Here is a 115,343-nt window from a genome sequence, read left to right on the forward strand (position 1 = left end):
CAACCCCTTCCTGAACGATGATTCTGTACGTAGAATGATTTATTTAGTGATTGAGTCGGCCTCTAAAAAATGGAACATGCTGATCCAATACGGGAAACAAGCATTAAGTCATTTTATTATTGCGTTCGGTAACGGCCCAAACGGCCACATTTAATGAAAGGCGAATACATAGAATGAGTTACAGGGGAGTTGCTGGTGCTGTACTTACAACACCAGCACACCATTCAAAAATAATATGGTGACCGTTGCACACATCTAACAAAAAAGCCTCAGCAACCCAATCGTTAATTGTTCACCATCGGCTAATTGAGCTTTGCAACAGCGCCACCTCAAGCGTGCTTTTAATCAGAATTTAACCAAAAATAGCATTCCACCAGCCACTGACCGTTTTTACGATATAGTCCCAAATACGCCCAAAGAAGCCCGCTTCTTCAACTGATTCTTTGACCACGAGTGGACGCTGTTCAACAATTTGATCGTTTAAGATAAAATTGACTGTTCCAACCGCTTGATTTTTAGCCAGTGGTGCTTCAATTGATGGATTCGTCAGCGTATAACTCACTTTCAAATTCTGTAACTGGCCTTTTGGTATCGTGATAGCAGTGTCTTTTTCAACGCCAAGTGCTACCTCTGATTTATCACCAAACCAAACGCGCTGTGTTTGCAATGTTTGATCGGCTTTGATTGGAGTCACCGTTTCAAAGAAACGGAACCCCCATGTCAGTAATTTTTCACTTTCCGAAAAACGTACTCGGTCACTCGGAGCACCAAGCACCACAGAAATCAGACGCATTGGGCCATCCGTCGCGGAAGCAACTAAATTATGCCCTGCGCCACTGGTGTGACCCGTTTTCACACCATCAACATTGAGATTTTGGCTCCATAACAGACGGTTACGGTTAGGTTGACGGATTTTGTTAAAAGTAAACTCTTTTTCTTTATGTAAAGCGTACTCATCAGGCACATCACGGATCATCGCTTGGGCTAAAATTGCCATATCACGAGCAGTGCTGTATTGCCCTTCAGAATCTAGGCCATGCACTGTTTTAAAATGGGTATTTTTTAACCCTAACTGCTTCACATATTCATTCATCAAGCTGACGAACGAGTCTTGGCTACCAGCGACATAATCCGCGAGCGCGATACTGGCATCATTCCCTGACTGAATAACGACCCCTTTATTTAGATCCAATACCGAGACACGATCTTTAGGCTTTAAAAACATCAGTGATGAGCCTTTTAGGACGGGATTGCCCGTTGCCCACGCATCTACACCTACCGTGACCATATCCTGTGGCGTGATTTTACCCGCTTTAATTGCTTGACCGACCACATAGCTGGTCATCATTTTCGTCAAACTAGCAGGATCTAAACGCTCATCTGGATTACCTGACGCCAAAATTTTACCGCTGTCGTAGTCCATCAATACAAAAGCTTTTGCATCAACCTGTGGAGCAACCGGTGTTCCTGCCGCGTAAGCAAAATGACTTACCGCAACTAAAAGGCCTAATCCAGTTCCTAGGTATCGCGCCTTTAAGGTGAAAAATTTTTTGTTCATCGGTTACTCCTTTACAAATACTAAAACGGTTAATTCATTATTAATGTAGGGCTTTTTACACAATTAAGCTACACACAACAAATAAAGATTGTTCCCATAATACGATTTCATCTATCTTAATTAGGGTAAACAACGAAACATCAAATCATGGGGAAAACTATGTTAACTGTATGGGGTCGTAAAAACTCATCAAACGTCAAAAAAGTACTTTGGTGCCTTGAAGAATTGAACGTTGCTTATCATCAAAAAGATGTTGGCGGCCCTTTTGGGGGGCTTGATACACCTGAATATAAAAAAATGAATCCAAACAGCACCATTCCAACTTTACAGGATGATGACTTTACCCTGTGGGAATCAAATACCATTTTACGATACCTTACGGAAAAGTTTGATCATTCTCACTTATTGGTCCCACAAAACCTTCAAGAAAAGGCTGCTGCCGACAAATGGTTAGATTGGGGATGTGGAAGTTTGTTCGATAATATCAAACAGATGATGAATAAAATTGTCCGCGTTTCCCCTGACGAACGAGATCCAGAAACAGTACGTACCATTTATCACAATATTGAAAAGTTGCTCAAAATTGCCGATGAAGCCCTAGCGACTCAGCCCTATTTTAGCGGTCAACAATTTGGGATCGCTGATATCGCTATTGCTCCACTGTTTTACCCATGGCACGAAATCGTCACAGAACGCCCTGAATTCCCTCACTTAGAACGTTGGTACTCTCAGTTAACAACCCGTCCTGCTTTCCAAAAAATTGTGATGATCCCGCTTAAATAGTCATCGGCATCTGCATTGGGTTTGGGTATTGATACTCAAACCCAAGTTCTTGACAGATACGTTCACCTTTAACGATTTTCCCTGCGTTTTCTGCCGGTTCAGTGCAAAATTCAGGTGCCTCCAAATTTAATGATTGAGACGCTTGGCGGTAGAAATCCGCGCGTTGAGGATGTTGAGGAGCACATAAATTATAGATATGTCCTCCTTTGGGCTGCCTGAGTAATAATAGGATGGCAGCAATCACATCATCCTGATGAACAAGATTAACAGGCTGTGTTGCTCCTTTTAGGGATTTTTTGCCCGCAAGGAAACGCCCTGCGTGACGATTTTCTCCTACCAACCCCGCTAGCCGTAAAATATCCACTGAAATGTTCGGCAGTGCATGAAGCCAGTTTTCAACCTCAATCAAGGCTTGCCCTGACGCGGTTTCTGCATGTCGCTGGCTATTTTCATCAATTTCACCAATCGCATTACCATAAACAGAAGTCGATGAGGTAAAAATCACACGAGGAATTTGAAAGGTTATTGCCGTATCAACAAGCTGTTCGATGGCGTTGACATAAGCTGGTACATTCACTTTTGAAGGCGGTAGTAAAATAATTAACGCCTGAGCCTCTTCCATTAATTGCTGTAAGTCATCACCATCACACACTAATTCGGGAGTGAGCTGCAAATGATAACAATCAATTCCTACAGCACGAGCGGCAGCGATACCATCCGTGGTCGTTTTTGTGCCAGAGACTTCAATCCCCTCAGCTAACAACGCTCTCGCAAGGGGTAACCCTAACCACCCTAATCCAACAATTGCGACCTTTTTCATCATTCCCCCCTACATACCGACAATAACTTAATTCTGCTTAGCTTATCGAAAAACCTTTTAACTTCCGAATATATTATTCAGGCGATTATTCACTATAAAACGGCACTATCCAATTATTATCGATTATTTTTAAAAAAAGAGTTGCATTCTAGTGATGAAATCGGATAGGTTGATGAGTAGTGAATGTTTAAGCAACTAACAATATTATTATCGGAAGCTATTATGACTCGTATTTCTCGCAACCATCATCATCACCATCATCCTGATTAGTCTTTCGGGCGATGTGTGCTGGAAGACGTTCAATAACTCTTCCGGTGGCTGAAATGCGAAATAGAGAAAACCCTCGGAAGAATATCTTCCGAGGGTTTTTTTATTATTAATCAAAAATATATTACAGAATAAGCAGGGTAAAATTATGTTGGATAAATCACGGTTAAGAATTGCTATTCAAAAATCAGGTCGTTTAAGTGAAGACTCACGAGAACTGCTTGCCCGCTGCGGAATTAAAATCAATTTACAACAACAGCGATTGATTGCTTATGCAGAAAATATGCCTATTGATTTACTTCGTGTACGCGATGACGATATCCCAGGGCTAGTTATGGATGGTGTCGTTGACCTTGGTATCATTGGTGAAAACGTCCTTGAAGAGGAGCTATTAAGCCGCCGTGCTCAAGGCGATAATCCCGCTTATAAGACACTGCGTCGCCTTGATTTTGGTGCTTGTCGCTTATCATTAGCCGCGCCTCTTGACTTTAACTACACAGGTGCAGAGTGCTTAAATGGCTCTCGTATTGCCACCTCTTACCCGAACTTATTAAAACGTTACTTCGATGAAAAAGGCATTCAATTTAAATCTTGTTTATTAAACGGCTCTGTCGAAGTCGCCCCTCGGGCAGGTCTTGCCGATGCTATCTGTGACCTTGTTTCAACAGGGGCAACATTAGAGGCCAACGGCCTAAAAGAAGTCGAAGTGATTTATCGTTCTAAAGCTTGTTTGATCCAACGAGACGGGGAAATTTCAGCAGACAAGCAGCAACTGATTGATCGCATGATGACACGCATTCAAGGTGTTATCCAAGCCCGCGAATCCAAATACATTATGCTACACGCTCCAAGTGAGCGCTTAGAAGAGATTATCGCATTACTGCCGGGTGCAGAGCGCCCTACTTTGTTGCCTTTAGCGGGAGATAAAAACCGTGTTGCAATGCACATGGTCAGCAGTGAAACCCTGTTCTGGGAAACCATGGAAAAACTCAAGGCATTAGGCGCAAGCTCCATTTTGGTTCTACCGATTGAAAAAATGATGGAGTAATACCGATGGAAATGGGATTTAATCAACCGATTCGCTGGTCATCATGTCATGCTAATGAACAAAAAGCGCTACTGACACGCCCTGCCATCGCTGCGTCTACAAACATTAGCGCTGCTGTCACCCAGATCATTGAACAGGTCAAAGCCCGCGGTGATAGTGCATTAATCGAATTTAGCCAACGTTTTGATAAAACAGCTATTTCAACTATTCGTGTTTCACAAGATGCTGTTGAACAAGCCGCAACACGCCTTGATGACAACATCAAAATTGCGATGCAAACGGCCATCGGCAATATCCGTCGTTTTCATGAGGCTCAGAAACCGGCGGCTATTCAAGTTGAAACTCAACCTGGGGTTGTGTGCCAACAAATTACACGTCCGATCGATTCCGTGGGCCTCTATATTCCTGGAGGCTCAGCCCCCCTTCTTTCAACGGTAATGATGTTAGGCACACCCGCAAATATTGCAGGCTGCCGGCAAGTGATCCTTTGCTCACCGCCACCTATTGCAGATGAAATACTCTATGCCGCTAAATTGTGTGGTATTACCGATATTTTCCAAGTTGGGGGAGCGCAAGCAATTGCCGCTATGGCATTTGGAACCGAAAGTATTCCCGCCGTTGATAAAATTTTTGGCCCGGGCAATGCCTACGTGACAGAGGCCAAACGCCAAGTCAGCCAAGATCACGAAGGGGCCGCAATTGATATGCCAGCGGGGCCATCAGAAGTGTTAGTCATTGCTGACAGCCAAGCCAACCCTGCTTTTACAGCGGCGGATCTATTATCGCAAGCAGAGCATGGCCCTGATTCACAAGTCATATTGTTAACCGACAGCCAAACATTTGCTCAACGTGTTATTGATGAAACGGAAAAACAGCTTGCAGAGCTATCGCGTGCTGATATTGCAAGAGCAGCATTGAGTGCCAGTCGTGTCATTATTGCTGACTCCATTGCACAGTGCGTTGAAATAAGTAACCGCTACGGTCCAGAACATTTAATTCTACAAACACGCAATGCCGACGAATTAGTCGAAAACATCACCAGTGCGGGATCGATTTTTGTTGGTGACTGGTCACCTGAATCCGCGGGAGATTATGCATCTGGAACTAACCACGTGTTGCCGACTTACGGTTATACATCAACCTATTCAAGTCTTGGCCTTGCTGATTTTATGAAACGTATGACAGTGCAAAAACTCTCGCCTCAAGGGCTTTTAGGGTTAGCGACTACCATTGAAACGTTAGCGCAAGCAGAAAGCCTAACGGCTCACAAAAATGCCGTGACCTTACGTGTCACTGAACTGAACAAACAAAAATAGGAGTGAGTGATGAGCGAAACCTTTAAAGCCGCTAGTCTTGCACGTAACAATGTCAAAGAGATGACACCCTATATGTCTGCTCGCCGTTTAGGCGGTCGTGGTGATGTTTGGTTAAATGCGAATGAATACCCAATTGCGCCAGAGTTTCAGTTTAATGAACGTAATTTAAACCGCTATCCTGAATGCCAGCCTACCGATTTGATCCTCAATTACGCGGCGTATGCAGGGGTTTCTCCTGAGCAAGTGTTAGTTTGCCGCGGCGCTGACGAGTCAATCGAGCTGCTGATCCGGGCCTTCTGTGAACCCGGTAAAGATGCGGTGATGTTTTGTCCACCTACCTATGGCATGTACAGTGTCAGCGCTGAAACTTTTGGTATCGAACAGAAGAAGATCCCTGCTCTGCCAGACTGGTCACTCAATGTTGATGCTATTCGTGAAAACTTGAGCAACACTAAGCTGATCTATATTTGCAGCCCTAATAATCCAACCGGCAATATTATTGATAACAAGGCACTGGTTGAAGTCCTTGAAATGGCGGCAGGTCGAGCGTTAGTGGTTGTTGATGAAGCTTATATTGAATTTTGCCCTCAATATAGCGTAGCCAGTTGGCTCAACAACTACCCTAACCTAGTCGTATTGAGAACTTTATCAAAAGCATTTGCACTAGCAGGCCTGCGTTGTGGCTTCACATTAGCCGCCCCCGATGTTATTGAAGTTTTGCTAAAAGTGATCGCTCCTTATCCGCTTTCTACCCCTGTGGCGATGATAGCGGCTCAAGCGCTGAATATGGAGGGGATAGCGACCATGAAACACCGTGTTACGACAATCACCAATAACCGCATTGCGCTTTCAGAAGCTTTACAGGCATTGCCTATCGTAGAAAAGGTTTACCCAAGCGAAACTAACTATATTTTAGTGCGCTTTACTGACGGCAATAAGGTGTTTAAAGCCCTGTGGGATCAAGGCATTATTTTACGTGATCAAAGTAAACAGCCAGGACTTGCCAACTGTTTACGTATCACTATCGGCACAGAAACCGAAAATGTACGTGTTATTGACGCTATTGAAGCCCTTTGCTAAACCTGAAAATAGGAAACATTCATGAGCCAAAAAATACTTTTTATTGACCGTGACGGAACATTAATCACTGAGCCACCTACTGATTTTCAGGTCGATAGCCTAAGCAAATTAGCATTTGAAAAAGCGGTGATCCCGAGCTTACTCGCGCTCCAAAAAGCCAACTACCGTTTAGTCATGGTCACTAACCAAGATGGCTTGGGAACGGATAGCTTTCCAACGGCTGACTTTGAGCCACCTCATAATTTAATGATGCAGGTTTTTGAATCTCAGGGTATCCAATTTGATGAAGTGCTGATCTGCCCTCACAAACCTGCGGATAACTGCAACTGCCGCAAGCCAAAGTTAGGCTTAGTCGAAAATTATCTTGTTGAAGGTAAATTAGACAAAGCAAACAGCTATGTGATTGGCGACCGTGAAACCGACATCCAATTAGCTGAAAATATGGGTATTCAAGGCCTACGTTATAGCCCTGAATCACTCGATTGGGTCGCTATCACTGATAAGTTAACCAAACGCGATCGTCATGCCTTGGTCGAACGAGTCACAAAAGAGACCCATATTCGCGTCGAAGTCTGGCTTGATCGCGAAGGCGGTAGCCAAATCAACACCGGCGTTGGCTTCTTTGATCACATGCTTGACCAAATCGCGACTCACGGTGGTTTCCGTTTAAATATCGACGTTAAAGGTGACCTATTTATAGACGACCATCACACCGTTGAGGATACAGGTTTAGCCCTTGGTGAGGCACTGCGTGTTGCGCTAGGTGACAAACGTGGTATTGCGCGTTTTGGCTTTGTGCTACCGATGGATGAGTGCCAAGCACGCTGTGCATTAGATATCTCTGGCCGCCCACACCTTGAATACAAAGCAGAATTTAAATACCAACGCGTTGGTGATTTGAGCACTGAAATGATCGAACACTTTTTCAGTTCACTCTCTTATGCGATGGGTTGTACGTTACACCTGAAAACTAAAGGGAAAAACGATCACCATAAAGCAGAGAGCCTATTTAAAGTGTTTGGTCGCACCTTACGCCAAGCGATCCGTGTTGAAGGGGATACTTTGCCTAGCTCGAAAGGGGTTCTCTAATGAATGTTGTGATCCTTGATACGGGGTGCGCTAATTTGTCATCGGTCGCTTACGCCGTTAAGCGTTTGGGTTACACCCCAAAAATTAGCCGTGATACTAAGACGATTTTACAGGCTGATAAAGTGTTTCTACCGGGAGTCGGCACAGCAAGTGCCGCCATGGAACAACTGAATGAGCGTGAACTCATTCCGTTAATTAAAACGCTGACTCAACCTGTTTTAGGCATCTGCTTAGGTATGCAATTAATGGGCAGTGTGAGTGAAGAAGGTAAAGAATTGATCCCATTACTGGGCCTCATTGATAGCCCGGTCCAAAAAATGGATGCTAACGGTTTGCCTGTTCCGCACAGTGGCTGGAACCAAGTTAAAGCATTAGCAAGCCACCCTTTATTCAAAGGGATCCGTGAGGATGCCTACTTCTATTTTGTGCATAGCTATTCGATGCCAATTTCAGGTAATACCCTAGCTCAAACCTTATATGGGAACCCATTTAGTAGTGCTGTCAATCAGGATAACTTTTACGGGGTTCAATTCCACCCTGAACGTTCGGGTGCCGCAGGCTCCCGTCTGATCCAAAACTTTTTGGAGATGTAATTGAGATGATCATTCCTGCTTTAGATTTAATTGATGGTAATGTTGTTCGCCTACACCAAGGAGACTATGCCAAGCAAACGGCATACGGTAATGATCCTCTCCCTCGCCTGCAACAATATGAGCAAGAAGGGGCGAAATTACTGCATTTAGTCGATTTAACGGGAGCCAAAGACCCACAAAAACGCCAAATTTCCCTACTCAAAAAATTATTAGCTGGCGTTTGTGTTCCTGTACAAGTTGGCGGTGGTATCCGCACTGAAGAAGACGTAAAAGCGCTGTTAGACGCGGGAGCGACGCGAGTGGTTATTGGCTCAACCGCGGTCAAGCAACCCGAATTAGTGAAAACTTGGTTTGAACGTTACGGCGGTGAAGCTATCGTGCTTGCTCTGGATGTTCGTATCAATCAACAAGGCGTTAAAGAAATTGCCATCAGTGGCTGGCAAGAGAATTCAAACCTTTCTCTGGAACAGGCCATTGAGATGTATCAGCCATACGGGCTAAAACACGTTTTATGTACCGATATTTCGAAAGATGGCACCTTGGCGGGTTCCAATGTCAACTTATATCGTGAAATCAGTCAAAAATACCCTGATATTGCTTTTCAAGCTTCAGGGGGTATTGGCTCTTTAGCTGATATCGCCGCTATTCCATCATCAGGAGCGGCAGGCGTGATTGTTGGTCGCGCCCTACTTGAAGGTAAATTCACTGTCGCGGAGGCAATCGCATGTTGGCAAAACGCATAATTCCTTGTCTGGATGTTCGTGATGGGCAAGTGGTTAAAGGTGTTCAATTCCGTAATCATGAAATTATTGGTGATATCGTGCCGCTCGCCCAGCGTTATGCCCAAGAAGGGGCAGATGAATTAGTTTTTTATGATATTACTGCATCATCTGACGGCCGTGTGGTCGATAAGAGTTGGGTTTCCAAAGTCGCCGAAGTCATTGATATCCCGTTTTGCGTGGCTGGTGGTATTAAAAGTGTCGAAGATGCAGCACAAATCCTGTCATTTGGCGCAGATAAAATTTCCATTAACTCACCTGCATTGTCTGATCCAACCTTAATTAGCCGTCTCGCTGAGCGCTTTGGTGTTCAATGTATTGTGGTTGGTATCGACACTTGGTTTGACCATGACAGCGGAGATTATCTGGTTTATCAATTTACTGGTGATGAAAAGCGCACCACACAAACCCGCTGGAAAACCTTAGATTGGGTTAAAGAGGTTCAACAACGCGGTGCTGGCGAAATCGTTCTAAACATGATGAACCAAGACGGTGTACGCCAAGGCTATGATCTGCTACAACTGAAAAAAGTCCGCGAAATCTGCCAAGTGCCTTTAATTGCCTCTGGTGGCGCGGGTGAAAAAGTACACTTCCTTGATGCTTTTTGCGATGCAAACGTTGATGGCGCACTTGCTGCTTCTGTGTTCCATAAGCAAATCATCAATATCGGTGAATTAAAGCAATACCTTGCAGAAAATGGAGTTCAAATTAGAGTATGTTAACCACAGAACAATGTCACCAACTTGCTTGGCAAAAAGTCGATGGGCTAATGCCTGTTGTTGTACAACACGCCACCTCTGGTGATGTACTAATGTTGGGTTATATGAACCCTGAAGCCTTACAAACCACCTTAGAGAGTGGCAAGGTCACTTTTTATTCAAGAACCAAACAGCGCCTATGGACCAAAGGGGAAACGTCTGGCCATTTTCTCAATTTGGTAGATATCTATCCAGACTGTGACAGCGATACCCTGCTCGCCTTAGTACAACCTATTGGACCAACTTGTCACAAGGGCACTGAAAGCTGTTTTGCTCCAGCCCAAAGTGATTGGGGCTTCTTATTTGAACTGGAAACCTTACTAAAATCACGTAAAACAGCAGATCCTGAAAGCTCTTACACCGCGCGTTTATATGCTAGTGGAACTAAACGTATCGCTCAAAAAGTGGGAGAAGAAGGGGTTGAGACCGCACTAGCTGCCACCGTGAATGATCGTGCTGAACTCACGAATGAAGCCGCAGATCTGATGTATCACTTGCTGGTACTCTTACAAGACCAAGATCTTGATTTAAGCACTATCATCAAACGACTGAAAGAGCGCCATCAATAATAATACGGTAGCCTGCTTAAGGTGGGCTACCCAATATAAAAAAGGTGAACTGATTATTGTTCGTCGACCTAAGCCCTCCTATTATCTTACCTATAAATGACTGTTTAGCTAATTGAGTCAATCAATTCAAGTGAAAGCCTATTTTAATAAAAATGCTATTTAGGCAATGATTTCGCTATTAACTTAAAAACACGCTCATTGCTTCTTTCAATTTTCAGATAATATCCATGGTATTTAGCTTGTTATCTAATTTTGCTACTATCTCAACTGTTTATTTTTATAAAAAAGGAACCGTCGTGTCAGAAAGCCCTATTTTTATTCAATTAACCCAGTTACTTGATAAACATAATGCCAGATACCGTGTGATGGAACACCCAACCGCAGGTAAATCTGAGGAAGTCGCTAAAGTACGAGGAACCCAATTAGGTCAAGGTGCAAAAGGTCTGGTATGCCATGTCAAAGGAAATGGGATCCGCCAACATGTTTTAGCTATTCTTCCTGCGGATAAACAGGCTGATTTAAGCAAAATAGCCCATGCCATTGGCGGAACGCGAGCCTCATTAGCGAGTCCAAAAGAAGTGGATGATTTAACCCAATGTGTATTTGGCGCCATTCCTCCTTTTAGCTTCCACCCCTCGCTAAAATTAATTGCTGATCCTTATTTATTTGCCCGTTTTGAAGAATTAGCCTTTAATGCTGGCACACTTGAACGCTCAGTTATCCTCAATACCGAAGACTATCGGCGTATTGCTAATCCCACTCTAGTTAGTTTTATTCGTGATAGTGAAACAACGTAAAATAACTTGATTTTAAGTAAAATAGGTCTCGCGCTTTTATGCGGCTGCTACACTTAGTAATAACTGTTGTTCAGTATAAAGGAGAATATCATGAGTTTATTCGACAAAGCAGAAAACAGAGCAAGAGAAGCCGCTGGCACGGCGCAGCAAGCCTATGGTGAAGTCACCGACTCTACAGAACATCAAATTAAAGGTGCCGTTAAAAAATGTGCGGCTCAAGGCTGTGATACCTTAAATTCCGCTGTGGATAGCGTAAAAAGCCATCCACTTGCCGCAGCCACTATCGCTGCCGGAGTCGGCTTTATATTTGGTTACTTAGCCAGCAAGAAGTAAATTTATATATGCGATAAAGGGAATGACATATCATCATTCCCTATCGGTCATTGTTATGATTTGTTTTGATATTCCAACAATGCCGCTTTTAATGCGGCCAAATCAGAATGACATAAATGAGGTTTTAACGCATTGAATTGCTCTTCAGGCCAATCATAAATTCTCAATGCGAGCAGCTCACTAATAATTTCAGGCGAAAAACGGTATCCAATCTGTTTCGCTGGATTGCCCCCAACAATGCTATATGGCGCCACATTTTTTACCACAACACTATTGGCGGCAATAACAGCGCCTTCACCGATATGAACGCCGGGCATGATGAATGCTCGCATACCAATCCATGCGCCATCACCAATTATCGTATCTCCCTTCCCTACATAGGCTTCATTAATATGCTCAATAAAAGGATACAGGCAAAACCAGTCTATTCGATGAGTGTGATTTCCTCCCATCAAAATCACGGCTTCACTGCCGATACAGACATAATCGCCAATATAGAGTTGATCGACTTGCCAAGGAAGTTGCCAGTCACGACTCCCTTCATCTCCTTGTAGGTAACGAACAACGGAAGCTTCAAAGCCATTATCCCAACAGTCACTGTAATAACTGTGACGCCCTTTAATATGGATATTGGGGTTTTGGACAACTTCGTGTAATAGTTGATATTTTGACCAATGTTTCTGATTCATGGTAACAATCCTAATTATAAAATTATTATTACCATAGAACGCTGTCTATGGTGATGTATTCGCGCTCAAAAATACATCACCTTTAGCCACCCTAGGCTGTTTTAATAAGGGATTTATCATTTATGCTGCCTCATTCTGTGCGGCTAATTTTAAGCTGACATTCCTTGCCGCCAGCGCAATGATACAGCCTAACAACATTAAAATAGCTAGCGCCCACTTTGCTGGTAAGAAGGCATTAATCGCCAATAAACTTAACCCCGCACCAACCGCCATTTGAATAAACCCGACCAGTGCAGAGGCCGTTCCAGCCTCTTTTTCAAAAGGTTCTAACGCGTAACTGGTTGCGGTTCCCATCATAAAAGCGAGTCCTGTACAGGCACAAGCAACAGGTAACATATAGACTAACCAATGGTTTTGTAACGCATAGGGCAGTAACATTAAGCCTAATACGAGGCCTAAACACCCGATCCCCATAAATAAGCTACCTGCTTTTAAGCAATTAGGGCGACCAATTTTCGGGATATAGTGGTTAGCAATATAGCTAGCAAACATGATCCAAAAACCATTTGCCCCAAACACAAGCGAAAATTCTAGCGGGGTTAGCTTTGAATCCCCCATTAACACGCTCGGTGCAAAGGAGACATAAGTCAGTACCATTCCCATACTACCCGCATTAACCAATGCAAAAATCATAAAATACTTATTACGCAAAATGTGCAGATAATGGTTAAGTTGCAATTTTTTCACATGTTGCAAACTTGCAGGGCGAGTTTCAGGTAAAAAAGCTATCACCAATACTAAGAGCAGTAATGCATAGAGGGCAAGGAACCAAAAAGGTGCGCGCCATCCCCAATATTCTGCCAAAAAGCCACCTAATAGCGGAGCAAGCGCTGGCACAATGTTTAATATGCCATTCAGGAAGCCAAAAGCACGCGCCGCTTCTGTACCATTTAAACGGTCTCGCACCCCACTAAAAGCAACTACACCTGTGCAGCAGACCGCGACGCCTTGCAGCACTCGCGCAGCAATAAAGATCTCCACCGCAGTTGATAATGCTGCAACTGTCGACCCGATGATATAAATTAAGATCCCTATGATGGCGATAGGTTTACGTCCATATCGATCAATTAAAGGCCCTGAGACCAACTGCCCTATACCAAAAATTAAAATAAACAGCGCGATTGTTGATTGTATCAGTGACTCTGGGGAGCCAAGGGCAATCGCAATAGCAGGGATTGTCGGTAAATATAGGTCAATCGCCAGTGGGCTAAGTAGTACGAGTAACAATAACAGGACAAGGAACTTTCGCATAAATAGAATTCTTAGTGAACAATCATCAAATGATCAATCTAGGCTTTGCAGTGAAGCTTTCTCAGCCTAATAATAAAAATGAACTGATAATTCTATCAGTAGAATCAATCAAAGCGATACCCGATTTTCTTGTCCGAATATCTTTCAGCATAAAAAACTCACCGTTAAGTAAATTTAACGCTTGAATGCAGAGTACAGATGCTCTGTTAGGCAGCTTATGATCCTCTAACTATCACTAAGTAAACGAGTATTTTAGACTAAGCGAATGAACAGCGTCGTATCAGTCACTCCCCGCAACGTAATAGCCAATTGATGAATACCAGTTCATTTTTTATAGTGTTATTAGTTATGGTTTGTTATTCAAAACTCTTCTCTTGCGGATCCATCAGGTAAATAATCGCTATGTATTATTCCTAGTCGAAGCCTATTTTCTCACCCTATCGTAGAGTAAGCTCACTTCAATAAAAATAGTATTATCATCAATTCAATAAGGCGATATTCTCGAGTAATGGCAATCCATGAAGTCACACCATAATTTGCATAAGCCTTCTATTCCCCTTACGCTGTCTCTTGCGAGTTCTTGTCTAATTTGTTTTAGCTGACAACCCCAGTTGATTTACCTACATTTATGACATTATCAACTTTGAGTTCTGACGAGTATTAGCATAATAAGAGAGCGAACTGAGAAATAAATACTTAAAAAATGAATAATAATCTAATTACTCAATTACAAAATTGGTATAAATCTCAATGCGATGGAATTTGGGAGCATGAATATGGATTAGACATCAGTACGTTAGACAATCCAGGCTGGCGAGTTCATATTAATGGTGAGAGTGGAAAAAATAAATCAAACCTTATTGTTAATAATAGCAATGATGATTGGTTAAATATCATTACAACTGATAAAGAATTTAAAGGCTATGGAAGCCCACAAAATTTAAATATCATCTTAGATTACGCTATTAAATGGCTTAATGGGTCATAACAGTATATCTCCTTCAGCCTAGCATAATGTTTTTAATATTCATGACTTCCCCTGCCTAATAGGGGGAGTTGTATGCATAAAAAAAGGGGCTGGATCACCAGCACCCTTCACTTATGTAACTCATTGTTTTAATGAATTACTCCATCCATTCGGTATGAAATACGCCTTCTTTATCAGTACGTTTATAAGTATGAGCACCGAAATAATCGCGCTGTGCCTGAATTAAGTTAGCAGGCAATACCGCTGAACGATAGCTATCATAATAAGAAATTGCGGCTGAGAATGTGGGTGTTGGAATACCGTTTTGTACACCATAACAAACCACATCACGTAACGCTTGCTGATATTCATCTGCGATTTGCTTAAAGTATGGCGCTAATAACAAGTTCGCAATCTGTGCGTTTTCATTGTAGGCATCTGTAATCTTTTGCAAGAACTGAGCACGAATAATACAACCAGCACGGAAAATCTTCGCGATTTCACCGTAGTTAAGATCCCAGTTATATTCGTCAGAAGCCGCTTTTAATTGCTGGAAGCCTTGAGCATAAGAGACGATTTTACCTAGGTATAACGCACGGCGTACTTTTTCGATAAACTGTTTTTTATCACCTTCAACCGCTTTTAATGCCGGACCAGTTAACACTTTAGAAGCAGCAACACGTTGATCTTTTAGGAAAGAGATATAACGTGCGAATACCGATTCAGTGATAAGTGTTACTGGAATACCTAAATCTAAAGAGCTTTGGCTAGTCCACTTACCTGTGCCCTTGTTTGCCGCTTCATCCAAAATGACATCAACAAGATATTTGCCATCTTCATCTTTTTTCTTAAAGATATCAGCGGTGATTTCAATCAGATAGCTACTTAGTTCACCTTGGTTCCAATCTGCAAAAATCTCTGCAAGCGCTTCATTGCTTAGGTTTAAAGCACCTTTTAATAATGAATAGGCCTCAGCGATAAGCTGCATATCACCATATTCAATACCATTGTGAACCATTTTAACATAATGACCAGCACCATCTGGGCCAATATAAGTCACGCAAGGCTCACCTTCTGCTTTAGCGGCGATTTCTTTTAGAATTGGTGCAACCAGTTCATAAGCCTCTTTTTGTCCACCCGGCATGATCGATGGGCCTTTTAGTGCCCCCTCTTCACCACCAGAAACCCCTGTACCGATAAAGTTAAAGCCTTGCTCTGATAGCTCGCGATTACGACGGATTGTGTCTTTATATAGCGTATTGCCACCATCAATCAGGATATCGCCTTTGTCCAAATGCGGAGTCAATGCAGCAATCGTTTTATCTGTCGCTTCACCTGCTTTCACCATTAGCAGGATACGGCGTGGTTTTTCCAGAGAGTCGACAAACTCTTCAATAGTGTAGCTGGGAACTAATTTTTTCCCTGGATTTTCAGCAATAACTTCATCCGTTTTATCTTTAGAACGGTTGAAAATAGAGACGGAATAACCACGGCTTTCAATATTCAGCGCAAGGTTGCGCCCCATGACAGCCATACCGACAACGCCAATCTGTTGCTTTGACATGAAAAACTCCTGTCTGATTAGGACCTAAGCCAGCATTTTACTTGCTGGCAATTCTGTTAACAGGATCACATGTTAACTCAGGTTTGTTCTGGTGGGTAGTTATTGATGCAATCGATGACGCAAACGGAATATTATTTGTAGATTATCGTCTCATTAACGTGAATTTTTATTGAAATTTGAGTAAACAAACCGCATTATTCACCAGTCGGCATATGCCGTCATATCAGAAGGTAAAACAAACTGTATGGAATGGATCGCAGATCCTTCGATTTGGGCGGGGCTTGCCACCCTTATCGTTCTAGAAATCGTTCTTGGTATTGATAACCTCGTCTTTATTGCCATTTTGGCAGATAAGCTTCCGCAAAAATTGCGTGATAGGGCTCGTGTAACGGGTCTGATGCTAGCACTAGTGATGCGAGTCATTCTGCTATTTAGCTTGTCTTGGCTAATCACGCTCACCAAGCCTTTAATTACACTATTCGATCATCCATTTAGTGCCAGAGATCTGATCATGTTAGTCGGCGGTCTCTTTTTGCTATTTAAGGCAACAATGGAGCTTAATGAACGGCTAGAAGGTGGGGATGAACACGCGCATACCCAGCGGAAAACATCGAATTTCTGGGCTGTTGTGGCACAAATCATCGTCCTTGATGCAGTTTTCTCACTCGATTCGGTAATTACCGCCGTTGGGATGGTTGACCATATTGGTGTTATGGTTGCTGCTGTGACGATTGCCATGATGTTGATGATATGGGCAAGTAAGCCACTAACTGGTTTTGTTAACAACCACCCTACCATCGTTATCCTGTGTCTCAGTTTCTTGTTGATGATAGGCTTTAGCTTGGTTGCTGAAGGCTTCGGTTACTCGATACCGAAAGGCTATCTATATGCTGCGATTGGTTTCTCTATCATGATTGAAGTCTTAAATCAGTTCGCACAATTTAACCGTCGCAAATTCCTAAAAGGTAGTCGCCCATTACGTGAGCGCACAGCAGAAGCGGTGCTACGTATTCTAAGCGGTAACCATGAACGTGCGGAATTGGATGCTCATACATCGGACTTGATAGCGGATAACCAATCTGTTTTTGATCCACAAGAGCGTCAAATGATTGCCCGAGTTTTGGGAATGGCGGAACGTAATGTCGAAAGTATCATGACATCACGCCATGATGTGGAATATTTAGATATCAATAAATCAGCCAGTGAATTACTACAATTGCTGGAAAAAAATCCGCATTCACGCTTTGTGGTGATTGATGAGAATATCAGTGATGAGCCTGTTGGTGTTATCCATGTGCTTGATTTAGTTAAACAGCAGCTCAGTGGTCAACCTCTTGATTTACGTGCTCTTATTACTCAACCTCTAATCTTCCCTGAAGGCCTTTCGCTGCTAAAAGCGCTAGAGCAGTTCCGTAAAGCTCAAACACACTTTGCCTTTGTTGTCGATGAGTTTGGTACTGTTGAGGGAGTCGTCACCTTAACCGATGTAATGGAAACCATTGCTGGTAACTTACCAGATGGGGAAGAAGAAAATGATTCGCGTCATGACATCCAAAAGTTGGAGGATGGTCACTGGATTGCCAATGGTTTTATGCCATTAGAAGACCTAATCTTATTTGTTCCAATGGAATTGGATGAAAAACGTGAATACGAAACCATTGCAGGCCTATTGATGGAACATCTTCAACGTGTTCCTGAAGAAGGTGAACAAATTGAGGTGAACGGTTGTATTTTCCAACCGCTTGAGGTCAAGAACCACCGTATTAGCAAGGTGCTGATTATTCCACCTAAACAGCCTGAAGAAGATGAAGAAGAGTAATTAAGCTTCATTTAGAACCATACCGGCCAGTGAGCCGGTATTTTTTTACATAAATATTTAAAGTTGCTTTATCCGATGTCTTAAAACACAAAAATGGTAGCGTTTTTTAAAAGAATTAATTATTGAGTTGTTCAATAATTTAGGCAACTTAATAATGTTATTCGAGGTTAGAGATGAAAGTATCTAGTCAAAGCATCCATAATGTTCAATCGCCCCCAATTAAAGCGAATAATTCTTCTATTGCCAGCTCTGCATCAAATGTTAGTAATACATCAAACCAACAACCTAAAATTGTCACAGCAGAGAAAACTGTACATGTAAAAGATGTTAAACAACTTAATACGAAAATTAAAAATAGTATTAAAAAAATTGTGAGCCAGCTAAAAACCGCTCAAAGCGGCGATGTTTTTAGTCGAAATGGTGTCAATATGAAAGATATTTCAACAACATTGTCTTCATTAAAAAATGAGATTAAATCTTACCAAACTAAATTAGATAGTTCTTCTTACAAACATCATACAAGTAAGAAAGAAACAATAACCAAGCTGAATAATTTAGTAAAAAGCACTGAAGGTAAAATTCATCTGGCGGAAAGTAAATTCCAATTTGAACGCCGACAAAACAATACTATTGGATTAGATAGCCAAGAAAAAATTAATGAAAGAATAACCCAAGAAGCTAGCAGATCAAAGTATGAATATTAATGTAACTTATTGATAGTCAATAATAGATAAAGAAGAGCTCCCGCTTATAGCCGGAGTTCTTCTGATTTATAAACTATAATGCGTTCAACAAATCACTTAGCCCTTTTTGTTCTTCCTTCTTCAAAAAGTTACCTAATGCCTCTTTTGCTTGTGTCTTTAATTCGTTACGTAGCAATTTTTCGACATTCAATTGATATTGCAGATTGCTCCATCCACCATAAATACGCAGTGGAATAGTCATCGCTTGTAACTGCTGGATAAAGCGAGAATCACCACCCCAACCTTTAGTGATTTGTACGCCCAAGTTCACATCTAGGGTTTCGGCTGGTACATTTGCCCAACCTTGTCCGGTAATCGAGATGAGTGGAGACGTTGCATTCATTGAAGCAATATTGACGGTTCCTTTATTTAAACGACCATTAACGGTGAACAATTCAACTTCCGTATAATTTCCCGTATTGACCGGCGCATTAATTTTATTGGTCACCCGTGAAATAGATTGTTGGATCAATAACGGAATATTTAAGCCCGCTAAACGTGCATTTTGTAAACTGAAACTCACAGGACCTTGCCATAAATGTTTCACGGCATAATCATCATAACCAGGCCCCGATAAATCCGCATTGATAGTCACAATACCGCTCAATTTTTCGGGCATATTAAATGCCTTTAATAACGGCGTTAAATTAATATTTTGGATATTAGGCTTCGCCATGACTTGCGCGGGGATCGCAGCATAATTAATGGTCACAGGCAGTGAGAATAGTCCCCCAAACGCCTTCCCTTCTAACTGAGAAATGACTAATTGAGGCGCTTGATTTTGTGCTGCAAGTTTTACTGCGCTTACCTCCATTCCACGATAAATCAAATTATCGATATTGAGATCAATATTGGCAGTAAAGGATTTTAAATTCGATAAATCATATTTTTGGGTTTCTTTCCCAGAAATAACAGGTTTAACCCCCACTCGAGCAGGATTATCGGATTCATTCGCATTATGGGAGCCTGCATTTGTATGCGGTGTACCCAGTAATTTATCTAAATTTAAGCGATGAGAAGATAACTGAACACGAACATCAGGGATATTGCCTAATTGTGCTGCGATTTTACCGGTTAATTCACTTTCATTCGCCTTAATGACAATATTATTTAAACTGGCTGTCGCAACATTCTCTTTAATGTAAGCAAAATCACTGGTGAATTGACCCGTTATGCCACCTTCAGGCAAATCAACACCTGTAAAGGTGTAATCAAATTGAGTTAATTGCCCACTAATTTGATGTGAAAGCTGGGAGAGATCAAGCTCTGCTCGCGCATCAAAGCGCAGCTCCTGCTGGTTTTTATTTAAATTACCGCTGAATTTAGCCGTAATTTTTCGCTCATCATTTTTCTTTAAGGAAAGGTTGATATTGCGTAAGTTGTACTCATCATTCTGAGTTTTCCAGATCACTAAACTATTTGATACTTCAACTTTTTCAATATCCAATAGCCATTGGCTCTTCTCCGTAGAGCTTGGTGTCTGCTTGTTACCTGCTGGCGCAATCGGTGAGTTAGCATCAGTTTGAGCTTCGCTTTCTGGTGTATGACGAATGACTGCACCGTCTAAAACAATTTGTTCAACAGATAAACGATGAGAAAGCAAAGACCACAATTCTACGTCAAGGCGCATATTTTCAGCGCTCAAGACAGGTTGGCTTGCATTAGGTGCGGTGACCGAAACAGGTCCTGTAATAATGCTAAGGGTCGGCCAAACATGCCAACGCATATCGCCTTTAAAATCGAGCTGATAGCCGCTCTTTTTCTCGACTTGCTCCACAAGATACTGTCTAAAGTCGTTTGGATTCACTAACATGACCAACGCTGTTAGCCCAACTACAATCACGACTAGCAAGATGACCAGTGTCGTCAGAAATCGTTTCATTCTTCCCTCACTCAAGTTATGTCTGCTACGCCACACAAAAGGCTCACACTACACCTATCCCTGCACAATATGCGGAATTACCTCAAATTAAACATAAAGATAATTCCGCAATACTTCTCGTTATCAATCTTCACTGATACGACTACCGACCGCCCCTTGCTGATTTTTATATTTTGCATCTTGTCGGCTATTATAAGGACGATCTGCGCTGCCAGATAATGGCTCAAAACTTAAAGCGCCAATCACCATACCAGGGCGCAGGGCCAATGGGAGTTTACCTGAATTATAAAACTCTAACACAATTTGCCCACACCAACCGGGGTCGATTCGATGAGCAGTAACATGCACCATTAACCCCAATCGTGCTAACGATGAACGCCCATCTAACCACCCCACTAGGTTATCAGGCAGGGTAACAGACTCTAGAGTGACTGCAAGTGCTAATTCCCCTGGATGGAGGAAAAAAGGCTCATTGTCTTTGAGAATTATTTCATCACTCATGACACGGTCAAGCGCCGCATTAACTTCATCTTTCGGGCCACTTAGGTCAATAAAGGCTGCGGTATGCCCACGGAAAACGCGGAATTGGTTTCCTAGGCGCACATCCGCCGTTGCTCCATTGATCCGTTCAATAGGTGGACGTGGGCTAATGACTAATTTTCCCTCATCCATCCATTGAATAATATCGCGGTCACAAAGACGCATGATGGTATCCCCCCTTTCATTATTTTCCATCGCCAGACTGTCTAATGCTGTTTAGTCTTGGCAAAATTCGCCGATTTTCGCTTTTAAGATATCAATGGCAACGCGGTTTTTACCGCCACGAGGCACAATAATATCGGCATACTGTTTTGACGGTTCAATAAACTGTAAAAACATCGGACGAACGGTTCTATTATATTGTTCAATCACAGAATCCAGCGTTCTGCCTCTCTCATTTACATCACGTTTTATCCGTCGCATCAAGCAAATATCAAGCGGAGTATCGACAAAGATCGAAAAATCCATCTCTTCACGTAAACGTTTATCTGTTAGTAGCAAGATCCCTTCGATAATAATAACTTTTTTAGGTTTGAAGTGAATGCTGGTTTCTTTGCGTGTGTGAGCGACATAGTCGTATTGAGGAATTTCTACTGATTTACCGCTTTTGAGCGCTTTGAGGTGTTGATACAGCAAGCTGTGATCCATGGAATTTGGGTGGTCATAATTGACTTTTAACCGCTCTTCCATTGGTATATCTCTTTGATCTTTATAGTAGCAGTCTTCTGGTATAACACCGATATTATGATCACCAACCTTTTCCCGTAACTCTCGATATAACGTACTCGCGATAAGGCTTTTTCCGGATGCAGAAGCTCCTGATATACCAACAATGGTACAGTGATGCGCTATGTCAGTCATAAAATGATAACCTGGTTAAATAAATCTGAAATGAAATGCATGACTTCATATTGATGAAGTTATGGTTGCCGGAATTATAGGAGTTAATGGCGTGAGGTTCCAGCTTCACAAAGCAAACTCGCTAAAAAAACACTAAATAATAAGAAGAAATATCCATAAAAGGGGAATTCGATTGCGGTTAGATCCCTGTTATCGGCATGCCGTTATTTATCAACCTACAACAGGCACAATTAAAACGTTTTACGCCCTTCTCCCTCTAAGATAGTTATTATCCGTTATTTTTCGCTCATCGTTTTTAAGGGAAGGTTGATGTTACGTAATATTATACTCATCATTCTGAGTTTTCCTGAGCGCTAAACTATTTGATACTTCAACTTTTTCAATACCATTGACTCTTCTCTATAGAGTTTGGTGTTTGTTACCCATTGGCGCAATCAGTGGGTTAACATCCATTTGAGTTTCACTTTCTGGCGTATGATGAACGACGGCATCGTTTAAAAACAATTTGTTCAATGGATAAACGATAGAGATAAGCGATAAGAAAGCAAAGGCCATAATTCTACGTCAAGACGCATATTTTCAGCGTTCAAGACAGGTTGGCTTGCATTAAGAGCGGTGTTCGAAGCAAGTCCTGTCATCATACTAGGGGTCGACCAGACATGCCAACGCTGTTGGTCTAACTACAATCACGACTAGCAAGATGACCAGTGCCGTCAGAAATCATTTCATTTTTTATCTGCTACGCACCACAAAAACTCACACAATACTAATTTCTGCACAATAGGCGGAATTACCTCAAATTAACATAAAGATAATTCCGCAATACTTTTCTTATCAATCTTCACTGATACGACGACCTACCATTCCTTGATGATTTTAATATTACGCATCTTGTCGGCTATTATAAGGGCGGTCTGCGCAACCAGATAATGGCTCAAAACTTAAAGTGCCAAACATCTTATTAGAGCCTAGGATCAATGGAAGCCTACCTGCATTATAAAACTCTAGATTAATTAACCCACTCCAGCCGGGGTCAAGTCGTTGAGGATTAATATGCACCATTAACCCCAATCGTGATAATGATGAACGCGCTTCTATCCACCCCACCAGATTATCAGGTATGGTAATAATCTCATCAAGGAGTGCCTGTGCTAATTGCCCTGGATAAAGGTAAAAAGGCTCATAGGCTTTGAGAACTATTCTATCACTCATGACTCCGCTAATTTCGCTATTAATTGCATCATCTGACTCACTCAGGTTAATAGCAGTTGAAGTATATCCATGGAAAATGCGATATATACCTGATAGGTGCACATCCACAGCTGCTCCATTGATCTGTTCAATAGATGGACGTGGGTTAATCACTAATTTTCCTTCATCCATCAATTGAATAATATCGCGGTCACAAAGACGCATAATTGTATCCCCCTTTCATTATTTTCCATGCCAAAACAGTCTAACGCTGTTTAGTCTTGCAAAATTTACCGATTTTCGCTTTTAACGCGGTTTTTACCATCACGAAGCACGGTAATATCGGCATACTGTTTTGGCGGTTCAATAAACTGCAAAAACATCAGGTGAAACGGCTCTATTGCATCATTCAATCGCACAACAAAAATACATTCCTTTTTATTATAGTACGTTTATCCGTTTTATCCCTTTTATCAAACAAGTACCGACAAGATCGAAAAATCTCTCTCTTCATATAAACGTTTATCTGTCAGTAGCAAGACCCCTTCGATACCAACTTTGTTAGGTTTGAAGTAAATGCTGGTTTCTTTGTATGTATAAGCGACATAGTCGTATTGAAGAATTTCTACTGATTTACCGCTTTTGGGTGCTTTGAGGTATTGATGCCACAAGCTGTGATCCATGAAATTTGCGTGGTTATAATTGACTTTTAACCGCTCTTCCAATTGGTCTATCTCGTTAATCTTTATGTTCGAAGGCTAATAGCTCAATTGGGTCTCATCGTTACTCAACGTATCGTTTATAAAATGGCTACCAAACACAGTGATGCCGTGGCGGATAATTTGCTGAATCAAAATTTTAATCTTTTAGCCCCTAATGAAGTCTGGGCAGGTAATTTACCTTAAGGAAAGGCACTTGGTGCTGCCACAAAAAAACGCCCCAGAGAAAGAGGCGCATCAGATTATGGGGATGTAATCAATCACTGTGAAGATTATGCTTTTATAAATGATTGCACGGTGGTCACTGTCAGTCGGGTCAGTGCGGAGTAAAACGGACTGTTTCCGTGCGTGTCCAGACGCTGCGAATAACGCGGTAACCAACTCATCAGGTGCTGACTGAGCAGTGTATTAACCGCTACTTCTCGCATTTCAGATGCCAGTACCGCCGCCTGAAATAAAATCAGCCCGATGTGATCTGCGGGTTCCGGATACGGGGTATTTAGTTTTAGCCGCTCCTGTTTTAGAAAAGCGCTCAGCGCAAGAGTCGAATCCCCCTGCAACAATCCTTCCGCATCGAGATACACCGAGCCCCAAGGTGGCGCCGGTAACGACCCTGGCCCGACGAACAGAGATTGCCATGCCGATTTCAGTACCTCCGCCCCCTCTGCGGCCGTGCGGCTCAGTTGCATGCAGAGTGTACTATCCACCTCACACGGCCACTGCTGGGCAAATCCCGGCAGGGTAAACAGACGCATCGCCATCCGGTTGCTGTCATCATCCGGCGGGAACAGATAGCAGATCCCCAGTACATTAAACGCGGCCGCATAGTGAGCTGTCTTATTCATTACATCTCCCTTCAGATATGAATATAATAGAACACATAACGCAACATAAATTCTGCCGCAATAGTCAGTAAACAGCCGGTGATAAACCCGCCGCAGACCGGTACGCCGTTATGTGCTTTTTTCTGCGCTCGAACAAGAGATATACAGCAGAGTGCCACACCAATTGCGGCTGCCGCTAGGACACCAATCCGCAGCTCGGCAATACTGTCATACGCATCAATCGGTGACAGCGGAAATGTAATGGATTTATGAGTCAACTGTGTGAGGGTCAGGTAATGCTCATAAAATGGCTGATACAGCAGACGACCAGCTAGGCTTACCGCCATCATCCCCCACAACAGCCACAGCTGTGATAATGACAATGTATCAGCGGGCAGCGCAATCCCAACTCTGTGTCCGGTTTTCTCAACTATCACCACCAGCAGAATAAACAGCACTGCACCAAGTGTCAGCGTCGTACCGTAAAACATCAGATAGGTATTGATATCATTCCAAGTCAGAATCGAGGTATAACGGTAAATCGATGCCATACAGAAGATATCGAACAGCCCGATCGCCATCGCTCCACCATATAACAGAAAAGAAAATTTGCCCGTCTTCCACAACCAGAGAAAACTGATACCCAATACGCCAACAAATGATGCGGTAACCACTACTTCACGGCTAAGCCAAGCACTGAATACGTTATTAATGGCATTCGGCGCATTGAGTGGCACGCCGAGGTGAGTAATTGATGCAACAGATCCCACACCCGCAATACCGCAGATAATAAAAATCGTCAGCATCATAAAACGCTTAAAGCTGTCTGTCGGGAGGCGATGGCTGAAATGCATGGCAAATACCCCACTCACAACGCACAGCCCCACCGCCGCATTCATCATGTAAGTGAAAATTAAAAGTGACCACTCATTCATTTTTCTTTTCTCTCACTGTTCATATCATCAAAGTTCGCGCCCCAGTGCGGGTTAATCACCAGATTCGGATGAGTTATTGACGGATCTGGCAGCCCAGTCACGTAATCAAGGTCGCCGTATTTCGCCCTCAGTTCGTCTATTGGGCCGAACTGAATCGCCCCGAGTGGACAGGTGCTAACGCATACCGGCTGTTCACCTTTTTGTTGAAGATCGATACAAAAATCGCATTTCGACATCTGCTTTGTTTCCGGATTCATCTGCGGCGCGCCGTACGGACACGACCACGCACAGGCACCACAGCCAACACATTTATCAGTATTGACCATCACAATGCCGTCACCTTCGCGTTTATGCATTGCAGTTGTCGGACAGTTGCGCACACAGATCGGGTCTTTACAGTGATTACAGGAAATAGAAAGCGTATAGGCGAACACGTTATTAATCAGTGCGCCGTTTTGATTGCGGCTATACCCGCCGCCGGTCATTTCATACACCCGACGGAAGCGGCGGCCGACATCAAGATTATTTTTGTCCTTGCACGCTACCTGACACGCTTTACAACCGGAGCAGCGGGCGGAATCAATATAAAAACCTAACTGTTTGCTGCTGACTGCCGGATAAACGATGAATTTGCTCATGCTTTTTCCACCTCAACCAATAATGTTTGGTGCGCATTGCCGTGGGCGAGCGCGGTACGGCGTGACGAGGTGAGCACGTTGGCACATCCGCCCTGATCAATGCCATTGTTGTCCGGCAGCCACCAAGCTCCGGCTTGTAATGCAACCACACCGGGCATAATGCGCTGTGTGATTTTTACTGGGATCATGGTGATACCGCGATCGTTATGTACTTTCACTTTTTCACCGTCACTGATACCGCGATCCGCCGCATCGAATGGATTAATCCACAGCTCCTGCCGCTGCACTTCTTGCAACCACGGGTTAGCGAACTGCGTGGAGTTCGCGCGGTTGCGACCTTTCCAAGTGATCAGCTGTAACGGGTATTTCGCGGTAAGGCTATCTTCCGGTCCTTCGATGGCTGGAACATAATGAGATAGCGCGGGAATGTCCGGATTGTGCATGTCATACAGGCGTTTGGAGAAAATCTCGATTTTGCCGGACGGAGTCGGGAACGGGTTGTTCTCAAAATCCTGAATATTTTTTTCAAAAGCCACATTTTGGGTATGTGGACGATGAGTTAACAAATGACGGCGTTTTATCAGCAGCTCATCAAACGTCGGAATATTATCTTCTGGGCGCTTTTGTGCTGCATCATTGACGAGGAATTCTATCCAGTCACGATCTGTCTCATGCCCTTCGGTGAATGCATCACGAACCCCCAGTTTTTCGGCTACGTCGCACAGCCAGTCGTAATCGGTACGACGTTCAAATTCCGGTTCAATTGCTTTTTCAGATAGGATCAGGTAATCGCCGTAACTCCAAGTGCCACCGATATTCCAGCGTTCCAAAAAACTGGTTTCCGGCAGTAGCAAATCCGCATATTTCGCACTCGGGGTAAGATAGAGATCGCTACAGACAATAAATTCGACTTTCGATTCATCCTCCAGCACTTTTGCGGCATGGAGAATATCGGTATTTTGGTTGGTCAAATAGTTACCCGCCATTGAGAAAATCATTTTGATTTCGGTGTCGAGTTTGTCTGCATTTTTCAGTCCGTTATCCGGCGTGACCAGATTTTTGTCCTCACACGCCTGCACCCAGTTGGTGATGTTGATTTTGGCTTTTACTGGGTTATCAAACAGCTTTGGTCCGGCGATGGTTTTGCGCAGTTCCGGATTCAGTGCCATGCCGTAACCTGCCGCCCAGCCGCCGCGCACGCCGACATTACCAGTGATGGTTGCCAGCAGCGTTGCACCGCGCGCACTGCGTTCACCGCAGATATGACGCTGTGGTCCCCAGCCCTGCATCAGCACCGCCGGTTTGGTTGTGGCATATTCACGCGCCAGCTGACGGATAGTTTCCGCCGGAACTTTAGTGATTCTCTCTGCCCATTCTGGGGTTTTGGCTATGCCGTCTTTTTTACCCGTTAGATAGGCCACCAGTGATTCATTATCCGCTACACCTTCCGGCATCTGCTCTTCGCTAAAACCCAGCGTGTATTTATCAATAAACGCCTGATCATGTAGATTTTCTGTGACGATGACATACATCATCGCATCCATCATGGCGTTATCTGTCGTCGGTAGGATCGGGATCCACTGATCGGCTAATGAGGAGGCGGTATCGGAATAGCGCGGATCGACCACAATAAACCGAGTGCCGTTCTTTTTCATCTTCTGGAAATAGTGGTTACTGTGCCCGAAAATAGTTTCGTTCGGGTTATGCCCCCACAGGATCACCAGTGGGGTATTTTCTAGGGTATCAAGTGTGCTGCCGCTGGCGGCGGTGCCGTAGGTATACGGCGTGGCTGCCATGGTGTTACCGTTACTGACGGAATGGTAGTTTTCCAGAAACCCGCCCGTCAGATTAAACAGACGGCGCAGCATATTCGCACCGGAAAAAATCCCGCCGGTCACGCCTGTACTCAGGCTGACAAACCGTGACGCGGGGCCGTATGTGTCACTGATACGTTGCCATTCTGCGGCGATCAGGCTGGTTGCTTCTTGCCAGCTGATGCGCTCAAAACGCCCTTCACCGCGCTTACCGACCCGCTTCATCGGGTATTTCAGGCGGTCTGGGTGATAAATAAATTTCCGGTAACCGCGTCCGCGCACACAAGCCCGCATGATCGGCATATCTTCATTCAGTTCCGCATCCGGTCGGGTACTGATGCGGATGGCTTTTCCGTCTTTGATATGTGCCCGGATATCACATTTCCCACCGCAGTCAAAACTGCTGCATGTCGGTACAATGCGAACCCCGTCATCCGTTTGATGAACAGGAATCTGTGTAGGATCGGACGGAACGGATGCAATACTTTCGGATGCCAGAAACGGCACCGCAGATAATACAGAACTGGCCTGTATGAAACGGCGTCGGCTTATTTCGCCGAGAGTGCCGGATTTTTCATTATCGTGACCGGATTGATGACTCATAATGGATTTACCCTGAGTGAGAAATACAGTGCGGCATTTAAAAATCAGGAAATAATAAATATTATTTAATTTCAAATGACCGGAAATAACATTACGCCACCGGCAATCGCTTAATAGCCGGTAATAATTAAAGTCTGTATAAACAGAATGGCGGCAGCAAAATAGTAATGGATTAATATATTGCCGCCATGCGAAAATCAGACAACGGCATTTGAATTCCGGCCTGATCCCTGCTCCTGTTAACTGAACGTTTTATATTTGTTGCCGTAAAAATACAGATATGGCACTCAGTTCTGTTATTGCCATAAAAGACCTGTTTTACGGTAACAGGATCTGATATAACACCCTCTAATTTTTCTTTCCGTTAGATAGGGAGCGCGGCCTTCATGAGAAATATTCCGTTAAAAAGCGTGGATAATATCGCGCGGGATGTCATTGCTCTCGGTACAGATTATTTGCCCGATACCCTACTGGAATACCACGCGCACCGTCGGGCACAATTTTTATATCCGGCCACCGGACTGATTGAAATCAGCACCGCAGACGGTGAATGGGTGATCCCACCTTCCTGCGGAGTGTGGATCCCAGAACAGGTCGCCCATGAAACTCGGATGCTGAATGTCAGCACACGCAGTTTGTATATCGAACCAGCAGCAAAGCCGCGCCACGCCGTCAGTTGTGAGGTGGTGAGTGTCTCTCCGCTGCTGCGTCAGTTACTGCTGGAAGCAGTGGACATCCCTGCGGAATATGATATTCAGGGGCGTGACGGGGTGCTGATGCAGCTGATTCTTTGCGAACTGGCACGTATGCCCCCACTGCCGTTTTTCGCCCCGATCCCGCGAGATGAAAAGCTCGGCCGCCTCTGCCGTGAGTTTATGCGCAAACCGGTTATTACTTCGCAACCGGGGGAGTGGGCAGAACAGCTTCACAAAAGCGAGCGCTCCTTCAGCCGTTTCTTTCGTACCCAGACTGGCATGTCGTTTTCAGAATGGCGTCAGCAGGCATGCCTACTGAACTCGCTTTCCCATATTTTGTCCGGGAAATCGATTACCGAAGTGGCTTATGAGTTGGGTTACAATAGTGCAGGGGCATTCTCAATTATGTTTAAAAAACAGATGGGGCAATCCCCTTCTCATTTTAAAAATGACGATTCGGATATCCACCATTTTTAACTTGTTTTTTGACAAATACAAATTCAATCTTTGCCGATATTTTCCCCACGATTTTTTTACAACTAAATAATAATGAGGATGCGCTCAATTTTAGCCGCAGACGGTTATTTAAGGTTTGTGCCATTGGGCGCGGTGGATGTTAGCGATATATCCGTGTTATCAGGGAAACTTGTGCAGAACACTCTGCTGGTATAACCCCGATAACTAAAAAAACACTAAATATTAAGAAGAAATAGCCTGAAAGGGGAATTCGATTGCGGTTAGATCCCTGCTGTAGGCATACCGTTATTTATCAACCTACAGCAGGCACAATTAAAACGTTTTACGCCCTTCTAAGGCAGCAATACGATTTTCAATCGAAGGATGGGTCGAAAACACGGAATCCCCCTTATTAAAAATATAGGCCGCACTACGATAAGCATCTCCAATACTCGAATGATCATAGTCTGTTTTCTCATGCTGACCGGAGATTTTTCGTAAGGCGCTGATCATTGCTTGGTTATCGGTTGTTAAATCAACGGCTGCCGCATCTGCCATATATTCGCGCGTTCGTGAAAGATAAAAATAGAGAATTTGCGTTATCCACGGCAGAATAAAATTAAGCGCTAATAAAACCACCTGTGCTTTATTGGATGCACTATTTCGGCTACGTCCTGCCGTACGAATAAAAATTTGGCTAACTATGTTTGTGATGGTCAAAATCACATTCGCCAAGATACCAACATACAGTGTCAATTTAGAATCGCCGTGAATAATATGGCCAACTTCATGTGCCATCACCGCCTGAATTTCATGGCGATTGAGCGTTTGTAATAAACCACGCGTAACACCAACCAACGCATTTTTAGCACTCCAACCCGCAGCAAAAGCATTTGGCTCGTCGCTATCTAAAATATACAAACGCGGCACATAACGTAAAGTCGCACTTAAACTTAGCTCTTCTAATATATTATAAAGCTGCTTTTCTTCCGCGGTACTGGCATTTTCCGCAGTAATCTCTTTAGCATTCATACCCGCTAACATCATTTTGTGTCCGCGAAAATGAATATAAATTAATCCTAAAAAAGTAAGTCCTAAAATAATTAATGTAGCAACGGGAAAGCGTTTAAAGGTCGCAAATGCCAGCATATTTTCAAAAAAACCACCCCACTCGTCAGGATGTGTCGCTGTATCCACTAATAATCCAACAATCAGCATAATGAAGATATAACTCACCACGACTAATCGTGTACGGATATTGTTTTTGCGTATGACGTTTCTAAAATCCATAACATTATACCCTGCCTAACTTTTCAGGGAGCATAAGGCTCCCTGATAAATACAATGGATTTGTTATCGTTAATCAAAGTTAATACGGCGGGACTCTTCACTTTTTATGGCTTCTTCATCAAGACGCCAATAATCTTTATCAATTTTTAAACTCGGAATGAGGTTAACGATAAAAACGGCTGGCATTGAGGCAATATAGGCTTTATACGCTTCCAATGCTCGGTTATAACCGCGTTTGGCAAATGACAGTTTATTTTCAGAGGAGACGATCTCCTCTTGCAAATTAGCCATGATGGCATCAGATTTCAGCTCAGGATACGCTTCTACTGCAACATTAATCGCACCACTAGAGACCATTTTAGACAAGGCATCTTCCGCTTCTTTCGCCTGAGCCCCTGTTGCTGTTTTCGCCTGAGTTCTTAATTCAGTAATTTTACTGAAAACTTCTGACTCATGGCTTAAATATTTTTTGACCGTTGCTAGTAAACTATCAAATACTTTTCCACGGCGGTCTAATTGTACCGAAATCTCAGTTTCACTCGATATAACAGCCTCACGCATTGCCACAATTCGGTTATAAAAGTAGATAACAATCAATACTAATACGACAATCAAAATTAAAAATTTCATAATCACCTTTTAGGCATCCGCCATAGGAAAAAAATGCAATATCAAAGCCCTAACGAGTAAGCATTAATAAAAAACAGATAGTAAACATTCTACGCTATCATAATGAAATAGAGAAATACGCAAATAACAAATAAGAAAAGTTGGAAAGGGATTGGTCGATAAGGCGTATGGTTAGTAGATTGAAATATAAGGGGCTATCCCAGAAAACTGAAATAACCCCTTCAAATAGAGACCGATATTAAACTGCTCGGAATGAGATCTCGGTCGGGATTTTTTCCCCTTCCCAATACATCAATGAAGAGATATTTGAGGCAATTTCACGGTAGATATCCGCAAATTCCCCTTCAGGATCACGCATCACAGTAGGTTGACCACGATCCAAATCTTCACGTAGAGAAATATGTAAAGGAATTTGCCCTAACAATTGCGTGTTATATTTCTCAGCGAGTCTCTCTGCGCCGCCTGTGCCAAAAATAGGTTCCACATGACCACAATTGCTACAGATATGTGCACTCATATTTTCGACGATACCAAGAACGGGTACATTGACTTTTTTGAACATCACAATCCCTTTCATTGCGTCCACCAGCGCAATATCTTGCGGCGTAGTGACAACAACCGCACCTGTAACAGGAATGTTTTGTGACAGTGTCAATTGGATATCCCCCGTTCCCGGTGGCATATCGATAACCAAATAATCTAAATCAGGCCATAAGGTATCTTGTAGCATCTGCATTAGCGCCTTACTTGCCATTGGCCCGCGCCACACCATTGCATTATCATCGGTGACTAAGTATCCAATAGAGTTTGTCGCAAGACCGTAGGCCATAATCGGAGCCATGTGCTGACCATCTGGTGAAGTTGGTCGCTCCATGGTGGTTCCCAACATATTTGGGATCGATGGGCCATAGATATCCGCATCAAGAATACCGACTTTCGCCCCTTCTTGGGCAAGTGCCAACGCTAAGTTGACAGAGGTACTGGATTTACCGACCCCACCTTTACCGGAACTGACGGCCAAAATGTTACGAACACCGTTAATACCCGGCAAATCATTTGCCCGTTTTAACGTGGTAATATCGTGACGCAATTTCCACTCAACCGCATGAGCGCCAGTCGCTTGTTTCAGTTCCGCCGTTTTTTCGCTGATCAGAGTCTGAAAAGGCCCCTTCCATACGAATGGCATAACTAGTTCAACATGCAACACATTATCCAACATTGCACAGTGATGTAATGCTTTGATAGAAATCAGATTACGCTTCAGTGTTGGGTGTGTAAATGAAGCCAAAACGGTGGAGACTTTTTCAGTCAGCAGTTCTGGATTGTTCTGCTCGGGGGATTTATCGTTCATCCCGGCTCCTTTATTTTATATTTTTAACACTATCGTTCTTTCACTGCTATTTATCATAACAGAGAACCATCAAAATAGTGACCGCCTTACTAACGAAAAGCCACTAAGAGTAAAAAATTCCTTTTTCACATAAATTACGGATTAATATTTTATTACCCTAGCCGCGAAACAATTGATCGGTTAACATCAAAGTCCCTTTTCAATAATGGAAGTAAGAAAGTTACTATGTCTCAAGTCGCGAATAAACTACTGGTAACCTGTGCGTTACCCTATGCTAACGGTTCAATCCATCTCGGTCATATTCTGGAACATATTCAGGCTGATATTTGGGTCCGTTATCAGCGAATGCGCGGCAAAGAAGTTCACTTTATCTGTGCGGACGATGCGCACGGCACACCAATCATGCTGAAGGCTCAGCAATTAGGTGTTTCTCCTGAAGATATGATTGCAGCAGTGAACAAAGAGCATCAGGACGATTTTGCTGGTTTTGCGATTAGCTACGATAACTATCACTCAACACACAGTGAAGAAAACAAACAGTTATCCGAGCTCATTTATAAGAAGCTTAAAAACAACGGTTTTATCAAAAATCGCACTATTTCACAGCTTTACGATCCTGAAAAAGGCATGTTCTTACCCGATCGCTTTGTAAAAGGTACTTGCCCAACCTGTAAAGCAGAAGATCAATATGGCGATAACTGTGAGGTTTGTGGTGCGACCTATAGCCCGACAGAGCTGATTAACCCACGTTCCGTAGTTTCTGGTGCGACACCAGAGATGCGTGATACTGAGCACTTCTTCTTCGACCTGCCTGCATTTAGTGACATGCTACAAGCGTGGACTCGTTCAGGTGCCCTGCAAGAGCAAGTCGCCAACAAAATGCAAGAGTGGTTCGAATCAGGCTTACAGCAGTGGGATATTACCCGTGATGCGCCTTATTTTGGTTTTGAAATTCCAGATGCACCGGGTAAATACTTCTATGTGTGGCTAGACGCGCCAATTGGTTATATGGGGTCATTTAAAAACCTGTGTGACAAACGTGGCAATATCAATTTTGACGAATTTTGGAATAAAGATTCAAAGACCGACCTCTACCATTTTATCGGTAAAGATATTGTGTATTTCCACAGCTTATTCTGGCCTGCAATGCTTGAAGGCAGTGGTTATCGTAAGCCAACTAACCTATTTGTTCATGGCTATGTGACCGTTAACGGCGCCAAAATGTCTAAGTCTCGTGGTACCTTTATCACAGCGCGTTCTTATCTGGATCACCTAGATGCCGACTGCCTACGCTACTACTATGCCGCGAAACTTTCATCGCGTATTGATGATATCGACTTGAACTTAGAAGACTTTGTTCAACGCGTTAACAGCGATATCGTCAATAAAGTGGTTAACCTAGCATCACGTAATGCGGGCTTTATTGCAAAACGCTTTGGCGGGAAATTGTCCGATAACATCGCAGACCCAGCGCTCTATCAACAATTTATTGACGCGGCACAAATTATTGGTGACGCCTATACAAGTCGTGAATATGGTAAAGCGGTGCGCGAAATAATGGCTCTCGCCGATCTAGCTAACCGTTATGTCGACGAAAAAGCCCCTTGGGTTGTCGCTAAACAAGAAGGTAAAGATCAAGAGCTTCAAGATATCTGTTCAATGGGCATCAATTTATTCCGTGTCTTGATGACTTACTTGAAACCTATTTTACCGGGGCTGGCAAAACGTGCAGAAGCTTTCCTCAATATCGAGCTTACATGGGATTCTATCACCACGCCGTTAACTCACCACGATGTTGCGCCATTTAAGGCGCTATTTACGCGTATTGAAATGGCGAAAGTCGAAGCTATGGTGGAAGCCTCTAAAGAGAGCATTAAGCCAGCTAAGGTGTTAACAGGTCCACTGGCCGATGATCCAATCCAAGAGACGATTACCTTTGATGACTTTGCCAAGATCGATCTACGCATCGCGCTTATCAAACAAGCCGACTTTGTTGAAGGCTCTGACAAGCTATTAAAACTGCAATTGGATATTGGCGGTGAAACTCGCCAAGTGTTCTCTGGTATTCGCAGTGCGTACCCTGATCCAAAAGTATTAGAAGGTCGACTGACCGTGATGGTGGCAAACTTGGCACCACGTAAAATGCGTTTTGGTCTGTCTGAAGGTATGGTAATGGCCGCAGGCCCTGGTGGTAAAGATATTTACCTGCTAAGCCCAGACAGCGGTGCTCAACCGGGTATGCAAGTAAAATAAAATAACGGTTCCCAAACGGGAAAGAGTTAATTATTAAGCGAAAAGCGGGGAATGATGAATTCTCCGCTTTTTTTATGCAGTTTTAACTGTGATCTATAGCACAATTATAAAGTTAATTGTATGATGAATACACTTAGCATAATAGGACGAGTCTCATGTCATTAAAATATGTGCTGATAACCGGATGGCAGTATTTGCGCGCTTTTGCGCTGCTTTATCTCTGTCTGATCGTTGGGAACCTGTTATCAACACTGCTTCCATTTACTGTTCCCGGTAGCATCATCGGTATGCTAATACTGTTTATGTTGCTAGCTCTGCAAATTATCCCAGCCCACTGGGCGCAACCTGGTTGTTCCATTCTTCTCAAAAATATGACCTTGCTGTTTGTACCAATAGGTATCGGCATCATGAATTATTATGGTCAATTAAGTCAGCAACTGGTTCCTATTCTCGTTTCTTGTTTTATTAGCACGCTAATCGTCATGGTCGTGGTGGCTTTTAGCTCCCACTATATCCATAAAGAGCGCCAAATTGTTGGGGTTAAACCTGATGAAGTTCCCCTCCCGCCTGAAGACACTATCAGCGTGACTAGCGATACTGAACAAAATAAGGGGAATGACAAATGCTAGAACATATCTGGTGGTCGTTACCACTAACAATTATTGTGTTTTATATTGCGAGAAAATTGTCAGTAAAATTAAAACTGCCTTTATTGAATCCATTGTTAGTCGCAATCGCCATCATTGTTCCATTACTGATTTTTACCAATACGCCTTATGAGCACTATTTTGCGGGAAGTAAGATCTTAAATGACTTATTGCAACCTGCTGTTGTTGCATTAGCTTTCCCTCTATACGAGCAGATGCACCAAATTCGAGCGCAATGGAAGTCATTATTGAGTATCTGTTTAGCAGGTAGCCTAGTTGCTATGTTTACAGGTACTGCAATTGCTTTATGGCTCGGCGCAACACCGGATATCGCCGCCTCTGTCTTACCGAAATCCGTCACAACGCCGATTGCCATGGCGGTTGCTGATTCCATTGGTGGGATCCCTGCTATTAGCGCTGCCTGTGTTATTTTTGTCGGGATACTAGGAGCCATGTTTGGTCACGCCTTATTTGATGCATTGCGCATTCGCACTCACGCCTCACGAGGGCTAGCAATGGGAACCGCTTCTCATGCGCTCGGTACAGCTCGATGTGCTGAAATCAACTATATTGAAGGCGCATATAGCTCTTTAGCCTTAATGACCTGTGGGGTGATTACCTCACTGCTCGCCCCCTTTGTCTTCCCTGTTATTCTTCATCTTTTCGGCTAGACTCAAAACCAATAGAGGCTTATTTGCCTCTTTTGTTTTTTACTTCGTCAAAAATTTGAGATACATCTCTCAATTATAAGATGAGTTTCATTTATTTCATTTGAAAAGTGACATTGATCACATATGGTTTAATGATTTATTACATAGAATGTAAATAAGTGATTAGGGAGGTATCTCATGCATTCAAGATTTAAGTCCGCTTGGTCTCAACTTCCAGAAAAGTTGCAAACCGCACTCAAACCCATTATTGATACGCCAGACTTTCAAGGGATGCTGAGTGCTGAACAAGTTAATCAGCTTAAAGCTGATTGTGGTTATAGTGATAGTGAATTGGCATTTTTATTATTGCCCTTCGCAGCCGCTTACGCTGTCACACCAATTTCCCACTTTAATGTCGGTGCGATTGCTCAAGGCATCAGTGGCAACCTCTATTTCGGTGCTAACATGGAATTTAGCCATGTCGCTATCGCACAAACCATCCATGCGGAACAGTGTGCCGTCACCCATGCATGGATGAAAGGTGAAAAACAGCTCACTTCCATCACCGTAAACCACACACCTTGTGGCCACTGCCGCCAGTTTATGAATGAATTACGCGGTGGCGGTAAAATCGCAATCCGTTTACCTGAGCGCCAGCCTGCAACATTACATGACTATTTACCCGATTCGTTTGGACCAGCTGATTTAGCAATCACAACGCTGTTAATGGATAGTGTTGATCACGGCTATAGCACACCAAGCCGTAATCGCTTGTTATGTGCTGCTATCGAAGCGGCAAACCAGTCTCATGCCCCTTATAGCCAATCTCACTCAGGCATTGCGCTACAGCTAAAAGATGGCTCATTATTCACGGGTCGCTATGCTGAAAACGCAGCATTTAACCCAAGCTTACCTCCTCTACAAGCCGCGTTGATTATGGTAAACATGGCAGGTAAAGACCTACACGCTATTGAGCAAGCGGTACTTGTTGAAAAACAAGATGCTATCGTTAAACAGTGGTGTATCACTGAAAATACATTGCAGGCACTAGGCTGCCAACAAAAAGAGTTAATTTATCTTAATTAATCGTTTTATCGCTGATTGCCGCCAGAGAGTATGGCGGCAATTTGTTATATAGCCCTTCTCTACTTTTTAGTGTACTGCCCAATTCGACTTAAAGATTATCAATTGATTTATACGATCTTTTAATATTTCTATAAAACCATTCTTATCAAAAATATTAATACTCACAAAGCTCGCTGCGATTAAAATAAAAAATTCGTAAGATAAAGAATAATATTTATCGCTTAGAAAAGGTTAACTCTATAATTTTTCTTATGTATATTTAACACATTGCTCTAATTGAAAACATCTTACTTAACCTACACTTTGCTTCCCTACAATCGAGATAGATAGGCCATCCCTTCCATTTGACAAAAAGTAAGGGCTAAAAAGACCATTCCAGTGCAATTTCTTTCCATGGTGAAAAAATCGATTATATTATTTATCATATAGATAATGCTATTTAACAAATATTTTAACTCTTTGTATCAATAATCACTGTACATATTTTCTGTTTACCTTAGGATCTACATCGACTGTTGTTTTTTAATCGTCCAAAGAGTGATTTTTCATGGAACATGAATACGAAACAAAACGCCCTCTGTACATTCCCTATGCAGGCCCTATCCTGCTTGAATTTCCTTTGCTAAATAAAGGTAGTGCTTTTAGCGAAGAAGAACGTGCTAGCTTTAACCTATATGGTCTCCTACCTGAACAGGTAGAAACTATTGAAGAACAAGTTGAGCGTGCTTATCGCCAGTTAATCGATTTCAAAACCGATATCGACAAACATATCTACCTAAGAAATATCCAAGATACCAACGAAACCCTGTTTTACCGCCTGATTGATGCTCATTTGACTGAAGTGATGCCCATCATTTATACGCCAACAGTCGGTGAAGCATGTGAGCATTTCTCTGATATTTACCGCCGTGCTCGTGGCTTATTCATCTCTTATCCAAACCGTGAATATATTGATGATATGCTACAAAATGCGACCAAACAAAATGTTAAAGTGATCGTTGTCACTGATGGCGAACGTATTTTAGGTTTGGGTGACCAAGGTATCGGCGGTATGGGGATCCCAATCGGTAAGCTTTCACTGTACACCGCTTGTGGTGGTATAAGCCCAGCCTATACCCTGCCGATTGTTATTGATGTCGGCACTAATAATCCACAACGTTTAAATGACCCATTGTATATGGGATGGCGTCACCCACGTATTACAGGCGAAGAATATGACCAATTTATCGATGAGTTTATTCAAGCGGTAAAACGTCGTTGGCCTAATGTACTGCTGCAATTTGAAGATTTTGCGCAAAAAAATGCGATGCCATTACTCAACCGTTACCGTGATGAGTTGTGCTGCTTTAACGATGATATTCAAGGCACTGCTGCTGTCACTTTAGGTAGTTTGATTGCCGCTAGCCATGCTGCGGGGAGTAAACTCAGTGATCAACGTGTCGCCTTCTTAGGCGCTGGCTCTGCTGGTTGCGGAATTGCAGAGCAAATCATCGCACAAATGAAATCAGAAGGGTTAAGCGATGAACAAGCGCGTTCACGCATTTACATGGTCGACCGTTTTGGTTTATTAACCGATAAACTGCCTAACCTCCTCGATTTCCAAAGTAAGCTAACGCAAAGCAGCAACAACCTAAGTGATTGGGATGTAAACAGTGATTCAATCTCTTTACTGGATGTTGTACGTAATGCAAAACCTACTATTCTAATTGGGGTTTCAGGTCAAGCAGGCCTATTCACAGAAGAGATCATCAAAGAGATGCATAAACACTGTGAACGCCCAATTGTCATGCCATTATCTAACCCAACATCACGGGTTGAGGCTCGCCCAGAAGATATTATTAACTGGACCGATGGTAAAGCACTGGTGGCAACAGGTAGCCCGTTCTCACCTGTAAATTACAAGGATAAAGTCTATCCTATCGCTCAATGCAATAACTCCTATATCTTCCCTGGTATTGGTTTAGGTGTAATTGCTTCAGGTGCAAAACGTGTCACTGAAACAATGTTAATGGCAGCAAGCCGTGCATTAGCCGAATGTTCACCACTTGCTAAAGAAGGGGAAGGCCCACTATTACCACTTCTATCTGATATCCAACAAGTTTCACGTATTATTGCAAAACAAGTCGCCAAAGAGGCACAGGTGCAAGGTGTTGCAACCGTAACGTCTGATAATGCATTGGATGAAGCCATTGAACGTAACTTCTGGAAACCAGAGTATCGTACTTATAAACGTACTTCTTTTTAGTTGTAATTAAGGACGTTACCCTTATATTACAGGCAAAGCCCTAACCTTTTGGTTAGGGCTTTAATCAATTAGAGTCTAAAAAACTTTTTTCATCTATATCAATTGAAAACCAGCCTCTCAATGAATCCTCTTATCAAGGCCATTTCATACCGAAAATGAAGACTGCTATCGATTTTGAACTTACTCAACTGCCACTGCATATCTTTTATGCCAATAGCTAATGAAAACTGCCTAATTGTGGTCACTTAAACTGACTTATTCAAAAACAAAACCCCATGAGGATAATAACATGGGGTTTTAATCTGATAGCACCTTAACGGCCTTTTTCAGCTTTCTCTTTTTCAATCATGATTAGACTGAAAATAAGCGAACATATTATATAATCTTGATGTATTATCAGCGTTTGCTGACATATTCGCTATTAATAGTGCCCTTGCATTGATGCTGCTCCAAATATTGCGATTATTGAAGACAAGAAGAAGAACATAATAAATGTGACAACAATGCTTATAATGAAACAAAATAACCCAGCTCTGTTCCATGTCTCTTGTACCTTCATAAAGGTTTCAACAGAGTCATAATCGCCATTTTTCCAAGCCCATTCATTGCCTTTAATACCACAAACAAATATCCAGACTATATTCAATAAAGGAATTAATGTGAGTAATGGCAAATAAGATTTATTACCAATACCCCAATAGATATTAAAAATAAATGCCCCCCAATTCCAGCGTTTGATTTCATTTGGAACACTTTTGTTTTCGTAAGACATCGATATCTCCCTATCTTAAAAAGATAATTATTTATTTTTTGATAAACATTAAAAAGCAACCACGCATGGTAATAAAAAATTTGGATTAAGTGAAATACTATTATGTTAAAATTGCCGAAATGATCACTTTTATTTCAACATTAGGAATATACTTAAAAGGTAATACTCTTAATATGGAATAATTTTATTTCCTAACGCAGGTCATAACTAAAAGCACTGAGAACAGCACATTATGCTTTGGATAACGTCAATCCTCATTCAATTATATTAAAATTAACGAAAATATATTACTATATTATAATATTTCAACTATAGTGGTCGTCTTGTAGAGTAATAATATGGCAGAGCAGCAAAATCCTTTCTCAATAAAATCAAAAGCTCGCTTCTCTTTGGGCGCGATAGCGCTGACTCTGACTCTAGTCTTACTGAATATTGCTGTCTATTTCTATCAAATCATCTTTGCATCCCCCCTTGATTCTCGTGAAAGTAATCTTATTTTGTTTGGAGCGAATATTTATCAGCTTTCATTAACGGGTGATTGGTGGCGCTATCCAATCAGTATGATGCTACATTCTAATGGCATGCACCTTGCTTTCAATTGCTTAGCATTGTTTGTGATAGGTATCGGCTGTGAACGTGCCTACGGCAAATTCAAATTATTAGCTATTTATATTATCTCAGGCATCGGCGCGGCCTTATTTAGTGCATATTGGCAATATTACGAAATATCAAATAGCGACCTTTGGACTGATAGTACTGTATACATTACTATCGGTGTTGGGGCTTCTGGCGCGATTATGGGAATTGCAGCAGCCTCAGTGATATATTTAATCAAAGTGGTTATCAATAAACCCAATCCTCATCCCGTAATACAGCGTAGACAAAAATACCAACTCTATAATCTGATTGCCATGATTGCATTAACGTTAATTAATGGATTGCAGTCCGGCGTTGATAATGCAGCACATATTGGTGGTGCTATCATCGGCGCCTTAATCAGCATCGCTTATATACTTGTTCCCCATAAGTTACGTGTTGCTAATCTCTGTATTACGGTCATTGCAGCAAGTTTGCTTACGATGATGATCTACCTCTATTCATTTTCTACAAATAAGCACTTACTAGAGGAGCGAGAGTTTATTTATCAGGAAGTCTATACAGAGCTTGCTGATGCCAACCAATAATCTTGAGAAGGGTCAGTTTATCACCTTAAGTGTCATCATAATGGCACTGCATAAGATCAGCAGCAATGTCAGATATTGAAAGGTACGCTCTGATAGTTTGAGCAGCAAATATTTTGCGAGTGGCATAATCAGTAATGCACCAATACATAAGGTTAACGCCAATGTTAAATCGGTGTGTCCATCTTGCGCATAAGCGCATGCAGAAGAGCCGGATAAGACAGTAGTCACCACAATAGAAGTTCCAATCGCTTGCTTAATGTTTAATTGCATATAACGTAATAGCATGGGTAAAACCACCACCCCACCTCCAACCCCCGTCGCACCAAGCACGACCCCAGCTATCACAGCAGGAAAAAACATTCCCCCAATTTGATGTTGTTTCAGGGTAGTTTTTTGTATCGGTGTGGCAAAAAACATACGGTGAATAAATAAGTACAGCGAAAAAATAATAGCGGCAGCAACAAGTAGATTGATCCCCCGCTCAACTTGTTGGGTATATTCAGGCAGACTCCCCAACCAAGTAACAAGGAGGCTTGATAGAAATGTGCTAGGTAGCATGATAGCAAGCACAATTAATGCCCCTTTAAGGGGAATATTCCCTAAACGAAAATGCATATATGACGATGACACTTTCATCAACATCGAAAGAAAATTAGCCGTCGCCACAGCAGCCAGCGCATTAAGACCAAAAAAATAGGTCAATATTGGCAAAACAATAACTCCGCCCCCGACCCCCGTTGTACTAATAACCAAACCAATCAATGCACCGATAACTAACTCAGTAAAAATCATTCTGCCTCATCCTAATTGTATTATGGCTTCTCGTTCCTTCTGTAATGCAAGCACGACATCTTCATTGGTGAGTGTTAAATATTTAAAAAACAGCGTATCAAAAACGACCATTTGCAAAACTTGTGGTGTGATCACGCCAGTCTGAAAGAGCTGTTCATCATAGAAATAGGGAAGGACTAAATCCGCCAAACGCACGGCTTCATCTTGCCCAAAGCGGGTTAATACGATGGTGCTACACCCTTTTTTATTTGCTAACTTTAACATATGGTTAATGTCTGGCGTATTCCCTTTTGCCGTGATCGCGATAACCAGATCATCGGCATCTACATTAGACGAATAACTTAGCTGTACATGTAAGTCAGGGCTAAATAGTGCATACTTGTTTACACGGATTAATTTATAGAAGATGTCATAAGCCACAATCGCAGAAGTACCAACCCCAAATAAAACAATACGTTTCGCTTCAACTATTTTTTGCGCAATCTCATCCATGGTGTTGGGATCAAGTAATTCCAGCGATTTTTCAATGGCTGTAATAAACATTTGCCCCGATTTAGCGATAATTTGCTCTGTATCATCATAAGGGTTCAAGCTACCGCTGAGGCTTTCAGCTTTATATTGTTTTTCATCCGATAAGTAGTCCACTTTAAAATCAGAATATCCGCGATACCCCATTTGGCGAGTAAAACGAATGACAGATGCGCTGCTCACTCCCGCAGCTTGAGCCAACTCCGCCACATTCATTGCAACAAAATTATCACGACTATCTAGCAAAAAACGGGCAAGACGCTGTTCAGTTCCTTTACCTCTATTCAATAAGCTTTCCAATTTTGATGTCAATGTTGACATACCCATTCCTTCTTATTCTTTGTAGGGTAGTTGGGAGCTATTATCATACTGACAATAAAATCGACAATCATGTACCTACTGCCGCAAGTGATAGATAGAAAATTGATCTACATCAACTAGGCTAGATTTTTCTTATTAGCCGCCAATTCGCATTTTTGCACTATCGACAGAACCCTCCCTTAAATCGATTGACAGGACTTTACGTTGCCCGACTTGCTTCCCCTATTTAACTCAAGTAGCCTTATCACCATGACTATTAATATTAAAGGCAAGGACAATGAGGAAACGTCTGCTTTATGGTCTGATAGCGATTTTAGGGATAGCGTTAGTCACTATTATTTTACTTGACCGTTGGATAGCGTGGGATACGGCTCCTGATATTTATGAAGATGTCGCTGATCTGCCAATACGTGATGTTGGTATGGTATTGGGTACATCTAAATATTATTCAAGTGGCGTCCAAAATTTATACTATAGCTACCGAATTCAGGGGGCAGCAGATGCTTATCACAGTGGAAAGGTGAAGTATCTACTGCTTAGCGGTGATAATGGTGCACACAGTTATAATGAACCCATCGCCATGCGTAAGGATTTAATCAAAGCAGGCGTGCCCGCTTCAAAAATTGTTCTCGACTTCGCAGGGTTTAGAACATTGGATTCTGTCGTGCGCACACGGAAAGTATTTGATACCGACAATTTTACGATTATTACCCAGCGCTTCCATTGCGAACGCGCGTTGTTTATCGCTAAGCACAAAGGGATAGATGCGCAATGTTTAGCGGTGCCAACACCAAAAGCGATGTTTAAAGTAAGAATACGTGAAGTGTTTGCTCGGTTGGGGGCTTTAGCGGATCTCTATGTTTTAAACCGCGAACCTAAGTTTTTAGGGGAGCAAGAGTCTATCCCTGCGCCCATTAAAATGCCAGAAGGGATCAAGGGCTATCCGGCTGTTTCTCCCGATGAAATCAACAAAATTTAAAAATTTCTAGCAATCAGGCAGGGTAACTGCCTGAATTGTTTTATCTCGCCTTTTCTATATTCTATCTAACTTTTCGGTTAACCTTCGCCACCCCCACTCCATCGGGCCTTGATGAAAAAAGGAGAGCCAGAAATAAGAAAATAATAGGTTTACCGCCCAAATTGGCACAATAAAGAGCAACAACTCAGACCGTGAAAAATGGTTGAAATAGCCTAAATAATAAAAAATCGTCACACAAATTAAGGTTTGCAATAAGTAATTACTTAATGCCATTCGCCCCGTGCACTGTAGCATTTTGGCCAACACACTATGCTGTAGCGTTCCCCAAAAACCGTAAATAAGGGCGATATAACCAAAAGATTGTAATGGGGACATCAATTCGTTGACAACATAGCCCACAATGGCTGTCGCAAAATAACTCCATCCTGATAGGCTTTGCATATAAAGAGATACGGCTTGAACAAGCAAAGCGGGAATAATTAATAGCATTGCCATACGTCGATAATGCTGGGAACTGAATTGCCCGCTTAACCATCCACTGCGCATCGCGACATACCCCGCGATCATTAGCCCCAGCAGCTGCCACCCATACTGAATAAACAGCATTTCCACCATGGTTAACATCGATTGAGTGCGATAGATTAAGCTAACACTCCCCCCCGTAGTGTTTCCCAGTGATTCGTACAACGCTTGCTCTTCAGAAACGACCCAAAAATCACTCGACCCCACCGTGCTACCTAACAACAATAAACTCACTAATCCAATAACATAGACAAAGCCTGCTATTTTTAATAGGTTGCCAGAGTCATATTGTTTAAATATCAGTAACGCAATACATCCCGTTACTGCATAAGCAAATAAAATATCTCCTGACCAAAAACCGATACCATGAATCAGCCCTAGTACCGCCAAAATGACTAAACGACTCATATTCCATCGGTCGCCTTTGCGACGTAATAACGCTAACGTCGCACCAAATAAAATCGAAAAAATCGTTAAAAACTTACCCTGAATAAATAGGTTAAAAACCACCCAAATAGCCATATCAGTTTGGCTAATAGATTGAGAATAAACAGGATTAATATAAGCCATTTGCGGCAAAGCAAACCCAAAAATATTCATTAATAGAATACCTAAGATTGCGATGCCACGTGTTGCATCAAGCCTATCAATTCGCCCTTCTTGGGAGCGATGCGATAATATGGCAGTCATAATAGATTACAGGTGACGCACTGCGCGCAAAAACTCTTGACGTGTGTTTTGACTAGATTTAAACAGTCCACCCAACGAGGTGGTGGTGGTGGCACTGGTCGCATCACGGATACCTCGAGCTTTAACACAGTAATGCACAGCATCAATTGATACCGCAACATTATTAGTATCTAGCAATGTCTGTAAGGCCACCAAAATCTGCTGAGTTAAGCGTTCTTGTACTTGAGGACGTTGTGAGAAAAATTGAACAATACGGTTGATTTTTGACAGGCCAATCACTTTATCTTTCGGAATATAAGCAACTGTAGCCTTACCATCAATAGTAACAAAATGGTGTTCACATGTACTTGTTAAGGTAATATCACGCACAGTGACCATCTCATCAACTTTCATTTTATTTTCAATGACGGTGATTTTTGGGAAGTTCGCGTAATCTAGACCTGAAAAAATTTCATCGACATACATTTTAGCGATGCGCTTTGGTGTATCCGCCAAGCTATCGTCAGTTAAGTCCAAATTCAGTAACTTCATGATCTCTGTCATATGCCCTTCAATCAGTTGCTTACGCTCTTCGCCTGATTTTGGTTGGATACGCAACGGGGTTTCAAGCCCTCTTGCTTCCAAAGCAGCATGCACCAATTCGGCTTCTTTACTCAGAGATGACATTAGATTCTCCACAAACGATATAACGATTTTTTATGAAAATGCAGGTGTGCGCTGTACTCTAAAACAGCAAGTTTAGATAATCCAGCATTACATCCATAGATCAGATGAAATATTTGCATCAACAAATATTCATTTTATCAGGATAGCCTTTGATGCTCCCCTCGGATATATCATCATTTAACTATAATTAATAACATATTTTCAGAGCTATTCTTTATCGAGAACGGCGATAAACTAACCCACCCGCGACACACAATGCGATAAACGCACTGTATAAAGCAGGTTCTAGTTTTCCGGTGAATGTCGTGGAAATAAAAGACAACATAGGGCCAATAAGCTGCCCGATTGCATAACATGTCGTGAGTAAACCCGCCATAAAACGGTTATGTTCCGGGGCCAATTCACGTCCTAGTTGCATTGACAACTGTACCGCACACATAAGCCCCCCACCAATTAGGATTGCGGCAATCACCAACCCTGAAATACCCGAAATAACTTCTGAGATTAATATTCCGATCCCTTGTAACCATAAAGTGATCGCTAATCGGTTTTGGGTTGTCGAGAAATTACGTAGTAGCATGGCGATTAGAATGCCCACCACCGCGGATATACCAAAGACCGGCCAAACAAATTGGGCAAATAAACTATCAGGGAAACGCTGCGCGGCCATTTGTGATAAAAATGTCGCTGGCAAAATATAACCAAAGCCAGCCAATCCATAGCTCCATACCAGTCGCTTGATTTCTGGCGTAAGCTGAAGTTTTTTTATTTCCCCGACAGGCCGATGCCACTGCCCCGTACGTGGAATATGGCAGCTAATGTATAGACTAAAAATTAGTGCTAACCCACCGTAGATTAACCAACCTTGGCTGGCAGATAATTGCCAATCTTGGATGGCTACCGCAAACAGACCGCTAAGAAATATTCCAGCTCCGGTTCCAGCAAATACCGCCACACTTAATGCAGGTCGATTTAATTTTGCTAAATTCTCATTAGCCCAAGCAACCACGAGTACCAGTGCCATGCCACTCGCCCAGCCAATAAAAAAACGGGCAATACTATGTAAAATAGGGCCATCAAGAAGTGCGGAAATCAAGGTTATCGCAACGGCACCCCATATTCCCAACCACATGCGTCTTTCAACGTGTTGACGCGCACGCATTGCATCAAAGGAGCCCAACAAATACCCTAAATAATTAAAAGCAGCGACCACACTGGCTGTAGAGAGTGTAAGTTGATGCTCTTCAATCATTAAAGGGACTTGGGGAGTTAGCGTAAAGCGCCCTATCCCCATAACAACAACGAGCGAAAGAAATCCACTAAAAGCAATATGGAAGGCGGCTGCACTACGGCTAGGGTGCGCCTGTTCATTGGCGGAAACCATAAATTCCTTAGTTTCATTTAGAATGCAATAATTAATCAGATTACTGTTTAACATAACATTAACAAAAATACAATTTATGTCCGTAAGGCTATCTAAGGCATTTATTCGCGCGAGACTTCTCGTAAAATCCAACGAAAAGCTATTCTTAATCAATTTCTATTCATTCACCCCTCGCGATATCTCTGCCATAATAAGCAGCACGACAAAATCTTAAGCCTCAATGGCAAAGCAGAATAATAGGGGTACTAATGGACATGTGTCATACCGCTGGGTTGATCTCACTTGAGCAAGCACTCGATAAAATACTCACTCAAACACAAACAGTGACTCACTCAGAGCGCATTCCGCTCACAGAATCGGCCCAACGCATCACCGCAGCCGACATCACCTCGCCAATGAATGTTCCCCCATTTGATAACTCTGCAATGGATGGATATGGTTTTCGTTTCGCTGAGTGGGATGGGAAAACCCCTATGCCTGTAGCAGGAAAATCATTCGCAGGTCAACCAATGCAAGGGGAGCTTCCGCACGGTAGCTGTGTGCGCATTATGACTGGCGCCCCTATTCCACAAGGTGTCGATACTGTCGTCATGCAAGAGGAAACGGAAGAGACAGCTCAAGGGGTCGTGTTTACAGGTACAGTTAAAAAAGGCAGCAATATCCGCCGTGCTGGGGAAGATATCGCAAAAGGTAGTAGTGTGATCCCCGCGGGTACTCTGCTATCCACGGCTCAATTGCCTCTTATTGCATCTTTGGGTATTTCAACGGTTGATGTACACCGCCGTCTAAAAGTTGCGGTATTTTCTACGGGAGATGAGTTGCAAGCGGTGGGTCAACCACTCAAAGAGGGGCAGATCTACGACACTAACCGTTTTACTGTTCGCCTAATGCTCGAAAAACTTAACTGTGAGGTTATCGACCTTGGTGTTATTCCTGATTCCCCTGAAAAACTCAAGCAGACCTTTATTGATGCAGATAACCAAGCTGATTTAGTGATTAGTAGTGGTGGCGTCTCCGTGGGTGAAGCGGATTACACCAAACAAATTTTAGAGGAGCTAGGAGAAATCGGCTTCTGGAAGCTAGCAATCAAACCCGGTAAACCATTTGCTTTTGGTAAACTCCATTCAGCGTGGTTTTGTGGATTACCGGGTAACCCAGTTTCCGCAGCACTCACCTTTTATCAACTCGTGCAGCCGTTGATTGCTCGCCTTTCTGGGAATAGCCAATGGAAAGCGCCAATGAAATTTAAAGTTCCTGTTACCACACCGTTGAAAAAAAGCCCCGGTCGTCTGGATTTTCAACGCGGGATCCTAAGCGTCAATGAACATGGGCAACTGCAAGTTGCAACAACTGGCCACCAAGGCTCTCATGTATTTAGCTCCTTTAGCTTAGCCAACTGCTTTATCGTCTTAGAAAGGGAGCGTGGGCATGTCGCGGTAGGCGAAACCGTTGATGTCGAAATGTTTAATGACTTACTCAAAAGCGAATAATGACCGTGCAAGAGCTTACCGATCAAGAGATGTTGCGTTATAACCGCCAAATCATTTTACGTGGATTTGATTTTGACGGGCAAGAGAAACTCAAGGCCAGCAAAGTGCTGGTCATTGGCCTTGGTGGTTTAGGTTGCGCAGCCACACAATACTTAGCTGCCGCTGGTGTAGGTCAACTCACTTTAGTCGATTTCGATACTGTTTCACTGTCTAATCTACAGCGACAAACCTTGCACCGTGATGCGACGGTTGGTCAACCTAAAGTTGATTCAGCTAAAGCACAGTTAGCCACAATCAATCCACATATTTGTATTGAAACGGTCAATGCACAGTTGGACGATGCGCAACTGAATGAACGGATAATGACCCATGATGTTATCCTTGATTGCACTGATAATGTGGCTATTAGAGAGCAGTTAAATCGCTTATGTTTCCAGCATAAGAAACCACTTGTTTCCGGTGCCGCTATCCGTATGGAAGGGCAGCTATCTGTTTTCACCTATCAAGAAGGAGAGCCTTGTTACCACTGCTTGAGCCGCTTGTTTGGTGAAAATAGTCTAACCTGTGTAGAAGCCGGCGTAATGGCGCCTTTGGTTGGTACGATAGGTACACTCGAAGCAATGGAAACCCTCAAATTGCTTACCCAATATGGCAAGGTCAATACTGGTAACGTGTTGTTTTTTGATGCGATGACGATGGAATTCCGCCAATTCAAACTGACCAAAGACCCCCATTGTGAAGTGTGCGCACACCAATAATTTCTTCCATTAGGGCGGTGACAAACGCACCGCTCGATTAAGAATATTCCTAAAAAATAAATTATTTTTGCTTTAACCTTATACTATCCCCTTTCGTGTTGGCTGACATCAATAAGCAGTCATCACTTTACATTTTTAAATAAGTTACTGAGAGTATTTAATATGCAATTCCCTCCTTGCCCGAAATGTCAGTCTGAATACACCTATACTGATAACGATATGTATATCTGCCCTGAGTGTGCGCATGAATGGAATGATGCCGAGCCTGTAGAAGAAAGCGATGAGTTGATCGTTAAAGATGCTAACGGGAACCTATTAGCGGATGGCGATACCGTCACTGTCATTAAAGATTTAAAAGTGAAAGGTAGCTCATCAATGTTGAAAATTGGTACTCGAGTAAAAGGCATTCGCTTAGTCGAAGGCGACCACAATATCGATTGTAAAATTGATGGTTTCGGCCAAATGAAGCTGAAATCTGAGTTTGTGAAAAAGAATTAATTAACTTGTTCAGTTAAATACTAAGACCTAGCTCAGCTAGGTCTCAAAGTGCGAATAAAGTCCTCATTTTTTATTGAGGAGTTTGATCTAAAAAGGTTCCAGTATCCCCACCTCGTCAGCTGACAAAATTCCCCCCATGAAACTATGATTAACTTTGATCTCAATCGGATGTTTGTATAGGCTGTACCGTAAGATATTATTAGTCTGGTAAATTAAGTGATCGATAAGAGCCAATTTAAAAATCTGAAGTTTTTTGAAAATGAGCCATTGGTTCACCATTTGAATTACCCTCTGTCGGAAACAGCCGAAAGAAACATACTGAATGGCTGGCTTCCTTCATGCATGGAAGATAAATGGCTATCATACAGTGAGGATGGCTGTGTTTTCGTTCACAGAAGCTGGACTGGGCATTTGATGTATAAATTCACGATCCGTGATGGAAAGATACAACGCGTAGAGATTGCGATGGATGATTTTGTGAATATGACTGTCGAGCGAAAAATCGAGGTCTTTTTATCACTTTTACCGCATTTATCAAAAGAGCATTCGAACGGTTGGGAGTAGCGTAGCCTCTCTGTATGATCAGGGCGCTACGTTCATCTCTATATGCTTGTTGTCGAATTAATTTCTTAGAAAGAATGATGTCTAGATTAGTCATCACCTTTGAGAACTCATTTAACGATAACAGTCTGTTGGCCTAGCTCAGCTAGGTTTCAGAGCGTTCACAAACTTAATGAGGCTTAGATTCGGTCTCGAAACATAATAAATGATGATTAGAAAAATCATTTTTTGACCGACAATACACATTGGGAAACCACACTGTTCCCGATGTTATCAATACATAATCTGCTAAATAATTTTTAGAAACGTGCTTAAAAGGATTGGTCAGTCAATAAAGCAAACGGCTCACAATAACGAAAGCGAGCCGTTTAAAGTCTATATAATACTCTTTAAAACATACTCGTTACTAATACCACAGTTCCCTGATATTCCCCAGCAGCAATACTTCCTGAACTATGTAATGTCGATTCCACATTAAAAGGCGTTTTTACATTCATAGCCGTATCAATCGTGTATTGTTCATTACCTGAAGAGCAAGTGTTGCGTGCACAGACCTTTGCTTCTGAATATAAGCCTGGTGCAAGAATGGTATTGCTGGTAGTGCCGTTACCGAGTAACTGTGTGGTCACTTTGGTATTCCCTGTACAGGTTACATACCCTGTGGCCGTTGCCTTATGTCCATTGAGCTGATTAGAATCCACCGTTCCATGATCCAGTAATGTCGACATCTCAAATGTACAAGCAATCGGTACTTCGGGTGTAGAACGTGTACAGTCCGTTTCATCGATGCCACTACCTGCAACTAAAGAAGATGATGTGTTATTCGCACCATATACATTCACCCGCCAACATATTCGTCTAAAATCGTTCGGATTCGCCACACTAGATATAATTATTGGAGCCGCTTGGCCTACCCCTCTAGTACCTGACATTTGAAACAGCGATAGATCATTTAAGACACTTTCACAACTCCGATTTGCGGTATACCTATAATATGAATGGTTTAATCCTCCAGATGAATTGATGTAGCGTGTTCCTGTCGGTGGTGGAGTTAAGAGAAAAGCGCCATACCTATCATAAGCAACGCTTCTTAGTAACAAAGTTATTTCAATTTCCACAGTACACTGGTTGACTGTTCTCATCCATGGAAACTGATTCACTGGCGCATAGTGGAAAAGACGGTATGAAGAAATATTGACATTAGAACAACTCCCATTCGTTAAATTTTGGGGGTTATAACAGCGCCCTGAACTCGAAGGGATCCTCACTTCATAACTGTTAACACCGATCCACTGCGAATTTATCCAAGGTGTTGATGCAAAACTTTTAGTGCCTAACAATAACAATACACTAAATAACAGATAATTTTTAAATAAACGTTGACCCCATATGTTTTTCATATGATCCTCGATTTAAACTGAATTATTGGCCCGTTGAAGACATATTTCAGCCACTTATTGGTAGCTTAGGGTGTATGTCATGGTGGCAGAAAAATTACCGGGTTTGATGCTGTTATTGGCAATCGCTCCCGCTTTTCCTTGAAGATAAGCACGTAATCGGATCGTCATGGCACCATTTTTTATCGGCTGTGATGGATAAGATACTCCACTCGTCGGATTCAATGGGAGTTTCACACCACTTAACGTTTCAATACCGATTGCGGCTCCCGATGCCTCACTATTGGCATCAAACTCTAAAAGCCCATCCGGCGTGGCGTTGCCATTAAAAATAGTCGTTACTGAATTTGCAATTGAAGCGTCACAATCTTTCAATTGAAGCTCAAATTCCTTACTTAAGATCCTGCTGTTTGAGTACAACTCTTTCGTTGAGATACTATTGAACTCAACAGAAAAGTTCTCAAATTCAGGCACAATTTCGCAGGGTTCTGCTACCAATGTGCCGCCATATGTCACTTGGCTACTATTTGTGGCAGCATATAAATTTGCAGAAAGCGCCCCCACCAACGAACTTACCCCTAAAAAAATACCCATATGCTTCATTTTTCCTCCTTAGGGGTACTGCAATGCAATGGTTGCAATCGCTTCAAAAGGGCCTTCCTGTAAGTTCACTTGTGGATCCTTTACAGGTACGGCATAGAAATTCAGCGCCGTAAAGCCATTACTAGGCAAATTAAAGGTGAAGTGGCTATTTGGTGCCACAACACTTCCATTTTCATTTCGATATAAACGTACACCGAGACCTGTTACATCGGCTTGTAACGCATTGGCATCAAAACCATTCGCAGCATCACCGCTATAAGACAGTGCTAAAGATGAAGGTCGTGACGTATAACTTCGACAATCTATATTTACGGTAAAAGGCCGTTGATGGTCGATACCGTTAATTTTATTGATACCTATGTCTTGGAAATCAATCTGTATTGATTGATTAATTCCTTTATCGCTATAAACATCACAAGGGGGATTTTCAAGTAATGTTCCTTTAAATTTCACATCCACGGTATTGGCTAATGCAGGCGACATATAAGCGCCTATCATAAAGGCAAACATGGGCTTTATTAGACGCCTGTTTTGTTTGCTCATCATAGGTACTCCACACTTAATGTGCCTGATGCATTGAATACCCCAGCATTCACCGAACCCCCATTTTTTAATACAGGGACTGCGGTTAATTTAGGTAATGTGTTAAAGTAGAAATCAACCCAACGTCCTGGCTCAGTTGCCGTGCCATCAACGCGAATTTCTAACCCCAAATCACTCTCTGATGTTTCAAGATACTGGGTGTTAAAACTGGCTGGCGTTCCACTAAATTTGAGTTTCAATGCTGGATTATTCGCAGAGCCATCACAAGCTAATGTGTAAGGGATCGACGTTTCATAACGCTGTCCATCAATATCCTTAATAACCATGTCAGGGAAATCAACAGTGATAATTTGGTTTTGATTAACGGTACAGGTTTGCTGTAATACTTTGACTTTAATCCTTAAAGTATAAATATCCGCACTAGTATTGGTACTCACTAATAAAATGCTACTGAGCACTAGGCTACGCAAACACCTCACCCGATGAATAAACGATTTTTTCATTATCACTGCTCCTATTCATAGAGCATCTGGAATGAGATCACCGCATGGTATGCTCCAGCGATTAAGAGTGATCCCGTCCTAACCGGTGTAATCGTGTAGGTCAGTTGACGTTGGCCAGAGGGTAATAACACAGGGTGACTCTCTTCCCCTAAAGACAAAACCGTACCTGACGCATTACTTAGCTGTAACCCAAACCCTTTTGCCCCCTCGACTAAAGCCAAATTAGGCATTTCATTTGTTGATGGTGCTACAAAGCGTATTTTTACCGCTGGCTGAGAGTGACTCCACGCTGTTTGTCCTGTTTTTTCATCAAGTAATGATGTTGGATGAGAAATACAATCTAATAGCTCTATTTGAAAAGGAACCGCCCGCCCTTTTGCCCCAATACGATTAAGTTGCGCAGTTTCAAAATTACCCATATCAATAGATTGGTATTCAGATGTCATCGCTAAGCGGCACGGACTTTCCGATAAAGAACCACGAACATACAACACGCCTTGTTGACCATCGACATCCCAATTATTCGCTGAATTATATAGCTGAGTATTTTCATTCATTGCCCATCCCAATGGCGCCCCTATTAGCAGCGTCCAAAAGATAGCCAATCGCTTATGTAAAGTCATTTATCTACCCTCTTTCATAGGCACCATTAGCCTTATTTCTCTGCTGCATCTGGATCAACATGGCACGTACTTCCTTGACAACTGAAAGTGAGATTAGGGCGACCACCATAGTCATTAACATAAGTCAGCACTGGCGTATTACCGAGTTGATGACTATTCACGCCAAGATTTTGCTCACTAAAAGGGGCTAGCATAATCGGCTTAAAATCTTTAATTGGTGCAGACTGATTACTTTCACCAGCTTCAATAACGGTGACATAATAAGGCGTTGGATTATTTATCGTTACGCTATTCCCCTCTTTTAATAAGGTTAATTTTTGTTGCCAAGGAACGGTATTTGGTCCGCTAATAATGGCTTTTGGCCTATAAAAAAGTTTGACCCGTGTTTGTAGTGCAATTTGTAATGTATTGGGTTTATCACTTTTAGGCGGAATTTCCCGTAAGTTGAAATAAAACAACGACTCTCTATCTTGTGGTAATGAATTGATAGCGGGTAATGCTTCAATTTTTACTTGGCTTGATTTCGCAGGCTCAATACGTTGAATAGGCGGTAACACAATTAATGGAGAGGTGATTTTTTCTCCTTTTTCATTTTCTATCCAACCTTGAGCTAAATACGGAAGTTGTTTGTTATTATTAGCGACATTTAACGATACCGATTTCTGCATTCCCTCAAAAATGATACGCGTTCGGTCCATTGAAATAGCCGCTAATACATTGGTGCTGGATAACACGCAACTGGCTAACCCAACCCCTGCAATAAATTTGGTGTTTAGTTTCATTTAATCGTTACCTTCCTATGTAGTACCTAATGTGGTTTATCAATGATTGTTCTGGGCATTTAAGCTATATGCATGACAGCTATACACGGCACGGCAATAACAATGCGTGTTCACTATTTTGAAGTGGCTCAGGGAAGGTGATTTGACATTGAGCATCCCCCCCCCACTGCACACTCATCACTTCATTTGCGTTGATCCCACTAACGTAAGCGCTTCCTGAATCACCGACGATGCCGACTTCTTGCCCTTTTTGATTAAAGATTTGAGCCCCAAATGGCGGGAAAGAATGATCTGCCAAACGGATCTCCACCATTCTCTTTTGCCCTGATATGACAGAGAATTTGCGGTAACCAACAGCACCTTCTGTCAAAGTGGCTTGAACAACAGATTGTTGAGCGTCAACATCATTAGGCAACGCATTGAGATCGATACTGGCTTTATTGCGATAATAGCTACTGAGCTCAGTCACTACCGCTTTACCAAATCGGTTTGACGTTATCGGGCTGCCATAACCTTTGATAGGAACATCAGAAATACCATCAGTATCAACTAATAGACGCGTTCCTCCCATCGAACTCATACGATGGAAAGCACCGCCATTTGGTGTTAGTGTTAAACCACCATTAAAAGAAGCTCCCACTGCGCTATATTGCCCACGCATATAGCTAGCATTAGCTGTAATGCGCGAAAGATCGCCTTGATGAGTCACGAACGCACTACTTGATAGCCCCTTACGCGTATTCCCTACACTCAATTGATAGCTATTACGTTCATCAGTGCTGTTGTAATACGTCATACGATTGGTTGTATCGTGACGGTTAGTATCGAGCGAGTAGCCGATTTGTACCCCACTGCCCCATGGAATATTCACCGATAAATAACCGCTATCGTCATGGCTCTCTTGGTAAATACTACGATTTGCCGAAACCGTTAGACTGACGTTTTTAATCGTTCCAATATCAAAATATTTGGAAAACATAACGCTGTAATAATCATTATCAGGACGATCCCAGAAGGTTTGATGATTATAATTGAGGTAAACAGATGCGCCTGCGTCACTAAAATTCTTGCTCATCGATACGGTGTATTGCTCCTTACTACTGCCGTAACGTTCACCATATTGCCTAGCACTTAGATAGTCAGACATAGTCATATAGTTGCGATCAGAAAAACGGTAGCCCGCAAATTGAATTTGACTGTCGATCGCTTCGAAACGTTTTGAGTAATTCACACGATATGAGCCACCATGTATGCGCTCTTCACTCGGTAATTTAGAAATCGAGTGCGTAATATCTCCTGAAATAGCCCCCCAACTGAGCAAATCACGTCCTAGGCCTAATGAGAGTGCATTATAATTTTGGCTATTTAGCGTTCCACTGAACAAAGACCAGCCATTAGTCACCCCCCATGAAAACTCCCCTGTGGCAAAGCTATCACCTTGGCTATGTCGATCGATATCCGTTGGCTGCCCTAAAGCTAACTTATATTGCACTTGTCCCGGACGCGTTAAGAAAGGTAGACTTGCCGTATCTACTTGGAACTGTTGCGTCGAACCATCTTGCTCTTTTACAGTGACATCAAGCTTGCCGGAAACCGCATCACTCAAATCTTGAATACGAAATGGGCCAGGTGCGACCTGTGTCTCGTAAATAGTGCGTCCTTGTTGGCTAATCATCACTGTCGCGTTGGTTTGTGCGATCCCTGTTACCTCTGGCGCATAACCACGTAAGATCGGTGGCATCATATTGATATCCGAGCGCAAGCTACCACCAATAAAGCGGAAACTATCAAAAATATTTGACTGTAAGTAATCCTCACCCAGTGTTAGTTTTGACTGTAATGATGGAATTGCACGATAGGTATAAAAGCGGTTCCAACGAAAATCGTTATTCGTTTTTACGTATGACTGAGTATTATAATCTAAACGGCTTTGCCACTCTGCACGCCAGCGCCAAGCACCTGTATTGATGCCGACAAGCCCGTTACCATTTAGTGCATAAATATCGTTACCATCATTGTAAGAATGATTGGCTGTCGCGTTTAAATTGTAATCCAACATTATTGCTGGAATACCTTCATCCCAACGAGAAGGTGGATCCCAATTAGGTGCACTATATTCTAAATAAGCCTGAGGAACGCTTACATTTAAAGAAGATGTTGAAAAATCCCCAGTAATTGACATCCCTACTAAGCTATTAGGATCCACACATTGATTATCGTTCCACCATGCCAGTGAATTATAAGCGTCTTTCGTTAGCCCCAACTTTTGTGTTTCTACAGGTGAAAGACAGGGTTCACTTCCTTTTGGATCATTTTTAGACGTAATAAATTTAACGGGTATTTCTGATAATTCATCGCCATTCACTCTGAGAGTCAAAGAATAGCTACCCGGTATAATATAGTTGGCGCGGGAAAAATGATTTAAATTAATATTTTTTTTATCTTCGACATCTAACACATCCGTGTTAAATTCAATATCATTATGAGCAATAGAGTTTATTGGGTATATATTTAACGCAACTGAAATATATAAACAAACCATATTTGGCCGATAGGAAACCAATTTATATGAATACATATAAGCATCCCTAATTAAATAATTTCATCAATGATTTTTAATAATATTCAAGTTTGAATCGAATCGCAGAGTAATAAGACCCTGATTGTAATGGTTTGGTATTGGAGACTAATCTCACATGATAATCCAATCTCATTGATGGTGGAGTAATATCTATTTTTGATACTGGCCTACCGGGAATAATATTTATATCGCTCGAATTTCTTAAAGATAACCCCACACCCTGAGCATCGCCAAAAATTGAAAAAATATTATCTTCAGATGGACCATCAAAAGTTAATTCAACTGCATTCCATAATTGATTCTGGCTGTTATGTCTTATTAAATTGCAATTAATAAGATGAATTGAAAAACTTTTTTCCGGACCTTTGCCATCTTGTTTAATTAAACTTATAGGAATCGTTCCTAAATCAATAGATTGTTCTTTCGAGCCTGTCGCGATTGCACATGCTGCATCTGTAATTTCTCCTTGAATAGTTAACAACCCTGTTTCTTCATCAGCATGTGCAAATGAAAGGACTCCAGAAATCAAGAAGGCCATAGTGGTATAATACATATTTTCTTTCATACTGAAGTCCTATGTTCAAAATTAAATATCAATACTTTTCAAGTATTATTTGTACTCTAATAAGAAATTAGATACTGCGGTAAAATCACCAGGAACAATCGCTTGGCCACTTAATCCTTGTAAATAAGCAGAAAAGTTCAGTGTATTTCGACCTGTTAGTAGGTTTTGGTTAGTGACCGATGAGCCATCGAATTTCACTTTTTCACCATTCATGCCTATAACCACAACACCTGCACCTGATGCTGAACCTTGTATCGCTAACATATCGCTATCAGTACCAATTGCACCGCCAGTAAAAGAAACATCAACTGTTTTCAGTGTGCTAACATCACAATCAACTAATTGAATATTAAAATTTTGTGCAGTAGATTTACCACCATCCGCTAATGAAGCATTGGAGATTTTACCCATTGGTACAATTTGGCTAGCAGTGTCAGCACTGATACCGCATGGAGCATCAATGATTTCACCTTGAAAAGATACCGTGCCACTTCCTGCGGCAAAAACGGATGAACTCATTACCCCGGAAATTAATGCTGCTAAAATAATTTTTTTACTCATAACTGCCTCTATAAAATAAGATAATAGATACCCATTATAATAAGGGGTATTGTTTCGTTTTATTTCCCATTGAGAAAATAAACATAATATCCAATATGGATATTATGTTTATTCTTACATATGATTTTAAATAAAAAGAATTTATATAACTAAAAAGTCATTCCTACTGGCATTGTTAATATCTAATATATAAATATCACTTAACTTCATTTCTTCTAATATATATTGAATTAAAATTTCATAACTAATATCTAGCGCTAATATAAAATTAAATAGCGTATCGACACTAATATGATTAATTCCCCTTTCATATCTCGAGATTTGTTGTTGAGAGATATTTAATTTAACTGCAATTTCATATCCAGATAATCCCTTTTCTCTTCTTGCTCTTTTCATGGAGGCACCAACTATCTTTGTAATAGACTTACCATCATTGGTGCTAGAATAATTAAATTTTTCTATATGCATATAGCGTCTCCACTCCTCCTGATATTTAAGACTAATACTTACTACTTCCTTTTGTCGCGATAATTATACGAATTTAATTTATTATTTAAATACCTGTGAAAATCTCACTTTATCTAAATATAAAAAAAACCATCAATACAAAAAAATAATCTCATTTGATTACAATGAGTTATGATGATCTAATTTTGATGATCTTTATTGGGAGATGATAATCACCACAATTACTCACTTCTGGTGATTTTATGACGATATATATTATAAAAATAAGGCATATTTTTGGTCATTTAAGTTATGACTGCTCAACAATTAACCATCAAATTATGAGTAAAAAGTCAATTGTAAATCATGTACATCTATTTACTCATTTTTTAACTACTTCTTATTAAAATACAATAACATGTTAATATCGACTTAATTTATAGGGATATAAGACATTGAAAAGATATTTTATACAAATAAATTAAATTAATAAATTAATGACAATGGCTCTGAGGCTATTTCCTAATACAGCACATGTTTTATATTGAGATCACCATATATCGCTTAATATTGAGTTATATAAACTTAATGATATCTCTCAGAGGAGCCACTACCTCTAGCACTCGCTACCAAAGTAGAAAGTTACATTATGTGGTCACAGGCCATTAAAACTGCTCGCGGGAAATGTTTAGTGAAAACGATATTGTCAGTTGAGTTAAGCTGAATGCGTATTACTTGAGGAAATGCGTTTTTGAGTATTTCGTAATGGTGAGCCGAAAATAACCCTAGCGGCACTGAATGTCATTTTCGGTTGACGAAACCACATGAAGACGCCAAAACGGGTCGAGGGCTTGCTGCAAATTTCACTAATTTTTTAATATTACCTACTTTATTGGGTAATTTAACCTATCTAAAACAGGTAACGATGCCATTTAAATTGCAGGTTCAGTCATCTCAGACCTAGCTTAAAGCTAGGTCTTCCATTGACTATCTGACGCCAGTAAACTTATTCAATCACACCTTGGCTCTTCAAATATTCATCATAAGTTCCTTTGAAATCAATGACTTTATCTTCTTTGATTTCTAAGATACGACTTGCTAATGAACTGACAAATTCACGGTCGTGAGAGACAAAAATCAATGTGCCTTTATAAAGCTCTAAGGCTAGGTTTAAGGACTCAATAGATTCCATATCCAAGTGGTTGGTAGGCTCATCCATAATTAAGATATTTGGTTGTTGCATCATTAGCTTACCAAATAACATACGACCCTGCTCACCCCCCGACAGTACTGATACTTTTTTCTTGATGTCATCTTGAGTGAAGAGTAAGCGTCCTAAAACACTGCGAACCGCTTGTTCATCATCGCCTTCACTTTTCCACTGACTCATCCAGTCAAAAACGGTCAGATCTGTTTCGAAGTCTTCTGCATGATCTTGTGCATAATAACCAATAGCACTATTTTCAGACCACTTAACCGTACCACTCTTAGGAGGAAGTTCGCCAACGAGTGTTTTCAAAAATGTGGTTTTACCGATACCGTTCGCACCGATAACCGCCATTTTTTCCCCTACTTCAAGTAATAAATTTAAGTTTTTAAACAGCGGAGCTTGATCATAACCATTCGTCACCCCTTCCAACTCAAGGGCATTACGGAATAATTTTTTCTCTTGTTCAAAACGAATGAATGGGTTTTGACGGCTAGAAGCTTTAACTTCCTCAAGCTGAATTTTATCAATTTGACGTGCTCGAGAAGTGGCCTGTTTTGATTTTGAAGCATTCGCACTAAAGCGACTCACAAAGGATTGCAATTCGGCAATTTGCGCTTTTTTCTTCGCATTATCCGCAAGCAGGCGCTCTCTGGCTTGTGTTGCAGCAATCATATACTCATCATAGTTACCCGTGAACAAACGCAATTCACCGTAATCTAAGTCAGCCATATGCGTGCAAACCGTATTCAGGAAGTGCCTATCATGGGAAATAATGACCATAGTGCAATTACGATCGTTCAACACTTGCTCTAACCAACGAATAGTATCAATATCCAAGTTGTTGGTTGGTTCATCGAGTAACAAAATATCGGGATCTGAGAACAGTGCTTGAGCCAACAGTACCCGTAATTTCCAACCTGGGGCGACTTCACTCATCGGGCCGTAATGCTGCTCGACAGGAATGCCCACACCGAGTAACAGTTCACCCGCACGAGCTTCCGCACTGTAGCCATCCATTTCACCGTAAGCGACTTCAAGATCAGCAACGCGGTAGCCATCTTCCTCACTCATTTCAGGAAGTGCGTAAATACGGTCGCGCTCTTGTTTTACATTCCATAGCTCAACATGCCCCATAATGACAGTATCGAGCACTGTGTATTCTTCGAAGGCAAATTGATCCTGACGAAGTTTACCAATGCGCTCATTAGGGTCAGTGGTACTCACATTCCCCGCAGTTGGTATAAGATCGCCCCCTAATATCTTCATAAATGTCGATTTACCGGCGCCATTTGCCCCGATTAAACCATAACGGTTCCCTGTTCCGAATTTAACGGAAATATTTTCAAACAGCGGCTTACTGCCAAACTGCATAGTGATATTGCTTGTCTGTAACACTTCTATGCCTTTAATTTACGATGTCGAGGATACCCAACCAAATAGCGGCGCATTATGCCACAATCATTCGCTTAGATCTTGTACTGATTGCATCACCCTAGATGAATAGTAATCCATCCAGCCCTGTATATAATCAAACGAGGTAAGCATTTATCGGTTATGCCACAATATACCAATACTTATTATTGCTATTATGGCGATATAATAAATGGAATTAAAAAGTCGTATGATGAACTTTAAGTTCTAAATAAAAATATTGTTCGCTAAGGCAACTTAATATCGCGATAATAAAAGATAGAATTTATTTATAATGTCGTGATGGCCTAATATTTATTATTAGACCATCAATGGTATTTTATAACTTAATTCCCATGGTACGCGTGATTTCTGTTAACCCCTCTCTCTCGTAAAACTTAATTGCCTTATGGTTTTGTGCTAACACAGTAAGCTCTAAATGGCTTAATTGATTGTCTTTTGCCCATGTTTTCATTTGCTCAATTAATTGATGCCCCACTTTTTGGCCTCTCAACTCGGGAGATACGACAAGGTCAAAAATATAGGCAAATTGCCGAGGAACCATACAATTATAAGGCGGTGCCGTTTGCTTTTGAGCAATGCAAAAGCCTTTAACTTGCCCATCATATTCCGCCACGAGCAAATGAAAGTTTTCATCACTAATGGTATTTTCAACAAAATCTCTCATCTGTTTAGCAGGCTGCATTCTTTCACTATCAAGCGCTGCCATTTCAGTAAATAACAGCTCATAGAGAGACAGCACAGCTTCAATATCGTGTTTTACTGCACAGCGGATCATAAATACCTCACCGAAGTTTAATCATAAGTTTTAACCGATGGCGCAAGATAGGTTTCAAAACGATCGAGTAGAGCTGCTGGATCATTTTCAACTATCGCCATATGGCGATATTTTTCCTGTAAAAAAGCCTCATCAGCCATTTTGTTCGTCATATCAATTAGTGGCTGCCAATAGTTATTAATATTAAATAGCCCACAAGGCTTAGTGTGTAGCCCTATTTGACTCCAAGTGAACACCTCACTAAATTCCTCAAGAGTGCCGTAACCTCCAGGTAGAGCAACAAAGCCATCGGCAAGCTCAATCATCTTACTTTTACGTTGATGCATCGTGTCAACTTTATACAATTTAGTCAGATTTTTATGAGAAATTTCACGCTCTTCAAGTAGTGAAGGAATAACTCCAATTGCTTGACCACCTTGAGATAAAATAGTGTCGGCCACCGTGCCCATAATACCAACGCTTGCCCCACCATAAACTAAAGTAATATTGCGCTTGACCATTTCTTCTGCAAATTTAATCGCCTGTTGCTTATAAACTTCATTAGCTCCCATGCTGGAACCACAATAAACGGCAATACTGTTAATTTTTCTCATTTTTTCCTCGTTTTTATCGTGTTTTTATGGAAAATAATTATACGTTACATAAGGATAAGCTCAACACACATTCTCATCCCACCCTCATCAACATATAAAACTCTGTCTAAAATTAATTAAAGCGCCTACACATGGGGTATATAGTCAACAAAATAAATATTAAATGCTATGTTTTATCGTGCTCTCTATTTTATAAATACATATTATCCATGTTAAATTTATGTCATAATCACCGCTTATGTTATGTACCTGAGTTGTTAATAGTCAGCACGTACATTTTCTTTGTCAAAATTTTCTTTTATTGAAGAATAATCAGCCATTTTTTTGCTGATTTTATTACGTATTTCTGAGGTTCAACGATCCATGTCTGCCGATACTAAAAAGAGTGCCTTTCCTCTATTACCCGTGGGATTGCTATTACTGGCAATGACCTCAATTCAGAGCGGAGCATCTCTAGCTAAAACACTGTTTCCTGTTATCGGTGCACCAGGAGTGACTGGGCTACGCTTATTGCTTGCGACCATTATTTTATTTGTCATTTTTAAACCTTGGCGATTAAAGTTTAGGCGAAACTCTCTTATTCCCCTGTTAACTTATGGTCTTTCTTTGGGGACCATGAACTATTTGTTTTATTTATCCTTAGAACGAATTCCACTTGGGATCGCGGTAGCACTTGAGTTTACAGGGCCACTGGCTGTCGCAATGTTTTCATCCCGCCGCCCCATTGACTTTTTATGGATAGCGTTGGTCATCGTTGGGCTGCTCTTTTTATTGCCTATCGGTGATGATATTAATGGCCTAGATCTTGTCGGTGCCTTATATGCCCTTGGTGCGGGCGTTTGTTGGGGGATCTATATTATTTTTGGCCAACGGGCTGGCGCAGGTTATGGTGCCGCAACCGTAGCAATAGGCTCCTTTATTTCAACCCTGATCTTTTTCCCTATTGGGTTAATGCAGACAGGTGTTGAGGTCATGTTTGACCCTGCTATTTTGCCGTTGGCGTTGGCTGTTGCTGTTCTCTCTACAGCCTTTCCTTATACCTTAGAGATGATAGCGCTTACCCGACTTCCAGCAAAAACCTTCGGGACTTTGATGAGCCTTGAGCCTTGTATGGGGGCATTCCTTGGAATTGTCTTCCTCCAAGAGCATTTAACCGTTACTCAATGGTTAGCACTATTATGTATTGTTTGTGCCTCAATAGGCTCAACATCCACAGCACGCCCTAAAACAAAAATAGAAGAGGTTTCTTAAATAAATAGAGGAAGAAATTTCTTTATTATTTAATTTGTATAAAGGTTAATAAAGTTAACAACATTTTCTTTATTAACCTTATTTATTGTAAACTTTCTTTAATATCATTGAAATATTAGCTTATTAATCCTATAGTAATATTTATTAAGCGTTTATTTAATTATAAGCCGTTATCAATTTTACCTATCAAAGTAATAGAATATTGCATTATGACAAGTTGGTTCTGTTGTTTTATATTAATTAACAGAAACAGATTATTGAATAATTAATTACTTATAAGGGGAAGATTATGAGTACAGCTAAATTAGTAAAAGCACCTCAAGCAAATCTTTTATATACCCGCAATGATGTTGAGGATAGCGTTAAATTAGAGTCTATCAATATTTTGAATGTTATGGTCATCCATTTTACTGATCTTTCTTTAATGACCAAACAAGCACATTGGAATATGCGCGGTCGTAACTTTATTGCCGTACATGAAATGCTAGATGGCTTCCGTACCACTTTAGTTGAGCACCTTGATGAATTTGCTGAGCGTGCTGTACAACTTGGTGGAGTTGCAATTGGTACGACTCAGCAAGTCAATAAATTTACATCGTTAGAAGCTTATCCAATTGATATCCACGATGTTCAAGATCATCTAAAAGCATTAGCAGACCGTTATGCGGTTGTGGCTAACGATATTCGTAAAGCTATCGATGAAGTCGAAGATGAAGATACCGCGGATATGTTTACTGCGGCATCACGCGACCTCGATAAGTTCTTATGGTTCTTAGAAGCTAATATTGAGTAATGTCGATAAAAATAGTCAACGTTGATTGACCCCTTGGCCACACTAATGTGTGGCCTTATTGTTATTACACTATTAAGAAAGACGTTAACGTTACGTACCGCTTGGCATAGCCGGCCGTTCAATCGGGAACACGGGTAATGCGTTCAGCAACCGCTTACCATAATTTTTGGTGATCAATCGATTATCATAGATAACAATCTCACCATAGCATTCATGGCTACGGATCAACCTTCCTGCTTGTTGAATCAAATTAAATGATGCACTTGGTAAACTTTGTACTTCAAACGGATAACGTTTAAGCGATTTTAACCATTCACCTTCAGTAATAATCACGGGGTTAGTCACCGGTGGAAAAGCGATTTTATGGATATGTACCTGTGTTAAATACTCACCTTTTAAATCAAGCCCTTCCGCAAATGACTGCAACCCTATCAGTACACTGGTTAACCCTTTATTGATCCTGTCACAATGGGTTTCAACTAACCGATAACGCGGCTGATCCCCTTGCACTAACAATTGTAGGCGTAAATCTTTTACATGTTCCAGAAACCCTTCCATCGCTCGCTGGCTACTAAACAACACTAGCATACCTCGATGAGTACCTTTTTCTAATTGATGCCGGAAATACGTTGCCATCTCCGCTAAATGCAGCTCTTCATTCGAGATAGTTGGTTCGTACTTCATTTGAGGAATAATCAGTTTTCCCTGTTCAATATGATTAAAGGGTGAAGACAGCGTCACAAAACGGTCATCACTTTTTTCTGATAACCCACTCAATTCTTGAAAACGAGAGTAGCTATTAAGTGAGCGTAACGTCGCTGATGTGATCACGATGTGTGGCACATTGCGCCATAATAGCTGCTGTAATTGCTCACTAACCCGTATCCCAGCACAGTGCAGAAATAAACGAGACTGGTTTTTCTCATAACGACGGCTAAGCCATTTCGAAATTGGCGCTCCTGATGTTTGGTCAATTGACGCTAACCGCCATAATTTCGCCATATTTTCAAAATAGCCCATTGCTCGGCTAGTTAATAGAATAGAGCGATGTAAGCGAACAATATCCTGTTTAGCCGTTTGCTCGGTTAAATCATTGAGAATTGATTCCGCTAACCCTCTTAGCCCGTCGGTCAGTTTGAAAAGTTCTTGGCAACATAGCTGCATTGCCTCAGGCAACAGCCCCATCGGAAATAAGTACTCATTATCCTTTGAGGTTTCTGGTAATAATGCGTTGGTTAGTAGCGAAAAATCACGAAATGCTTCTCTTAACTTTTCCGCGTGCTGCTGTAACCGCTCTGGGTTCGCTAATTTTGGCGGCTTGGCAGGCCTAAACTGAGCGAGATATTGCCCCACATGATGAAGAAAATTATCCACCTGTGCTGTTAATTGAACGAGTGTGATCTCGCCTTCCACTTCCAACGCATCCCTTGCTACGTCAGGCACATGATGCCCCTCATCCAGTACTAAAAGGAGTTTTTTAGGATCTGGTAATACCGATTCGCTTTCCATTGCCGCCATCACCAGCGCATGGTTTGCAACCACCACATCCGCATCTTCAATTTCCCGCCGAGCAATAAAAAAGGGACAACGCTGATAAAATTGGCAATTACGGCCTAAGCAGTTCATTTTGTCAGTGCTGACCTTACGCCATAAGCTATCGCTAAAAGCACGCTTATGGTGATCCCGTAAGCCATCCCATGCAAAACTATGAAAATCATTACGTAGCTGCTGGCAAATCGCTCTCTCTTCACTGTTTGCGATTTCGGTTTTATCTTCCACCAGCAACATTAAGTCAATTTGTTCGCCTTCTGCGGCACAGATTGCTTCCAGATTGCGTGGACACACATAGCGTGCTCGCCCAAAAGCCCCTGTATATTTAAGATCAGGAATAATTTTACTGAGTAAGGGCAGATCCTTACTGAATATTTGATCTTGTAATGCAACATTCGCAGTACTGACAACCAATGTTTTGCCTTCTTCTCGGCCAACAGCAATACCCGGTATCAAATAAGATAATGTTTTACCAACCCCTGTAGGAGCCTCAATAACCAAATGCCGCCCTTCTTCGTCCGCCAAATTTTTAGCAACTTCAGCAATCATTTGGCGCTGAGGCGCGCGGGATACGAACCCGTCAATGTGCTGTGATAACCCTTTGTACCATTGGGTTATATGTTCTTTCATTTTATTTGACAGGGACATAGGCTCACTGCTGTTCACATTAGAAGATATAGGATAACCAAGTAGGTCAATAACATCGAATTAAACAATATATGCTTACGAAGGCGCTCGCAAAAACTACTGTTTAAAAAACCATTATGCCATAAAATTGGGAACAGGTTGGCAAATTCCGGATCCATCCGCACAAAAAAGAGTATTTAACTTGTCTGCAACAAACATCGGGTTATACTTTGGGTTTATTTCTTCAATTCAGGCTATAAAAATGAAAAAGGTTGTTATCGCGCTTTGCGCACTCTGCGCATTCGGCTCCATCGGTGGAATTGTCTTAGCTGGCATGAATATTTATACACGCTCAACGACACCTATTGAGCAGAGTCAGGCACAGCAACCCTCAATTATACCTTCAGCGGGTCAGGTTCAATAATATTTACATTCAGGATGAAGATAATTTATGTATGACGCTTATTTTGTAACACCCGAATGGTTACATGACCATTTGTCTGACTCTAACCTTATCGTACTAGATGCTTCATCTCCGCCCCCAACAGCACCCTATGATTGCCGACAACGTTGGTTAGAAGAGCATATTCCAAGCGCACAGTTTTTTGATCAAGATAAGGTTGCTGATACTCGAACACCCCTGCCTCATATGCTGCCTGATGCTGAAACTTTTAGCCGTGCGGTCGGTGAAATGGGAATTAACAATAACACTCAGGTTATTATTTACGCCCAGAATAATTTATTCTCAGCACCACGTGCGTGGTGGACATTCACCACAATGGGCCATAAAAATGTCAAACTTCTCGCGGGTGGCATTGAAGCATGGAAAGCACTCGGTTTCCAAACTGAATCCGGTGAGGTCACGCCGCCAGCCCCACAGCACTACACCGCTCAGCGCCACGGTGACAACGCATTAAATCAAACACAAATGCTTAACCTCGTAGAACAGGGAAAAGTACAAATTATTGATGCTCGTGCCGCGGCACGTTTCTTAGCGCAAGCACCTGAGCCTCGCCCAGGGCTACGTATGGGCCACATCCCCGGTAGTAAAAACATGCCTTGGGATCAATTAGTTGAAAATGGTGAATTTAAATCACCAGCCCAACTTAAAGCCCTATTTGCAGAGCAAGGTATTGATATTCATGCCCCTTCCGTCACAACGTGTGGCTCTGGTATGACGGCGGCTGTGGTGCTCATGGCTCTGACTCTATTAGGCAACACAAATGTTAAGCTATATGATGGCTCTTGGGCAGAATGGGGCCAAGACAATGGGTTACCTATAGAGTCTTAATTATTCATCTAATCAAAAGATTAATTGAACTAAAAATCGGATTAATACTTAATCAACATTAAATAGCATTCAAAAAAATAACCCTCTATTCACGGAGAGGGTTATTTCTTTCAAATCGAGATAAGTTTAGTCAATCGCTATTTGGCAAATATCCCAGCTAAAAATAGCACGACGATCGCACCGATAACCGCAACAACAAAACTACCGAAATTGAAGCCGTCTACTTTACCTTTACCGAAGAAGGTACTGATGTAGCCACCCACAACAGACCCAACAATTCCGAGTACAATAGTCATGATAAAACCAATATGGTAAGTGCCTGGCATAATCCATTTAGCCAATACCCCTGCAATCAGACCAAAAATGACCCAAGAAATGACTCCCATCATCGACCTCCAAACGAATTAATACGGTAAAAATAGATTTTAACCATGTTAGTTTGCCATCTTATGACATACGATTTAAGTCAATTTAGCATGATTAAAAAAGCCATTAGCCCTTTAAGTTAAGAACTAATACTCTATTTTAGCAAATCATAAACAACCGAATGATTAAAATTCCATCATTTTTGCTGGCTTTTTTAGTTCAGATTCGATCACTTCGGCGATCTGGCGAGCACTCTTTAGCGCTCGGATCAGAGAAAATAGTCTGTCTGCTTGCTGATATTCTTTACGTAAATAGCCTAACCATTGCTTGATACGTGCGGCATGGTAATTCCCCGTATCTCCTTGTTTTTCAAGCTCTGTATATTTTAATAGCAAGCTGCCGACGTGCTCCCAAGCCATTTTGGGCTGATTGCTTTTTATGACATGACTTAAATTAGGCGTATGCAGAGCGCCCCGCCCAATCATAATCGCATCACATCCCGTTATTGCTAGGCAGTGCTGAGCACTTTCATAATCCCACACCTCACCATTGGCAATTACAGGGATGGATAAGCGGCGACGAATATCGCCAATAGCTTGCCAATTAATCTTTTCAGCTCGATAGCCATCTTCTTTGGTACGGCCATGCACCGTCAATTCCGTCGCTCCAGCCTGCTCCACGGCATCTGCGATTTCATGACAAAATTGGCTATTATCCCACCCTAACCTGACTTTAACAGAAACAGGTAGTTCCTCTGGAACAGCCTCTCGCATCGCCTTTGCGGCACGATAAATAAGCTCTGGTTGCTTTAGTAAAGTTGCACCACCCCCATGGCCATTCACGGTTTTAGAGGGGCATCCACAATTCAGATCTACCCCCCATGAACCCAGCGAAACTGCCCTATAGGCGTTTTCAGCTAACCACTGAGGGTGCTGCCCCAATAACTGAACGCGTACTAACGTACCTGATGGTGTCCGACTGCCATGACGCAATTCCGGACATAACCGATAAAACGTTTTTGCCGGTAAAAGGGTATCGACAACTCGTACAAACTCAGTAATACAGAGATCGTAATCATTGACCTCACTGAGTAAGGAGCGCACAAGCGAGTCAAGTACCCCCTCCATCGGGGCAAGTAACACACGCATTAGCCTTCACCGCGTCCCTGACGCACTTTTTTTTGTGCGCTTTTCCATGGTGAGGCTGATGCCGATTTATCTTTTGAGCTATCAGCACCAGTACGTTCGCGGCGCGGCTTCACAGACGTATTATGGCGTTTATTTGCACTACGCCTTTCATTATTACGCTGCGGCGCTTTTTGGATAGGTTCAGGTTTAATGGAAGGATCAGGCTCATAACCTTCTATCGCCATAACAGGAACCGGTTTTTTTAGTAGCTTTTCAATATCTTTTAGCAGCTTTAACTCATCAACACATACCAGTGAAACAGCCATTCCTGTTGCGTCTGCTCGCCCTGTACGACCAATACGATGAACATAATCTTCCGCTACATTAGGCAGTTCAAAGTTAACAACATACGGCAATTGTTCGATATCTAAACCACGTGCCGCAATATCTGTCGCCACCAGTACTCGAACATCACCTGATTTAAAATCTGCTAATGCACGTGTACGCGCGCCTTGGCTCTTATTACCATGAATTGCCGCCGCTTTTACGCCATCTTTATTTAGATGTTCAGCAAGGCGGTTCGCACCATGTTTTGTGCGTGTAAAAACAAGAACTTGCTGCCAGTTTTCACGGCCTATCATGTAAGATAACAGCTCTGCTTTACGTTTCTTATCGACATGATGGACAAACTGGGTGACTTGCTCAGAAGCCGAGTTACGAGGAGCGACTTCGATCGTCACAGGTTTGTCCAGTAATTTATTCGCTAATTGTTTAATTTCATTAGAGAATGTAGCTGAAAACAGCAGGTTTTGACGTTTTTTAGGTAACTTACTGATCACACGGTGAATATCATGAATAAACCCCATATCAAGCATACGATCGGCTTCGTCCAAAACAAGGATCTCAACTTGAGATAAATTGACCGCATTTTGATGCTCTAGGTCGAGTAATCGCCCCGGCGTCGCAATCAAAATATCAACACCGCCACGTAACTTCATCATTTGTGGGTTGATGCTGACACCACCAAACACGACAAATGAGCGGATCCTTAAATGACGGCTATATTCCTTAACATTCTCAGCGACTTGCGCAGCCAATTCACGTGTCGGCGTTAAGATCAATGCCCTAATCGGTTTGCGATCTTTTCCAATTCTAGGAGTCGAAATTAATTTTTGTAAAATGGGTAAGGTAAAACCCGCCGTTTTCCCTGTTCCTGTTTGAGCACTCGCTAAGAGGTCGTGACCATCAAGGACTGCTGGGATAGCTTGCTGTTGGATAGGCGTAGGGGCTTCGTAGCCTAACTCATTAATGGCGAGCAGAATTTCCTCGTTTAATGCGAGGTCTGAAAAACTAGTCAAATTAAATTACTCCGGACTTCACCACTCTGAATGATCAGAGGCAGTTCGAGGGGAAGGATTGTAGATGAAGAAAAGATGCAAACTGCCGTGCAATTGCGGGAAGTCTAACATTATTTGGCTCTAATAAGTATATTAATTTAGTTTAGAAAATAAATTAATACAAAATTACTCAAATATAGTATATATAACTATTACAAACTAGAATATGTCGTTTTCCGTCACTGAATTATGCAAAAAGCCGTGTAGAGCTTGTTAGGTTGATATTTAGTTTTGAATGTTTAAGGAAATTTCATGATTACAAACACACCGTCAACACATCGAGGAGAAAACGCCAGAGTGCAGTTGCTATGCTCAGCTGCAGATGTCTATGGTGAATTAGGTCTCGACGGAGCAACAACCCGCAAAATTGCTCAAGTTTCGGGGCAAAATATTGCCGCCATTTCCTATTATTTTGGTTCGAAAGAGGGGCTGTATCTCGCTGTAGCCCAATTGATTGCGAACACAATAAAAGAAAACTTTAGCGAGACAACCGCGGAAATTGATACATATCTTCGTCAAACCAATCCCCCTCCTGATGAGGCCATCAAACTCTTGCAAAAAGCATTAGTCGGTTATAATTACTTTCAGCTAGAAAAAAAGAACCTGAGTTTTTCTCGAATACTCGCTAGAGAGCAACTCAACCCAACCGAAGCCTATACCATTATTCATGAGCAGGCTCTCGGACCTATTTACACCAAATTAAACCGTCTTATTGCCATTTATATAGGCTCCGATCCCAACAGCCTAACCACCTTAATCCAAACCCATGCCATCTTAGGGGAAACGCTCTCGTTTCGTATCGCAAGAGAGACGTTACTTCGGCAAACTGGCTGGAAACATATCAATGAAGAGGAATATAAAATCATTAACCAAGTACTGATAGAGCACACCAATATCTTGTTGGAAGGATTGCGTCATCGCAAAGAGGCACAAAAGTGATATCATTAATCCATAAAAAACGGTTATAGATTATCGAACTATCTATTTTTAGACATGTAATCTACACGAAGAATAAGGTTAATTATGAACAATAAACGTCGTTCAATCTTTTTAATTCTTATTGTCATAGTAATCGGTCTCGCTGCGGGTGGTTATTATTGGTATCAATCACAGCAAGATAAAACATTAACCTTATATGGTAATGTTGATGTACGAACCGTCAACCTTGGTTTTCGTGTTGGTGGGAAGCTCGCGTCTTTGAATGTTGATGAAGGCGCGCGCGTTACCCCCGGTCAAGCTTTAGGCCAGCTTGACCAAGCGCCTTATATCAACGCATTAAACAAAGCAAAGGGCGTTAGAGACAGTGCAAAAGCCCAGCTAGCTATGAAAGAAAAAGGCTATCGCACTCAAGAAATTGCACAAGTTGAAGCTGAGGTTGCCCAAAAACAAGCGGCATGGAAATACGCTGAAAGTTTTTACCAGCGCCAAAAAGGGCTCGCAGCCTCCCATGTGATTTCTGCCAATGAGCTCGACAATGCAAAGACAAATCGAAATCAAGCACTTGCCGCATTAAAAGCCGCACAAGATAAACTAAACCAGTATCAAAGCGGTTTCCGTCAAGAAGAGATAGCGGCTGCACGAGGCGAATGGTTACAAGCTGAAGCGGCTGTTGCACAGGCAGAATTAGACTTAAAAGATACCGTATTAACAGCCCCCTCAGATGGAACCATCCTAACGCGAGCCATTGAGCCTGGCAGCATTGTCGGTGCTGGTAATACTGTATTTAGTGTCACTCTCACGACGCCTGTTTGGGTAAGGGCTTATGTCGATGAGCCTAATTTAGGGATGGCCGTTCCTGGTCGAGAAGTTTTGCTCTACACCGATAGCCGTCCAGATCCCCCTTATCACGGTACTATTGGTTTTGTATCACCAACCGCTGAATTCACGCCAAAAAGCGTACAAACTCCGCAATTACGTACTGATCTTGTATATCGGCTACGCATCGTTGTCAGCGATCCTGATGAGGCACTACGCCAAGGCATGCCAGTTACCATCCGCTTTGCTGAAATTCAGTGATAAGAGTGCATGATGAGTAAGCACGATGACTGCATTCGTCTTCAAGGGGTTGAAAAAACATTTCAGGGTTTAGACTCCCCCGCAGTAGAGAGCTTAACGGCCGAGATCTATGGTGGCTCGGTAACGGGTTTAGTCGGCCCAGACGGTGCAGGCAAAACGACGTTAATGAGAATGCTTGCCGGTTTATTAAAACCTGATTCAGGCACAATCAGTCTAATGGGATTAGATCCGATTAAAGACAGCGTACAAGTGCATGCTAATTTAGGATATATGCCACAAAAATTTGGCTTATATGAAGATCTGACCGTCCAAGAAAATCTTGATTTATATGCTGATTTACGTGGCGTCCTCGGTGAAGAGAGAGAGAAAATTTATCGTCAGTTGCTCACCTTTACTGATTTAACAAATTTTACAGGTCGACTTGCCGGTAAATTATCCGGCGGTATGAAACAAAAGCTAGGGTTAGCTTGCACACTGATTGGCAGACCAAAGGTGCTACTTTTAGACGAGCCTGGGGTTGGGGTTGATCCCATCGCACGACGCGAATTATGGCGAATGGTACACACTTTAGCCGATGAGGGGATGCTGATCCTTTGGAGTACCTCCTATCTTGATGAGGCCCAACAGTGCAAAAATGTTTTGCTCCTTAACCAAGGCCAATTGCTTTTTTCAGGGAAACCTCAAGATCTGACCCAAACTATGGTTGGTCGCTCCTATTTATTAGATGTTCCGGCCGCCAATAAACGTACAATATTGCAAAATGCCCTCGTTCTTCCGGAAACCAGCGATGGCGTGATCCAAGGGCGTTATATCCGCTTAATATTAAAGCCTGATGCGTCTAAAACGTCGCTACTTCACCGTTTGCATATGCCTGATGGGAAGCTGATTGAGGCAGAGCCACGTTTTGAAGATGCTTTTATTGATCTCTTAGGTGGGGGGCCTTCCCATCGCTCAGAATTGGCGGCTATCATGCCGCAAATCCCTGCTAATCCAAGTGAAACCGTTATTGAAGCGCGTGATCTAACGAAAAAATTTGGTGATTTTGCCGCGACGGATAGCGTCAATTTTCAAGTAAAACGCGGTGAAATTTTTGGCTTACTCGGCCCCAATGGTGCGGGGAAGTCAACCACCTTTAAAATGATGTGTGGATTGATGAGACCAACCGAAGGTCACGCCTTAGTGTTAGGAATGGATTTAAAGACCAGCTCAGATAAAGCACGGCAACACCTCGGCTATATGGCGCAAAAATTCTCGCTCTATAGCAATTTAAAGGTTGGGCAAAATCTCAAATTCTTTTCTGGTGTTTATGGTCTGCATGGTAAGCATCAAACACATAAAATAGCTGAAATGGTTGAGGCCTTTAATTTTAAGCCAATTATTAATCAAATAACTGATTCACTCCCTCTTGGCTTTAAACAACGCCTTGCCCTTGCCTGCTCCCTTATGCATGAGCCAGATATTTTATTTCTTGATGAACCGACATCGGGGGTCGACCCTCTCACTCGACGTGAGTTTTGGCTACATATCAACGGCATGGTCGATAGAGGCGTAACCGTCATGGTGACAACTCACTTTATGGATGAAGCAGAGTATTGTGATCGCATAGGATTAGTGTATCACGGCAAGATCATTGCCGCAGGTACGCCAGATGAGCTAAAACAGCAAGTCGCTAGTGAAAGTCATCCAAATCCATCAATGGAAGATGCTTTTATTGGGTTGATACTTGATTATGATAAACAGCGGGAGGAACAATGACCGCCAACGCGTCTCATTTTTCTTGGCGTAGACTCCGTGCATTATGCATTAAAGAAAGCAAACAAATCGTACGCGATCCCAGTAGTGCATTGATTGCCGTTGTGATCCCCCTAATGCTGTTATTTATTTTTGGTTATGGGATCAATTTGGATTCCAGTCAATTACGTGTTGGCATCTTGATGGATCAACAAAGCCATGAAGCACGCCAACTCGTCGATACATTTACAGGCTCCCCTTTTATTGACGCTACGGTTAGCGATAATCGGCAACAATTAATTGCAAAAATGCAAGCGGGCAAAATTCGCGGCATTATCGTTATCCCCGTGAACTTCTCAGCCCAATTGCTACGTCCTGAAGGGCATGCCGCCATACAAGTGATTACCGACGGCAGTGAGCCTAATACTGCGAACTTTGTACAAGCCTACACCAAAGGGATCTGGTATACGTGGTTGATACAACAAGGTGAAAATCGAGGCTATCCCACAGATCCCCTCATTGAGTTAAATATGCGTTATTGGTTCAATGAAGCTGCAATTAGTCAGCATTTCATTATACCCGGTGCCATTAGTATCATAATGACGGTAGTTGGAGCTATTTTGACATCACTGGTTGTTGCTCGTGAATGGGAGCGCGGCACAATGGAAGCCCTTCTCTCGACACAGATTACACGCACCGAATTGCTTTTATCCAAATTATTACCCTATCAAGTCTTAGGCTCCTTTGTGATGATCTTGTGTATGATTGTCACGACATCACTATTAAATATACCTTATCGAGGCTCACTCTTAGTGCTGTTTTTGATCACTAGCCTCTATTTAGCGACCGCTCTCGGAATGGGGCTATTGATTTCCACCATCACTCGCAATCAATTTAATGCCGCAATGGTCGCATTAAATGCGGCATTTTTGCCAGCAATTATGCTATCAGGCTTTATTTTTGAAATCTCAAGCATGCCAATATTTGTCCAAATCGTGACTTATTTCATTCCGGCGCGCTATTTTGTCAGCAGCTTACAAACGCTATTTCTGGCAGGCGATATCTATATTGTTTTGTTCACCAATCTGCTGTTACTTATCGCCTCCGCTATTTTATTTATTGGCTTAACGGCATGGAAAACACGCCGTCGTCTTGATTGATAAGGATGAAATATGTTTTACCGCCTATATACCTTGATCATGAAAGAACTACAGACGTTATTGCAGGAAAAGCAAACGCGGCTCATTTTGCTCATGCCTGTTATTTTCCAAATGATCTTGTTTCCTTTGGCTGCAACCCTTGAGGTTACCAACACCACGATCGCCATTTTCGATCAAGATGGCGGGAAGCACTCTATCGAATTAACTCAACGATTAGCAAAAGCAGAAGCCTTTTCTCAAGTACGATTACTCAAAAATGAGCACGAGATCCGAGAAACACTGGATAACCGAGAAAGCTTATTAGTCGTACGCTTCGGGCAAAATTTTAGCGCTGACATCGATAGCCAGCACACCGCGAAGATGATGTTATTACTTGATGGACGTAACTCTAACAGCGCGCAAATTGCCGCTAACTATATTGAACAAATCGTATTGCAATATCAAAGCGAGCTAACGGCAGGCCGCCCTTTAGCCAATAATAGCGAGTTAGTGGTTCGTAACTGGTATAACCCTAATCTGGAATATAAATGGTTTATCGTGCCATCACTGGTGGCATTAATCACGACCATTGGCGTACTGATTGTCACTTCCCTGTCGATTGCCCGAGAGGCCGAACAGGGAACCCTTGACCAATTACTTGTATCGCCGCTCACGACTTGGCAAATTTTTATCGGTAAAGCCGTACCCGCATTGATTATTGCCACCGCGCAAGCGACTTTAGTCTTAGTCATTGGTATCTTCTGTTACCAAATCCCCTTTGCAGGCTCCCTCACGCTATTTTATGCAACTATGGTGGTTTATGGCCTTTCACTAGTGGGTTTTGGATTATTAATATCGGCTTTGTGTTCAACCCAACAACAAGCATTTATCGGTGTATTTGTTTTTGTGATGCCCGCTATTTTGCTCTCAGGCTATATTTCTCCCGTTGAGAATATGCCCATTTGGTTGCAAGAAATTACCTTGATCAATCCAATCCGCCATTTCACTGAAATCACCAAACAGATTTACTTAAAAGATGCTGATTTTAGTGTTATTTGGCCGAGCCTATGGCCACTGCTCGTGATATCAGTCATTACCAGTACCTTTGCTTACTACCTCTTTCGGCAGAAAACAGCGTAGCAATTACCTATTAGTCACGACTATATTTTTTACTAAACAATAAAAAACCCTTGTCTGTTTGACCATGACAAGGGTTGATATTCTTTAAAAGCTATTGTGTATCTTAAATACACAATTTATACATGATTAACGGCGGTCGCCGAAAATACGTAGCAGCATTAAGAACAGGTTGATAAAGTCCAGATACAGGTTTAATGCACCTAGGATAGCGAGTTTACGCATGCTTTCTTTATCTTCCACGTCAATTTGTGCACCCATCTCTTTCAGTTTCTGAGTATCATATGCGGTCAGGCCTGCAAAAATCAGAACACCTGCATAGGTGATCACCCAGTATAATGCTGAGCTTTTCATGAAAATATTGACAATAGAAGCGATAATTAGGCCAATAAGCGCCATAAACAGGAAGTTACCGATACCACTTAGGCTACGCTTTGTGGTGTAACCATAAACACTTAGTGCACCAAACATTGCCGCCGTGATAAAAAATGTTCCTGCTACCGATTCCATTGTATAAGCAGCTAAAACCACAGAAATTGTTAGCCCAGTAAGTACTGAGTAGAGCATAAACATGCCCGTTGCCATCATACCACTCATTCTTGGCAGTAAAAATGACAAACCAAGTACAAGTCCAAACTCAACAATGATTAAACCAAAAAACAGAACATTATTAGTCGCTATGGTATAAAATAAGCCACTATTCAGTGTGGACCAAGCAACAAAAGCAGTCAGTAACAGACCAACAGTCATCCAGCCATAAACCTGTGACATAAATGTCTGAATGCCGGCACTGCTGCGCTGGACAAGAGAATCATTACGTTGATCGAATCGATCCATGATGGTTACCCTTCATACATTAGTAAGAAACGACCACAGCAACGTGCCGTAGCCAGACAAATTCCTACAAAGTTTATCATAAATTATTGACAATACCATTCAACAAACTTAAAACCATTGATTAGAATTTATGCCATGCCGCTGCTGACGGGCGTCTAAATACGCTAAAAATTATTTTAAATATAAATGAAATTTACTGATCACCAACGGTTTGCAGAAGCTTCATCGCTCTCTTTTGCCTCGACCCAACGTTCATTATCAGGCAATGTCTCTTTCTTCCAAAATGGTGCTTTGGTTTTTAAATAGTCCATAATAAATTCAGCCGCTTGAAAAGCAGCGCCACGATGAGCACTGGTCACACCCACAAAAACAATCTCTTCGCCCGGCTGTAAAGTACCTACTCGGTGGATCACACTAACTCGCTGTAGTGCCCAGCGTTGACGCGCTTCGACCACAATAGCGGCCAGCGCTTTCTCCGTCATTCCGGGATAATGTTCTAACGTTAATGCTGCAACGCTATCGCCTAAATTATGATTTCGGACTTTGCCTGTAAACGTTACGACCGCGCCATCGCTATCACATTCAGCAAGCCATTGATACTGCTCGCCTACACTAAAATTTTCTGTTTGTACCGCAATATGCGTATTTTCCATCTTAGCCCCCGGTCACCGGTGGGAAAAAGGCCACTTCGTCGCCATCTTCCAATGGATGATCTGTTGCTACAAAAGATTGGTTAACTGCCGCTAACAACTTGCCATCTTCTAAAGCTAAAGCCCACCGGTCACCACGTTGTGCCAATGCTTGACGCAATGCTTCAACATTTGAGTAATGTTCTGATAATTCGAGACGAGCTGTTCCCACCAATTCACGTACTTGAGCAAAAAAAAGTACCGTAATCATGCGTCCACCTTAAAATGACCAGATTTGCCACCTGTTTTTTCTAATAAGCGAACAGGTCCAATTACCATATCTTTTTGCACCGCTTTACACATATCATAAATGGTTAAAGCAGCTACTGAAGCGGCAGTTAATGCTTCCATTTCAACCCCTGTTTTTCCTGTCAATCGACAGCAGGACTCAATACGGACTTGATTTTGCTCCGGCAATGCTTGCAACGTCACTTCAACTTTTGTTAGCAGCAACGGATGACATAACGGGATCAGCTCCCATGTTTTTTTCGCTGCTTGAATACCAGCAATACGTGCGGTCGCAAATACATCGCCTTTATGATGGCTCCCCTCAACAATCATCGCTAAGGTCTCTTTATTCATCGTGACAAATGCTTCGGCTCTCGCTTCACGGACTGTTTCAGCTTTTGCAGAAACATCCACCATATGCGCTTCACCCGACGCATTAATATGAGTCAGTTGGGACATATTTTCTCCTGAAAAATCAAAAATTCATTAACCGCCAATAACGGATAAATTCGGGGTGATGCCACTGTCGCCCATATGTAAAAAGTGCGTCTCTCGCTTAAATTGTAGACCACTTTGGATACGTGCTTTTAATGCTTCGTTTTGATTATCGTCACTTAACAAGTCACGTAGTGGGATACCATTTTCACCGAATAGACACAGATGAAGATTCCCCAAAGAAGAAACGCGTAGTCGGTTACAACTTTGGCAGAAATCTTTTTCATAAGGCATGATAAGACCAATTTCCCCTTGGTAATCAGGGTGGCTAAAGACTTGGGCGGGGCCATCGCTACGAGAGCGTGGCACACTGTACCACCCCTCTTCAATAAGACGGTCGCGGATCGTTTCTCCCGAAATATGGAAACGATTAAAAAGGTCACTCCCTTCCCCCGTTTCCATTAATTCGATAAAGCGGAGTTGGATTGGACGATGTTTGATCCAATTTAAAAAGGATTTTAAAGCAATATCATTGACGTTTTTCATCAATACTGCGTTGACTTTGACCTTGTCGAATCCCGCTTCAAAGGCAGCATCAATGCCTTGCATCACTTGATAAAACTTGTCTTGCCCAGTAATTGCCGCAAATTGACGCGGGTCTAGGCTATCAACACTGACATTAATCGCTCCGAGTCCCGCCTCTTTCCATTTTTGTACATCACGAGCCATACGATAACCATTTGTCGTCACCGCAATTTTTTTGATCGCTTGATTTTCATGGATAGCGGCAATGATATCGGTAAAATCTTTACGCATGGTCGGCTCGCCGCCTGTGATGCGTACCTTTTCTGTGCCCAATTCTGCGAAAGCACGGCTAATGCGCTGAATTTCACTCAGTGAAAGGAATTCGTGACGACCACTTGGTTTATAACCATCGGGAAGGCAGTATGTGCAACGAAAGTTGCAAACATCTGTAATAGATAAACGGAGATAATAAAATTTCCGAGCAAATTGATCGACAAGCTGCTGCATAATGACACCTTTCCAAATACGGGAGATGCAGACATTTCTATCTTGCACCCTGGTGGCTCAGAGGCCACGGCCAAAGCATCATATTCGTTATCGCGAACTTAGACACAAAGGCTAGGAGTGATATTTATCAACAAGCCCACAAAGCCAGCATAGGTTAACAATCAAATTGCTCACTTTGTTCACTTAGTTTATGTGGGGATTTTAGCGTAAAAGAAAGGAAAAAGCGAATTTGAATTTCGGTATATAATATATTATACAACGACTTAGGGTTTAGTTATGCATTTGTTAATTCAGTATAAATTTAATGTTCTAATTTGTATTATGTCACCTATTAAACCCAATATTAAGCGCATGTACAAAAAACATCCAGCCCCTATTTTTAATCGTTAATTAAGAGCAATCTTAGATTAGGTTTGCCCCAAATTTTGATCTTTTTTGGATAGTAAAAAACAGCCCTATGAGATAATTGCTGTTTAAACTGCCATCATTTTCAATTTTTATCTGTCAATGATGACGGTAAATGACCCCCAAACGGTGTTTTATGATAAATTAGCGCCGTTTTGTGATAGACGTGATAATCGCGTTTTAAATTGCATTTAACTGGCAATAACACTGTATAATAGCCTTGGCGCTGAAAAAATAACTGATATAGGAACACTATGCCGAATAGTAGTTTGACTGATTTTAGGCATGTTGTCGCCCTTGGCGGCGGACATGGGCTTGGTCGCGTAATGTCTTCGCTTTCCTCTTTAGGCTCTCGATTAACTGGAATTGTCACCACGACGGATAATGGTGGTTCTACTGGTCGTATTCGTCGAGCGGAAGGTGGGATTGCTTGGGGAGATATGCGCAACTGCCTCAATCAATTAATTACTGAGCCATCAATCGCATCGGCGATGTTTGAATACCGTTTTAGTGGCAACGGCGAACTTTCAGGCCATAATTTAGGTAATCTGATGCTAAAGTCATTAGATCACCTCAGTGTACGCCCTCTTGATGCCATTAATTTGATCCGCAATATGCTCAAAGTGGATGCCAAACTCATTCCTATGTCAGAATCTCCCGTCGACTTAATGGCGATTGATGAGATGGGTAATGAAGTGTATGGCGAGGTCAATGTTGATGCTCTGATTGAATTACCGAAAGAGTTACGACTCTACCCAACCGTAAAAGCCACAGCAGAAGCGATTGAAGCAATTCATCAAGCGGATTTAATTTTAATTGGCCCGGGTAGTTTCTTCACCAGCCTGATGCCACTGCTACTGTTGGAAGATATCACGGATGCTTTGCGCGAATGTAAAGCCCCGATGATCTATATCGGTAACCTAGGTAAAGAGCTAAGTACATCCGCAGCTAGCCTCACGTTACAAGAAAAGTTAACCATGATGGAGCAGCATATCGGCTGCAAAAAAATTGATGCCGTGATTGTTGGCCCTAGAACGAATATCGCGCCTATTCGCCATGAGCGGTTAGTCACTCAACGGGTGTTAGAGGCCGATGATATTCCTTATCGTCATGACCGTAAGCTACTCTTGCAAGCTATCGAAGAAACCGTGCGTTTGTTTTAAACCACCACGGGATATCACCACCAATCACGCCAAAGGTTAACAGCAAAAACTCATAGAGCCGTTAACCTTTGTAGCATCATGAATTAGCAATAAAACGCTCCCTTAGCTCTTGCAATTGATCCCTTACATTTGCCGCCGCTTCAAACTCTAAATCCTGAGCATGTTTATACATCTGCGCTTCAAGTTGCGAAATACGTTGCTCCAACTCTTTTGTTGATAATAATTGAATATCTTCACGTTTATCGATTTTGGCACTCTCTTTATTGCGACCTTTCGATTTGCCACCCACTTTGTGACCAATTTGCAAGATATCGCCAATTTTTTTGTTCAGGCCTTGCGGCACAATACCGTGTTGCTCATTAAAGGCTATCTGCTTAGCACGGCGGCGTTCCGTTTCTTTGATGGCCTTTTCCATTGAATTGGTGATTCTATCGCCATATAAAATTGCTTTACCATTAAGGTTACGCGCCGCACGACCAATTGTCTGAATGAGTGAACGTTCAGAGCGTAAAAAGCCTTCTTTATCGGCATCGAGAATAGCCACCAATGACACTTCTGGCATATCGAGACCCTCTCTCAGCAAGTTGATCCCCACCAGCACATCAAACTCACCTAAACGTAGGTCACGAATGATTTCAACCCGTTCTACCGTATCAATATCAGAGTGTAAATAACGAACCCGTTCACCATGCTCTTCAAGGTATTCCGTTAAATCTTCTGCCATTCGTTTTGTTAACGTTGTCACCAACACACGCTCGTTTTTCTGCGAACGAATACGAATTTCAGAAAGCAAATCATCAACTTGAGTGGCAACAGGCCGCACTTCAATCACAGGATCTAGCAAGCCTGTTGGTCGCACAACCTGCTCTATCACCTCTGAACCTGATTTTTCTATTTCATAATTACCCGGCGTCGCGGAAACATAGATAGTTTGTGGCGCAAGCGCCTCAAACTCTTCAAAACGTAATGGTCGATTATCAAGCGCAGACGGTAAACGGAATCCATACTCTACCAGTGTTTCTTTACGAGAGCGGTCACCTTTATACATCGCTCCGATCTGCGGGATAGTAACGTGCGACTCATCCACCACCAATAAACCATCAGCAGGTAGGTAATCAAACAGCGTCGGTGGCGGCTCTCCTGGCGCGCGACCAGACAAATAACGTGAATAGTTCTCAATACCTGAGCAATAACCCAGCTCATTCATCATTTCGAGATCAAATTGAGTACGTTGGGTGATACGTTGTTCTTCTAGCAATTTATTATTTTCGAGGAGCACCTTACGCCTATCCGCCAGTTCAACCTTAATTTGTTCCATCGCTTCTAAGATCCGCTCTCTCGGCGTCACATAGTGGGTTTTCGGATAAACTGTAAAGCGAGGAACACGATGCTGAATTTGCCCCGTTAATGGGTCGAACAAAGACAACCGTTCCACTTCTTCATCAAATAATTCGACACGTAACGCATATTCATCTGATTCTGCGGGGAAAATATCAATCACCTCGCCCCGTACGCGGAACGTACCTCGGGTAAAAGCTTGGTCGTTACGTGTATATTGCAGATCGGCTAAGCGCCGCAAAATAGCCCGCTGATCGATAATCATCCCATCGGTCAAATGCAGCATCATTTTTAAATAGCTATCAGGATCACCAAGACCATAAATAGCCGAAACAGAAGCCACAACTATCACATCACGCCGTTCAAGTAGTGCTTTTGTCGCTGACAGACGCATTTGCTCAATATGCTCGTTAACAGACGCATCTTTTTCGATAAAGGTATCTGAACTAGGCACATAGGCTTCTGGCTGATAATAATCATAATAAGAGACAAAGTATTCAACGGCATTGTCAGGGAAGAAGGCTTTCATCTCACTGTACAATTGTGCTGCCAACGTCTTATTGTGTGCCATTAACATGGTTGGGCGATTTTCTTTGGCGATGACATTGGCAATCGTAAAGGTTTTACCTGAGCCTGTTACCCCGAGTAAGGTTTGATGAGCAAGTCCATCTTCTAACCCTTCAGAAAGCTGACGAATTGCCTCGGGTTGATCCCCTCCAGGCTGAAAATCAGAATACAATTTAAATACTTTACTCATTACCCACGCCTCTTAACCGATCTCCCCCCTATGATACTGGATAAAAAACCAGCTTCAAGTGCTAAGTTTAAAAATTCTCCAGCAATTTTTTATTGTGGTTAAAACAAGGTTATCCCCAAAAATTTTTCTTGACCTAAAGTGATTTATATATTTTATGCTGATGCGACTTCTAGTCTTATCTCAAATAACAACCCATGTCTTGATTTTATTTAACTTATTGTATTTTAAAATTATTATTTATAAGTCTGAAATCACATCAAATAAAGGCAAAGCCGCTTGTCACCTTGGATTCGGTTGTTTTTTTAGATCTAATTCACAAGGTTATCCACAGAAATAGTGGATAACTCTGCAATCCCTTTCAGATAGTGCGTTTCCGTTCCACTCTAAAAACCACATAGCGCATATACATGACAAAAAAATGGCAATTCAGTGAAAATATTTTTACTCAGAATTTATCATAAAAACAGTATTTACTCTTTTTTAACGGATCCGAGTTGACAAAAATGACGGATTAACGATCCAAAATAGCCTTTTACACAGAATAAACAGGAACATAAAAAATTATCTAGTAAGATCCACTAGATAGGCACACTTATCCGATCATAAATAACCAAACATTACACTCAATGTACCATGACTACGCCATCGTCCTTATCATTCGGTGTTAAAGGATATTTTTGCTGTTTAACAACGCTCAAGTTATAGCATCTACTTCAGGATATAAGATTATTGAATGCGCTCAGCTAGCCGAGTCTGATAGTTATCGATACTCCCTACCTATCTCCGTTTATTACCTACCTGAATATTGAATTATTTAGAATATAAAAATTTAATATAGGGGCTTTACACACAAGCCCCTAATTAAGCCAAGTCGCCATGAAAAATGGGAAGGATGGCGTGAACTTGATGAATCAAGACATGTCATTTTATCGCTTGATAATTCAACGGAAGAGATAGGCGCTGGGCTACGTTTAGCGTTGAGCCGTTGTACAACAAAAGAGTTTTCGTTCAATACACCAGAGAGCGTGTTTATATTGAAAAACAAGCTCTCTGATAAAATAGACAATTAACCACTAAAAAATTAAATCGCTGTCACATCAACATACTGCCCTACATCGGCAAATTGTTCGGCATCTTGATGAGGAATGATACCAAGGCAAGGCGCATTGATCGAACGGTGCAATGTCTCTAAATATTCGGCCTGATAGGTTCCTGCTGGCTCGACTTCATTCGCCACCCACCCCACCAATTTTAGCCCTGATTGGTTAATCGCTTGTGCGGTTAATAAGGCATGATTAATACAACCCAGTTTGATGCCAACCACCATAATCACTGGCAATTGTTGCTCAACCACCCAATCTGCATAACTGTGTTGTGCTGATAATGGCGTATACCAGCCGCCAGCACCTTCAACCAACACCCACTGCGCTTTTGACTGCAAATGTTTTAATCCGTTTGTCATCACTGAAAAATCAATTGGCAACCCAACTTTTTCGCTAATAATATGTGGAGATGTTGGCGCTTCGAATACAATTGGATTCACTTCTTGGTAAGTTAACGGCAATGTGCTGTTTGTTTGTAAAAAAAGTGCATCACTGTTACGTAGCCCTTGTGCTGTTTGTTCGCTGCCTGAAGCAACCGGTTTATACCCCGCGGTTTGATAACCCAATTGTTTAGCCGCTTGCAGTAATGCGCAACTGACTACTGTTTTACCGACCTCAGTATCAGTGCCGGTCACAAAATAAGTTTTAGTCACGATAAATTATTCCAAATACAGTTTGATAAGTGAGCTCAAGACCGTTTGCTGACGTGGGATAAGCGCTCTCAAGTAGATGTAATCGCTTCCTTGTCATCAATCCACCACGCCGTCCTGCGGTGAGATGGGTCGCGCCAATGCCTTTCAATGAATTCAATAATCGAGCTAAATCCGGAAAATGTAGTGTATCGGTCTGAAGCAGCAATTGATGCTGCCATGGTTGGCAACTCGCGCTTATCTGTTCAAAACTTAAAAATTCATTCACATGCGAATAGCCATCTAACCTAGCCCAAGCTTGCGATAGCTCCGATAGAGAGCCTTTAGCAAGCGTGGTAAATACAATCACCCCACCATTTTTAGTCACTCGATGTAGTTCAGTCAGGGCCAGTGATAAGTCAGAGCACCATTGGATAGCCAAATTAGAAAAAACCACATTAAAAGTTTGGTCGGCAAAAGGCAGTGCTTCCATATCCGCACAGATATACTGTTCAGCCGCATTTTTTTGACGTGCAACCTCCAACATGCCGGACGATAAATCTAATGCGGTCACTTCAGCCCCTTGTGCTTTAATTATTTGGCTGAAAAAACCAGTGCCACAGCCAACATCAATCACTTTTTTAGCCGGTAAATTGACCCGTGCTGAAGCTAATAAATCCAGCAGTTGATGACCACTATTTTGTTGATAATAAGCTATCGAATCATAGCGTTTTGCTGCTTTACCAAAAGCCGAAGCGATTTTTTGTTTTTCATCACTTAATGGTAAAACCATTTAACGCCTCCAACAGTTGATCGATATCTTGTTGGTGATGAGCTGCACTCAAGGTAATGCGTAGCCGTGCACTGCCTGGTGGGACAGTCGGTGGACGTATCGCTTGTACCCATAGCCCTTTTTGTCGTAAATAATCAGAAAGCTGTAAGCTCACCTCATTATCACCCACAATGACGGGTTGAATTGCCATCTGTGAATCAGCTAATTGCAGATCACTAAATTGACTATTTTTTCTGAAATATTCAATATGTTGATTAAGCCGTTCCCTTGCATCATCGGCTGTACGGATCTGCTGTAATGTTGCTGATAGCGCAACTGCCTGAGCTGGTGGCATTGAGGTACTATAAATAAGGTGGCGAGCCGCTTGAATAAAGTAATCTGCGGTTGCTTCATCACACAGAACGGCAGCGCCACTCAAACCAAATGCTTTACCGAAGGTGACAATCAGTAATTCAGGTTTAATACCATGCACATCACAACTACCACGCCCTTCTCGCCCTCTTACGCCAATACCATGGGCATCATCGACCATTAACCAAGCGTGATGTTGTTCCGCGAGCTGTTTTAATTCCGCTAAAGGCGCACTGTCACCATCCATGCTAAACACCCCTTCACTAATCACGAGTGTCTTTACATCTAAAGTGCTGGTGAGCAATTTTTGTAATGATGCAGGGCTATTGTGAGCAAATCGCCGTAAATTAGCTTTTGAAAGCATTGATGCCTCTAAAATCGAAGCATGACTAAGTTTATCGGCTAAAATGCGATCCCCTTGCCCCATTAAAGCGGTGATCACCGCTTGATTCGCCGCAAAACCAGAAATAAATAATAGTGCCCTTGGATATCCCAACCATGCAGATAGCGCGTTTTCCAAATCATAATGGGCGCGAGTAAAACCAGTAATGTGCCCTGAACCGCCACTGCCGGTGCCATATAATGTGGCGCCTTGCTGCCAAGCCTCGACGACCTTGGGGTGATGGCTTAACCCTAAGTAATCATTTCCTGAAAAATTCAGGTAATTTTCCCCGTTAATTCGCAACTCACGACCTGTGCTGTAATCAATACAGGTTCTTTTACGCCAAGCCGCATTTTGTTTACGCTGCTCGAGTTGCGCTTGAATAAATGTTTGCCAACTCATTAGACAGCCGCGTTATAGAACTGTGAATTATCGGCTGTCAAAATAGACTCCGCTAATTGTGCCGCTTGTTGATTATCCCCTTCGCTCACTTCAATACGCTCTGGGTTAATATTCAATTTTTTAAACAAGGAGATATCTTTATTTTCATTCGGATTAGGAGCGGTTAACAGCTTACAACCATAAAATACGGAATTAGCGCCTGCCATAAAACAGAGTGCTTGGGTTTGCTCGTTCATATATTCGCGACCCGCCGATAAACGGACGTAAGAGGTCGGCATCATAATACGTGCTACTGCAATAGTTCGAATGAAATCAAAAGGATCGACATCTTCATTATCCGCCATCGGGGTGCCTTCCATTTTCATCAGCATATTGATCGGTACACTTTCTGGCGGTTTAGGTAAATTCGCAAGTTGAACCAACAGCGCTGCTCGATCGCTGATTTTTTCCCCTAAACCAAGAATCCCTCCAGAGCACACTTTGATACCCGCATTACGTACATTATCCAATGTGTCTAAGCGGTCTTGATAAGTTCTGGTGGTAATGATGTTGCCATAGTATTCAGGGGAGGTATCAAGATTATGGTTGTAGTAATCAAGCCCCGCTTCGGCAAGGCGCTGAGCTTGGCTATCGTCAATCATTCCCAGTGTCATGCAGGTTTCCATGCCTAGCGATTTCACCTCTCGCACCATCATTTCGAGATAAGGCATATCGCGCTCACGAGGATTACGCCAAGCGGCTCCCATACAAAAACGCGTTGAGCCTGCTTGCTTCGCTTTTTTTGCAGATTCAAGAACTTGCTGAACTTCCATTAAACGTTCGGTTTCTAATCCGGTTTTATAACGAGCACTTTGTGCACAATATTTGCAATCTTCTGGGCATGCCCCTGTTTTGATTGAAAGCAAGGTGCTGACCTGTACTTGCTGTGGGTCAAAATGCTGTCGATGAACTTGCTGAGCTTGGAACAAAAGCTCAAAGAAAGGCATAGAGAACAATTCATTAGCCTGTTTAGTTGTCCACTTTTTTAATTCGCTCACGGCAGATCTCCATCATAAAAAGTCGTTGCCAGTTTAAATATTGTGGTTATCATGTCAACCAAATTCATTTAAATAAGTTGACAACAAAGTAAAATGGACAGTTCTGATATTGCATTCGATGCCAAGCATATCTGGCATCCCTACACCTCGATGAGCCACCCGATCCCCGCCTATCCCATCGTTGAGGCTAAAGGCGCAGAGTTGATTATGGCTGATGGAAAAACACTTGTTGATGGAATGTCTTCTTGGTGGGCGGCGATCCACGGCTACAATCATCCCGTTCTCAATCAAGCCGCTACTGAGCAGCTACAAAAAATGTCTCATGTCATGTTTGGTGGCATCACTCACCCTTCCGCAGTGAATTTGTGCCGTCAACTCGTTGAGATCACTCCAGCGCCTTTAGAGTGTATTTTTCTTGCCGATTCAGGATCGGTGGCTGTGGAAGTGTCACTAAAGATGGCACTCCAGTATTGGCAGGCAAGAGGGGAAAAGCGCCAACGTATTTTAACTTTACGCCATGGTTATCATGGGGATACTTTTGGTGCGATGGCAGTATGTGATCCTGATAATTCAATGCATGGCCTATACAAAGGTTATCTACCTCCTCATATTTTTGTTGAGGCTCCACAATGTGGTTTTCATGATGAATGGAACAGTGATGATTTATTACCAATTAAGCAGGAACTTGCAGCAAAACATCGCGAAATTGCAGCAATTATACTCGAACCTATCGTACAAGGTGCGGGTGGAATGCGTATTTATCACCCCGAGTACCTAAAAGGCGTTCGTGAGCTTTGTGATCACTATGGCATATTACTGATAGCCGATGAAATCGCGACAGGATTTGGGCGCACAGGCCAATTATTTGCTTGTGACCATGCGGCTATTTCACCGGATATTATGTGCTTAGGCAAAGCCCTCACGGGGGGATATATGACACTATCAGCCACCTTAACAACGCGTCATGTTGCCGAAACGATTAGTAATGGCGAAGCGGGCTGTTTCATGCATGGGCCAACCTTTATGGGGAACCCATTAGCGTGCGCCGTCGCCAACGCAAGCCTAAAATTATTGCTTGAAAGCCCATGGCAACATACTGTCGCCAAGATTGAGCAGCAGCTCTTAGCTGAATTAGCACCTTTGTCCTCCCACACAAGCGTCAAGCAGGTGCGCGTTTTAGGGGCGATTGGCGTGATTGAGATGCAGCAGCCAGTCAATACCGCTGAATTACAAAAAAAGTTTGTTGAACAAGGGGTTTGGGTAAGGCCATTTGGTCGGCTGATTTATGTTATGCCACCTTACATTATTTCACCGGAACAACTGAGTAAAGTGACAAGTGCAATGAGAAACGTGATTGAGGGGTAAAGATCCCCTCAGTGCTTTGAGGAGATCTTAGTTTAGCAATTAACGCGCTAATACCGTCACCCACATTGGGCCTTTGCCCACTGGGTAGCGACCAATTTGGGTGAGTTTACCTGTAATCGGGTCAATTTCTGAAACAGAAATACTGTCAGATTTTTGCCCGCTAGAAATCAAGAAGCGCCCTGTTGCATCAAGGTTAAAGCCCCTAGGCTGAGCTTCTGTTGGATAAATCCCTTCTAGGGTCAACTCGCGGCCATCATCAGATACTCGGAAATGGCTAATATAGCTATCTGAACGCTCACTCGCATACAGATGACGTCCATCAGGCGTGATATGAATATCTGCCGCCCAACGTTGGCTTTCACGACCTTCCGGGTATACGTTAATATGCTGAACTTGGCGATAGCGAGTAAATTTATGGTAAACGTTAATGGTTGAATCCAACTCATTAACACAATAAATAACTTTGTGCTGTGGATGGAATGCAAGGTGGCGAGGGCCTGCGCCTTTTGCTGAACTGATTTGATCAGCAGAAGCTTCGGTTAAATGACCATCGTCATGCAGATCAAATAAGCGAATATGATCTTCCCCCAAACACGGCACCCATAATTGTTGATTGTCAGCATCAACATGTGAAGAGTGTGGGTTTCGTAGCCCTTCGATCACTTGGATCGCGGTTTGTGGTACACCTTCTTGGTTGATAGGTAAGACAGCCAAATTATGTTGATGGTATGACGGCACAAACAAATACTTACCAGTGTTATCTAATGATAAATGTACCGGTGTACTTGGAATTGCCGTCTCAGCTTTTAGTCTGAGAGTGCCCTTATCTTCAATTTGATAAGTGATTACTCGAAAATTGGGTCGGACACCAATATAAAGGTGCTTTTTATCATGGCTTAATACCATTGGCTGTACTTGGCCTGGTGTTGTCACCGTCTGTAATAACGTCAGTTCACCGGCTTCGTTCATAGACCAAACGTGGATCTGATGGCTTTCGGGGCTAGCAATATAGACAACCTGATTCATCCTGTCTCCTTATGATTCATGATAAAAATATCTTCTTCCATTATGACGGTTAATCTCAGGATAGACTAGCGAATAACAAGCAATCCCCCTCTTTTCAATACATCGCGCCACTAAATTATCTCAAAATGATTAAAACAACAGATTACCAATAACCTGACTCGATTCATTCTGCGCCACTTTAGTTAATCTGCAATATCCGCTAAGATGATAAAATTATTTTAGCACTGGATTATTATCAGGCTAACAGATCCCTTTCTGTTTAGCTGACAACGACAAAAACCATCATATGGCCACTCATTAAGGCATATGTAACCTCAAATCACGTGGAGCCGTTTATGTCATACCGCGTTATTGCGCTCGATCTTGATGGAACACTGCTTGATCCTCAAAAGAAAATTTTGCCCGAATCGCTTGCTGCATTAAATGAAGCACGTCGCCAAGGCGTTAAAGTGTTGATTGTGACAGGGCGCCATCATGTTGCCATTCATCCTTTCTACCAAGAGCTTAACCTTGATACCCCTGCAATTTGCTGCAATGGTACTTATCTTTATGATTATTTAGGTAAAAAAGTTCTTTCTTCAGACCCTATGACACTCGAATCAGCAACACAAATGATTGAAAGGCTGCGTGGCACCGATATTCAACATTTAATGTATGTTGATGATGCCATGCTATACAACGCACCGACAGAAGGGATCAAAAGGACGCTAAGTTGGGCAGAAACCCTGCCAGTGGCTCAACGTCCTAATATTCAGTTTGTCGAAAACTATGCTGATGTCTTACATGATTATCAATCTATTTGGAAATTTGCCGTCAGTTCAGAAAATATCGATCAGCTCAAAGAGGTTGTTCGCGGTATTGAAGATGATTTTGGCTTGGAATGTGAATGGTCATGGGCTGATCAAGTCGACGTCGGCCGCAAAGGAAACAGCAAAGGCCAACGACTAAAACAGTGGGTTGAATCACAGGGTATGACCATGAATGATGTGGTTGCTTTTGGTGATAACTTTAACGATTTAAGCATGTTAACAACGGCTGGACTAGGTGTTGCTATGGGCCAAGCGGTCGATGAAATCAAACAACAAGCAAAACTGGTTACACGTGATAACACCCAACCGGGTATCGCTGAAGTGATCCATAAATACGTATTGTAATTTTATCTATTAGGGGGCCAATAATAAGCCCCCTAATTAACTCATTTTGCCACTTTATGCTGTTCACTCAAGCGGCATGACTTTAGATATCAGCTAACGTACTGTTATGATGTGTAATGGCGGCTTAATGAAACACTTTTAACCTGTGCATAAACTCGACGACCTTTGCGAATAGACAATTCGTCACGCGCCCAACGTGTGATACGCGCCCATAAATAATGCTGTTCGCCTAAATCAAGCTTCACATCCACCTGCTCGCCATCTTCAATCCATTCAACCACTTCCGCTGATAAAATATTACGGATACTGCTGACCTGTGGCTTTTCTAATACTAAAGACACATCAGAGGCATCAATGCGTAAACGCAACTGCCCGCCTCTTTCTGTATCAATACGCGGGATCCATAATTTTTGACTGCCCACAATCACTGCAGTCATCTCATAGTCAGGGTGGTGACCATGACATATCACATTTAACACGCTACTTAATGTCTCTTGTTGGAGCCAAGGACGCAATGCACTGCTTGCCCACACCTCCTCTAATGCTCCAAAAGCTTTAACTTTACCTTGTGCCATCACAATCACTTTATCGGCAAGGCGTAAAATCTCATCTAAGCTATGGCTGACATATAAAATAGGGATTTTGACATCTTGAGACAGTTTTTCTAAATACGGTAGTAGCTCACGTTTACGCGGTAAATCAAGAGAAGCTAATGGCTCATCCATCAATAAAATTTCAGGTGCGGTTAACAGTGCGCGGCCAATAGCGACACGCTGTTTTTCCCCACCTGATAATGTAATAGGAAAACGATTTAGAAGTTTTTCAATGCCTAACAACGTCACAATTTCATCGAAGCGCCCTTTCATTTCGGGAGCCATACCATAACGTAAATTATTCTTGACTCGATAATGGGGAAATAGCCGTGCATCTTGGAAGACATAGCCAATATGGCGCTTTTCGGGCGGCAAGCAGATGCCTTTTTCGATATCGACCAGCGTCCGTCCATTGAGCACAATACGCCCTCGATTAGGCTTGGTTAGCCCCCCTATCACATTAATTAATGAGGTCTTCCCTGCTCCAGATAACCCAAATATGGCAGTAATGCTCTCTGTCGGTAGCGAGGTATTCACTTCAAGCGCTAACTCACCAAGCTGCTGTGAAAAATCCAGCTCTAACATATCAGGCTACCCCCAATCGCTTTTTGCCCCAACGGGTCAGCCATTCTGAAACTAATAGTGAAATTAATGCCAAGATAATAGCAATCACACACAAGCGGGCTGCATCCACTTCCGCCCCCGGTGTTTCAATTAAGGTATACATCGCAAGTGGGATGGTTTGTGTTTCTCCGGGAATATTCGATACAAAGGTGATAGTCGCCCCAAACTCCCCTAATGAGCGTGCAAATGCTAATACCGTTCCCACAATAATACCGGGCAGTGATAATGGGATAGTTATCGTAAAAAAGACACGTAATGGCGTCGCGCCTAATGTTCGAGCCGCTTGCTCAAGTTTACGATCAACGGCTTCGAGCGCTAAACGGATCGCCCGCACCATCAATGGAAAAGCCACCACGGCGGAGGCCAATGCGGCACCGCGCCAGCTAAACGTAAAGCTAAACCCAAACCAGCTATACAGCCATTCCCCAATAAAACCGCGGCGTCCCATACTGATCAATAATAAATACCCCACTACCACTGGCGGTAACACCAATGGTAGATGGATAATACTATCCAGCAGTGTTTTGCCGGGGAAATGACAACGCACCAATACCCATGCAACCAAAATACCTAGTGGCAAACTAAACATGACTGCCACACTTGAAACTTTTAAGCTCAGGTAGATGGCTTCCCATTCATAAGCACTTAACATCTGCAATACTAAAATCCCTTAACGTGGGGTGAAACCGTAACGTTTGAATACTTCTGAAGCGGCTGGCGTTTTCAAATATTCATAAAAGTCACGAGTTGCTTGATTATCTTGGTCTTTCACAATAGCCATTGGATATTCAACGGGTTTGTGCGAGTCTGCTGGAAAAATACCAACGACTTTGACTTTTTGGCTAGCAACGGCATCGGAGCCATACACTATCCCTAAAGGCGCTTCATCGCGTTCAACCAAGGCCATACCACTACGCACATTATTGGTACGTGCTAATAACGGATTGACCGTATCCCATGCCCCTAAATAGCTCAATGCTTCTTTCGCATAAATCCCAACAGGAACATGCTCCGGATCGCCTACCGCCAGACGGCCGCCATCAAGCAGCTTTTTCCAATCCGTTTGTTTATTGATCTCCACCTTTTCAATTTTGGAATCTTTGGGTGCGATCAATACCAACTCATTACCTAATAAAGTGTAGCGCGTGTTTTCAACCATCAAATGCTTATCAATAGCATAATTCATCCATTGCTGATCGGCAGAAATAAATAGATTTGCAGGCGCTCCTTGCTCAATTTGACGAGCAAGTGTCGATGATGATGCATATGATGAGACAACTTCTACTTTGTTTTCTTTCTGATATTGTTCAGAAATTTCATTCATCGCATTTGTCAAAGAGGCGGCAGCAAAAACAGTTATTTTCTCTGCTGCAACCGTATGGCTTGCCATAGAAAGTGTTATCGTGACACCCGCCAACAACGTGATCAAATTTTTTTTCATTTCAGTCCACCCTAATATTAGTTATCACGCTATATATAACAGGATATAACGATAACTTAAAGTCATCGCGTGCAGAAAAGTGTGCTAGCGCAATGAATTGCATCAAAACTTATACCAGAAGCAGAAAAGTGAGGGAAGACTTGCTTTAAAAGCGTATCAACCAAAGACAAATAGATAGAGTTGCCTGTTTCTCAGTATACCACTAAAAAACAGGCGAACTTAAATAGGGAGGAGAGTTATTCCTTCTCTGTATGATGGTGCGGAACGTGAGCTTTAGATAGCAGATTAAAGAAAGCCCCGAGGCCGTAAATTAGCCCCATAATCAAAAACATCACAACGGGAACCATCAACAGGGCAAAGCCCATGCTTTTTAAAATTTCTAACATTAAAGCCTCTTCAGTGATACTGTGCCCACCAGCCAACTGATGCGCTGACGAGGGAAAATAAAGCTGAATTTAAATAATAACGTATATAATAGCGGGATAGCTGTCACTATTGTAGACAAATTCTATTTCTAACGACACACTAAACGTGCTTTTTTATTAAGCGTCGCGATGACAGTTTATTTATATACTCTCACTAATACAAAGTACAACTTGAGTATATTCAATCTGATAGGAAGGGTTATATTTATGCAAGCAGAAATCTTACTGACACTAAAGCTACAAGGGAGTTTATTTGCAGACCCTCGCCGAATTTCATTGCTCAAGCAAATCAAAGCAACAGGCTCTATTAGCCAAGGTGCTAAATTGGCTGGGATCAGCTATAAAAGTGCCTGGGATGCTATCAATGAAATGAACCAGCTTGCTGACGATATTTTAGTGGATAGAGCCACTGGCGGTAAAGGTGGTGGTGGCACAACATTGACCCACTATGGGGAAAGACTGCTACAGCTATACGACTTACTGGCACAAATTCAGCAAAAAGCCTTTGATGTTCTCAAAGAAGACACATTACCTCTTGATAGTCTTCTAGCCGCGATTTCCCGTTTTTCATTGCAAACCAGCGCGCGTAATCAGTTTTTTGGTACTCTGATTGCTCGTGACCATCACCAAGTTCAACAACATGTCCAAGTGTTATTGGCCGACAATAAAACCATCATTAATGCCGCTCTTACAGAACAGAGTGCCAACCGTCTACGCCTTACTGAAGGTAAGGAAGTACTCGCTCTGATTAAAGCACCTTGGATAAAATTGACGAAGCAACCAATAAAAAATAGTGAATTTGACAATCAACTCGCTGGGAAGATAACCGCACTTGAACGTGGTCAAGAAAACAGCGAAGTGATCGTGACCCTATTAGGTGGTGAGAGCCTATGCTCTACCCTCAGTAACCAAGAAGTCGATAGCCAACAATTGCAGCTCAACGATAATGTCACAGCGCTATTTAATGCCGATCAAGTGATTATTGCCACACTATGCTAACCACGTGCACTTATCTAAATACGCCATTTCCTCACCAATAGATAAGTGCAAGCTTGTTTTTTGTGCGCCTTTCTCCAGTGAATGATTGACTTTATCTGTAATCATGATTATTTGTTGAGGTGACAGGTAAATAACGACAAAAATAATGACAAAAATAAGGAAGTGGCATGAAAGCAATCACCCTTCGTCACAGCAGCTTTAAGCTCAGTGACACACAAACACTGGATATTCCTGAATTAGCCATTAATCAGCATGAAAGTTGGGCGTTTATTGGGGCCAATGGTAGTGGTAAGTCATCACTTGCAAAAGCGTTATCAGGGGAACTAAAACCACTCTCAGGTATTGTGGAAAATAGCTTTGTATCTCCCGTACGCCTCTCTTTCGAACAACTGCAAAACATGATTAATGAAGAGTGGCAGCGTAATAACACGGATCTGCTTAGTGAAGATGAAGACGATACCGGATATACCGCCGCTGAAATTATCCAACTCCACCACCGAGACAATGAATACTGTCTTGAACTGGCCACAAAATTTGGCATTCACGATCTGCTTTCTCGACGCTTTAAATATCTGTCAACAGGGGAAACACGCAAAGTTTTACTCTGCCAAACCCTTATGGGGGAACCTGATTTATTAGTGCTTGATGAGCCTTTTGATGGCCTTGATGTCTATTCACGAAATAATCTGAGCGAGTTACTTAGCAGCTTATCTGAAAAAGGGTTAACAATTGTATTGATCCTGAACCGATTTGATGAGTTACCCGACTTTATTGACAATATGGGCGTATTAGCCGACTGCAAACTGACTTTATCAGGCAGCCGTGAGTCAGTACTTGCTAACACGTTAATCACCCAGCTTCAACATAGCGAAAGCTTAAAACATCTCACTATCCCTGAAATGGAAGATCCAACGGCTGAAGCCCCACTTCCTAGCGATATTCCACGGGTTATTTTGAAAAACGGCGTGGTCAGCTATAACGACAAACCGATTTTGCATGGTTTGAACTGGCAGGTTAATCCCAGTGAGCATTGGCAAATTATCGGCGAAAACGGTGCAGGGAAATCCACGCTATTAAGCCTAATTACCGGAGATCATCCTCAAGGCTATAGTAATGATTTAACGCTATTTGGTCGTCGCAGAGGCACAGGTGAGACGATTTGGGATATCAAACGCCATATTGGTTATGTTAGTAACAGCATTCATCAAGAGTACCGCGTCGCGACTAGCGTGATTAATGTGATCATCTCTGGGTTCCACGACTCAATTGGTTTATATCAGACACCTTCTGATCGCCAAATTCAACTGGCTTATGAGTGGCTAGCCCTACTCGGTTTTCCCTCACAAACAGCACAACAACCTTTCCATAGCTTATCATGGGGTCAGCAACGACTTGTGCTTATCGCACGCGCCTTAGTCAAACATCCGGCTGTTTTGATTTTAGATGAGCCACTTCAAGGGCTAGATGGTTTAAACCGTTTATTAGTCCTACGTTTTATTGATGTAATGCTCAGCCAAGGCACGACTCAGCTTCTTTTTGTTACTCACCATCAAGAAGATGCGCCAACTTGCATTACCCATCGATTGAAGTTTGTTCCTGATAACGGCAAATATCGTTATGACATAGAAACTGTCGAGCAACAAACGGTCTAACCGCGCCATCATTGGGGTCGATAATGTTTGATTATCGACCTAAATTAATCTAATGATTAGTTCGCACACTTAATACTCAGCTATATAACCTGTTTATTTATATTAATTTTTTATCATTCCAGACCAATAGCTGTGCTTTTTCCTCGGAAAATAACTGAAAACAATTACACTGTGCCGCTTTAAATAATTCGAATAGATTTTAGGAACAACGTATGGCCAGTTGGTTTATTTTGGCGGCTTCACTCACAACACTTGCAACGCATCGATTTATTGCCACATTTTTACTCTTACTTGCGACAACAATAGCACTATTTACGGGTGTACTAAGTTGGCAAGCAATTCTCTTATTTGTCGCCATTATTGTCATTGGCGTGATAGGTTGGCGCTTTCAATATCATGTCTGGGTCAAAGTTATTAGCGAGGTCACGCTTGTTATCTGCTCTGTAGGCCTATTGATTCATTTTTTCCCAGGATTTCATAACCTCAAATACCTCGATAGCGTGATTGTTGGCGAGCAAAGCAGACCATTTACCATGTACTTTAACTTTGATAAGGCCTTGGTTCCTTTTGTTTTGTTATTTTGTCTCCCCAGCCTATTTTCAGCTCAAGCCCCCAAAACAGCAAAACCTTGGCAATGGTGGTTACTGATCATTGCCGTTCCTATGTTATTGGTTGTTGCTGCCATTGCGGGAGGACTAGGTTTTGAGTGGCATTTGCCGACTTGGTTACCTGCATTCATTATTTGCAATTTATTATTTGTCTCATTAGCCGAAGAAGCATTATTTCGTGGCTATCTCCAGCAGCGCCTCACTCAATGGTTTGGCTCCCCTTATCTTGCATTAATCGTGTGTGCCTTAGTGTTTGGGGCTGTGCATTTCGCGGGAGGCCCGTTGCTGATCCTTTTTGCGACCCTTGCAGGGATTATTTATGGACTAGCATGGATGTGGAGTGGCAAATTATGGCTTGCTGTATCGTTTCACTTCGGGTTAAATCTATTGCATCTGTTATTTTTTACTTACCCAGTCAAAATGGTTGCTGGATAAAAAACAAGCTGATTAAGGTACGATTTTTATCCAAATAACCGACTGACTATCACTTTTTTGATTTGGTTTGGGTAAAACATCAGTTGTGACTAGCGTTCGGATTGACTATCCCTATAATGTAAGTCAGCAATGATTCATTTTAATTTGAATGTACTGATAGGAGTTTAAGCTATGGCTGTAACTAAACTGGTTTTGGTAAGACACGGTGAGAGCGAGTGGAACAAAGAGAACCGTTTCACTGGCTGGACTGATGTTGAGCTGTCAGACAAAGGCCGTGAAGAAGCAAAAAATGCAGGCCAACTGCTGAAAGATGAAGGCTTTGTCTTTGATTTCGCCTATACCTCAGTTCTGAAACGTGCTATCCATACCTTATGGAACATCCTTGATCAGGTTGATCAGCAATGGCTGCCTGTTGAAAAGAGCTGGAAACTAAATGAGCGTCACTATGGTGCACTGCAAGGTCTAGATAAATCAGAAACTGCGGCTAAATATGGTGATGAGCAAGTTAAACTCTGGCGCCGTGGTTTTGCCATCACGCCACCTGAGCTAACAAAAGATGACGAACGTTTCCCAGGCCACGATCCACGCTATGCAAAACTGTCTAGCGAGGAACTGCCAGTAACAGAAAGCTTAGCAACAACCATTGAGCGTGTTGTGCCTTACTGGGAACAAGAGATCAAACCACGTGTTGCGGCGGGTGAAAAAGTGATTATTGCAGCTCACGGTAACTCACTGCGTGCGCTGGTAAAATACTTGGATAACATGGGCGAAGAAGAAATTCTTAACCTCAATATCCCAACAGCAGTGCCACTGGTTTATGAGTTTGATGAAAACATGAAACCAATCAAACATTACTATCTTGGCAACCAAGATGAAATCGCTGCAAAACAAGCAGCGGTTGCCAACCAAGGCAAAGCAAAATAATTAAAGTTAAATAAAGTAAAGGGTTGGCTAATCGCCAACCCTTTTTGTATGACATATTCCAATGAATAATAATACGTTAAAAATTAAAATAGATATCTAACGCCTAACACAAGCTCTTGTGACTTAAGGTGCGCTTTCATCTGCTCATCCTGTATGCCACGCGCATTGGCAAAACGATTCATACCGCTTTCGATTTTCCCTAAATCAATATAACGATATCCCAAGTCAAAATTTAATTTATCAATAGGCTCGTAACTTACACCAGCGCCAATCGAGTACGCTAAGTTAGTGTCAGTATTGCTACCATATTGACGTGCGGCATTACCTTGCCATCCCGATGATTTCACTTTTGCAACACCCAATCCCACGGTGCCATACACTGAAATCCCTTGGTAGATATCATAATCACGATAAACATTCAGCATTAAACGCTGCGATTCCGTTTTGTGATGATTAAAGCTGGTTGAAAAAGCGGTTGAGCCACTGGTGTACTCCGCTTTTTTATTAAAACTATACTCCCCTTCGGTACGCCAGCCATTACCATACTGATAACCCGCTGCAAGAGAAGCATTGTAGAAATCATCTTTATCATCACCAGAAACAAACTGGCCAATCCCTGGGCGGAGACTCGTATCCATACTATCCGCTTTTTGCCACACTTTAGAAAGTCGTGCGGAACCGTAATATCCCTCTTGGTTAGTTGACGCAAAAGCACTTCCCATCGTGCTGATTAATGCAAATGTTAACGATGCAAGTTGTAACTTCCTCATTAATATTTCCCTTTAGTTATAATATCGAAAAGGGATTATTTACTTTAGAGACCATTAAAGAAAGAGAAGTTTTTTGAATGATTTGTTCATTTTTACTGAAAACAAAAAATATAAAACTAAGATAATAAAAATAAACAAACTATAATAACGAGTAAATACAGTGAATAGCTCGACAAGAAAAATCTTAAATATTGATTTTTCCTTGCATTATTTATTCATGAGCAGAAAGGCCACAAAAACCCCTTTTACAGGTATTTTTAGCGGATCGTGATTTAAGGTATTTTGGCGTTTTATTTTTGGTAGTGCGATTATGTTCATCATGAACTCATCCGAAAATAGCTCAACACAACCAAAAAGTAAGTTTAGATTGCTCTATCGCTATCCACACCATATCGGTCAATAGCTTTAGAGATTCTAATCTCATAATAAGTAATAGGAGAGTGGTATGCTGCCTGTCGGTTTACCAATCTAAAGAGTACGATTCTCCTATCTAATAACGTAAAAAAGCCAGAGCAACAAGACTCTGGCTTCCTATATGAAATACTATCGATTACTTCTGGCGACGAGCAATCACCGCATCAGACAATTGGCGCAATACTTTTTCTGTATCATCCCATCCGATACATGCATCAGTGACACTTTTCCCATAAACCAGAGGCTCACCTGACTCTAGGCTTTGATTGCCTTCAACAAGGTGGCTTTCGATCATGACACCTGTAATAGAGCGATCACCTTGGCGTAATTGCTCACTGACGTCATCAGCAACTATCATTTGTCTTTCAAATTTCTTGTTACTGTTTGCGTGGCTAAAGTCAATCATAATGCTGGGGGTTAGACCTGCATTCACTAGCCCTTCGCGCACCGCCTTAACGTGTTCCGCACTGTAGTTTGGCTCTTTACCACCACGTAAAATAATGTGGCAATCTGGGTTCCCGCTAGTATTGACGATTGCAGAATGCCCCCATTTGGTGACCGATAAGAAACAATGCGGTGAACGTGCTGAATTAATCGCATCAATAGCGATCTTAATCGTGCCATCTGTTCCATTTTTAAAGCCAACTGGGCAAGAGAGACCAGAAGCCAATTCACGATGTACTTGCGATTCTGTTGTGCGTGCACCAATCGCCCCCCAGCTCATTAGGTCAGCGACATATTGAGGGCTGATCATATCGAGAAATTCACCTGCGGTCGGCAGGCCTTGGTCATTAATTTTCACCAATAGTTCACGGGCAATACGTAGCCCTTCATTGATATTAAAGCTATTGTCCATATTAGGGTCATTAATTAGCCCTTTCCAACCTACTGTGGTACGCGGTTTTTCAAAATACACACGCATCACAATTTCTAGCGAATCTTTGAGTTCTTCTCGTAACTTATTAAGGCGCTCGGCATATTCCAGAGCAGCTTTAGTATCATGAATAGAGCAAGGACCAATCACAACCACAAGGCGATCATCTTCGCCTGACAGTATATTATGGATGGCGAGACGTGCTTCATGAACGGTAAACGCCGCTTTGTCCGTCGCTGGAAACTTCTCCAACAACGCAATTGGTGGCAATAATTCTTTTATTTGTTTAATTCTGACGTCATCGTTCTGATAATTCATACCCGTTAATCCAATGTTTATTTTTTTATATAGATGATTTACATACCCTATGGATTCCAATAGCAGGCCGATGGTAAACACTTACTTTTAAGCGAAGAGAGATTCTCTTACCACTCACAATGCTGCAACTTGAAAGACGACAGGTATCGAAATTTTAATCTAACCGTTCAGCCGCCTTCTGTAAACAGGCAAGCTTAGTATGAAATAGTTAGTTTTAAGCTTTCAGATTATAAAATGAGGCTAAAGGCGATTAAACAGCACAATAGCCCCATATTTAGGGGGAATTTTAGAGTAAAAAACAATAAAAACGGCAAAACATCGATAATGTTACTTTAGCCGTTTTATTGTTAATTTTCGTCACCGTGGTTTATGAGAGGGGCACAGAGCCGTTTTGTTTTGCCGATTTCACCCAAAGCCTTGAACCATTCAGCGCGATACCTAGCAAAATGAGGTACTCTAATGACATCGCATATACCCCTTGCTTATAGAATACGATAATACTAATTACGTTGATGATCACCCATAAAAGCCAATTTTCAACGTACTTACGCGTCATCAGGATCATTGCAACCACAGATAATACTGTCATGGTCGAATCCCAGAATGGAAATGCATCGGGTTCTAACACAGGCATTGTTAGGTTAGCGCCAAACAGATTCAAAATGTTAATTGCCCATTCCGCCAATACCCCAAAGACCCAATCAATATTGTATGTTAGGTAAATGATCACAAATAAAGAGATGATCACTGTTATCGTCGCCTTAGGCAGGCTTAACCAGCGAATTTTCAGTTCCGTTTGTTGCTGGTTATCCACTCGGCTCCACGCATACCAACCATAAATATTGGCGATAAAGAAAAATACCTGTAAAAGTAAATTAGCATACAGTTGGATTTGAAAAAAAATCACCCCAAACAGCGTCACATTGATTAAACCAAACAAGTAATTAATGGTTTTTTCAAGACTAGCTAGCAAAATACATAACAAACCAGCCACTGTTCCTACTGCTTCGATGTATGACAATTCATACACACTATCCCATAGAGGAATATTCACTAATACATTACTTGTGCTAAAGAAATCCATCCCAAAATCCTTCTCTCAACCCTATGTCATGCCACATTATGATTCCGCGTGGCCTCGATATAAACAATAGTGCTCTTTTATTTTAGACTCTCTGCAAAATCTAGCATTCTATTTAAAGGTAACATCGCTTTTTGACGTAGCGCTTCGCTCACATAAATTTGATGTTGCTCCCCGTGACTCTCTAAGGCTTGTGCTATTGCTTTTAAACCATTCATCGCCATCCAAGGGCAATGGGCACAAGTACGGCATGTCGCACCTTCCCCCGCGGTCGGCGCGATATACAAAGACTTATCAGGGCACGCTTGCTGCATTTTATAAAAAATGCCTTTATCGGTCGCGACTATCATTGATGGATGAGGCAACGTTTGCGCCGCTTTGATTAATTGGCTTGTCGAGCCGACAGCATCAGCAAGCTCGACAACAGCTTGAGGAGACTCAGGGTGAACCAGCACCGCCGCTTCTGGATACAGCGCTTTCATTTTGCTCAGAGACTGGGTTTTAAATTCATCATGAACAATACAAGCGCCCTGCCAACACAAAATATCAGCCCCTGTTTGTTGTTGAACATAACGGCCAAGATGGCGGTCAGGCGCCCAAATAATTTTCTCGCCTAGGCTATCAAGATGCTCGATTAATTCTACCGCAATACTGGATGTCACCACCCAATCTGCTCGTGCTTTCACCGCCGCAGAGGTATTCGCATAAACCACCACTGTACGATCAGGGTGCTGATCGCAAAAACGCGCAAAATCCGCCTCTGGGCAGCCTAAATCAAGTGAACATTCGGCATCTAATGTTGGCATTAAAACGGTTTTTTCAGGGCTTAAGATTTTTGCGGTTTCCCCCATAAAACGTACCCCCGCGACTAGCAGGGTTGATGCACTATGACGGGCGCCAAAACGAGCCATTTCCAGAGAGTCAGCAACACATCCACCTGTTTCCTCAGCCAATGCTTGGATTTCAGGATCGGTATAATAATGTGCAACTATCACCGCATTTTTTTCCAGCAATAACGCTTTGATGCGCTCACGATAAAATGCTTTCTCTTCTGAGCTTAGCAATGCAGGTCTAGCAGGGAACGGATAAACCGACTGGTTAAAATCAATAAACTCGCTCATCTTGTGCCTCTGTTTAGCATAATGCAATTTTACATCTAAAATCGCCTATAAAATGGGTCGAAAACCACATTTTTGTTTTATATACTAAACAAGATACCCCAATTCATTGAGGAAGTCTTCTCGATTTTTGGTGATGATGGCGTGATTTCTCACTATTCACTAAATAATCATGATAATTATCGAGTTTTTTAGCATTTTAATCATTTTACAGGTATCTTAGCCACATCAATAAATTCGATGGGTTAGCTATGGAATCACCTGCATCTTTAATCAATAAAATTATTTCCGTTTCTTTGCTCGATCCTAGAATTGATGCCGTCATTTTGACAGGCTCAAGAGGTAGAGAACAACAAATTGATCATTATTCAGACATTGATATTGAATTAGTCGGTTCAGGTGTAACAGCACTTTTTCATGACCAACAATGGATACATCAATTTGGTCAGCCTCTAGTGGCTCTACATCTTACAAATGGTGGTGAAAATGAGCCTGAATGCCCGACTTGTTTAGCGATTTACGAGCAAGGAAGAAAAGTTGATTTTACCTTTGCTGAACCAAGTCGATTGCAAAAGATGAAGCAATATGGGCTTGATAATACTTATGCCCGTGGCTACACCATTTTACTCGATAAAAGCGGTATCACGGATAACCTTCCCGACAGTGATCAGGTACAACTTCCGCCTAAGCAACTCAGTCAAAACAAATTCACGTTTATTGTGAACGAATTTTGGTATGAATCACATCAAGTTGCGATTGCCCTTTCGCGTAATGAACTCTGGAGCGCTTGGTCAAGAGACGTTGATATGAAAAATGCCCTACTGACGATGTTAGAGTGCTATGTCTCAAACAAAAGTAAAGGGCAGCAAGATGTTTGGTATCACGGCAGAGCATATCAACAATGGATGCCAGAGCACATTATCCAAGCAATGGAAACCTTGTTTGATTACCGTAATGCGCAACAAGCTGCATACAGCTTACATCTGTTGATGAAATGCTTTGATGAAATCACGGTGGAAGTCGCCCAGCAGCTCAATTATACCATCGACCACACTCTTGGCCAGCGCATGCAAACACTGGTAGTTGGCATGTTGCAAGATAACAGTTTATTGCCTGAAGGGATCTGACGCGATTTTACCATATAAAACACAATAAAAAACCGCCCCTCTCGTTGTTACTGATGGGGCGGTATCGTTTTTAAGTAAAGCTATTTTTTCAGTTTAGCAAATTCGTCTTTGGCTTTTTGTAACTGTTTTTGGAATTCAGGGTTGGAGTGTAAAGTTGCTACCGCACCCGATGCAACGATACGAGCTGCATCAACATCACTTTGCCAATGGTAACCACAGATGACTCGGCTTTGGCCAAGTTCATAACCACGTTTTAAAATTTTATCTTGGTTTTCTGGGTTAATTTCTGACAATACGAGTGCAGATGCCCAGCCAATTGCGGTGTGTCCGGAAGGATAAGAGCCATTCTTAGATAATTTGTCCTGATCTTTCGTGTTACAGGTAGCAACACCGTAGAACGCAAATGGACGAATGCGCATGTATTTCTCTTTGGCTGAGCGAGTTGCTAAATCCCCCGCATCTTCAATCATATTCGTCAGCAATTTATGAATTTCAGGCGCATCCTTTTCGGTAATGGGATAACCAAAAGCTTCAGAAAATGCGTTCGCAACACCGCCCGCAGCCAGATCAGCATCCTTAGCGGCTTGTTCTCCACGCTCAGTGTTTCGCAATAAACGGCCTTTTTCATACATCGCTTGGTCGTTTAAAAATAAGATGCTGCCCACTTCAGGTGGTGGCGGCAATAACGCTAAACTATCAATAGCCTGTGAGTTTTTTAAATAATAAAGATCGGGTTTAGTTGTCACATCATTGCCGGGAGGGATCGCCGCAAATACACTGGTTGAAACAAAAGCCCCTGCGCAGAATACTGCTAATAGTTTTTTCATCCGCTAGTCCTTTCCTAGTCTTTGCCATAGATAAAATAATTTATATTTTACAAGGTGATCAGTTATTGATGTTTTATTTAGACTAGTCCAAGTAGGTCAGTAATACCTTGCGTAAGTTCTCAAAAAAAGAAGTCAATACCCACACAATAACTCAGGCTGAATGGTTTTTGCTCAAGAGTTAGGTGATGATAGCCACAAGATCGCGACTAAATATCGACTTACTCATACGAAGAGGTTTGAAAATCGGCGTCTACACGGGTCCATTCCCAATGCCGCCCCTTACCCTAATACCGGTATAATTAATCGATTAGGAGAGGATACAGGCGCATTTCTGGAAATCATCGACACATACGAGCCATTGTGGCCAATATAGCGCTATTTTGCTTGATGGGCTTTTAGATTGAATAACACAATTTAACTACGCTAGAAAATGGAAGGATTTGAAGATAATGGCATTTCTATAGATGGTGGGTCGTGCAGGATTCGAACCTGCGACCAATTGATTAAAAGTCAACTGCTCTACCGACTGAGCTAACGACCCATCTAATATGACTGGATTTTGTTATCTTAAGATGGTGGGTCGTGCAGGATTCGAACCTGCGACCAATTGATTAAAAGTCAACTGCTCTACCGACTGAGCTAACGACCCATCTGATATAACTGATTTTTTTATTTTAAGATGGCGGTCGTGCAGGGTGACTCATTGTGTTTGAGGCCTAATACGAACAAGCGTTCAATGAGCTCTTGTTCTACCGACTAAATTAACTCACACATCTTAAAGCACATTAACGAAATAGAGGCTGTTAATGGTGGGTCGTGCAGGATTCGAACCTGCGACCAATTGATTAAAAGTCAACTGCTCTACCGACTGAGCTAACGACCCATTAAACTTAACAACTTATTCTTGCGTCAACGGCGGCTTATATTACTCATTTCTGACGATGGTGCAATGATTTTTTTGAAAAAAACGATTGAATGTACACTTATCATACGGTTAACCCCGAAATATTCGGTAATTACTTCTTCGGGGTTAATCATTAAAGTGAGCTAAGCTTTTTCTCTGCAAGTTTAGCACCAGCGCTATTCGGATACTGTTTCAGCACCTGTTGATAAACCGCTTTTGCTTTATCCTTCTGCCCTTTGTCTTGCATGATCAGGCCGACTTTATACAGGGCCTCACTGCTTTTTTGGGATTTAGGATATTCTTTCACAACAGTTGCAAAGTAGAATGCCGCATCATCTTTGCTACCTTTATTATAGTTAAGTTGCCCTAACCAATAGTTAGCATTAGATTGATAGCTGGATTTGGGATAGCTTTTAATAAAGCTTTGTAATGCACCGATGGCCTCATCGATTTGCGCTTTAGATTTGCTTTTCATCGCAAGCGCAACTGCAGCATTATAATCTTCCTTTTCGCCACCACCAGAAGCTTCTGGTGCAGGTGCTGAAGTGGAGGAGTCCGCTGCTGCCGATGAATTTGATGATTCTGTAGTACCGCCACTCACCTGACCTAATTGCATATACAAATCTTTTTGGCGCTCAACAATTTGATTCAGTTTATATTGATTTTCCTGAATCTGACCACGCAATGTATCGATATCGCGTTGGTTGTCAGCAATCTGTTGCTGGATTTGATATAAGATCTGGCCTTGAGAGTTAACTGCCGTCTCAAGCTGAGTAAGACGATCACCGGATGAACCGGATCCGACATTAATGATTGGCGCTTGGGCAATAGCGGCCCAAGGGGCCGCTACGCCAACCAATAACGACAGACCTACAAATAAATGTCTGAAGTTACTGTTCATAAGAGATAATTTCGCTTATCGATTAGTATGCAATAACTGCACGACGGTTTTTAGCGTAATCAGCTTCTGTGTGACCTAACACAGCTGGTTTTTCTTTACCGTAAGAAACCAGAGAAACTTGATCACCCGCTACACCTTTGCTTTGCAGGTACATTTTAACTGCATTAGCACGACGTTCACCCAGTGCGATGTTGTACTCAGGAGTACCACGCTCATCCGCATGACCTTCAACAACAACTTTAACAGATGGGTTGTTACGTAGGAAAGCTGCATGAGCATCTAACATATCAGCGTATTCTGGAGATACGTTGTATTTATCGAAACCGAAGTAAACGATATTGTTATTTTGCAGTTCTTGCATTTGCTGACGTGCCAGCTCTTCCGCAGACAGACCGCTGTTAGTTTGGTTCATTGAAGAATCCGCGCCATTTTGGTCATTGTTTTTGTTAGAGCTACAAGCTGCGACAGCCATGATTGGTAATGCGATCATCAGCCCTTTAAGCACTTTATTCAGTTGCATCGTTTTGATCCTTAATAGTTTGCCACACATTATTATTATGCATCACAGATACGGCGACCAAGCAGGAAATTTAACCTGTCCATCGGTTGCCGGAAGACGCGCTTTGAAACGCCCGTCGGTCGAAACTAGCTGCAATATAGTCCCCAAGCCTTGAGAGGAGCTATAAATAACCATAGTGCCGTTAGGTGCGATACTCGGCGTTTCATCTAGAAACGTTTTCGTTAAATATTCAACGTTACCCGTCGCCAGATCCTGTTTGGCGATATGCTGCTGACCACCGCCGGAGCTGACCATTACAATGAAAGATCCATCCGGGCTAACATCAGCGTCCTGATTTTGTGTACCTTCCCAGGTCACACGTTCAGGGCTATCGCCATTAATATTAATCTTGTAAATTTGCGGACGACCCGCTTGGTCAGATGTATAGACCAATGTTTGACTATCTGGCATCCAGCTTGGCTCTGTATTATTACTACGACCATCAGTCACTTGACGAATTTGGCCGCTCGCTAAATCCATAATATAAAGATTTAAGCTACCTGTTTTTGACAAAGCAAAAGCCAGTTTAGTCCCATCTGGAGAAAACGCTGGAGCACCATTATGACGAGGGAATGATGCAACCTGACGAACGGCGCCAGTCGATAGCGTCTGAATCACCAGTGCTGAACTGCCACTTTCAAACGTCACATACGCCAAACGCTCACCATCAGGTGACCAAGCTGGCGACATCAAAGGTTCCGGAGAACGATGAACCGTAAATTGGTTATAGCCATCGTAATCAGAAACACGTAATTCATAAGGGTATTGACCCCCTTTATTAGTCACAACATAGGCGATACGTGTACGGAATGCACCACGAATACCAGTCAGCTTTTCAAAAACTTCATCGCTTGCGGTATGGGCGGCATAACGTAACCACTCTTTAGTGACCTTATACTGGTTTTGAGATAAGACCGTGCCTGGGCTACCAGCAACATCAACTAATTGGTAGCTAACCACATAGCTGCCATCAGCCGCGGGTTGGATTTGACCGACAACAACGGCATTAATCCCCAATGCTGTCCAAGCCTCAGGAACTACTTCAGAAGCGGTCGCAGGTTGTTGAGGCATACGACTAGGCTCAATAGGGTTAAATTTGCCACTATTGCGTAAATCAGCACCAACAATTTGCCCGATTTCTTGTGGAGGTGTACCTGAGCCAGACCATTTAAAAGGAACAACCCCTATTGGCTGAGCACTATTAACACCTTCCGTGATCTCAATACGGATTTCAGCCTGAGCAACTGTTGCCCATAACATGAGGAACCCGAGAACTACTTTAAAAGCCTGCTTCATCCTTATCTCCCTTACTGTGGTATTCACTGCCACAATAATTCGCTGAATTTTAACAAAGGTATACTAACAAAACTAGATATTGTAAGAACTATTTATGCTATAGCAGACATAAATTCAATACAGACAGCTCCGACTTATCTTATTTTGGGCTAAATACAACTGTACTTCCTTGTTTTTTAAATGCTTCATACACATCCGCCGGTGGGCGTGGTAACGTTGCAAGGTTTGCAGCTCTGATTGCTGCACTACACAGTGCTGGGTCATTAGAAGCATTATTTTTAGGGGTAATACTTACTAATAAGCCATCAGGTGCAATTTGTAACTTAAGTTCACACGTACGTCCACGGTAAGTATCTGAATCATAAAACTTACTCTGAATCGCGGCTTTTATTTTACTTGCATAATTTTCAACGTCTGCATTGGATGCCCCAGAACGTTTACCGCCACCTTGGCCTGCGGAAGCCGCTCCACCTTCACGACTTGGCCCTGTAGAGGTCAAATCACCGAGTAGATTATCAATCTCAGCGGAATTTTTTGCAGCCTCTGCTTTCTCTTTAGCTGCTTTGGCTTTTGCTTCCTTATCGGCTTTGGCCTTAGCTTCTTTAGCTGCTTTAGCTTTCGCTTCTTTCTCCGCTTTCTCTTTCGCCTCTTTTTCCGCTTTAGCTTTCGCTTCTTTCTCCGCTTTCGCCTTAGCATCAGCCGCTGCTTTCGCTTTTATCGCTTCGGCTTCTTTTTTCGCTTCAGCCTCTGCTTTTTCCTTCGCGGCAGCTTGTTCTTTAATCAAGCGTTCTTTTTCTGCTTTGGCTTTTGCCGCCGCTTCTTCCGCTATTTTTTGCTCTTCCTTCGCTTTTCTTGCCGCTTCAGCTGCTTGTTTTTGTTGCTGCTCAACTTGTTTTTGCCGCTCCTGCGCTTCTCGTTCACTTTGAATACGCTCTTGCTCAAGCTGTTGCAGACGTTTTTGTTCCTGCTCTTGCTTTTCCCTTAGCTCAGCTTCTTGTTTACGCTCTTTCTCTTTACGCTCTTTAGCTGCTTGTTTAGCGCTATTTTCTTGTTGTTGCATTTGGTTATATTGCTGAACAACCGCGCCGGGATCGACCATCACCGCATCGATGACAGTCCCCTCCTCCCCTCCGCCGCCAAGTTTGACAACGGAAACTAAGGAACCAATTATAATTAGGCCTATCAATAAAACGTGCAACGCAAGCGACGTTAGAAGAGAAAGCCTTAAATTATCTTTTTTCTCTTTTGTCTTTCCCACAATTGGTTTCCAAAAAAAGAATCATTACTCACTCAATTACATGGGTTGAGTCATTAAACCGACCGATTTGATCCCAGCTTGATGCAAAATATTCAATGCCTTAATCACTTCATCATAGGGCACTTCTTTTGCACCACCGATAAGGAAAATCGCCTTTGGATTTTTATCTAGCTGAGCTTTCGCTTCAGCCGCAATCTGTTCTGGTGGTAGTAGCTCTAAGCGCTCACCATCAATTAACATATTGTATTGACCAACTCCCGCAACCTCTAAAATAATCGGTGGATTATCGCTTGATGATACGGTCTGGCTTTCAGCGGCATCCGGCAGATCAACCTCCACGCTTTGTGAAATAATCGGTGCTGTCGCCATAAAAATTAGCAACAGTACCAACAAAACATCCAGCAATGGGACAATGTTGATTTCGGATTTTAGCTCACGTCTGCGACTATTGCGCGCCATTCGCTTATCTCCCCGTATTATTTCTTATCAGCAGAGAATGCTTGGCGATGTAAGATAGCCAGAAACTCTTCCATAAAGTTATCGTAGCTCTGTTCTAGCTTATTGACTCGCTGATTTAATCGGTTATATGCCATTACCGCTGGGATTGCTGCAAACAAACCAATTGCTGTTGCAATCAACGCTTCAGCGATACCCGGCGCTACCATTTGTAGTGTTGCTTGTTTAACCGCACCTAATGCAATAAAGGCATGCATAATTCCCCATACCGTACCAAAAAGACCAATATAAGGGCTAATAGAACCAACCGTCCCTAAAAATGGGATGTGCGCTTCTACGGATTCAAGCTCACGGTTCATCGAAATGCGCATAGCACGAGATGCCCCGGTGACAACAGCATCCGGTGCATGAATATTCGCTTGGTGTAAACGAACAAACTCTTTGAAACCTGCATGGAAAATTTGTTCTGCTCCACTTAGCGAGTCACGGCGAGCCTGACTTTCTTTGTATAAGCGAGATAACTCAATACCAGACCAAAACTTATCTTCAAACGCTTCCGCTTCTCGAGCTGCCGCATTTAAAATTTTTGTTCTCTGAATAATGATGGCCCAAGAAGCAATAGAGAAACCAATCAAAACGAACATAATGATCTGAACCAATAGGCTCGCTTTTAGGAATAAATCCACGATATTCATGTCAGTCACTGTTTAAACTCCGCGACAATAGACTTAGGAAGCGCTGTCGGCTTCATTTTTGATGTGTCCACACAAGCAATCAGGGCCGTAGCCCCGCAAAGCAGGTTACCTTGTGAATCAATTAACCTTTGTTGAAAGGTTAAAGAGGCACGCTTCATCTCAATGATTTGTGTCTCAATTTCCAATAAATCGTCCAGCCGAGCCGCTCTGACAAAGTCCGTTGTCATACTCCTGACAACAAACCCGATATTCTCAGCCAGTAAACTTTGTTGATTGATACCTTTATCCCGTAGCATCTCGGTCCTAGCCCGTTCAAAAAAAGCGAGATAACGTGCATGATAAACCACACCGCCCGCATCCGTATCTTCATAATAGACGCGAACAGGCCAACGAAATAACATAACAATCACTCCATCCTAGGTTAAATTAATTAACGGTGCCACTATACTCAAGACGGTGGCGCTTTGGAATGACCTAGGGGTAAAGTTATCAAAAAAAATTATGGATCCGCAGACCCATAATTGACAATTAGATTAGCTGAAGACTTTAACCAAGCCCCAGATAAGGATAATGATGGCAGGTAAAGGATGGAAAAGTAGTCGCCAAATCAATTTATTAGGTCGAAATCCGACACCAAAAATCATGCCACTACAGGTTGCCCAAATAAGTAATAACCCTTGCCAGATAAGAAATGAGCTGGTTTTAGCCGCAAATTGGGTTGGATCCCACATGACACTCCCAGCAATCCCTAACGCTAATATAAGGATAAGGATCCGTACCGGACCCTTATCCAATAGCTGATAGCTTTTATCCACCAGCATTATTTATTACTCGCCATCTTTAGCAGCAGCTTTATCTTCCGCATGCTCTAAAGCTAGAGCTGCAATCACTGCAAAACTACAAGCTAACAGCGTGCCAAGAATCCAGGCAAAATACCACATATGTTATGCTCCTTAATACAGTGAATGCTTGTTGCCTTCGATGAAGTTTTTGTCCAAACGGCCAAACATTTTGTAGTAACACCACGCAGTGTAAGCCAATACAATTGGAACAAAAATAATCGCAACAACCGTCATAACTTGCAGAGTAAACAGGCTAGATGTTGCATCCCACATGGTCAAACTTGCATTTGGCATGATGTTTGATGGCATGATGAATGGGAACATTGCAACACCACAAGTTAAAATGATACAAGCGATAGTGAGAGATGAACTCACAAACGCTAACGCATTTTTGTCTGCTTTACTAAACAGCATAGTCAACAGTGGCAATACCACACCTAGAGCAGGTAATGCCCACAGCACAGGATAGTTGTTGAAATTAGTCAACCACGCACCTGAAGCAACTTCGACAGTTTTGTTCAGTGGGTTAGATACGCTTAATGTATCGATAGTTGAAGTCACAACGTAGCCATCGATACCCATAACCAACCAAGCACCTGCACCTGAGAAAGCCAGCAGAGTTAATAATGCTGTTACATAAGTTGCTTTACGAACACGTAGGTGTAGTTCACCAGTCGTACGCATTTGTAAGTATG

115 protein-coding genes, 3 tRNA genes, 2 pseudogenes, 1 riboswitch and 1 other annotated feature (1 of these 122 running past the window's edge) are annotated in these 115,343 nt (G+C 42.3%); of the genes and pseudogenes, 45 read left to right on the forward strand and 75 right to left on the reverse strand.

Annotation, left to right across the window (positions count from 1 at the left end; genetic code table 11):
- Nucleotides 1-352: 352 nt before the first annotated feature.
- Complete coding sequence (locus I3B46_RS15740) at nt 353-1,558, reverse strand: serine hydrolase (RefSeq protein ID WP_004918021.1); 1,206 nt, start codon at nt 1,556-1,558, stop codon at nt 353-355.
- Nucleotides 1,559-1,717: 159 nt separating this feature from the next.
- Here I3B46_RS15740 and I3B46_RS15745 point away from each other — a divergent pair, with 159 nt between their 5' ends.
- A complete protein-coding gene (locus I3B46_RS15745; protein WP_014657819.1) occupies nt 1,718-2,341 on the forward strand; it encodes a glutathione S-transferase family protein in 624 nt (207 codons plus the stop codon).
- Here I3B46_RS15745 and I3B46_RS15750 read toward each other — a convergent pair.
- The gene (locus I3B46_RS15750) at nt 2,334-3,161 is read right to left on the reverse strand and encodes an SDR family oxidoreductase (RefSeq protein ID WP_040132945.1); all 828 of its coding nucleotides are present in this window, start codon (nt 3,159-3,161) and stop codon (nt 2,334-2,336) included. The two genes, I3B46_RS15745 and I3B46_RS15750, sit on opposite strands and share 8 nt — an antisense overlap.
- Nucleotides 3,162-3,406: 245 nt before the next feature.
- Nucleotides 3,407-3,535, forward strand: a sequence feature (His leader region).
- Between the two features lie 41 nt (nt 3,536-3,576).
- Here I3B46_RS15750 and hisG point away from each other — a divergent pair.
- The 10 genes from hisG to I3B46_RS15800 all read left to right on the forward strand — a co-directional run bounded on the left by hisG (nt 3,577) and on the right by I3B46_RS15800 (nt 11,790).
- Nucleotides 3,577-4,476 carry an ATP phosphoribosyltransferase gene (gene hisG / locus I3B46_RS15755; RefSeq protein ID WP_004918014.1) on the forward strand — a complete coding sequence of 300 codons (900 nt, stop codon included), beginning with the start codon at nt 3,577-3,579 and terminating at the stop codon, nt 4,474-4,476.
- A 5-nt stretch (nt 4,477-4,481) separates the two neighbouring features.
- The gene (hisD, locus tag I3B46_RS15760) at nt 4,482-5,792 is read left to right on the forward strand and encodes a histidinol dehydrogenase (RefSeq protein WP_076914365.1); all 1,311 of its coding nucleotides are present in this window, start codon (nt 4,482-4,484) and stop codon (nt 5,790-5,792) included.
- 9 nt (nt 5,793-5,801) lie between these two features.
- Nucleotides 5,802-6,872 carry a histidinol-phosphate transaminase gene (gene hisC / locus I3B46_RS15765; protein ID WP_163762152.1) on the forward strand — a complete coding sequence of 357 codons (1,071 nt, stop codon included), beginning with the start codon at nt 5,802-5,804 and terminating at the stop codon, nt 6,870-6,872.
- A 21-nt stretch (nt 6,873-6,893) separates the two neighbouring features.
- Nucleotides 6,894-7,961: a bifunctional histidinol-phosphatase/imidazoleglycerol-phosphate dehydratase HisB gene (gene hisB, locus I3B46_RS15770; protein WP_004918009.1), complete on the forward strand. Its 1,068-nt coding sequence runs from the start codon at nt 6,894-6,896 to the stop codon at nt 7,959-7,961.
- The gene (gene hisH, locus I3B46_RS15775; RefSeq protein ID WP_088498606.1) at nt 7,961-8,554 is read left to right on the forward strand and encodes an imidazole glycerol phosphate synthase subunit HisH; all 594 of its coding nucleotides are present in this window, start codon (nt 7,961-7,963) and stop codon (nt 8,552-8,554) included. The genes hisB and hisH overlap by 1 nt, the downstream gene beginning before the upstream one ends.
- A 5-nt stretch (nt 8,555-8,559) precedes the next feature.
- Nucleotides 8,560-9,297, forward strand: a complete 738-nt coding sequence (gene hisA / locus I3B46_RS15780) for a 1-(5-phosphoribosyl)-5-[(5-phosphoribosylamino)methylideneamino]imidazole-4-carboxamide isomerase (protein WP_004918006.1) — start codon at nt 8,560-8,562, stop codon at nt 9,295-9,297.
- The gene (gene hisF, locus I3B46_RS15785; protein ID WP_004918004.1) at nt 9,279-10,055 is read left to right on the forward strand and encodes an imidazole glycerol phosphate synthase subunit HisF; all 777 of its coding nucleotides are present in this window, start codon (nt 9,279-9,281) and stop codon (nt 10,053-10,055) included. Before hisA ends, hisF begins: the two co-directional genes overlap by 19 nt.
- On the forward strand, nt 10,049-10,660 hold the full coding sequence (gene hisIE / locus I3B46_RS15790; protein WP_004918003.1) for a bifunctional phosphoribosyl-AMP cyclohydrolase/phosphoribosyl-ATP diphosphatase HisIE: 612 nt from the start codon (nt 10,049-10,051) through the stop codon (nt 10,658-10,660). Before hisF ends, hisIE begins: the two co-directional genes overlap by 7 nt.
- Nucleotides 10,661-11,025: 365 nt before the next feature.
- Entirely contained in the window at nt 11,026-11,457 is a 432-nt protein-coding gene (locus I3B46_RS15795) for a YbaK/EbsC family protein (protein ID WP_223854886.1), read from the forward strand.
- A 90-nt stretch (nt 11,458-11,547) separates the two neighbouring features.
- Nucleotides 11,548-11,790, forward strand: a complete 243-nt coding sequence (locus I3B46_RS15800) for a glycine zipper domain-containing protein (RefSeq protein ID WP_014657814.1) — start codon at nt 11,548-11,550, stop codon at nt 11,788-11,790.
- A 53-nt stretch (nt 11,791-11,843) separates the two neighbouring features.
- On the opposite strand, the gene I3B46_RS15805 is transcribed toward I3B46_RS15800, so the two are convergent.
- The gene (locus I3B46_RS15805) at nt 11,844-12,479 is read right to left on the reverse strand and encodes a CatB-related O-acetyltransferase (RefSeq protein ID WP_004917999.1); all 636 of its coding nucleotides are present in this window, start codon (nt 12,477-12,479) and stop codon (nt 11,844-11,846) included.
- Between the two features lie 120 nt (nt 12,480-12,599).
- Nucleotides 12,600-13,790, reverse strand: coding sequence for a multidrug effflux MFS transporter (locus tag I3B46_RS15810; protein ID WP_163762153.1), 1,191 nt, complete (start codon nt 13,788-13,790; stop codon nt 12,600-12,602).
- Between the two features lie 703 nt (nt 13,791-14,493).
- Here I3B46_RS15810 and I3B46_RS15815 point away from each other — a divergent pair.
- Entirely contained in the window at nt 14,494-14,778 is a 285-nt protein-coding gene (locus I3B46_RS15815) for an Imm53 family immunity protein (RefSeq protein ID WP_004917993.1), read from the forward strand.
- Nucleotides 14,779-14,914: 136 nt separating this feature from the next.
- Here I3B46_RS15815 and gndA read toward each other — a convergent pair whose 3' ends face one another.
- Nucleotides 14,915-16,321 carry an NADP-dependent phosphogluconate dehydrogenase gene (gene gndA, locus I3B46_RS15820; protein WP_014657811.1) on the reverse strand — a complete coding sequence of 469 codons (1,407 nt, stop codon included), beginning with the start codon at nt 16,319-16,321 and terminating at the stop codon, nt 14,915-14,917.
- A 244-nt stretch (nt 16,322-16,565) separates the two neighbouring features.
- Between gndA and I3B46_RS15825 the strand changes: the two genes are divergently transcribed.
- The gene (locus I3B46_RS15825) at nt 16,566-18,140 is read left to right on the forward strand and encodes a TerC family protein (RefSeq protein ID WP_004917989.1); all 1,575 of its coding nucleotides are present in this window, start codon (nt 16,566-16,568) and stop codon (nt 18,138-18,140) included.
- Nucleotides 18,141-18,313: 173 nt separating this feature from the next.
- Nucleotides 18,314-18,844: a hypothetical protein gene (locus tag I3B46_RS15830; RefSeq protein ID WP_104873357.1), complete on the forward strand. Its 531-nt coding sequence runs from the start codon at nt 18,314-18,316 to the stop codon at nt 18,842-18,844.
- 73 nt (nt 18,845-18,917) lie between these two features.
- On the opposite strand, the gene asmA is transcribed toward I3B46_RS15830, so the two are convergent.
- The 7 genes from asmA to I3B46_RS22525 form a co-directional block, all read right to left on the reverse strand.
- Nucleotides 18,918-20,765 carry an outer membrane assembly protein AsmA gene (gene asmA / locus I3B46_RS15835; protein ID WP_104873356.1) on the reverse strand — a complete coding sequence of 616 codons (1,848 nt, stop codon included), beginning with the start codon at nt 20,763-20,765 and terminating at the stop codon, nt 18,918-18,920.
- Nucleotides 20,766-20,888: 123 nt separating this feature from the next.
- Nucleotides 20,889-21,470 carry a dCTP deaminase gene (gene dcd / locus I3B46_RS15840; protein ID WP_014657808.1) on the reverse strand — a complete coding sequence of 194 codons (582 nt, stop codon included), beginning with the start codon at nt 21,468-21,470 and terminating at the stop codon, nt 20,889-20,891.
- A gap of 51 nt (nt 21,471-21,521) precedes the next feature.
- Nucleotides 21,522-22,166 carry a uridine kinase gene (gene udk / locus I3B46_RS15845; RefSeq protein ID WP_004917981.1) on the reverse strand — a complete coding sequence of 215 codons (645 nt, stop codon included), beginning with the start codon at nt 22,164-22,166 and terminating at the stop codon, nt 21,522-21,524.
- Between the two features lie 399 nt (nt 22,167-22,565).
- Nucleotides 22,566-22,721: a hypothetical protein gene (locus I3B46_RS15850; RefSeq protein ID WP_174822166.1), complete on the reverse strand. Its 156-nt coding sequence runs from the start codon at nt 22,719-22,721 to the stop codon at nt 22,566-22,568.
- Nucleotides 22,722-23,048: 327 nt separating this feature from the next.
- Nucleotides 23,049-23,582 carry a dCTP deaminase gene (gene dcd, locus I3B46_RS15855; RefSeq protein ID WP_104873355.1) on the reverse strand — a complete coding sequence of 178 codons (534 nt, stop codon included), beginning with the start codon at nt 23,580-23,582 and terminating at the stop codon, nt 23,049-23,051.
- Between the two features lie 65 nt (nt 23,583-23,647).
- Nucleotides 23,648-23,776, reverse strand: a complete 129-nt coding sequence (locus tag I3B46_RS22035; protein WP_004917975.1) for a hypothetical protein — start codon at nt 23,774-23,776, stop codon at nt 23,648-23,650.
- A 54-nt stretch (nt 23,777-23,830) separates the two neighbouring features.
- Nucleotides 23,831-24,040, reverse strand: coding sequence for a uridine kinase (locus I3B46_RS22525; RefSeq protein WP_104873354.1), 210 nt, complete (start codon nt 24,038-24,040; stop codon nt 23,831-23,833).
- A gap of 48 nt (nt 24,041-24,088) precedes the next feature.
- Between I3B46_RS22525 and I3B46_RS21895 the strand changes: the two are divergent.
- Nucleotides 24,089-24,256, forward strand: a pseudogene (locus I3B46_RS21895) (IS3 family transposase); the annotation flags it as partial.
- 92 nt (nt 24,257-24,348) lie between these two features.
- On the opposite strand, the gene dmsD reads toward I3B46_RS21895, so the two are convergent.
- Genes dmsD through I3B46_RS15880 form a run of 4 tightly spaced genes read right to left on the reverse strand, consistent with a single transcriptional unit; the run spans nt 24,349 to nt 28,890 of the window.
- Nucleotides 24,349-24,921, reverse strand: coding sequence for a Tat proofreading chaperone DmsD (gene dmsD / locus I3B46_RS15865; RefSeq protein ID WP_004917969.1), 573 nt, complete (start codon nt 24,919-24,921; stop codon nt 24,349-24,351).
- An 11-nt stretch (nt 24,922-24,932) separates the two neighbouring features.
- Complete coding sequence (locus I3B46_RS15870) at nt 24,933-25,835, reverse strand: dimethyl sulfoxide reductase anchor subunit family protein (RefSeq protein ID WP_104873353.1); 903 nt, start codon at nt 25,833-25,835, stop codon at nt 24,933-24,935.
- Nucleotides 25,832-26,473 carry a DMSO/selenate family reductase complex B subunit gene (locus I3B46_RS15875; protein ID WP_014657804.1) on the reverse strand — a complete coding sequence of 214 codons (642 nt, stop codon included), beginning with the start codon at nt 26,471-26,473 and terminating at the stop codon, nt 25,832-25,834. The genes I3B46_RS15870 and I3B46_RS15875 overlap by 4 nt, the downstream gene beginning before the upstream one ends.
- Entirely contained in the window at nt 26,470-28,890 is a 2,421-nt protein-coding gene (locus tag I3B46_RS15880; RefSeq protein ID WP_104873351.1) for a DMSO/selenate family reductase complex A subunit, read from the reverse strand. Before I3B46_RS15880 ends, I3B46_RS15875 begins: the two co-directional genes overlap by 4 nt.
- Nucleotides 28,891-29,276: 386 nt before the next feature.
- Here I3B46_RS15880 and I3B46_RS15885 point away from each other — a divergent pair, with 386 nt between their 5' ends.
- Nucleotides 29,277-30,062, forward strand: coding sequence for an AraC family transcriptional regulator (locus tag I3B46_RS15885; protein WP_004917951.1), 786 nt, complete (start codon nt 29,277-29,279; stop codon nt 30,060-30,062).
- A gap of 312 nt (nt 30,063-30,374) precedes the next feature.
- Here the strand turns inward: I3B46_RS15885 and htpX are convergent, their stop codons facing one another.
- The 3 genes from htpX to apbC all read right to left on the reverse strand — a co-directional run bounded on the left by htpX (nt 30,375) and on the right by apbC (nt 33,312).
- Nucleotides 30,375-31,331, reverse strand: a complete 957-nt coding sequence (gene htpX / locus I3B46_RS15890) for a zinc metalloprotease HtpX (RefSeq protein WP_014657802.1) — start codon at nt 31,329-31,331, stop codon at nt 30,375-30,377.
- Nucleotides 31,332-31,400: 69 nt separating this feature from the next.
- A complete protein-coding gene (locus tag I3B46_RS15895; RefSeq protein ID WP_004917948.1) occupies nt 31,401-31,961 on the reverse strand; it encodes a LemA family protein in 561 nt (186 codons plus the stop codon).
- Nucleotides 31,962-32,199: 238 nt separating this feature from the next.
- Nucleotides 32,200-33,312, reverse strand: coding sequence for an iron-sulfur cluster carrier protein ApbC (apbC, locus tag I3B46_RS15900; RefSeq protein WP_004917946.1), 1,113 nt, complete (start codon nt 33,310-33,312; stop codon nt 32,200-32,202).
- 225 nt (nt 33,313-33,537) lie between these two features.
- Here apbC and metG point away from each other — a divergent pair, with 225 nt between their 5' ends.
- The 5 genes from metG (at nt 33,538) to I3B46_RS15925 (ending at nt 40,193) form a co-directional block, all read left to right on the forward strand.
- Entirely contained in the window at nt 33,538-35,565 is a 2,028-nt protein-coding gene (gene metG, locus I3B46_RS15905; RefSeq protein WP_014657801.1) for a methionine--tRNA ligase, read from the forward strand.
- Between the two features lie 155 nt (nt 35,566-35,720).
- Nucleotides 35,721-36,194, forward strand: coding sequence for a CidA/LrgA family protein (locus I3B46_RS15910; RefSeq protein WP_014657800.1), 474 nt, complete (start codon nt 35,721-35,723; stop codon nt 36,192-36,194).
- Nucleotides 36,188-36,883 carry a CidB/LrgB family autolysis modulator gene (locus I3B46_RS15915; RefSeq protein WP_004917940.1) on the forward strand — a complete coding sequence of 232 codons (696 nt, stop codon included), beginning with the start codon at nt 36,188-36,190 and terminating at the stop codon, nt 36,881-36,883. The genes I3B46_RS15910 and I3B46_RS15915 overlap by 7 nt, the downstream gene beginning before the upstream one ends.
- 177 nt (nt 36,884-37,060) lie before the next feature.
- Nucleotides 37,061-37,948: a cytidine deaminase gene (gene cdd / locus I3B46_RS15920; RefSeq protein WP_004917936.1), complete on the forward strand. Its 888-nt coding sequence runs from the start codon at nt 37,061-37,063 to the stop codon at nt 37,946-37,948.
- A gap of 547 nt (nt 37,949-38,495) precedes the next feature.
- Entirely contained in the window at nt 38,496-40,193 is a 1,698-nt protein-coding gene (locus tag I3B46_RS15925; protein ID WP_004917935.1) for an NAD-dependent malic enzyme, read from the forward strand.
- A 421-nt stretch (nt 40,194-40,614) separates the two neighbouring features.
- Here I3B46_RS15925 and I3B46_RS15930 read toward each other — a convergent pair whose 3' ends face one another.
- Entirely contained in the window at nt 40,615-40,965 is a 351-nt protein-coding gene (locus I3B46_RS15930) for a hypothetical protein (RefSeq protein WP_004917933.1), read from the reverse strand.
- A gap of 338 nt (nt 40,966-41,303) precedes the next feature.
- On the opposite strand from I3B46_RS15930, the gene I3B46_RS15935 reads away from it, so the two are divergent.
- The gene (locus I3B46_RS15935; protein ID WP_053110316.1) at nt 41,304-42,149 is read left to right on the forward strand and encodes a rhomboid family intramembrane serine protease; all 846 of its coding nucleotides are present in this window, start codon (nt 41,304-41,306) and stop codon (nt 42,147-42,149) included.
- 12 nt (nt 42,150-42,161) lie between these two features.
- On the opposite strand, the gene I3B46_RS15940 is transcribed toward I3B46_RS15935, so the two are convergent.
- Nucleotides 42,162-42,941, reverse strand: coding sequence for a sulfite exporter TauE/SafE family protein (locus I3B46_RS15940; protein ID WP_104873350.1), 780 nt, complete (start codon nt 42,939-42,941; stop codon nt 42,162-42,164).
- A 6-nt stretch (nt 42,942-42,947) separates the two neighbouring features.
- Complete coding sequence (locus I3B46_RS15945) at nt 42,948-43,790, reverse strand: MurR/RpiR family transcriptional regulator (RefSeq protein WP_014657798.1); 843 nt, start codon at nt 43,788-43,790, stop codon at nt 42,948-42,950.
- A 277-nt stretch (nt 43,791-44,067) separates the two neighbouring features.
- On the opposite strand from I3B46_RS15945, the gene sanA reads away from it, so the two are divergent.
- Nucleotides 44,068-44,769, forward strand: a complete 702-nt coding sequence (gene sanA, locus I3B46_RS15950; RefSeq protein ID WP_004917922.1) for an outer membrane permeability protein SanA — start codon at nt 44,068-44,070, stop codon at nt 44,767-44,769.
- 54 nt (nt 44,770-44,823) lie between these two features.
- On the opposite strand, the gene yeiB is transcribed toward sanA, so the two are convergent.
- From yeiB to I3B46_RS15965, 3 genes are all read right to left on the reverse strand, one after another.
- Complete coding sequence (gene yeiB / locus I3B46_RS15955; RefSeq protein WP_104873349.1) at nt 44,824-45,981, reverse strand: DUF418 domain-containing protein YeiB; 1,158 nt, start codon at nt 45,979-45,981, stop codon at nt 44,824-44,826.
- Nucleotides 45,982-45,987: 6 nt separating this feature from the next.
- The gene (gene folE, locus I3B46_RS15960; protein WP_004917919.1) at nt 45,988-46,647 is read right to left on the reverse strand and encodes a GTP cyclohydrolase I FolE; all 660 of its coding nucleotides are present in this window, start codon (nt 46,645-46,647) and stop codon (nt 45,988-45,990) included.
- A 214-nt stretch (nt 46,648-46,861) separates the two neighbouring features.
- Nucleotides 46,862-48,031: a YbfB/YjiJ family MFS transporter gene (locus I3B46_RS15965; protein ID WP_036943552.1), complete on the reverse strand. Its 1,170-nt coding sequence runs from the start codon at nt 48,029-48,031 to the stop codon at nt 46,862-46,864.
- Between the two features lie 248 nt (nt 48,032-48,279).
- On the opposite strand from I3B46_RS15965, the gene moeA reads away from it, so the two are divergent.
- The 4 genes from moeA (at nt 48,280) to I3B46_RS15985 (ending at nt 51,341) form a co-directional block, all read left to right on the forward strand.
- On the forward strand, nt 48,280-49,521 hold the full coding sequence (moeA, locus tag I3B46_RS15970; protein WP_053110319.1) for a molybdopterin molybdotransferase MoeA: 1,242 nt from the start codon (nt 48,280-48,282) through the stop codon (nt 49,519-49,521).
- Nucleotides 49,521-50,279 (forward strand): molybdopterin-synthase adenylyltransferase MoeB, encoded by a 759-nt coding sequence (gene moeB, locus I3B46_RS15975; protein WP_104873348.1) that lies wholly within the window; start codon nt 49,521-49,523, stop codon nt 50,277-50,279. The genes moeA and moeB overlap by 1 nt, the downstream gene beginning before the upstream one ends.
- A 162-nt stretch (nt 50,280-50,441) precedes the next feature.
- Complete coding sequence (locus I3B46_RS15980; RefSeq protein ID WP_004917906.1) at nt 50,442-50,777, forward strand: zinc ribbon domain-containing protein YjdM; 336 nt, start codon at nt 50,442-50,444, stop codon at nt 50,775-50,777.
- A gap of 216 nt (nt 50,778-50,993) precedes the next feature.
- Complete coding sequence (locus tag I3B46_RS15985) at nt 50,994-51,341, forward strand: hypothetical protein (RefSeq protein ID WP_169342108.1); 348 nt, start codon at nt 50,994-50,996, stop codon at nt 51,339-51,341.
- A 386-nt stretch (nt 51,342-51,727) separates the two neighbouring features.
- On the opposite strand, the gene I3B46_RS15990 is transcribed toward I3B46_RS15985, so the two are convergent.
- The 13 genes from I3B46_RS15990 to I3B46_RS16050 all read right to left on the reverse strand — a co-directional run bounded on the left by I3B46_RS15990 (nt 51,728) and on the right by I3B46_RS16050 (nt 63,955).
- On the reverse strand, nt 51,728-52,738 hold the full coding sequence (locus I3B46_RS15990) for an MrpH family fimbial adhesin (RefSeq protein WP_060560676.1): 1,011 nt from the start codon (nt 52,736-52,738) through the stop codon (nt 51,728-51,730).
- A 54-nt stretch (nt 52,739-52,792) separates the two neighbouring features.
- Nucleotides 52,793-53,338, reverse strand: a complete 546-nt coding sequence (locus tag I3B46_RS15995; RefSeq protein WP_014657790.1) for a fimbrial protein — start codon at nt 53,336-53,338, stop codon at nt 52,793-52,795.
- Nucleotides 53,339-53,347: 9 nt separating this feature from the next.
- The gene (locus I3B46_RS16000; protein WP_004917896.1) at nt 53,348-53,884 is read right to left on the reverse strand and encodes a fimbrial protein; all 537 of its coding nucleotides are present in this window, start codon (nt 53,882-53,884) and stop codon (nt 53,348-53,350) included.
- Nucleotides 53,881-54,384 (reverse strand): fimbrial protein, encoded by a 504-nt coding sequence (locus tag I3B46_RS16005; protein ID WP_014657788.1) that lies wholly within the window; start codon nt 54,382-54,384, stop codon nt 53,881-53,883. The genes I3B46_RS16000 and I3B46_RS16005 overlap by 4 nt, the downstream gene beginning before the upstream one ends.
- An 11-nt stretch (nt 54,385-54,395) precedes the next feature.
- Nucleotides 54,396-55,007 carry a fimbrial protein gene (locus tag I3B46_RS16010; protein WP_004917893.1) on the reverse strand — a complete coding sequence of 204 codons (612 nt, stop codon included), beginning with the start codon at nt 55,005-55,007 and terminating at the stop codon, nt 54,396-54,398.
- Nucleotides 55,008-55,039: 32 nt separating this feature from the next.
- Nucleotides 55,040-55,789: a fimbria/pilus periplasmic chaperone gene (locus I3B46_RS16015; protein ID WP_014657786.1), complete on the reverse strand. Its 750-nt coding sequence runs from the start codon at nt 55,787-55,789 to the stop codon at nt 55,040-55,042.
- Nucleotides 55,790-55,868: 79 nt separating this feature from the next.
- On the reverse strand, nt 55,869-58,367 hold the full coding sequence (locus I3B46_RS16020) for an outer membrane usher protein (protein WP_163762154.1): 2,499 nt from the start codon (nt 58,365-58,367) through the stop codon (nt 55,869-55,871).
- Nucleotides 58,368-58,404: 37 nt separating this feature from the next.
- Nucleotides 58,405-58,935 carry a fimbrial protein gene (locus I3B46_RS16025; protein WP_004917888.1) on the reverse strand — a complete coding sequence of 177 codons (531 nt, stop codon included), beginning with the start codon at nt 58,933-58,935 and terminating at the stop codon, nt 58,405-58,407.
- 45 nt (nt 58,936-58,980) lie between these two features.
- Complete coding sequence (locus tag I3B46_RS16030) at nt 58,981-59,496, reverse strand: fimbrial protein (RefSeq protein ID WP_014657784.1); 516 nt, start codon at nt 59,494-59,496, stop codon at nt 58,981-58,983.
- A gap of 141 nt (nt 59,497-59,637) precedes the next feature.
- Nucleotides 59,638-59,964, reverse strand: a complete 327-nt coding sequence (locus tag I3B46_RS16035; protein ID WP_004917882.1) for a helix-turn-helix domain-containing protein — start codon at nt 59,962-59,964, stop codon at nt 59,638-59,640.
- Between the two features lie 985 nt (nt 59,965-60,949).
- Nucleotides 60,950-62,548: an ABC-F family ATPase gene (locus tag I3B46_RS16040; protein ID WP_014657783.1), complete on the reverse strand. Its 1,599-nt coding sequence runs from the start codon at nt 62,546-62,548 to the stop codon at nt 60,950-60,952.
- A gap of 355 nt (nt 62,549-62,903) precedes the next feature.
- Entirely contained in the window at nt 62,904-63,362 is a 459-nt protein-coding gene (locus tag I3B46_RS16045) for a GNAT family N-acetyltransferase (protein ID WP_004917876.1), read from the reverse strand.
- Nucleotides 63,363-63,379: 17 nt separating this feature from the next.
- On the reverse strand, nt 63,380-63,955 hold the full coding sequence (locus tag I3B46_RS16050) for a TIGR00730 family Rossman fold protein (RefSeq protein WP_004917874.1): 576 nt from the start codon (nt 63,953-63,955) through the stop codon (nt 63,380-63,382).
- Nucleotides 63,956-64,318: 363 nt separating this feature from the next.
- On the opposite strand from I3B46_RS16050, the gene rhtA reads away from it, so the two are divergent.
- Nucleotides 64,319-65,206, forward strand: coding sequence for a threonine/homoserine exporter RhtA (gene rhtA, locus I3B46_RS16055; RefSeq protein ID WP_036943544.1), 888 nt, complete (start codon nt 64,319-64,321; stop codon nt 65,204-65,206).
- Nucleotides 65,207-65,495: 289 nt separating this feature from the next.
- Complete coding sequence (gene dps / locus I3B46_RS16060) at nt 65,496-65,999, forward strand: DNA starvation/stationary phase protection protein Dps (RefSeq protein ID WP_004917871.1); 504 nt, start codon at nt 65,496-65,498, stop codon at nt 65,997-65,999.
- Nucleotides 66,000-66,089: 90 nt separating this feature from the next.
- Here dps and dinG read toward each other — a convergent pair whose 3' ends face one another.
- Nucleotides 66,090-68,198, reverse strand: a complete 2,109-nt coding sequence (dinG, locus tag I3B46_RS16065) for an ATP-dependent DNA helicase DinG (protein ID WP_014657781.1) — start codon at nt 68,196-68,198, stop codon at nt 66,090-66,092.
- Between the two features lie 241 nt (nt 68,199-68,439).
- On the opposite strand from dinG, the gene I3B46_RS16070 reads away from it, so the two are divergent.
- Nucleotides 68,440-68,601, forward strand: a complete 162-nt coding sequence (locus I3B46_RS16070; protein ID WP_014657780.1) for a hypothetical protein — start codon at nt 68,440-68,442, stop codon at nt 68,599-68,601.
- 27 nt (nt 68,602-68,628) lie between these two features.
- The gene (sseA, locus tag I3B46_RS16075; RefSeq protein ID WP_104873346.1) at nt 68,629-69,468 is read left to right on the forward strand and encodes a 3-mercaptopyruvate sulfurtransferase; all 840 of its coding nucleotides are present in this window, start codon (nt 68,629-68,631) and stop codon (nt 69,466-69,468) included.
- A 137-nt stretch (nt 69,469-69,605) separates the two neighbouring features.
- Here sseA and I3B46_RS16080 read toward each other — a convergent pair whose 3' ends face one another.
- The 3 genes from I3B46_RS16080 to rhlE form a co-directional block, all read right to left on the reverse strand.
- Nucleotides 69,606-69,854 (reverse strand): GlsB/YeaQ/YmgE family stress response membrane protein, encoded by a 249-nt coding sequence (locus tag I3B46_RS16080; RefSeq protein WP_014657779.1) that lies wholly within the window; start codon nt 69,852-69,854, stop codon nt 69,606-69,608.
- A 165-nt stretch (nt 69,855-70,019) separates the two neighbouring features.
- Nucleotides 70,020-70,982, reverse strand: coding sequence for a tRNA dihydrouridine(16) synthase DusC (gene dusC, locus I3B46_RS16085; RefSeq protein ID WP_104873345.1), 963 nt, complete (start codon nt 70,980-70,982; stop codon nt 70,020-70,022).
- Nucleotides 70,982-72,319 carry an ATP-dependent RNA helicase RhlE gene (rhlE, locus tag I3B46_RS16090; protein WP_163762155.1) on the reverse strand — a complete coding sequence of 446 codons (1,338 nt, stop codon included), beginning with the start codon at nt 72,317-72,319 and terminating at the stop codon, nt 70,982-70,984. The genes dusC and rhlE overlap by 1 nt, the downstream gene beginning before the upstream one ends.
- 291 nt (nt 72,320-72,610) lie before the next feature.
- On the opposite strand from rhlE, the gene cecR reads away from it, so the two are divergent.
- From cecR to I3B46_RS16115, 5 genes are all read left to right on the forward strand, one after another.
- The gene (cecR, locus tag I3B46_RS16095) at nt 72,611-73,297 is read left to right on the forward strand and encodes a transcriptional regulator CecR (protein WP_004917856.1); all 687 of its coding nucleotides are present in this window, start codon (nt 72,611-72,613) and stop codon (nt 73,295-73,297) included.
- Nucleotides 73,298-73,381: 84 nt separating this feature from the next.
- Complete coding sequence (gene hlyD, locus I3B46_RS16100; protein WP_104873344.1) at nt 73,382-74,374, forward strand: secretion protein HlyD; 993 nt, start codon at nt 73,382-73,384, stop codon at nt 74,372-74,374.
- Nucleotides 74,375-74,386: 12 nt separating this feature from the next.
- A complete protein-coding gene (locus I3B46_RS16105) occupies nt 74,387-76,129 on the forward strand; it encodes an ATP-binding cassette domain-containing protein (RefSeq protein WP_104873343.1) in 1,743 nt (580 codons plus the stop codon).
- Nucleotides 76,126-77,265: an ABC transporter permease gene (locus tag I3B46_RS16110; RefSeq protein ID WP_004917851.1), complete on the forward strand. Its 1,140-nt coding sequence runs from the start codon at nt 76,126-76,128 to the stop codon at nt 77,263-77,265. Before I3B46_RS16105 ends, I3B46_RS16110 begins: the two co-directional genes overlap by 4 nt.
- A gap of 12 nt (nt 77,266-77,277) precedes the next feature.
- The gene (locus tag I3B46_RS16115) at nt 77,278-78,384 is read left to right on the forward strand and encodes an ABC transporter permease (protein WP_104873342.1); all 1,107 of its coding nucleotides are present in this window, start codon (nt 77,278-77,280) and stop codon (nt 78,382-78,384) included.
- A gap of 126 nt (nt 78,385-78,510) precedes the next feature.
- Here the strand turns inward: I3B46_RS16115 and I3B46_RS16120 are convergent, their stop codons facing one another.
- The 5 genes from I3B46_RS16120 to moaA all read right to left on the reverse strand — a co-directional run bounded on the left by I3B46_RS16120 (nt 78,511) and on the right by moaA (nt 81,602).
- Complete coding sequence (locus I3B46_RS16120) at nt 78,511-79,218, reverse strand: Bax inhibitor-1/YccA family protein (RefSeq protein ID WP_004917846.1); 708 nt, start codon at nt 79,216-79,218, stop codon at nt 78,511-78,513.
- Nucleotides 79,219-79,418: 200 nt separating this feature from the next.
- On the reverse strand, nt 79,419-79,871 hold the full coding sequence (moaE, locus tag I3B46_RS16125; RefSeq protein WP_004917845.1) for a molybdopterin synthase catalytic subunit MoaE: 453 nt from the start codon (nt 79,869-79,871) through the stop codon (nt 79,419-79,421).
- A 1-nt stretch (nt 79,872) separates the two neighbouring features.
- Entirely contained in the window at nt 79,873-80,118 is a 246-nt protein-coding gene (gene moaD / locus I3B46_RS16130) for a molybdopterin synthase sulfur carrier subunit (protein ID WP_004917843.1), read from the reverse strand.
- Nucleotides 80,115-80,594 (reverse strand): cyclic pyranopterin monophosphate synthase MoaC, encoded by a 480-nt coding sequence (moaC, locus tag I3B46_RS16135; RefSeq protein WP_004917841.1) that lies wholly within the window; start codon nt 80,592-80,594, stop codon nt 80,115-80,117. The genes moaD and moaC overlap by 4 nt, the downstream gene beginning before the upstream one ends.
- Nucleotides 80,595-80,621: 27 nt before the next feature.
- The gene (moaA, locus tag I3B46_RS16140) at nt 80,622-81,602 is read right to left on the reverse strand and encodes a GTP 3',8-cyclase MoaA (protein ID WP_014657771.1); all 981 of its coding nucleotides are present in this window, start codon (nt 81,600-81,602) and stop codon (nt 80,622-80,624) included.
- Nucleotides 81,592-81,732, reverse strand: a riboswitch (molybdenum cofactor riboswitch). It overlaps the preceding gene by 11 nt.
- Before the next feature lie 529 nt (nt 81,733-82,261).
- On the opposite strand from moaA, the gene yvcK reads away from it, so the two are divergent.
- Nucleotides 82,262-83,170 carry a uridine diphosphate-N-acetylglucosamine-binding protein YvcK gene (gene yvcK, locus I3B46_RS16145; protein ID WP_004917836.1) on the forward strand — a complete coding sequence of 303 codons (909 nt, stop codon included), beginning with the start codon at nt 82,262-82,264 and terminating at the stop codon, nt 83,168-83,170.
- A 76-nt stretch (nt 83,171-83,246) separates the two neighbouring features.
- On the opposite strand, the gene uvrB is transcribed toward yvcK, so the two are convergent.
- A complete protein-coding gene (uvrB, locus tag I3B46_RS16150; protein WP_004917833.1) occupies nt 83,247-85,265 on the reverse strand; it encodes an excinuclease ABC subunit UvrB in 2,019 nt (672 codons plus the stop codon).
- Nucleotides 85,266-86,125: 860 nt separating this feature from the next.
- Between uvrB and I3B46_RS22755 the strand changes: the two are divergent.
- Nucleotides 86,126-86,254, forward strand: a pseudogene (locus tag I3B46_RS22755) (contact-dependent growth inhibition system immunity protein); the annotation flags it as partial.
- A gap of 92 nt (nt 86,255-86,346) precedes the next feature.
- On the opposite strand, the gene bioD reads toward I3B46_RS22755, so the two are convergent.
- From bioD to bioB, 4 genes are read right to left on the reverse strand one after another with little or no spacing between them, the layout of a single operon-like run.
- The gene (gene bioD / locus I3B46_RS16160) at nt 86,347-87,021 is read right to left on the reverse strand and encodes a dethiobiotin synthase (RefSeq protein ID WP_014657770.1); all 675 of its coding nucleotides are present in this window, start codon (nt 87,019-87,021) and stop codon (nt 86,347-86,349) included.
- Nucleotides 87,014-87,790 carry a malonyl-ACP O-methyltransferase BioC gene (gene bioC, locus I3B46_RS16165; RefSeq protein WP_163762156.1) on the reverse strand — a complete coding sequence of 259 codons (777 nt, stop codon included), beginning with the start codon at nt 87,788-87,790 and terminating at the stop codon, nt 87,014-87,016. The genes bioD and bioC overlap by 8 nt, the downstream gene beginning before the upstream one ends.
- Nucleotides 87,771-88,925 carry an 8-amino-7-oxononanoate synthase gene (bioF, locus tag I3B46_RS16170; RefSeq protein ID WP_040132925.1) on the reverse strand — a complete coding sequence of 385 codons (1,155 nt, stop codon included), beginning with the start codon at nt 88,923-88,925 and terminating at the stop codon, nt 87,771-87,773. Before bioF ends, bioC begins: the two co-directional genes overlap by 20 nt.
- Entirely contained in the window at nt 88,925-89,962 is a 1,038-nt protein-coding gene (bioB, locus tag I3B46_RS16175) for a biotin synthase BioB (protein ID WP_004917825.1), read from the reverse strand. Before bioB ends, bioF begins: the two co-directional genes overlap by 1 nt.
- 93 nt (nt 89,963-90,055) lie before the next feature.
- Here bioB and bioA point away from each other — a divergent pair, with 93 nt between their 5' ends.
- Entirely contained in the window at nt 90,056-91,327 is a 1,272-nt protein-coding gene (gene bioA / locus I3B46_RS16180; RefSeq protein ID WP_004917823.1) for an adenosylmethionine--8-amino-7-oxononanoate transaminase, read from the forward strand.
- A 39-nt stretch (nt 91,328-91,366) separates the two neighbouring features.
- Here the strand turns inward: bioA and pgl are convergent, their stop codons facing one another.
- The gene (gene pgl, locus I3B46_RS16185) at nt 91,367-92,353 is read right to left on the reverse strand and encodes a 6-phosphogluconolactonase (RefSeq protein ID WP_004917821.1); all 987 of its coding nucleotides are present in this window, start codon (nt 92,351-92,353) and stop codon (nt 91,367-91,369) included.
- 335 nt (nt 92,354-92,688) lie between these two features.
- Here pgl and I3B46_RS16190 point away from each other — a divergent pair, with 335 nt between their 5' ends.
- A complete protein-coding gene (locus I3B46_RS16190; RefSeq protein ID WP_004917819.1) occupies nt 92,689-93,507 on the forward strand; it encodes a pyridoxal phosphatase in 819 nt (272 codons plus the stop codon).
- A 104-nt stretch (nt 93,508-93,611) separates the two neighbouring features.
- Here I3B46_RS16190 and modC read toward each other — a convergent pair whose 3' ends face one another.
- The 4 genes from modC to I3B46_RS16210 form a co-directional block, all read right to left on the reverse strand.
- Entirely contained in the window at nt 93,612-94,685 is a 1,074-nt protein-coding gene (gene modC / locus I3B46_RS16195; RefSeq protein ID WP_004917817.1) for a molybdenum ABC transporter ATP-binding protein ModC, read from the reverse strand.
- Nucleotide 94,686: 1 nt separating this feature from the next.
- On the reverse strand, nt 94,687-95,376 hold the full coding sequence (modB, locus tag I3B46_RS16200; RefSeq protein ID WP_004917815.1) for a molybdate ABC transporter permease subunit: 690 nt from the start codon (nt 95,374-95,376) through the stop codon (nt 94,687-94,689).
- 18 nt (nt 95,377-95,394) lie between these two features.
- Complete coding sequence (modA, locus tag I3B46_RS16205) at nt 95,395-96,165, reverse strand: molybdate ABC transporter substrate-binding protein (protein WP_014657767.1); 771 nt, start codon at nt 96,163-96,165, stop codon at nt 95,395-95,397.
- A 236-nt stretch (nt 96,166-96,401) separates the two neighbouring features.
- A complete protein-coding gene (locus tag I3B46_RS16210; protein WP_014657766.1) occupies nt 96,402-96,551 on the reverse strand; it encodes an AcrZ family multidrug efflux pump-associated protein in 150 nt (49 codons plus the stop codon).
- Nucleotides 96,552-96,797: 246 nt separating this feature from the next.
- On the opposite strand from I3B46_RS16210, the gene modE reads away from it, so the two are divergent.
- The 4 genes from modE to gpmA all read left to right on the forward strand — a co-directional run bounded on the left by modE (nt 96,798) and on the right by gpmA (nt 101,208).
- Complete coding sequence (modE, locus tag I3B46_RS16215) at nt 96,798-97,589, forward strand: molybdenum-dependent transcriptional regulator (RefSeq protein WP_014657765.1); 792 nt, start codon at nt 96,798-96,800, stop codon at nt 97,587-97,589.
- A gap of 167 nt (nt 97,590-97,756) precedes the next feature.
- Entirely contained in the window at nt 97,757-99,241 is a 1,485-nt protein-coding gene (gene modF, locus I3B46_RS16220) for a molybdate ABC transporter ATP-binding protein ModF (protein WP_053110327.1), read from the forward strand.
- Between the two features lie 212 nt (nt 99,242-99,453).
- Nucleotides 99,454-100,284 carry a CPBP family intramembrane glutamic endopeptidase gene (locus tag I3B46_RS16225; RefSeq protein WP_104873341.1) on the forward strand — a complete coding sequence of 277 codons (831 nt, stop codon included), beginning with the start codon at nt 99,454-99,456 and terminating at the stop codon, nt 100,282-100,284.
- 171 nt (nt 100,285-100,455) lie between these two features.
- The gene (gene gpmA / locus I3B46_RS16230) at nt 100,456-101,208 is read left to right on the forward strand and encodes a 2,3-diphosphoglycerate-dependent phosphoglycerate mutase (protein WP_004917803.1); all 753 of its coding nucleotides are present in this window, start codon (nt 100,456-100,458) and stop codon (nt 101,206-101,208) included.
- 83 nt (nt 101,209-101,291) lie between these two features.
- On the opposite strand, the gene I3B46_RS16235 is transcribed toward gpmA, so the two are convergent.
- The 4 genes from I3B46_RS16235 to nadA form a co-directional block, all read right to left on the reverse strand.
- Nucleotides 101,292-101,978 carry an outer membrane protein gene (locus I3B46_RS16235; RefSeq protein ID WP_004917800.1) on the reverse strand — a complete coding sequence of 229 codons (687 nt, stop codon included), beginning with the start codon at nt 101,976-101,978 and terminating at the stop codon, nt 101,292-101,294.
- A gap of 550 nt (nt 101,979-102,528) precedes the next feature.
- Nucleotides 102,529-103,584 (reverse strand): 3-deoxy-7-phosphoheptulonate synthase AroG, encoded by a 1,056-nt coding sequence (gene aroG, locus I3B46_RS16240; protein WP_014657762.1) that lies wholly within the window; start codon nt 103,582-103,584, stop codon nt 102,529-102,531.
- A 367-nt stretch (nt 103,585-103,951) separates the two neighbouring features.
- The gene (gene pnuC, locus I3B46_RS16245; protein ID WP_004917797.1) at nt 103,952-104,668 is read right to left on the reverse strand and encodes a nicotinamide riboside transporter PnuC; all 717 of its coding nucleotides are present in this window, start codon (nt 104,666-104,668) and stop codon (nt 103,952-103,954) included.
- 77 nt (nt 104,669-104,745) lie between these two features.
- Entirely contained in the window at nt 104,746-105,786 is a 1,041-nt protein-coding gene (nadA, locus tag I3B46_RS16250) for a quinolinate synthase NadA (protein ID WP_004917794.1), read from the reverse strand.
- A 248-nt stretch (nt 105,787-106,034) separates the two neighbouring features.
- Here nadA and I3B46_RS16255 point away from each other — a divergent pair, with 248 nt between their 5' ends.
- Nucleotides 106,035-106,910 (forward strand): aminoglycoside 6-adenylyltransferase, encoded by an 876-nt coding sequence (locus I3B46_RS16255; RefSeq protein ID WP_004917792.1) that lies wholly within the window; start codon nt 106,035-106,037, stop codon nt 106,908-106,910.
- Between the two features lie 80 nt (nt 106,911-106,990).
- On the opposite strand, the gene phoC is transcribed toward I3B46_RS16255, so the two are convergent.
- The 14 genes from phoC to cydB form a co-directional block, all read right to left on the reverse strand.
- Nucleotides 106,991-107,737, reverse strand: coding sequence for an acid phosphatase PhoC (gene phoC / locus I3B46_RS16260; RefSeq protein WP_004917790.1), 747 nt, complete (start codon nt 107,735-107,737; stop codon nt 106,991-106,993).
- Nucleotides 107,738-108,202: 465 nt separating this feature from the next.
- Nucleotides 108,203-108,278 (reverse strand) — tRNA-Lys (locus I3B46_RS16265).
- A gap of 32 nt (nt 108,279-108,310) precedes the next feature.
- A tRNA-Lys gene (locus tag I3B46_RS16270) sits at nt 108,311-108,386 on the reverse strand.
- Between the two features lie 158 nt (nt 108,387-108,544).
- Nucleotides 108,545-108,620 (reverse strand) — tRNA-Lys (locus I3B46_RS16275).
- Nucleotides 108,621-108,774: 154 nt separating this feature from the next.
- Nucleotides 108,775-109,542 (reverse strand): cell division protein CpoB, encoded by a 768-nt coding sequence (gene cpoB / locus I3B46_RS16280; protein ID WP_004917784.1) that lies wholly within the window; start codon nt 109,540-109,542, stop codon nt 108,775-108,777.
- A gap of 22 nt (nt 109,543-109,564) precedes the next feature.
- On the reverse strand, nt 109,565-110,062 hold the full coding sequence (gene pal / locus I3B46_RS16285) for a peptidoglycan-associated lipoprotein Pal (RefSeq protein WP_014657760.1): 498 nt from the start codon (nt 110,060-110,062) through the stop codon (nt 109,565-109,567).
- A gap of 42 nt (nt 110,063-110,104) precedes the next feature.
- On the reverse strand, nt 110,105-111,397 hold the full coding sequence (gene tolB / locus I3B46_RS16290) for a Tol-Pal system beta propeller repeat protein TolB (protein ID WP_196993101.1): 1,293 nt from the start codon (nt 111,395-111,397) through the stop codon (nt 110,105-110,107).
- A 139-nt stretch (nt 111,398-111,536) separates the two neighbouring features.
- Nucleotides 111,537-112,655 (reverse strand): cell envelope integrity protein TolA, encoded by a 1,119-nt coding sequence (tolA, locus tag I3B46_RS16295; protein WP_004917777.1) that lies wholly within the window; start codon nt 112,653-112,655, stop codon nt 111,537-111,539.
- Nucleotides 112,656-112,691: 36 nt separating this feature from the next.
- Nucleotides 112,692-113,114, reverse strand: coding sequence for a colicin uptake protein TolR (gene tolR, locus I3B46_RS16300; RefSeq protein ID WP_004917775.1), 423 nt, complete (start codon nt 113,112-113,114; stop codon nt 112,692-112,694).
- A gap of 17 nt (nt 113,115-113,131) precedes the next feature.
- The gene (gene tolQ, locus I3B46_RS16305) at nt 113,132-113,815 is read right to left on the reverse strand and encodes a Tol-Pal system protein TolQ (RefSeq protein WP_004917773.1); all 684 of its coding nucleotides are present in this window, start codon (nt 113,813-113,815) and stop codon (nt 113,132-113,134) included.
- Nucleotides 113,812-114,207 (reverse strand): tol-pal system-associated acyl-CoA thioesterase, encoded by a 396-nt coding sequence (gene ybgC / locus I3B46_RS16310; protein ID WP_004917771.1) that lies wholly within the window; start codon nt 114,205-114,207, stop codon nt 113,812-113,814. The genes tolQ and ybgC overlap by 4 nt, the downstream gene beginning before the upstream one ends.
- A gap of 132 nt (nt 114,208-114,339) precedes the next feature.
- Nucleotides 114,340-114,627 carry a cyd operon protein YbgE gene (ybgE, locus tag I3B46_RS16315; RefSeq protein WP_004917770.1) on the reverse strand — a complete coding sequence of 96 codons (288 nt, stop codon included), beginning with the start codon at nt 114,625-114,627 and terminating at the stop codon, nt 114,340-114,342.
- A 6-nt stretch (nt 114,628-114,633) separates the two neighbouring features.
- The gene (cydX, locus tag I3B46_RS16320; RefSeq protein WP_008912071.1) at nt 114,634-114,747 is read right to left on the reverse strand and encodes a cytochrome bd-I oxidase subunit CydX; all 114 of its coding nucleotides are present in this window, start codon (nt 114,745-114,747) and stop codon (nt 114,634-114,636) included.
- A gap of 12 nt (nt 114,748-114,759) precedes the next feature.
- Nucleotides 114,760-115,343: the 3' portion of a cytochrome d ubiquinol oxidase subunit II gene (gene cydB, locus I3B46_RS16325; protein WP_163762157.1), read on the reverse strand. Its footprint extends 556 nt past the window's final position; only the last 584 of its 1,140 coding nucleotides appear in the window; the start codon falls outside the window, past its right edge; the stop codon is at nt 114,760-114,762.

The sequence above is a fragment of the Providencia sp. 2.29 genome (assembly GCF_015832305.1).
Lineage (GTDB): Bacteria > Pseudomonadota > Gammaproteobacteria > Enterobacterales > Enterobacteriaceae > Providencia > Providencia stuartii.

Excerpts from the sequence above, each read along its gene's own strand:
- I3B46_RS22525 (WP_104873354.1), bottom strand. The coding sequence starts at position 24,040 with ATGGATCACAGCTTGTGGCATCAATACCTCAAAGCACCCAAAAGCGGT.
- hisF (WP_004918004.1), top strand. The coding sequence starts at position 9,279 with ATGTTGGCAAAACGCATAATTCCTTGTCTGGATGTTCGTGATGGGCAA.
- tolB (WP_196993101.1), bottom strand. The coding sequence starts at position 111,397 with ATGAAGCAGGCTTTTAAAGTAGTTCTCGGGTTCCTCATGTTATGGGCA.
- udk (WP_004917981.1), bottom strand. The coding sequence starts at position 22,166 with ATGACTGACATAGCGCATCACTGTACCATTGTTGGTATATCAGGAGCT.
- I3B46_RS15895 (WP_004917948.1), bottom strand. The coding sequence starts at position 31,961 with ATGAAATTTTTAATTTTGATTGTCGTATTAGTATTGATTGTTATCTAC.
- sanA (WP_004917922.1), top strand. The coding sequence starts at position 44,068 with ATGAGGAAACGTCTGCTTTATGGTCTGATAGCGATTTTAGGGATAGCG.
- modE (WP_014657765.1), top strand. The coding sequence starts at position 96,798 with ATGCAAGCAGAAATCTTACTGACACTAAAGCTACAAGGGAGTTTATTT.
- I3B46_RS15980 (WP_004917906.1), top strand. The coding sequence starts at position 50,442 with ATGCAATTCCCTCCTTGCCCGAAATGTCAGTCTGAATACACCTATACT.
- I3B46_RS15880 (WP_104873351.1), bottom strand. The coding sequence starts at position 28,890 with ATGAGTCATCAATCCGGTCACGATAATGAAAAATCCGGCACTCTCGGC.
- hisG (WP_004918014.1), top strand. The coding sequence starts at position 3,577 with ATGTTGGATAAATCACGGTTAAGAATTGCTATTCAAAAATCAGGTCGT.
- I3B46_RS16030 (WP_014657784.1), bottom strand. The coding sequence starts at position 59,496 with ATGAGTAAAAAAATTATTTTAGCAGCATTAATTTCCGGGGTAATGAGT.
- hlyD (WP_104873344.1), top strand. The coding sequence starts at position 73,382 with ATGAACAATAAACGTCGTTCAATCTTTTTAATTCTTATTGTCATAGTA.
- I3B46_RS15795 (WP_223854886.1), top strand. The coding sequence starts at position 11,026 with ATGGAACACCCAACCGCAGGTAAATCTGAGGAAGTCGCTAAAGTACGA.
- hisH (WP_088498606.1), top strand. The coding sequence starts at position 7,961 with ATGAATGTTGTGATCCTTGATACGGGGTGCGCTAATTTGTCATCGGTC.
- sseA (WP_104873346.1), top strand. The coding sequence starts at position 68,629 with ATGTATGACGCTTATTTTGTAACACCCGAATGGTTACATGACCATTTG.
- bioC (WP_163762156.1), bottom strand. The coding sequence starts at position 87,790 with ATGGTTTTACCATTAAGTGATGAAAAACAAAAAATCGCTTCGGCTTTT.
- moeB (WP_104873348.1), top strand. The coding sequence starts at position 49,521 with ATGACCGTGCAAGAGCTTACCGATCAAGAGATGTTGCGTTATAACCGC.
- I3B46_RS15750 (WP_040132945.1), bottom strand. The coding sequence starts at position 3,161 with ATGAAAAAGGTCGCAATTGTTGGATTAGGGTGGTTAGGGTTACCCCTT.
- dcd (WP_014657808.1), bottom strand. The coding sequence starts at position 21,470 with ATGCGTCTTTGTGACCGCGATATTATTCAATGGATGGATGAGGGAAAA.
- moeA (WP_053110319.1), top strand. The coding sequence starts at position 48,280 with ATGGACATGTGTCATACCGCTGGGTTGATCTCACTTGAGCAAGCACTC.
- nadA (WP_004917794.1), bottom strand. The coding sequence starts at position 105,786 with ATGAGCGAGTTTATTGATTTTAACCAGTCGGTTTATCCGTTCCCTGCT.
- I3B46_RS15825 (WP_004917989.1), top strand. The coding sequence starts at position 16,566 with ATGGAATGGATCGCAGATCCTTCGATTTGGGCGGGGCTTGCCACCCTT.
- modC (WP_004917817.1), bottom strand. The coding sequence starts at position 94,685 with ATGTTAGAGCTGGATTTTTCACAGCAGCTTGGTGAGTTAGCGCTTGAA.
- apbC (WP_004917946.1), bottom strand. The coding sequence starts at position 33,312 with ATGAACGATAAATCCCCCGAGCAGAACAATCCAGAACTGCTGACTGAA.
- I3B46_RS16050 (WP_004917874.1), bottom strand. The coding sequence starts at position 63,955 with ATGAGAAAAATTAACAGTATTGCCGTTTATTGTGGTTCCAGCATGGGA.
- I3B46_RS16015 (WP_014657786.1), bottom strand. The coding sequence starts at position 55,789 with ATGAAACTAAACACCAAATTTATTGCAGGGGTTGGGTTAGCCAGTTGC.
- I3B46_RS16020 (WP_163762154.1), bottom strand. The coding sequence starts at position 58,367 with ATGTATTCATATAAATTGGTTTCCTATCGGCCAAATATGGTTTGTTTA.
- I3B46_RS15885 (WP_004917951.1), top strand. The coding sequence starts at position 29,277 with ATGAGAAATATTCCGTTAAAAAGCGTGGATAATATCGCGCGGGATGTC.
- I3B46_RS16225 (WP_104873341.1), top strand. The coding sequence starts at position 99,454 with ATGGCCAGTTGGTTTATTTTGGCGGCTTCACTCACAACACTTGCAACG.
- asmA (WP_104873356.1), bottom strand. The coding sequence starts at position 20,765 with ATGAAACGATTTCTGACGACACTGGTCATCTTGCTAGTCGTGATTGTA.
- I3B46_RS16235 (WP_004917800.1), bottom strand. The coding sequence starts at position 101,978 with ATGAGGAAGTTACAACTTGCATCGTTAACATTTGCATTAATCAGCACG.
- hisC (WP_163762152.1), top strand. The coding sequence starts at position 5,802 with ATGAGCGAAACCTTTAAAGCCGCTAGTCTTGCACGTAACAATGTCAAA.
- hisIE (WP_004918003.1), top strand. The coding sequence starts at position 10,049 with ATGTTAACCACAGAACAATGTCACCAACTTGCTTGGCAAAAAGTCGAT.
- I3B46_RS15850 (WP_174822166.1), bottom strand. The coding sequence starts at position 22,721 with ATGGCCTTTGCTTTCTTATCGCTTATCTCTATCGTTTATCCATTGAAC.
- rhtA (WP_036943544.1), top strand. The coding sequence starts at position 64,319 with ATGTCTGCCGATACTAAAAAGAGTGCCTTTCCTCTATTACCCGTGGGA.
- I3B46_RS15940 (WP_104873350.1), bottom strand. The coding sequence starts at position 42,941 with ATGATTTTTACTGAGTTAGTTATCGGTGCATTGATTGGTTTGGTTATT.
- I3B46_RS15910 (WP_014657800.1), top strand. The coding sequence starts at position 35,721 with ATGTCATTAAAATATGTGCTGATAACCGGATGGCAGTATTTGCGCGCT.
- moaE (WP_004917845.1), bottom strand. The coding sequence starts at position 79,871 with ATGGAAAATACGCATATTGCGGTACAAACAGAAAATTTTAGTGTAGGC.
- I3B46_RS15805 (WP_004917999.1), bottom strand. The coding sequence starts at position 12,479 with ATGAATCAGAAACATTGGTCAAAATATCAACTATTACACGAAGTTGTC.
- folE (WP_004917919.1), bottom strand. The coding sequence starts at position 46,647 with ATGTCATCTCTGAGTAAAGAAGCCGAATTGGTGCATGCTGCTTTGGAA.
- dinG (WP_014657781.1), bottom strand. The coding sequence starts at position 68,198 with ATGTCCCTGTCAAATAAAATGAAAGAACATATAACCCAATGGTACAAA.
- I3B46_RS15740 (WP_004918021.1), bottom strand. The coding sequence starts at position 1,558 with ATGAACAAAAAATTTTTCACCTTAAAGGCGCGATACCTAGGAACTGGA.
- I3B46_RS16010 (WP_004917893.1), bottom strand. The coding sequence starts at position 55,007 with ATGACTTTACATAAGCGATTGGCTATCTTTTGGACGCTGCTAATAGGG.
- I3B46_RS16025 (WP_004917888.1), bottom strand. The coding sequence starts at position 58,935 with ATGAAAGAAAATATGTATTATACCACTATGGCCTTCTTGATTTCTGGA.
- dps (WP_004917871.1), top strand. The coding sequence starts at position 65,496 with ATGAGTACAGCTAAATTAGTAAAAGCACCTCAAGCAAATCTTTTATAT.
- pnuC (WP_004917797.1), bottom strand. The coding sequence starts at position 104,668 with ATGGATTTCTTTAGCACAAGTAATGTATTAGTGAATATTCCTCTATGG.
- I3B46_RS15875 (WP_014657804.1), bottom strand. The coding sequence starts at position 26,473 with ATGAGCAAATTCATCGTTTATCCGGCAGTCAGCAGCAAACAGTTAGGT.
- htpX (WP_014657802.1), bottom strand. The coding sequence starts at position 31,331 with ATGGATTTTAGAAACGTCATACGCAAAAACAATATCCGTACACGATTA.
- I3B46_RS16120 (WP_004917846.1), bottom strand. The coding sequence starts at position 79,218 with ATGGATCGATTCGATCAACGTAATGATTCTCTTGTCCAGCGCAGCAGT.
- cydX (WP_008912071.1), bottom strand. The coding sequence starts at position 114,747 with ATGTGGTATTTTGCCTGGATTCTTGGCACGCTGTTAGCTTGTAGTTTT.
- I3B46_RS16080 (WP_014657779.1), bottom strand. The coding sequence starts at position 69,854 with ATGGGAGTCATTTCTTGGGTCATTTTTGGTCTGATTGCAGGGGTATTG.
- I3B46_RS15945 (WP_014657798.1), bottom strand. The coding sequence starts at position 43,790 with ATGTCAACATTGACATCAAAATTGGAAAGCTTATTGAATAGAGGTAAA.
- modA (WP_014657767.1), bottom strand. The coding sequence starts at position 96,165 with ATGAAAAAAAATTTGATCACGTTGTTGGCGGGTGTCACGATAACACTT.
- yvcK (WP_004917836.1), top strand. The coding sequence starts at position 82,262 with ATGCCGAATAGTAGTTTGACTGATTTTAGGCATGTTGTCGCCCTTGGC.
- I3B46_RS16000 (WP_004917896.1), bottom strand. The coding sequence starts at position 53,884 with ATGATGAGCAAACAAAACAGGCGTCTAATAAAGCCCATGTTTGCCTTT.
- moaC (WP_004917841.1), bottom strand. The coding sequence starts at position 80,594 with ATGTCCCAACTGACTCATATTAATGCGTCGGGTGAAGCGCATATGGTG.
- I3B46_RS15935 (WP_053110316.1), top strand. The coding sequence starts at position 41,304 with ATGGCAGAGCAGCAAAATCCTTTCTCAATAAAATCAAAAGCTCGCTTC.
- pgl (WP_004917821.1), bottom strand. The coding sequence starts at position 92,353 with ATGAATCAGGTTGTCTATATTGCTAGCCCCGAAAGCCATCAGATCCAC.
- I3B46_RS16255 (WP_004917792.1), top strand. The coding sequence starts at position 106,035 with ATGGAATCACCTGCATCTTTAATCAATAAAATTATTTCCGTTTCTTTG.
- I3B46_RS16070 (WP_014657780.1), top strand. The coding sequence starts at position 68,440 with ATGAAAAAGGTTGTTATCGCGCTTTGCGCACTCTGCGCATTCGGCTCC.
- cpoB (WP_004917784.1), bottom strand. The coding sequence starts at position 109,542 with ATGAACAGTAACTTCAGACATTTATTTGTAGGTCTGTCGTTATTGGTT.
- I3B46_RS16190 (WP_004917819.1), top strand. The coding sequence starts at position 92,689 with ATGTCATACCGCGTTATTGCGCTCGATCTTGATGGAACACTGCTTGAT.
- cecR (WP_004917856.1), top strand. The coding sequence starts at position 72,611 with ATGATTACAAACACACCGTCAACACATCGAGGAGAAAACGCCAGAGTG.
- I3B46_RS15810 (WP_163762153.1), bottom strand. The coding sequence starts at position 13,790 with ATGCGAAAGTTCCTTGTCCTGTTATTGTTACTCGTACTACTTAGCCCA.
- dmsD (WP_004917969.1), bottom strand. The coding sequence starts at position 24,921 with ATGAATAAGACAGCTCACTATGCGGCCGCGTTTAATGTACTGGGGATC.
- I3B46_RS15930 (WP_004917933.1), bottom strand. The coding sequence starts at position 40,965 with ATGTCTTACGAAAACAAAAGTGTTCCAAATGAAATCAAACGCTGGAAT.
- moaD (WP_004917843.1), bottom strand. The coding sequence starts at position 80,118 with ATGATTACGGTACTTTTTTTTGCTCAAGTACGTGAATTGGTGGGAACA.
- I3B46_RS16115 (WP_104873342.1), top strand. The coding sequence starts at position 77,278 with ATGTTTTACCGCCTATATACCTTGATCATGAAAGAACTACAGACGTTA.
- uvrB (WP_004917833.1), bottom strand. The coding sequence starts at position 85,265 with ATGAGTAAAGTATTTAAATTGTATTCTGATTTTCAGCCTGGAGGGGAT.
- I3B46_RS15745 (WP_014657819.1), top strand. The coding sequence starts at position 1,718 with ATGTTAACTGTATGGGGTCGTAAAAACTCATCAAACGTCAAAAAAGTA.
- I3B46_RS16045 (WP_004917876.1), bottom strand. The coding sequence starts at position 63,362 with ATGATCCGCTGTGCAGTAAAACACGATATTGAAGCTGTGCTGTCTCTC.
- I3B46_RS16210 (WP_014657766.1), bottom strand. The coding sequence starts at position 96,551 with ATGTTAGAAATTTTAAAAAGCATGGGCTTTGCCCTGTTGATGGTTCCC.
- I3B46_RS16035 (WP_004917882.1), bottom strand. The coding sequence starts at position 59,964 with ATGCATATAGAAAAATTTAATTATTCTAGCACCAATGATGGTAAGTCT.
- moaA (WP_014657771.1), bottom strand. The coding sequence starts at position 81,602 with ATGCAGCAGCTTGTCGATCAATTTGCTCGGAAATTTTATTATCTCCGT.
- ybgC (WP_004917771.1), bottom strand. The coding sequence starts at position 114,207 with ATGTTATTTCGTTGGCCTGTTCGCGTCTATTATGAAGATACGGATGCG.
- cdd (WP_004917936.1), top strand. The coding sequence starts at position 37,061 with ATGCATTCAAGATTTAAGTCCGCTTGGTCTCAACTTCCAGAAAAGTTG.
- I3B46_RS16110 (WP_004917851.1), top strand. The coding sequence starts at position 76,126 with ATGACCGCCAACGCGTCTCATTTTTCTTGGCGTAGACTCCGTGCATTA.
- I3B46_RS15800 (WP_014657814.1), top strand. The coding sequence starts at position 11,548 with ATGAGTTTATTCGACAAAGCAGAAAACAGAGCAAGAGAAGCCGCTGGC.
- bioF (WP_040132925.1), bottom strand. The coding sequence starts at position 88,925 with ATGAGTTGGCAAACATTTATTCAAGCGCAACTCGAGCAGCGTAAACAA.
- pal (WP_014657760.1), bottom strand. The coding sequence starts at position 110,062 with ATGCAACTGAATAAAGTGCTTAAAGGGCTGATGATCGCATTACCAATC.
- I3B46_RS16005 (WP_014657788.1), bottom strand. The coding sequence starts at position 54,384 with ATGAAAAAATCGTTTATTCATCGGGTGAGGTGTTTGCGTAGCCTAGTG.
- metG (WP_014657801.1), top strand. The coding sequence starts at position 33,538 with ATGTCTCAAGTCGCGAATAAACTACTGGTAACCTGTGCGTTACCCTAT.
- modF (WP_053110327.1), top strand. The coding sequence starts at position 97,757 with ATGAAAGCAATCACCCTTCGTCACAGCAGCTTTAAGCTCAGTGACACA.
- gpmA (WP_004917803.1), top strand. The coding sequence starts at position 100,456 with ATGGCTGTAACTAAACTGGTTTTGGTAAGACACGGTGAGAGCGAGTGG.
- I3B46_RS15965 (WP_036943552.1), bottom strand. The coding sequence starts at position 48,031 with ATGGTTTCCGCCAATGAACAGGCGCACCCTAGCCGTAGTGCAGCCGCC.
- I3B46_RS15815 (WP_004917993.1), top strand. The coding sequence starts at position 14,494 with ATGAATAATAATCTAATTACTCAATTACAAAATTGGTATAAATCTCAA.
- yeiB (WP_104873349.1), bottom strand. The coding sequence starts at position 45,981 with ATGACTGCCATATTATCGCATCGCTCCCAAGAAGGGCGAATTGATAGG.
- I3B46_RS15925 (WP_004917935.1), top strand. The coding sequence starts at position 38,496 with ATGGAACATGAATACGAAACAAAACGCCCTCTGTACATTCCCTATGCA.
- I3B46_RS16105 (WP_104873343.1), top strand. The coding sequence starts at position 74,387 with ATGAGTAAGCACGATGACTGCATTCGTCTTCAAGGGGTTGAAAAAACA.
- I3B46_RS15990 (WP_060560676.1), bottom strand. The coding sequence starts at position 52,738 with ATGAAAAACATATGGGGTCAACGTTTATTTAAAAATTATCTGTTATTT.
- hisD (WP_076914365.1), top strand. The coding sequence starts at position 4,482 with ATGGAAATGGGATTTAATCAACCGATTCGCTGGTCATCATGTCATGCT.
- hisA (WP_004918006.1), top strand. The coding sequence starts at position 8,560 with ATGATCATTCCTGCTTTAGATTTAATTGATGGTAATGTTGTTCGCCTA.
- hisB (WP_004918009.1), top strand. The coding sequence starts at position 6,894 with ATGAGCCAAAAAATACTTTTTATTGACCGTGACGGAACATTAATCACT.
- phoC (WP_004917790.1), bottom strand. The coding sequence starts at position 107,737 with ATGAAAAAACTATTAGCAGTATTCTGCGCAGGGGCTTTTGTTTCAACC.
- I3B46_RS15915 (WP_004917940.1), top strand. The coding sequence starts at position 36,188 with ATGCTAGAACATATCTGGTGGTCGTTACCACTAACAATTATTGTGTTT.
- dusC (WP_104873345.1), bottom strand. The coding sequence starts at position 70,982 with ATGCGTGTGTTACTTGCCCCGATGGAGGGGGTACTTGACTCGCTTGTG.
- I3B46_RS15995 (WP_014657790.1), bottom strand. The coding sequence starts at position 53,338 with ATGAAGCATATGGGTATTTTTTTAGGGGTAAGTTCGTTGGTGGGGGCG.
- modB (WP_004917815.1), bottom strand. The coding sequence starts at position 95,376 with ATGTTAAGTGCTTATGAATGGGAAGCCATCTACCTGAGCTTAAAAGTT.
- tolR (WP_004917775.1), bottom strand. The coding sequence starts at position 113,114 with ATGGCGCGCAATAGTCGCAGACGTGAGCTAAAATCCGAAATCAACATT.
- aroG (WP_014657762.1), bottom strand. The coding sequence starts at position 103,584 with ATGAATTATCAGAACGATGACGTCAGAATTAAACAAATAAAAGAATTA.
- I3B46_RS15870 (WP_104873353.1), bottom strand. The coding sequence starts at position 25,835 with ATGAATGAGTGGTCACTTTTAATTTTCACTTACATGATGAATGCGGCG.
- bioA (WP_004917823.1), top strand. The coding sequence starts at position 90,056 with ATGGACAGTTCTGATATTGCATTCGATGCCAAGCATATCTGGCATCCC.
- ybgE (WP_004917770.1), bottom strand. The coding sequence starts at position 114,627 with ATGCTGGTGGATAAAAGCTATCAGCTATTGGATAAGGGTCCGGTACGG.
- I3B46_RS15830 (WP_104873357.1), top strand. The coding sequence starts at position 18,314 with ATGAAAGTATCTAGTCAAAGCATCCATAATGTTCAATCGCCCCCAATT.
- dcd (WP_104873355.1), bottom strand. The coding sequence starts at position 23,582 with ATGCGTCTTTGTGACCGCGATATTATTCAATTGATGGATGAAGGAAAA.
- gndA (WP_014657811.1), bottom strand. The coding sequence starts at position 16,321 with ATGTCAAAGCAACAGATTGGCGTTGTCGGTATGGCTGTCATGGGGCGC.